Source organism: Microbacterium sp. ER1, assembly GCF_023383675.1.
In the GTDB taxonomy this organism is placed as follows: domain Bacteria; phylum Actinomycetota; class Actinomycetes; order Actinomycetales; family Microbacteriaceae; genus Microbacterium.
This window is the reverse complement of sequence record NZ_QCXO01000138.1, coordinates 110,859-224,181: the sequence shown is the minus strand read 5'-3', so window position 1 is coordinate 224,181 and position 113,323 is coordinate 110,859. Positions and strand designations below refer to the sequence as shown.

Genomic DNA, 113,323 nt, shown 5'->3' with positions numbered 1-113,323 from the left:
ATGCTCGACCGCGTCCTCATCGATGCCGACATGGCGGCCGGCGACTTCGTGCGGTGGGCGAAGCAGACCATCGACCTCCTGGATCAGCTGTCCATCGTCGCGGAAGACGCCGCGCTCGCACGCACCGCCCGGGCTGCCCTCGACGGTGTGCGCCGTGGCATCGTCGCCTACTCCTCGATGTGAGATCCGCCCGCATGACCGAAGCCTCCGTCCGTCGACGCGCCCTCCTGCCCCTCTGGGCCGCCGTTCCCCTGGCCGGCCTGGCTGCGCTGCTCATGGACCTCGCGTTCCCCGAGGCGGCGATCTGGATCCTGGCCTTCCCTGCCACCGCCCTGCTTCTGCTCGCGCTGATCGGCCGTCGGGCCGGGGGAGCGCTGCTCGTGGGTCTCGTGTACGGCGTCGTGTTCTTCGCGCTGCTCGTGTCGTGGACGTCTCGATACCTCGGGCCGCTGCCCTGGGCGGCTCTGAGCGTCGTCGAGGGTGTCCTCACGGCCGTCGGACTCATCCCCGTGACCCTCGCGTACCGGTGGCTGCCCCGAGCCTGGCCGGGCGTGGCGGGACGTCTGCTGACCCTCCCGGCCGTCGTCGCGGCGCTGTGGGTGGGGCGGGAGCTGTTCCTCGGCTGGTGGCCGTACGGCGGCTTCCCCTGGGCTCGTCTCGGGATGAGCCAGGCCGAGAGCCCCCTCGCCGCGCTCTCCTCCTGGATCGGCGTGAGCGGGCTGAGCTTCCTCATGGTCTTCCTCGTCGCGATGGTGATCGAGATCATCCGGATGGGGCTCTGGCGGCGACCGATCACCCTGCTCGCGCCGGCCGCCCTCGTCCTGGTCCTCTTCTTCACGCCGCTGTTCCCGACCACGCCGTCCGGCTCGATGCGCATCGCTGCGGTGCAGGGGAACGGGCCGACCGGCTACTTCGACGAGCGCGAGCCCTTCGCCGTGATCCAGGCGCAGACGGAGGCGACCGATCCGCTGTACGGCGAGGACGTCGACCTGCTCGTGTGGCCGGAGGGCGGGCTCGATACGGATCCCTTCGCGAACTCCGCCATCGCGCGACGGATGACCCTGGTGTCGAACCGCATCGATGCGCCGCTGCTCGCCAACGCCGCCACCGGCCGCGGGAACCTCTACTACAACACCTCGATGCTCTGGCTGCCGGACGGCACAGCGCCGCAGAAGCACGACAAGCGTCATCCCGTGCCGTTCGGCGAGTACGTGCCGGATCGGGCCTTCTTCAACGCCCTGGTCCCGGATCTCATCGGGCTGATCCAGCGCGAATACACCCCGGGCACCAACCCGCCGATCGTCGAGGTGGGCGATGTCCGCGTCGGTCTGGCGATCTGCTTCGACGTGATCTACGACGACGTGATCACGGAGGGGTTGAACGGCGGCGCCGAGGTCCTGGTCTTCCAGACGAACAACGCCGATTTCCGCGGCACGGACGAGAATCTCCAGCAGCTCGCGTTCGCACGGATGCGCGCGATCGAGACGGGCCGGAGCGTCGTCAACATCTCCACGGTCGGCACGAGCCAGGTCATCCTCCCGGACGGGCGGACGGTCACGAGCCTGGACGCGGATGAGGCCGGAGCGATGCTCGAGGATGTCGAGCTCCGCTCCGGCCTCACGGCGGGAATCGTCCTGGGCCCCTGGCTGCAGCAGGTGCTGCTCTGGGGCGGTCTGGGCGCGCTCGGTCTCGGGTGGTGGCGCGCCCGTCGGCGCTAGGCGCCGATCTTCTCGCGGGTGGGGTCCTCGCCGGCACCGCGCCGGGCTCGGATGTACGCGAGGCGCTCTTCGAGAAGCTCCTCCAGCTCCGCACGGGTACGGCGCTCCATGAGCATGTCCCAGTGGGTGCGGGCGGCCTTCTCGTCGGTGACCTCGAGGGTGACGGCCTCGCCGTCGACCTTCAGGCGGGCTTCCGCTCCGCAGGAACGGCACTCCCAGGTCTGAGGCGGTTCGGCATCGGCGGCGAACATGAGCGTGGTGTCGTGTCCGCAGGTGTCACAGGTGTAGGTGGTTTCACGGCGCTCCATGAAAACGACGCCCTCTTCGCTCTGTAGGCTCTGGGCGCCGAGTCGGATGCCGCGCAGGCTGCGATCTGCCATTGTGTGGTCCTCTCGTCGCTGTCAGGTATAACGTTCGAGCCTGTGCGCTTCATCCACGTCGGGGCGTTCTGCGCGGTATTCACAGGGGAATCCCAGCGCCGGAGGATATGGGGCGCTCAGGGCTTCCGGAACGTGGCGACGGCGAGGTCGGCGCGGTCGGTCACGACGCCGTCCACACCCGCGTCGATGAGGCGCCGCATCTCGTCCGCGTCGTTCACGGTCCAGACGTGGACCTCGGTGTCGGCCCGGTGGGCGGCGCGGAGGAGTGCGGGCGTCAGCACCCTGATCGCGCCGTGACGCTCGGGGATCTGCAGGGCGTCGATCTCCCGGAGCAGTCTGCCGGGGGAGAGGCGCACCGCGGAGAGCGAACGCAGGGCCGCGATCGTCCGACTCCCGCCGGAGGTGGCGGGACGGAGCGCCGTGCCGGTCTGCCGTACGGCCTCCAGAGTCGCCCGCCGGTTGGCATCCGAGAAGCTGGTCACGAGGACACGATGCGTGTGCGCGGCGAGGATGGGGCCCAGCGGCGCCGCGGCGGCCGGTGTCTTCACGTCGATGTTGAACCGGGTCTCCGGGAATGCGGAGAGCGCCTCGGCCACCGTGAGCAGACCGCCGTGCTCGGCGAACAGCGCGCTCAGCTCCCGCGTCCTGACCTCGTGGACGGCGCGCGGATCGTCCACGAGACGGCGCAGATCGTGATCGTGGAAGAGCACGACGTCACCGTCGGCGGTGACCTGGCAGTCCGTCTCGATGTACTCGGCCCCGGCGGCATGCGCCGCGGCGAAGGCGGCCGCGGTGTTCTCCCAGACGCCGGATTCCCGCCCCTCGGCGGTCACCAGGCCCCGATGGGCCAGGATGCGGGGCTGCTCGGCCTTGACGAAGTATGGGTGCGTCACGCGCCGGCGGGGGGAGTGGTCGAACCCTGGCCCGTCTTGGGAGTGAAGGCCGTGCCGATGCCCTTGAGTGCCTCGGTCAGCTCGCTCGGGATGATCCAGAGCTTGCTGGACGGGCTTTCGCTGATCTTCGGGAGCATCTGCAGATACTGGTAGGCGAGGAGCTTGTCGTCCGGCGCGCCCTGGTGGATCGCGGTGAAGACGCTCTGGATCGCCTCCGCCTCACCCTGGGCGCGCAGGACGGCCGCCTGCTTGTCACCCTCGGCTCGGAGGATCTCTGCCTGACGAAGGCCCTCCGCTTCGAGAATCGCGGACTGCTTCGTCCCCTCGGCGGTGAGGATCGCGGCGCGGCGGTCCCGCTCGGCGCGCATCTGCTTCTCCATGGAGTCCTGGATGGACACGGGCGGGTCGATGGCCTTGAGCTCGACACGACCGACGCGGATGCCCCACTTGCCGGTCGCCTCGTCGAGGACCACGCGGAGCTGCCCGTTGATGTTGTCGCGGCTCGTCAGGGCCTCTTCGAGGTTCAGACCACCGACGACGTTGCGGAGAGTCGTGGTGGTGAGCTGTTCCACGGCGCCGAGGTAGTTCGCGATCTCGTACGTCGCGGCGCGGGCATCGGTCACCTGGAAGTAGACGACGGTGTCGATGGAGACGACGAGGTTGTCCTCGGTGATCACGGGCTGCGGCGGGAAGGACACCACCTGCTCGCGCATGTCGATCAGCGGCCGCAGGCGGTCGATGAACGGCACGAGGATGTTGAGGCCGGGGGAGAGGGTCTTGTGGTACCGGCCGAGCCGTTCCACCACGCCGGCGGTCGCCTGCGGGATGATGCGGATCGCCCGCGCGATCGTGACGATCACGAAGATGATGACCGCGATCACCAGGATCCAGATGATCACGGTCGGGATGATCGATGCGTCGTCCACGCGTGCTCCTAGTCGTTGAGGGGTCGGACGATGGCGGTCGCGCCGTTGATCGCACTGACGGCGACAGGCGCCCCCGCGGGGATGGCCATCGGGGTGGTCGTCCTGGCGGTCCAGGTGTCGCCGTTCGCGAGCTTCGCCTGGCCGGAGATCTGCGTGATCTCACTGAGCGCGATGCCGCGGAGGTCGACCAGCGCCTCGACGTTCGAGCGCGTGGGATCGGCTCCGCGGTGCAGGCGGCGCAGGAGGGGTGGCCGCAGGAAGAGGATGAAGAGGGCGGATGCCAAGGCGGCGATGAGGATCTGGATCCAGACCGGGAGGCCGACGAAGTCGGTGACGAGACCGATCACACTCCCGAAGCTCAGCATCAGGAAGGTGAAGTCGAGGGAGAGCATCTCGATGACGAGGAAGACGGCGATGAGGACCAGCCACCCGATCCATGCCCAGTGGTCGATGAACGTGACGAACGTCGAGAAGTTGTCCATGCGGCCTCCTTTGCCGTCAACGTACCACGCGCGGCGACAGCCGACCGGCCGCCACCGCGCCCCCTTGGTAATCTGTGAGAGCCGTGCGCTCACGGCGTTCCACGCACCATGAGGAGTCACCCGTGACCGACGTTCTTCCCGCAGGATCCCTCGACGGCAAGGTGGCCCTCGTCACCGGCTCATCGCGGGGGATCGGCGCCGACACCGTGCGGTACCTCGCCGAGGCCGGCGCCGACGTCGTGATCAACTACCGGAACAAGGCGCCGCGCGCGGAGAAGCTCGCGGCGCAGCTGCGCGAGCTCGGCCGTCGGGCGCTGGTCGTCGGTGCGGACCTCACCGACCCCGCATCGGTCGCCGAGATGTTCGACGCCGTCCGCGCCGAGTACGGGCGCCTCGATGTGCTCGTCCTGAACGCGTCGGGAGGCATGGAGTCGGGCATGGCCGAGGACTACGCCCTGAAGCTCAACCGTGACGCGCAGCTCAATGTGCTCGACGCCGCGACGCCGCTGCTGTCGGACGGCGCACGCGTCGTGTTCGTCACCAGCCACCAGGCGCACTTCATCCGCACGACGCCGACGATGCCCGAGTACGAGCCCGTCGCGCTCTCCAAGCGCGCCGGTGAGGACGCGCTGCGGGAGCTCATCCCCGGTCTCGCGGAGAAGGGGATCGGCTTCACGGTCGTCTCCGGCGACATGATCGAGGGCACGATCACCGCGACGCTGCTCGAGCGCGCGAACCCGGGTGCCATCGCCGAGCGCCGCGAGTCCGCCGGCCGCCTCTACAACGTGTCCGAGTTCGCCGCGGAGGTCGCCAGGGCCGTGATCGATCCCGTCCCCGCGGACAACACCCGCCTCGTCGGCGACGTGAGCGCCTTCGCCGCGGAGTAGTCGTCAGACGCCAAACGCCCCGGACCCGCTGCTGCAGGTCCGGGGCGTCTCGCGTCTGCGGATCAGACGGCGGCAGCGCCCGTGGTGAAGGCCTTCTCGTCCTTGCCGAGGGTGATCGCGCGGATGATCTGCACGATGCCGAGCACGACGAGCGAGATGCCCAGGAGCAGCCAGAGCGCGAAGCCGGCGATGACCGGCGAGAAGAGGACGATGATTCCGGCGATGATGCTGAGGATCGCGTAGATCAGCGTCCAGACCCGCGATCCGTCGCTGCCGAGCAGCGAGAGCGCCACGACGCCGTCGACGATCCAGCTCACGCCGATGAAGATCACGACGACCAGCGCGAGGGTGGCGGCGGCGACGTTCAGGTTGAAGAACGCGATGACGCCGGCGACGATGTAGAGCAGGCCGAGCACGATGTGTCCGACGCGCGACCAGCCGCCCTTCGCGCGGGAGAAGATGCCGAGGCCGATGTACACGACTCCCGCGACGATCAGGTAGGACGCGAAGATCGCCGTCACGATGACGGCCGACTTCACCGGCCAGACCAGCAGCGCGATGCCCGCGAGCAGCGCGAGAACGCCGGAGACCGCGAGAGCGACGCGGATGGATTTGAAGAACGACTTCGTTTCAGCGAGTGCTTCAGACATGGCGGGGAACCCCTTCTGAGAGAATCCTGTGAGGATGCCCCCAGGGTAGCGCCGGATCTCCGGCAGCGGGGGAGGAGGGCCTCCGCGCGTCGCGGATGGTCATTCCGCGTCTTCCGGCGTCATGGCAGGATCATGACGTGACACCGGTGGATGATGCTCGCCTGCGGGAGCTTGTCGTGATGAGGAAGGTCCGCGACCGCATCGATCGCGAGTACGCGAAGCCCTTGGACGTCGAGGCTCTGGCGCGGGGCGTGCACCTGTCGGCCGGCCATCTCAGCCGGCGGTTTCGCGAGACGTACGGCGAATCTCCGTACTCCTATCTGATGACCCGCCGCATCGAGCGTGCCATGGCGCTGCTGCGTCGCGGCGACCTCAGCGTCACCGAGGTGTGCTTCGCGGTGGGCTGCTCCTCGCTGGGCACGTTCAGCACCCGGTTCTCGGAGCTGGTCGGTGTCCCACCCAGCGTGTACCGTGAACGCGCCGCGAACGTCGAGGGCATCCCGTCGTTCCACGCCAAGCAGGTCACCCGACCGATCAGGAATCGAGAAGCGCCGCGCCCCGAGGCGCACCTAACGTGAGCATCATGAAGATCAGCATCCACTACGCCTTCCTCCCGCACACCGACGCCGACGCCGCCCTCGGCTTCTATCGCGACGCCCTCGGCTTCGAGGTGCGCAACGACGTCGGATACGACGGCCTGCGCTGGCTCACGGTCGGCCCGGTCGGCCAGCCCGAGACCTCGATCGTCCTCCACCCGCCGGCCACCGACCCCGGCATCACCGAGGCGGAGCGGCAGACCATCCTGGAACTCATCGCGAAGGGCAGCTATGGCGCTCTCACCCTCGCGAGCGATGACCTGGACGCCCTGTTCGAGCGGCTGGTCGCTGTCGGCGCCGATGTCGTCCAGGAGCCGATGGACCAGCCCTACGGCGTCCGCGACTGCGCTTTCCGCGATCCCGCCGGCAACCTGCTCCGTATCAACCAGGCCGCCTGACGGCGCCACCACCACGAAGGACGCCGCATGACCGCTGCCGAGCACCCCGCGGACACCCACGACCTCATCCGCGTGCAGGGCGCGCGCGAGAACAACCTCAAGGACGTGAGCGTCGACATCCCGAAGCGACGTCTGACGGTGTTCACCGGGGTCTCGGGGTCGGGAAAGAGCTCGCTCGTCTTCGACACGATCGCCGCCGAATCGCGTCGGATGATCGACGAGACGTACAGCGCGTTCGTGCAGGGCTTCATGCCGTCGGTGCCGCGGCCCGACGTCGACGTGCTGGAAGGGCTCACCACGGCGATCATCGTGGACCAGGAGCGTCTCGGCGCGAACCCGCGGTCGACCGTCGGCACCGTGACGGATGCCAATGCCATGCTCCGCATCCTGTTCAGCAAGCTGGGCCAGCCCTACATCGGCGGCCCGACGGCGTTCTCCTTCAACATCCCGACGCAGAAGGCCAGCGGAGTCATGACCGGGCCGGGTGGCGAGAAGAAGATCGTGAAGGACGCGATCTACCTCGGCGGCATGTGCCCGCGATGTGAAGGCAGGGGAGTGGTGTCGGACCTCGACCTGTCCCAGATCGTCGATGAGTCGAAGTCCCTCGACGAGGGCGCGATCATGGTGCCCGGCTACACCGCCGACGGCTGGATGGTGAAGGGGTTCTCGCAGTCCGGGTTCTACCCGGGGGACAAGCCCATCTCGTCCTTCACCGAGAAGCAACGCCACCTCTTCCTCTACGGAGAGGTCACGAAGGTCAAGGTCTCGGGCATCAACATGACCTACGAGGGTCTGATCCCGAAGATCACGAAGTCCATGCTCTCGAAAGACCTCGACGCGCTCCAGCCGCACATCCGTGCCTTCGTCGAGCGCGTGGCCACCTTCGCGGTGTGCCCGGAGTGCGACGGTACTCGTCTCACCGAGGGCGCGCGATCCTCGAAGATCGACGGCGTGAGCATCGCCGACGCCTGCCACATGCAGGTGACGGATCTCGCCGCGTGGGTCCGCGGCCTGGATCTCCCGGGAGCCGGGCCGCTGCTCCAGGCGCTGAGTGCCAACCTCGACGCCTTCGTGACCCTCGGCCTGGGGTACCTGAGCCTGGACCGGCCCTCGGGGACGCTGTCCGGGGGAGAGGCGCAGCGGATCAAGATGCTGCGGCACCTGGGGTCCTCGTTGACCGACGTCACCTATGTGTTCGACGAGCCCACCATCGGGCTGCATCCGCACGACATCCAGAGGATGAACGGCCTGCTGCTCCGACTCCGCGACAAGGGGAACACGGTACTCGTCGTCGAGCACAAGCCGGAGACCATCGCGATCGGCGATCACGTCGTGGACCTGGGGCCGGGTGCGGGAAGCGCCGGGGGAGAGATCTGCTATCAGGGGAGCGTCGAGGGTCTCACCGCCAGTGGGACACTGACGGGGCAGCACCTCGATGACCGCGCGCAGCTGAAGGACGCCGTGCGTGACCGCACCGGCGCGATCGAGGTGCGCGGCGCATCCACGAACAACCTCCAGAACGTCGACGTCGACATCCCGACCGGCGTCCTGACCGTCGTCACCGGTGTCGCCGGCTCCGGTAAGAGCTCGCTCATCCACGGTTCGGTGACGGGACGCGAGGGCGTGGTGGCGATCGATCAATCCGCCATCAAGGGCTCGCGTCGCAGCAACCCCGCGACGTACACGGGGCTGCTCGAACCCATCCGGAAAGCCTTCGCGAAGGCGAACGGCGTGAAGCCCGCCCTGTTCAGCGCGAACTCCGAGGGCGCCTGTCCTACGTGTAAGGGCGCCGGTGTCATCATCACCGAGCTCGGGTTCATGGACACGATCGAGACCCCCTGTGAGGACTGCGGCGGTAAGCGCTTCCAGGCGGCGGTGCTGGAGTACAAGCTCGGCGGCAAGGACATCACAGAGGTGCTCGACCTTCCGGTCTCCGAGGCTCGTGTGTTCTTCAGCGAGGGCGAGGCCAAGCTCCCGGCCGCGGCTGCCATCCTCGGACGCCTGGAGGACGTGGGGCTCGGGTACCTGTCGCTCGGCCAGCCGTTGTCGACTCTGTCGGGCGGTGAACGACAGCGCATCAAGCTCGCGATCCAGATGGGCGAGAAGGGCGACGTGTACGTGCTGGACGAGCCGACGACGGGTCTGCATCTCGCTGACGTCGACACGATCCTCGGCCTGTTGGATCGACTCGTCGACGCCGGCAAGACGGTGGTCGTCATCGAGCATCACCAGGCCGTCATGGCACACGCCGACTGGATCATCGACGTCGGACCGGGAGCCGGCCACGACGGCGGCCGCATCGTGTTCGAGGGAACGCCTGCCGAGCTCGTCGCTGACGGGTCGACGCTGACGGGCGAACATCTCGCGGCGTACGTCGGTCGGTGAGGGGAAAGTCGAGCGTTCCGGGCCCTCTCTTGCCCTCGCCCACTCCGCATGCGGATTATCCGATAATGCACATTATGTCAGCTTCTAGTCTGCGTATTGCATCAGATGAATCACCACGGTCCCCCGGGCGACATGGTGCTGCGAGACGTCTGGCGAGGGCTCTGACCTGCGCAGATGCCTCTCCGTACACGATGTCGAGCAGCGGTAAGGCGCCCGGGGCTGTGCGTGGACGCGTTTGAGCCGGTTACGCAGACAGGCTCTGTTGCAAAAATCGTGAAGCTTGAGCATGCTTGGCGGAGATTGGACGGACGGAACGATGACGGATTTCAAGTGGCGCCATTTCCAGGGTGATGTGATCCTGTGGGCGGTGCGCTGGTATTGTCGCTATCCGATCAGCTATCGCGACCTTGAGGAAATGCTGGCGGAACGCGGCATTTCGGTCGACCATACGACGATCTATCGCTGGGTCCAGTGCTACGCCCCGGAGATGGAGAAGCGGCTGCGCTGGTTCTGGCGGCGTGGCTTTGATCCGAGCTGGCGCCTGGATGAAACCTACGTCAAGGTGCGGGGCAAGTGGACCTACCTGTACCGGGCAGTCGACAAGCGGGGCGACACGATCGATTTCTACCTGTCGCCGACCCGCAGCGCCAAGGCAGCGAAGCGGTTCCTGGGCAAGGCCCTGCGAGGCCTGAAGCACTGGGAAAAGCCTGCCACGCTCAATACCGACAAAGCGCCGAGCTATGGTGCAGCGATCACCGAATTGAAGCGCGAAGGAAAGCTGGACCGGGAGACGGCCCACCGGCAGGTGAAGTATCTCAATAACGTGATCGAGGCCGATCACGGAAAGCTCAAGATACTGATCAAGCCGGTGCGCGGTTTCAAATCGATCCCCACGGCCTATGCCACGATCAAGGGATTCGAAGTCATGCGAGCCCTGCGCAAAGGACAGGCTCGCCCCTGGTGCCTGCAGCCCGGCATCAGGGGCGAGGTGCGCCTTGTGGAGAGAGCTTTTGGCATTGGGCCCTCGGCGCTGACGGAGGCCATGGGCATGCTCAACCACCATTTCGCAGCAGCCGCCTGATCGGCGCAGAGCGACAGCCTACCTCTGACTGCCGCCAATCTTTGCAACAGAGCCAATCCGGGTGAGGGGTCGAAGGGTTCGCCGTTGTTCGCGGAGATGACGATTAACGCACCCAAGAGCCTGTCGGTCGCCGCCGCCCTCCACCCCGAAGTATCTAGCGCCCTCGACCAAGCGCAGCAGGATGCACTTGGAGAGATTCGCCGCTGGCTCGGCCAACACTCCGTCATCAGGGTCGGGCCGCGTGACGCGCGGGAAGTGCTGCCTATCGAGCAGATGCAGGTCGTCGGCATCCGCCACAAGACCTCGCGGGCTGGTGATCCGCACCGGCATATTCACATGCAGATCGGCACTCGGGTGTTTGCGGCTGGGAAGTGGCGGGCACTGGATACGGCGGCGTTGTTCAAGCAGCAAGGCGCGATCCGCGCCCTCGGAACCGCGGTCATCGCCGCGCACCCACACCTCGCGCAAACCCTCGCAGAGCATGGCCTGACCCTCGATCCCGTCTCCGGCGAGGTAGTTGAGTTGCAGCCATTCAATGGGGTGATGTCGAAGCGGTCTGCGCAGATCAGACGCAACCTCGTCCGGCTCGAAGCCGAATGGGAAACAGAGCACCCCGGCGAAGCTCTCGGCCCGATCATGACCGCGAAGTTGCAGGGCATCGCCTGGACACACAAGCGGCCAGGGAAGAAGCCGACTGATTTGAAGAACGAGCAGTGGTGGGTGCAGGAACTCCGCGACGCCGGATACGACCCGCTGCACCTCGACGCAGCACCGTGCAGCGCCCGGTGCAGTTGGATGAACTTGCGGTGCAGGAGGTTGCATCACGGGCACTGGATCGCTGCGCCGCCGCATCATCAGCATGGACGAAACACAGCATGCAGGAGCACGTCACCCGCATCACCACCGAACACGGAGTGCAAGCAACACCTGCCGAGCTGCGCGAGTTCATCAAGATAGCGACCGACCTTGCGGTCTCGGATTGCTTCTCCGTCCTGCCACCGGGTGCGGCGACGCCGGAACATGTCGCGCACCTGACCAGCCTCACCGTGATCGCCGCCGAAACCGCGCTCCGCGACCGCTTCGCCGCCACCACCCCAGAGCAAGAATCGAAGCACCCGGACATGACCGACGCCGCACAAGTAGCGGGGCTGAACAAAGGGCAGGCGGTCGCTGCTGCTGCGGTTGCATCATCTGACCCGTTGGTGATCGTGGAGGGTGCTGCGGGCAGCGGGAAGACGACGATGCTGCGCACCGCCATCGACGTCGCCGCCCAGCACAGCAGGGCGTCACGGGTGGTTGCACCGACGCTGCGCGCGGCGCAGGTCGCGCACGAAGAACTCGGCATCCCCGCAACGAGCGTTGCGGCGCTCGTACATGCGCACGGATGGCGATGGAACTCCGATGGCGTATGGACACGCCTACACCCTGGCGACGCTGACCCCGACACCGGGCGCACCTTCACCGGCCCGCCCGACGATGCTGTGCTGTCGCGGGGTGAACGGGTAATCGTGGACGAGGCCGGGATGCTCGACCAAGACACCGCCCACGCCCTCCTCACCATCACCACCGAAGCCGGAGCGACCGTCGCGCTTGTCGGCGACCGTGCCCAACTCCCCGCTGTCGGTCGGGGCGGGGTACTCGACATGGCCGCACAGATCAGGGGCCGTACATACGACATGACCGAGCTGCACCGGTTCGCCGACGCCGAGTACGCGACACTCACGCTGACGATGCGCGACCGGGAGAACCCCGGCGAGGTGTTCGACCGGCTCACTGCCATGGGCCTCGTGATACTGCACGCGGACGAGGAACAAGCCCAGCAGCACATCACAGAGCAAGCTACTGAGGGTGAGGCGATCACGGTCGCCTCGAACGACAAGGCAGCGGCGTTGAACGAGCGCATCCGCATGGGGCGGGTCGAGCGAGGCGAGGTTGATGACACGATCACGGCGACCGGCAGCGACGAGCTGCCTATCGGTCGGGGTGATCTGATCCAGACGAGGAGGAACGACCCCGCGCTTGGCGTGGCGAACCGGCAGCAATGGATCGTGCAGCACGTCGCTGGTAATGGCACCGTGTACGCCCGCGAGACCGGCAGCGGGCGCAGGAACCCCCGCACCGTCGCCCTCCCGCCTGAGTACGTGAGTGAACACGCGCACCTGTCCTACGCAGCAACCGCGTACGGCGTCCAGGGCGCAACCGTCAACGCCTCCCACACGATGCTGACTGAGGCGACGAGCGCGGCAGGCGTCTACGTTGGCATGACCCGAGGCCGCGAGCACAACTGGCTGCACGTTGTTGCCGAGGATATGGCGGAGGCTCGGGCGCAGTTCGTTGCAGCGACGGAGCGCGATCCCGCAGACCGGGGCCTCGACCACGCCACCGCACAAGCCGCCGAAGCCGTGCGTGGCATCGTCAAGGACGGCCCGATCCAGCGCGTCACCGAAGAACTCGCCAGACTCGACAGGGAAGCCGAACGTGCTGAGCGGCATGCGGATCGATGGGAGCAGGCCGCCAACCGGCTCGATGCCCAACGCGCTGCGCACCGGGCCGAGAGCGACGAGAGCACCGCCGCGCTTCGCCAGGCCGAGGAAGAGGCCGCGCGGGTGCGTGCCAAGGTCGCCGCGCCCCTCACCAAGCAAGCCGAACAAGACGGAGCGACGTACCTTGCCAGAGTAGAAGCAGAGAGGACAGCGAGCACACGCCTCGCCACTGTCGGGCGATTCGGGCGGCGTAAGGCCCGCGACGAGCACCGCGCCGCCAGCGAACAAGCAGCAACCATCCGAGTACACCTTCGCGATGAGTGGGACGCCGAACCGCCACGAACCCGCAGCGCACTACCCGAATGGGCTACACAGGTCGCGGAGCGGCGAGCAGAAGCCGATCCCCGCGTGAGCGAAGCCAACCAAGCTGTCGAAACCGCGCGCACCGAACGAACCACAACGGTTGACCGTCACCGCAACGAACGGCTGGCGCTCTTGGCAAGCGAGTACGGGGCTGAGAATGCCCGCGCTCACCAGTACGGGATGCGCGCCCTCAACCCTCGACGCAATGCCCGCGATGCTCGCACCCGCGCAGACTTCCTTCGCGTCGAGAGTGCAGAACTCCGCAGCCTCCCGACGAACGTCGCCGCCAAGCTCATCGAGACGAAGCGCGCCGAGCAGGAGCGTGGTCGGCAGCAGGCAACGGAACGGGCCAGGCAACTGCATAGTCCGTTTGCGAACGATCCCCAACGCTATGACCCGCGCCGCGAGGGACCAGCGCGCGGCCTGTGATCAGTCACGCAGTTCCTGTGGTCCACATGACCTATCCTGGCGTCGGGTATGATGCTTGGCATGGGTAACTTGATTTGCGTGTTCGCTGCGACGCACACGCTTGCTGTCCGCGACCGCCGCGCCTAACGGCGCGCCTCGCTGAACGCTTCGCGCGTCGTCCATCCGAGAGACCATTCGCGTCTCGGAACGGCGATCTTGCGCACCCATTTTTTCTCTGTGCTCTGCCCTGTTTCCGAGGCGCTCCATCCTTCTTTCTTGGAGCGCGAACATGCCTCGTTCATCCCACGGCGGCCGACACGAACTCGGCCAGAACTTCCTCACCCACACACCCACTATCAGCAAGATCACAGCCCTCGTTACGGCGACGAAGGGGCCGATCCTTGAACTCGGCGCTGGAGCCGGTGCACTCACGAGGCCTCTCGCGCAACTCGGCAGGCCAGTGACTGCGATCGACATCGACGAGCATCGGATCGCAAGCCTCCAAAGCGCACTGCCAGGCGTGACGATCAATCACGCCGACGCGCTCACCGTTCCTCTCGACCATCCCGTGATCGTAGGGAACATCCCTTTCCACCTCACCACTCCGATTCTGCGACGGCTTCTCCGGGGCGGCACCTGGACCGAGGCCGTGCTCCTCACTCAATGGGAGGTCGCACGCAAGCGCTGCGGGATCGGTGGCTCCACCATGCTGACTGCGCAGACTGCGCCCTGGTTTACCTTCGACCTCCACGGCCGGGTTCCCTCCTGGGGTTTTCGCCCACGCCCCAGCGTTGATGGGGGCATCATCCAGATCAGTAGACGCAACCATCCTCTCGTTCCCGGTTCACAGCGCAGCCGGTACGAACAGTTCGTACGCGCGGTGTTCACCGGTCGAGGCGGAACCCTCGAGCGCATCATCGCGAACGCGGGCCGCCTCGATCCTGGACAAGCCAAGCAACTCTTGAGGCAGAGTGGCATCGACACACGCGCGTTGCCGCGAGACCTGACACCAGAGCAGTGGGCCGGAGTCTGGAACGCGATGCCTGAGCAGCCACCACTCAAAACCCACCAAACACGACCACGGTCTAACGATTCATGATCTCGCTGCCCGCGATGATCAGTCGGTCGCGCGAGTGAACTCTCACCGACCGGTAAACTACAACCGCGCACACGCGCACGATCACAGGTGAGTGCGTTTAGGGCACCTCGGCTAGCCGAGGTCGACGTGCTCGGCGACGTAGCTCACGGGCAGCGTGATCGTGGTGCGCCGCTTCGATCCTGCCCGCCGCACGGTGAGGGATCCGTCGTCGTTCGCATGGGCGACGTGCCAGCGGTCGCCGTTTTTCACCCAGCTTCGCCCGAGCGAGAGGCGCCGATTGTTCTCGCGGGTGATGATGAGATCTCCGCGGGAAACTTCGTTGCCGTCATGGAGTTTGACGCCGTCCACAGCGACGTCGCCCTGGAGGATTCGGTCGGTGCGGGCGCGGGTGTTGAGCGCAGAGACCGTGTCGAGGGTTTCCGCGATCAGCACCGTGCTCTTTCCCGCTGCGAGGTCTGTGCGCCAGGCTTGGTAGGCGGCTTCGAGAATCTCGTCATATCCGCCCGGCGTGACGCGCTGGTGCGCAATGTAGGTATCGATGACGTCGGTGTCGCCGATCCGCAACTGCAGGGACGCCTGCTTCTCCCAGTCGTTTCGGAAGCGACGCACATCGACCAGTTCCGGGGCGTCGCCGCGGTCACGCACGAGCATCCCGAACGCGCCGCCCGCGTCCACCGCTGCGAGTTGCGCCCAATCGCCCACGAGCAGCACTTTCGCGCCGACCTGCTGGGCGTGACTGGTGATGGCATCGAGCGCGAACGTGCCACCCAAGGAGGCTTCGTCGATGATGACGAGCTGTCCGCGCGTGAGGTTCCATTTCCCGAGGCGATGCTCATGCAGCCACTTCGCCGTGTTCTCCGTCCCGATCTCCAGATCCCCGGCGAGGACGTCGGCGGCAGCGGCCGAGGGCGCGAGCCCGGTCACCGAGCCTGGCCCGTAGCGTCGCTCCCAGGCTCGGCGCAGGGCACGCATCGTTGTGGTCTTCCCAGTCCCTGCGGGGCCGACGAGTACGTCGAGGACGCGGCCGGAGACGCCGATCTTCGCGATCGCCTGCTCCTGGTCCACCGACAGGGTGTGCCCGTCGCGGTTCTTCGTTCTGGCAGCGTCCTCGATCCATGCCAGCGGTACGGTCGGCGCCGACCGATCATTCGACGCGCCAAGGAGTCGGTCTTCTGCCGCGAGCACCTGCTCGGAGGAGAACACCGTTCCGGCTTTGGGTCGGAACACGCTCGACCCGTCCGCGCGACGAAACAGCGAGGGGCTCTTCGCGAGCTCGGGCGGAGTGAGGCGCAGCGAGACCCGTTCTGCGGCATCGACGATCTGCTGGGTGATGACGTCCCGGTCGTTCGCGGACGCGAAGCGGAGAGCCATCGTCTGTCGCACGGCCTCCGCGTGGAGGTTCCACCGTTTCCACGTCGCTCGCCGGTCACCGACCTGCTGCACCACGACCTCGGCGACCTCCTCGAGATCCTCCAACGGGATATCGTCTGCCCGCAGCAACGGTTCGTGCTCACTACCGGCGAGCAGTGCCGACGCCCAGGTTGGCGCGTCCTCACCCAGCAACGCGGTCGCGCGTTCTCGCCACTGGGAGGTGAGATCGCTGAGAGAGTGCTGCTGCTTCGGGGGCCGAGTCTCGAGCGTGGCCTGCTGCCGGAACTGCCACACCAGCTTCGGGGACGGCTGCCTCCCGTGCTTCGAGACGTAGTCGTCGACCAGCCGGTCTTTGACCTGCTCGATATCGCGAGTACGGGAAGAGAACTCGTCCATCAGCTCCTGCGGCACGCCAACGATCTCCCACGCCGTGGAGCGCCCCGCACCGCGCTCACGGGCTTCCCACCCGACGCCGAGGATCTGAGTGAGATGGTCCGAGAGGACCGCGTTGTAATGCTCCGATAGGCCGGTGACGGCGGCGTGGATAGCGCGAGAATCGAGCGTGCGCCACTTCCCGTCATGAGCTGCTTGCACGCGGTTGGCGACGACAATGTGCGTGTGGAGTTGTGGATCCGCGGCCCGAGAATCGTAATGATCGTAGGCAGTCGCAATCACACCCCGCACGTCGACTTGCGCGACGGCGCCACGCGCCCCTTTCGCGCCGACCCTGGTCATCGCGACGTCGCGCTCGAGTAGGGCGATCATGTCTCGGATCGCTGCGTGGTGAGCTTGGGCAATGAGTGCTTGCGTGCCGCCGTCGGCAACTGCCCAGAGGGTCGAGACGGACTTCGGGACCGAGAACGTGAGATCGAACCCTGCGACCGGCGCATTCGTTGGCTTCTGTGCTTCCTCCGCCTCGATCAGCGCTTGCTGCGCGGTACGCTCACCTGCGGTAAGGGACTTCGGGAGCTGATCGAGGCGGCGCTGCGTCCGCTCGCCCGCGGTGGCAAACTTTCGGTACGGACGCCCCAGTTGCTCGCCGCTGTTCGGATCCTGCCCGTGCCCCATGAGGCGCCGTAACTGCTCCTCGCTCACCGAGGCACCGACGGCGATCTCTCCGGCGAGTCCTGGGAGGCCGGCCCCGAGCCAGATGCCGGGAGGCGTTCCTGATTCAAGGTAGTACCTTGTCAGCGCTGACGACGCATCGCGATCCCCGTCGCCAGCGACAACTGCGTTCAGCAGGTACCGGTACCCGTCCCCAGCGGTCATGACCCTGATCGAGATCGTCACACTGGGCAGGTGCGCCGCAGATCTTGGGATCTACCCTCGGAAGGCGGAGAGCGCGATGTTTGCGTCAATGCAGGGAGATAGCGAAGAGCGCGCTTCAACGGAGATGCTCGAATGGGTCCACGACGGATTGGACTCCGTGGTCGCGGCAGACGTAGACGATTCACACGCCGTACCCGTCGGCGCCGCTCGGCTCGGGGTCGCATTCTGCGCGGCAGACGTTACAGAGCCGGTGCTCGTTGCTCCCCCAGACCGTGACCTCGATATCGTCGGGGATCTCCATTCCGTCGAACTCCATATGCGGAGGTTAGCTGTCGCGGATTGAGTCGTGTCAAGATGCGGCACCGATGCTAAACCGCCGTTACCTATGGTCATCGCGCCGGTCACGCACTCGACGCTTAGTTCTTGAGGTACTCGAGGACGGCGATGACGCGCTTGTTTCCTGTGCGCTCGTTAAGGTCGAGCATGGTGAAGATGCTGCTGATGTGCCGTTCCGCGATCGCGACGCGACATGCATACGGTCCCTGATTTGCTCGTTAGTGAGCTCCGTAGCCATGAGCAAAACGTCAGTATCGCGGAGGAGCTGCTGCGGGAGCGGGAAAGGATTGACCTTACTGACGCAGAGACCCAAAGCGCGAGCATCCCTCATCGCTTTGATGCCAGCCCTTCAACCATTGCAACTAACCCGAACTCGAAATCTAGGTCTTGATCGACAGGCTCACATCCGTTGTCGAGCGCTGTTTGTTCTTCTAGTACGAAACCGACCGTATAGCGGCTGATAGCCATGAGAGCTCGGACCGCAGAGACCTCAGCGAATCCTTCGGACACGAGAAACTCGATCTGACTTTCGGGGGCATCCGAGCCCGCTGGCATCTGGTCACTCTTTTGACGGTGAAACTCTGCGTGCAGCCGTGCTCCATCCCGGACTGCCAGAAGCGCTGTCCGGAAGCTCCGCGCGTTGCGCAGGAGAAAGTCGTCCCAGCGCTCCCCTGACTCTGGGAGTGAGGCGTGGTGTTCGCGATCAAGCACATCAGCTGCGAGCGATCCGAGCAGGTGGCCCTTTGTCCGAAAGTGCCAGTAGAGCGCTGGCTGCTGCACCCGCAGATGCGCAGCCAGCGCCCGCGTGGTGAAACCGTCGATCCCCGTGTTATTGAGCACATGCCTCGCACCGCGCAAGACTGCTGCACGATCGAGTCGCGCTTGTTTCTGAGCCATGCTTGCACTTTATCATCGATAACTTTATCGTTGATAAGGTGTCATCTCTCACTTCCGCTCGTGGCTCGTTGGCCACGGTCCTCATCACGGCTAGCCTCGACGCCGCCGGCATGGGCCTGGTGATGCCGATTCTCCCCGCACTGCTACACGAGGCAGGGGTCACCGCTGATGCGGTTCCGCTGAACGTCGGAGTGCTGATCGCGCTCTACGCGGTAATGCAGTTCATCTTTGCCCCCGTACTGGGAACACTGTCGGACCGATTCGGCCGCCGCCGGGTGCTGCTTGTTTCCCTGGCCGGTGCGACCGTCGACTATCTCGTGCTCGCCACGACATCCGCTCTGTCGGTGTTCTATATCGCCCGTGCAGTGGCTGGGATAACCGGAGCGACCAATGCGGTCACCGCCACCGTGATCGCCGACATCACGCCACCCCACCAGCGCGCCAAGCGTTTCGGTTTACTCAGTGCCTGCTATGGCGGCGGAATGATCGCGGGGCCAGCCATGGGTGGACTGTTCGGTGCCATCTCGCCACATCTGCCGTTTTTGCTCGCTGCTCTTCTCTCAGCGAGCAATCTGGCACTCACCTTTATCTTGTTACGCGAGACCCGTCCTGATTCCCCTGCGCGCTCTGCGTCGCTCGCTCAGCATCGTGGTCGCCCCGGCCTCAGCGCGGTGCCTGGGATTACCTTCCTATTAGTCGCATTCGGCCTTGTTCAATTCATTGGGCAGGCTCCAGGTGCGACCTGGGTGCTGTTTACTGAACACCGCCTCGACTGGAGTCCCGTCGAAGTTGGAATCTCCCTGTCCGTCTTCGGGATCGTACAGGTTCTCGTGCAGGCCCTCCTTACTGGCCGCATCGTGGAGTGGATCGGTGAGGCAAAAACAGTCATCATCGGGTGTGTTACCGACGCCTTGGGTCTCGTAGGCCTGGCGATTGTCACTGACGCATTTTCCATGGCGCCTATCTTGGCGGCACTGGGGATCGGTGGCATCGGCCTCCCCGCTCTGCAAACCCTTCTCTCCCAGCGCGTCGATGAACAGCACCAAGGGCGCCTCCAGGGTGTGCTCGCCAGCATCAACAGCGTCACATCGATCTTCGGACCGGTCGCTTTCACAACGATCTTCGCGCTCACTTACATCAACGCCGACGGCTTCCTCTGGCTCTGCGCCGCAGCACTCTACGTGCCCTGCGTGATTCTCATCATGCGTGGTACAGCAGCGTCCCCGAAGTTCGGCTCATGGGCGAGCGGCGACTCGATGTGAGTTGTGAGACGTGAGCAGGAGCAACACGGCGGCGACACTGCTTCGCCATGGCCGACTAGCGAGACGGCGCCACCGGGAAACTCGGCATCATCTACCAAGGACAGGTCAGCTGGGAGCCTGATAGACCCATCGAAATGTGCGTGCCGATCGCGGAGAAAGGCCGGGCGCATCGGATCGAGCCATAGCACCATGAGTCTTCACGGAAGTGCGTTGACGGAGACTTCGTTGTGAACCGGGCCAAGGGAGAGCTGGAGGCCCTCTCCGAGTGGCTTGCCGATGACATGAGCTGGACGCTCATCGAGAAATCCACACACAGCGGCCCCAGTGCAGCCCGAGAGGTGCGCCCGCCGTTCTCCCGAGCGGGTGGAGGTCATTTCTGTCGTCACCCACGGACGACGCGCTTCCTGCGACGGCTACCTCGAGGCTGGAGGAATGCGCGTCCGTTTCAGCCATGCGTTCCGCTTCGTCAGCACCCCCAAGACCGCGATGATCGCAGAACTGCGACGCTACTGCATCGAGACGCAGGTTGACTGAGGCCTGTGCGGACAGCACGAACGACCCTTAAGCCCGTAATCTGGGAACCGCAGAAACTACCCGATCGAAACGCAACTACTTTGCCGGCCCTACGGGGTTGGCTCGCGGTCGTCGTCCTTGGCCGCGACCGTGCGCAGGAGGTGCTTGTAGCCATCCCTCGCGATCATCACGCGCATCGAAACCGTCACGACGCTACTGCCTTCGACGATCAGGGGAGCGGGGACTGATCGCGGACGCGCTGTCCACTTTGGTTAAAAGATTGCGCCGCTGTAGACGACCGCCATCTAGATGCCGACGATGACCATGCTCTCGAGTGCGCCACTACCCACCATTAGTGTGGTCAGGGTCGGCTTCAGGTGATGAGTCCATGTCGGTAGGCGGTGATGGCGGCGTGGACACGGTTGTCGATGCCGAGGGTGTTGAAGAGCTGGGAGACGTATTGCTTGACGGTGCCTTCGGACAGATGCATGGCCCTGCCGATCTGGGCGTTGGAGAGTCCGCGAGCGATGTGGGTGAGGAGCTCGATCTGGCGCTCGGTGAGCAGGGCAGTGAGTTCGTCTCGCGCGGTTCGGGTGCGGTGGCCCGCTCGTTGCTCGGCGGCGAGCCAGCGGGCGACTCGAGGGGAGAACGCGCCTCCGCCGTGCGCGAGGGCCCTGACGCCGGCAATGAGTTGCTGAGGTTCGTCGGACTTGAGGAGGAAACCGAGGGCGCCGGCGTTGATCGCATCGGCGATGAGATGGTCGTCGGAAAAGGTGGTGAGCATGGCGATCGGAAGCTCGGGCAGTCGGTGCCGGATCTCACGGAGAGCTCCGATGCCGTCGAGTCGTGGCATCTGGATATCCAGCAGTGCGACGTCAACGCGGTGTGTTGCCGCGGCGTCGACGGCCTCGTGGCCGTTGCTGGCGAGGGCGGTGATGTCAAGGTCAGTGGCGGAGGCGAGAATAGCGGCGACGCCGGTGCGGACGAGCTGGTCGTCATCCGCGATCAGGACACGGATCGGCGGGGTGTCGGTGCGATCCTCCGGGGCCATGGCGCGGGAACCGTTCCGATCCTGCTGACCTGGTCGGAGGCGAAGCAGACGACGTGGACGTCGACTCGTTCGAAGAAGCTGATTTCCGCCTCGTAATAGTGACAGGTCTCGTCGGGGCGAGGCGGGAACTCATCGCGTGGAGGATCGAGCATCTCCAGGGCGGCCACCGCGTCCTGTCCGGCGACTCGAGGGGCAATGGCAGTCTGTGTGGTCTCGGTGACGACCGTAGTGGTGCCGACTAACCCAGCGACCAGGTACAAGTGGACCATGGTCAGCGAGTCCAGTGCCAGGGCAGTGATCACCGTCGCCAGCAGCATTGCTCGGACCAGGCCAGAGCCAGCGAGCAGCCGCACCGTGGGCGAGCGGTCGACCAGGACCCCAATCGGGATCCCCAGCACGAGGAATGCCAGTGTTCCGATGGCGTTGAGCAAACCCATCTGCGCAGCACTGGCTCCAAGAACCAGTACCGCCAAGACATCAGTTACGAAGTCGACACCCCGACGCCCAGCGGCATCCAAGGCATTGGACAATAGCAATGGCCACCTGGGCCGTGGTAGCGAGGATCGCAGAGAAGAAGAGGAATCGGTAGAAGACATGAACTTCCCTCAGGAATGAGCGGGCGAGTGGGCAGAACAAAGGACCGCGCGACGTTCCAGCGCGGTCCTGTTACTCGCCACTTACAGGCTGGCCCGAGCCCTGAAGAACATGTCCCAACCTTCCTGGATGGATCGACCAGGAGCGTGGACAACCGTCCCCGCTCAGTGCTGAGTCTAGGCCAGCGCCAGCGCAGACCCTCAGTCGCATCCCCACATGCCGCCGAGCACGCGTCCTCGATTCCCTCCCCCGCGTCGCTCTGAAGGCCGGAACTGACTGCCCCAGCCCTTCGCGGGGGAACATGCCCGAGCCGGATGCGCAGTGGTGCCGGTGCCGCGCTGCGTTCTCCGACAGATGAAGCAGCACGGTCCCGCTGCGCGCCCCTGGCCGAGCAGATCGGCGCACGCGCCATGGTGCCCGCGATCGGCGTTGCTGCCAAGGCCGTGACCACGCTCGCGATGTCAGGCCCCTCGGCTGAACCACAGCCTGACTCAGCTCGTATACGCCCAACCTTGATACGCAGGGTTACCAGTAGAGGAAAGAGCGCCACCCCGACCATCTCCCCTTCATCCCTCGATCGCCCACCCCATGATCGCCTGCTGCACGCTCTTCAGGTGACGTTTGAACTCGTAGCCCACGAACGCGGGATGGTTGGCGGCAGCGACCGAGACCTCACGCCCGCGGACGAACGGCGGACACGGCGCGAAACGGACACCGTCAGGGGCGCTGTCGAGGAGATCCGCAGTGATCCGATAGGGCGCCATGGCCGCGGTGTGCTCCCCCGGCCCATCCGTGATGATCACGTCGGCCTCCTGCACGGCATCGCTGAGATCCTCCTTCCACGGCAGCGCGGGTGTGCGGACCTCCTCCGGGCAGGCCTGCACGACATCGATTCCGAAAGCCCGATGGGCTTCCTCCCAGGCTCGAGCGATGTTGCCGTCTGGTCCCACCACGAGGACTCGGAGTGAGCGGACATCCGTCTCGCGCGAGAGCGCGAAGAGATCGGATAGCACCTCGCACGGGTGGTTCGCGTTGGTCATCGCGTTGACCACCGGGAGAATCCCAGGGGCAGCCAGCTCACGAAGCTCGTGGAGATCGGTATGCCGGACGACGAGGAGTTCGACCCACGCCGACAGGTATCCGACGATGTCGACCGCGTCCTCGACGGTGTCGAGCGCCTCCGGAGGGAAGACGATCGGCTGCAAACCCATCTCCGCAGCGCCGCGTTCGAACGAGACACGCGTCCGCAGGCTCGAGGAAGGGAAGAACAGCGCGGCCGCGCCGTCCCTCCTCGCCAGGGTTCCCGCTTCGATCCGCGCGGCGCGCGCGAAGATCTCCCTCAGATCGTCCCCAGTGAGTTCGGTCAATGAGAGAAGGTGGCGCACTCCCCTATTGTCGCGGACGGCTCCAGCCTCATGATGTCGTGAAGATAACCTGTGCTCGCGCCACGATGTCATCCACTCGCGATTGGAGGAACGGGCCGGGACACTCCGTTCCCGACCACGTCTCCTGGTGGGTGATGACGTGCTCTCGGTCGATCCGGAAGCGCACCGGAACGCCGTCCAGGGTCCGGCCGTCGAAGCCTGCGAGCCACGCGATCATCTGCGCGATCTCCTCGACCTGCGCGGTGGTCACCGTGTACTCCGGCGCTCCGGTGAAATCCAGCGTCTCCACCGCCACGGAGCGCCAGTTCCAGTCCGCGCCGGTGGACGACGGCTTCGCTCCCGGGCGGATGGTCTCGATGACCGAGCCGTCGTGCCGAAGATAGAAGGTGGGAGCCGATGATCTCCTGTTGCAGCGGGAGAAGAAGTCCAACTGGTCCGTCGTCGTGCCGGTGTGGTGGATGATGAAGCGGTCGATGACCGGACTCACGGTTCGACGTTCGCTTCCCGCGATGCTCCGGTCAGCGCGCATCGTCGGATGGGCACAGTCCTCGAAACCGAGCGGTACCTCGAGACCCGTGACCGCGCGGTCGTAGACCGGCTCGTACTCTGGCAGCCCGCGGGGGTTGTCCGGGCGGCGTCCGGTGTCGTCTGCCTCTCCCCCGGAGCTCGTGGAGAGCCAGATGCCGACACCGGTCACCGCGATGCCGGTTCCGGCGGCGATGAGGAATCCCCGCCGCGTGTGCGCCGGCACGTGCTCATCGGCGTCCCGTGCTCCCGGGTCCTCCGGCTGCTGACCCTCCCCGCGCGTACTCACGCGGGCTGGTCGCCGTCTCAGGGTGCTCGGAACTCACGCGGCCGGCGTCGTCCTGGCCAGACGAAATGCGCGACCGAGAAGGCGAGGACGGTCCACGAGACGAAGAACGCCCACCACGGGAGCGCCGCTCCCCCGCTTCCGCCCGCCAGCATGACCGACACGATGCAGGCGCTGAGTCCGACGACGACCCCGACGACGGTGATCTCGCCGTGCGCGAGCCACCGCGCGCGAAGCGCCGAGACGAGGCGAAGGGGCAGGCCGATCACCAGGGCGGTGATCATCGACACGACGGACAGGACGACGGCGATGATGCTCGCCCCGATGAAGGACGTCACCCCGTCGTACTCTTCCGCAGCTCCGAGCGCGAGGAAGAAAGCCACGATGAACAGGAAGAAGCCACCGACGAAGAACTGGCCGAGGATGAGCGAGGCGGTCGAGTCGTCGGCTCCCCGGAAGCCCCCGCGCTTCCGCAGATCTGCAGGGACACGGCGAGGCGAGGTCATATCGTGATCCTACGAGTCGTACACCTTCGCTGGGGGCATACTCGCGCTACCCTCATCCGTCTCAGGTCCGGCTCGCCAGGAACCAAGCCCATGCGGGGTACTGCCTCGTGATCCTGCGGGAGCACGTGACGGACATGGGTCACCTGACGACAGACCAGTTGCGCGGTTTCTGGGACGATGCGGAACGTGCGGGGCGAGCGATCGACTCCGTGTACAGTCCGCGGAAGATCGACTACCTGGTCATGGGCCATCGGATGCCGCATCTGCACGCTCACGTTTTCCCCCAGCACTCCCATGATGATCCGAAACGGGACGTGGACATCGCCGACGGGCCTGTGCTCCCCTCAGCTGACGATCTCCGAGGCGGGGTACACGCTCTCCGGAGGGCATGGAGTGCGATCGCAACAGGTCCTGCGGAACGGTAGGTTCATCCTCAGGAACAGGCACATTTCGGCCTCGGCAGGATAGAGGGGCCTGAACTTCCGCCTGCTGACTGGGGAGATGTGGGGCGGGCGGATGGACGCGCACGATGACAGGGGCGAAGGGCCGCTGAGGCCCGCCGTGGTGGGCCTGGCGCTGGCGATTTTCAGCGCAGCGGTGGCGGTGGCCTCGACATTCCTGATCGCCGATCCTGGAATCGGTGTTCTGGCGGCAGTGACGCTGTCTTTCGGATGCGTCGGAGTGGCGGCCGGCCTCCTGCTCACGAGGCGAAGGACATGGGGCGACCCCTCGTGGCCTCCAGGCCCGGAGCCGAAGCCCTGGACGGCCCGCCGCACCCGTCGGGTCTTCTTGCTCTACGGGGTCTTCCTTCTCCTCATCTCCGTGGGTGGAGTGGTCACACTGGCGGGGACCGATCAGAACGAGGCCGACGACCCGCTGCGCGGATGGGTGCTGTCCGCCGTGCTCGGTGTGCTGGGCGTGACGTCGATCATCAGAGGGGTGCGACGGCAGCCTCAACCGGTGCACTCGTCCGATCGCCCGGAGAGCGAGCCGAACGTCGACGTACAGGAGTGGATGCCGTTAGGGCCCTCTCGTTCGCGGACTCTCTTTCCCTGGTGGGCTCTTCACGTCTTCTCCGGACAGCCGCTTCTCCTTGCGATGATGATCGGCGCGCTCCTCATCCCGGTGGCGGCGGGACCGCTCGGCGCATGGACGTGGCCGCTCGCGGCTGCGCTGCTGGCGGCCGTGGCGATCACCGTCAGCGCCGTCGTGCGGCGACGTTCGCGACCGCCGCGCATCTCACGCGACGCCACCCGTCTGCTCGTCGGCACGAAGGAGATCCCGACCGCGACCATCACCACGGCCATGGTCATCGCACACCCCTGGGAGCCGGACGCCACAGCCCGGAGTATCGCGGTCGTCCTCACGGCATCGGATCACTCGCGAGCAGTGGTGGGCTTGCGAGAACGAGGTCTCCTCGTATTGACCGATGAACAGACGGAACTCCTCATCGCGGCGATCGAGCGAGCACCCATCGATCTCCCCCGCGACAAAGACGATCCGCGCGGAAGGTTCTCCCGGACGCTGTACCCCAACCATCTGACGAAATCGGAGGCCCTTCACCTCGTGCAGGTGCCCCCGGGTGACGGCGAGCCGCTGCCGGTGGGGTCCTCAGTCACGTGAGCCAGAGCGCCGGCTCGGAGCCCGCTCTCACGTCGCGAAGAGAGTCCTGACAGTCAAGATGTTTCGACCGTGGACGGAGGACGGGCGTTCCCGTCCGGATTCGACGAAGCCGAGCTTCTCGAGCACGCGGCGGGATGGGAGGTTCCATTCCCAGACGCCGGCCCAGACGCGGTCGACACCCACCCCGGCTGCCCACGCCAGGACGCTCTGGGCAGCTTCGGTGGCGTATCCCCGGTTGTGCTCGGCACGGAGCAGCTCGAACGCGAGCTCCGGTTCCTCGCCCACCCCCTCGCCGCCGTAGACGAGACCGCAGTACCCGATCGGTTCCCCGGTGTCGATCCGTTCCACGGTGAGAAGTGGCGAGGCCTCAGCGCCCTGGATATGCGCACGGATGTCGTCCGTGTCGGGGCGGCCGTCCGTGTCGAGCCTTCGGTGCGCGGGGACTCGTTCGTCGCGTTCGGTCCACAGGTGCCGGAAGACGGGTGCGTCCTCGATCGTCTGCCGGCGCAGGCGGAGGCGCAACGTCTCCATCTCCGGGATGCGGGGCAGGTGACTCATCCTCGCAGTCTGGCACTCATCCGCCCCCGCGCTGTGATCTGCAGCGCCTAATGGGAGGACCAGACGCCGAGCTCGTTGCCGCTCGGGTCGGCGAAGTGAAGGCGCCGGCCACCGGGGAACGCATACGGCTCCTGCAGGATCCGGCCGCCTGCGTCCTGGATCGCCGCCTTCGTCGCATCGAGGTCATCGGAGTAGAGCAGCACGAGCGGACCGCCGACGGGTCGCGGTGCGTCCGCGAGCAGGAGGCCGCCGACCTCGCTCCCGGCTCCGCGGGGCGAGAGGATCCCTGCATAGCCAGGGCCGTAGTCCTGGAAGCTCCACCCGAAGGCGGTGGTGAAGAAGCGTTTCGCCACGTCGAGATCCGTGACGACGAGCTCGACATAGTCGAGGGCGTGGTGCTGCGAGGAGGCTGTCATGCGGGCACTGTAGCCACGGCGTCGGACATCGTCGGTCAGGAGTAGCGTGGAAGGGTGCCTCAGGTCTCCCACTCCCCCGTCTCCACGCCGGGGTGGCGGGCCTGGGCGATCTGGTCCGTCGGCGTCGCGGCCTACGTTCTCGCCATCACCAACCGCACCTCTCTCGGCGCCGTCGGTGTCGAGGCCGCCGACCGCTTCCAGGCGGACGCCTCGACGCTCGCGCTGTTCGCGGTCGTGCAGCTCGCCGTCTACGGCGGGATGCAGATCCCGGTGGGCGTCCTCCTCGACCGCTACGGATCCCGTCCGATCATCACGGCGGGGATGCTGCTCATGGCGGCCGGACAGCTCACCATGGCCCTCTCCCCCAGCATCGGCATCGCGATCGTCGCGCGTGTCCTCCTCGGAGCCGGCGATGCCGCCGTCTTCCCGGCCGTGCTGCGACTGGTGGCCACGTGGTTCCCCGCGCAACGAGGGCCCGTCATGGTCCAGTTCACCGGGATCATCGGGCAGGCCGGGCAGCTGATCGCGCTGGTGCCGGTCGCCGCCCTGCTGCACGCCACCACCTGGTCGATCACGTTCGGCAGCATCGCCGGTCTCGGCCTGCTCTTCACGATCCTCGTGTGGCTCATCGTGCGCAACAACCCCGCGGAGAGCGGCCCCGACGTGTCGGTGAACACGGACACCGGAGTCGTGCGTGTCGTGACGTCGGCGATCGACACGGGCGTCGGCATCCGGGCGGCGTGGGCACATCCCGGCACGCGGCTCGCGTTCTGGTCGCACTTCACCACTCCGTTCGCCGGCACGGTGTTCGTGCTTCTGTGGGGCATGCCGTTCCTCACGGCAGGCGAGGGCCTGACCACCGCCCACGCGGCGGGGATCATCTCGATCTACGTGGTCGCGGGCATGATCCTTGGCCCGATCATCGGCGATCTCTCCCGCCGCCTGCCGAACCATCGCTCGCTCGCCCTCGTCCTTCCCGCTGTGGGTGTGCAGATGGCCGCCTGGATCGCGGTCATCGCCCTCCCCGGCCCTGCCCCGGACTGGCTCCTCTGGGTCCTGGCGATCGCTCTCGCGACCGGGGGCCCCGCGTCGATGATCGCCTTCGACCACGCTCGCACGCACAACCCCGCGCACCGCCTCAGCACGGCGACCGGAGTCACGAACGCGGGGGGCTTCATCGCAGCCCTGATCGCGGTCTTCGTGATCGGCCTCCTCCTCGACGCCCAGGGCGCCGGCACCCCGGACACCTACACGCTCGACGCCTTCCGTGTCGCGTTCCTCACCCCGATCCCCCTCTGGATCCTCGGGGTCGTCTTCATCCTCATCGAACGCAAACGGACGCGCATCCGCATGGGGCTGGATCCCGAGCGGCGTCGCTGAGCGCCCATAGGATGAGGCATGGCCTCCGCTCCCCCGTCGACCGCCCCCGTCTCGAGCGCCCGAGACGGCCGCACGAGGCCACCGGTGACGGCGGGGCTGCTCGCCGGCCTGCTCCTCGGCGCACTCTGGATCATCTCCGGCGCCATCGCACGACTGACTGGTTCCGACATCGTTCTGACACGGTTGCTGAGCTTCGCCGGTATCGGGCCGCTGCAGAGTCATGCCTGGCTGCTCCCCGGTGCGTGGGGCGTCCTGGTGCTGACGGTGACGGCCGCCGTGCTCTGCGGCGTCGTCTGGATTGTGGCACGCGGAGCACGGGGCGTCGGCCGGGCTCCCGCGTTCCTCGTGCTCTGGTTCGGTGCCGTCCTCGCCGGAACGGTCGTCGGGCTGTGCGACGACGTCACCCGGGTCCTGTCCTTCCTCCCTCTCTCGGGCCTGCACGGTCTCACGGCTGCGGTCGTCGAGTCCGCGCCGGACACTGCCTACTGGGGACTCGCCTGGGGCTGGATCCCCGCCTGGGCGTTCTCGCGCAGGGCCGGTGAGGAATCTGCGCGGCAGTGGTCCCCGGGCCTTCTCGGTGTCACCCTCGCGAGCGTGGTCGCTCTCGTCGTGGTCGGGAGCCTGGCCGATGCCGCGTGGCAGCGCCAGATTGTCGAGGAGAACGCCGCGCTGCAGGGCGCCACCGACGAGACGGGAGCCTTCGTCGATCCGGCGGCTGTGGGCGACCCTGTGCCGGAGCGCGCCCCGGGGGTCTCGACACCCCAGCTTCCCGCGGGCGCCTGCACACTCGACCGAGCCACACTGCTGCTCGGAACCGCCAACGGGGCCACGGGGCACCGCGCCCAGAGCATCCGGCTGATGAACGTCGGTGAGGAGCCCTGCGTGGTCGAGGGGTATCCCGACATCGCGTTCGCGGACCAGAACGGCCATGCGCTCGACGTCGAGGTGCGCCCCGGTTCCTCATTCCTGGCGACCGACCCCGGTATCGCGCCCGTCACGGTACCGCCCGGCGGCGAGGCGAACGCGGTGATCGGCTGGGATGCCAATGCCACGGACGGCGCTCTCGTCGCCCGCGCCCTGCATGCCGCCGTGCTCCCCGGACTCGACCGCGGCTCGTGGCCGGTCGAGCTCGACATCGTCTCGGGCTCCGAGGTCGAGATCACCGCCTGGCACCTCGGCGCCGCACCCGCCGCGCCGTGACGGCACTCGGCGCCGTCAGCGCAGCAGGTGCTGGACCGTCTCCACGATCAACTCGACGCTGACGCGCTCCGGCACCTCCGCGTCGCCCGCCTCGAACTCGGCGAGCTCCACGCCGCGGACGTCGGCGACCGGGATGGCGGCGAACAGCGCGGCCACCTGGTGCGGCAGCAGACCGTCGCCGACCCGATAGGCCGCGGGGATGTAGCCGGGCTCCAGGACGTCCCAGTCGACATGGATCCACACCGGTCGCCCGGCGATGAGAGCGCTCAGCCGCTCCGGCGTGCTCTCCGCGGGGCTGAGGACGGTCACTCCCGCGCCGGCGAGGAGCTCTCCCTCGGCGGGGTCGATGTCGCGGCCGCCGACGACGATGACCTGCCGCGGGTCGATGCCCGCCCCGTGGCCGCTGTCCCACAGCCCGCAGGCGGCGGCGAGGACCATGCCGCCGAGGTAGCCGGAGTCGGTGGTGTCCGGCGTGTTGAAGTCGCCATGCGCATCGATCCAGAGCACCACCGCGTCGGGGTGGTGCTCGGCGACGCTCGGCAGCGTTCCGAGGCTCGCCGCACACGTGTTCGTCACGAGGAGCGGCGTCGTCTCCCCCGTGATCGCCTCCTGCACCGCGGCACGGAGGCCCGCGAGCGTGTCCGAGGCCTCGGGCAGCGCGACCGACCAGTCGTCGAGCCGACCGGGCTCCGGAGTGCCGACCACGACGGGCTCCCGCCGGAGAAGCGAGGACAGGGCGTCGGCGACGCGGCGCGCCCCGACGAGGGCTCCGTCCGTGCGGTCGGCGACGCGACCCTGGTTGAGGATGAGCGCGAAGGGCCTGGTCATCCGCTCAGTCTCCCACCCGGCGCAGACCGCGGCCAAAACCGCCGCATCCGGCCTGCGCTATCGCCGGCGCGGCGTCCATCCCGACGGCAACCCTCCGTCGACGAAGGCACGGTCCCGGTCCGCCGCTGCCGACCAGCCCTGCGCCTCCTCTTCCGTGTCGAAGGCGCCGCGGGCCACGCGGAAGCCGACGTCCTCGTGGTGCATGCGCGGCCCTCCCCCACGGCGGACCGAGGCGCGGACGCTCCAGGCGTCGTCGGCGAACCCGCCGCCCCGGAAGACCCGGTAGTCGTCGTACCGCGCGGGGTCGAGGAGGTCCCAGCACCATTCCCACACGTTCCCGAGCGTGTCGAACAGCCCATGCAGGTTCGGGAGCTTCCCGCCCACGTCCTGCGGCGTGCCGACTCCGTCGGCAGCGGTCCACGCGGCCTCGGCCAGCGGGGCGTAGTGCGGCCCGGTGGAACCGGCGCGGCAGGCGTACTCCCACTCGGCCTCGGTCGGCAGGCGGTAGCCGTCCGCCGTGGTGTCCCAGGCCACATCCTCACCCTCGAAGTGGTAGACGGGATCGAGCCCCTCCCACTCCGAGGCGGCGTTGCAGAAGTGGACGGCCCGCAGCCAGCTCACGTCGGCGACCGGGCGACGAGGATGCCGTGACGGGGTGCCCAGGACCTCGGTGACCTGTTCTTCGGTCACCGGGAAGACACCGAGGGCGAAGGGTTCGAGTTCCACGGTGCGGCGCGTGCGTCGCCGGGCGTCGTGCAGCGTCACCGTGCCGGCGGCGAGACGGACGAGCTCGATATCGCTCATGCGCGGGGTGCGGCGACGCTCACGCCGGAGTCCGTTCGACCCACGTGGGGTACTTCGCTGCGCGGCCGTCTCCGGACGAGGTCCTCGTCACGCGTCGACGCACCCAGGGCCCGACGAACTCGCGGTAGTAGGCCAGACCCGCGGGGCCGGCGGTCCAGCGATCGAGCGGCGCCCACCAGGCTGCCGGCGGCTCGAACCCGAGTCCATGCAGCACGCGGGCGGCGACACGATGGTGTCCGGCCGCATTCATATGAAGCCGGTCCTCCGACCAGTACGCGGGCTTCGAGAGCTCCGTATCCGGCCAGTTGAGGGCGCGGACCACGTCGGGGCGGTCCTCGATCCGCCGCAGGACCGCCTCGGAGAGCAGGTCGCCACGCCGCTGCACGAGGGAGCCCATCGGAAGCTGCCCGCTGGGATTGGCGCCGGAGAGCAGGATCATCGTCACGCCCTCCTCGTCACACCGTCGCAGCACCCGGCTGAACGCATCGGCGATGTGCTCCACGTCGGTCCGCGGCCGCAGCATGTCGTTGCCGCCACCGTTGAACGACAGGTGCGTGGGACGCAGGGCCAGCGCGGGTTCGAGCTGCTCCTCGACGATCGGCCAGGCCAGCTTCCCCCGAATCGCCAGGTTCGCGTACTGGATGGGGTGCCCCGCGGCATCCGCCCATCCCTGCGCGGCGATGTCGGCCCAGCCGCGCTCGCGCCCATCGGGGAGCACATCGCCCACGCCTTCGGTGAAGGAGTCGCCTATCGCGACGAAACGTACATCAGCCACGCGCCCAGCCTATTCCCGGTCCCGGACGTCACCGGTCGTCCAGCGCCGCTCCGCTCCGGTCGACGAGTCCCCAGGCGGCGGCCGCCGCGACGAGGAAGCAGGCCGCGAACACGACGAACAGCAGAGGAGCGCCGCCGGCGACGAGGAGGACGGGAACGGCGAGGGGCGCCACGATGGAGGCGATGCGTCCGACCCCGGCGGCCCAGCCCGCCCCGGTGCCGCGCAGCGAGGTCGGGTAGATCTCGGGCGTCACCGCGTACAACGCGCCCCACGCGCCGAGGGTGAAGAACGACAGGGCCATGCCGGCGCCGATGATCATCGGCACGGTCGTAGCGGTTCCGAAGACGACGGCCGACGCGGTCGCCCCCAGCAGGAAGACCGACAGTGTGATGCGGCGTCCCCACACCTCGATGAGCCAGGCCGCCACGGCGTAGCCCGGGAGCTGCGCGAGCGTGATGATGAGGGTGAAGCCGAACGAACGGACGAGGTCGAATCCGGCGTCCACGAGAATGCTGGGGATCCAGATGAAGGCCCCGTAGTAGGCGAAGTTCACGGCCAGCCACACGAGCCAGAGGCACGCCGTCCGCACGCGGAACTCCGCGTTCCAGAGGGTCGCGAGCCGTGCCCGTGCCGTCTTCGCGATGGCCCGCGACGCCGGTTCCTTCCGGAGGGGCGGGGTGTACTCGACTCCCGCATCGGCCTCGAAGGCCGCCACGATGCGATCCGCTTCCGCGATGCGTCCGCGGGACGCCAGCCAGCGCGGCGACTCGGGCAGACCCCACCGCACGACGAGCGCGTAGACCGCGGGGATCGCGCCGAGCGCGAAGGCCCATCGCCAGCCCGCCTCGGAGGCGGGGATGACGAAGAACCCGATGAGCGCGGAGGCCGTCCAGCCGACGGCCCAGAAGGCTTCCAGGATGACGATCAGCCGTCCGCGGATGCGCGCGGGAGCGAACTCGCTCACGTAGGTCGAGGCGACCGGCAGCTCCGCGCCGAGACCGAGGCCGACGAAGAAACGCAGCACGAGCAGGGCCGCCACTCCCCCGACCAGAGCACTCGCTCCGGTGGCCACGCCGTAGATGAGCAGCGTGAGGGCGAACACCTGCCGACGGCCGAAGCGGTCAGCGAGAAGACCGCCGAGGGTCGCGCCGACCGCCATGCCGACGGAGCCGAGCGAGGCGATCCAGCCGGCCTCCCCCTTTGTCAGATCCCACTGCTGTGAGAGCGCCGCGATGATGAAGGAGATGAGTCCGACGTCCATCGCGTCGAGCGCCCAGCCGACGCCGGAGCCCGTGAGCAGGCGCAGGTGCCGGCGGGTGAACGGGAGGACGTCGAGGCGCTCGGCGAGCGAGGTGCGGCTCGGCAGGGCGGTATCGGCCATGATTCTCATCGTAGGGCCGCCCGTCCCGCCGAGCCGCGAGATGACGCCCGCTCAGTCGCGGTCGGCGAGGAGCTTCCGCACCCGAGGGATCACCTCGGTGCCGTACAGCTCGATGCTGCGCATCATCGACTCGTGCGAGAGGGTTCCCGTCGCGTACTTGAGGTCGAAGCGGCCGAGCCCGAGGGTCGTGATCGTGTCGGCGATCTTCGCCGCCACGCGCTCCGGCGAGCCGGCATAGAGGGAGCCCTCGGGACCGATGTCGTTCTGGAAACGCGCGCGGCTGTAGGGCGGCCAGCCGCGCTCGCGACCGATGGTGTTGTTCATCGCCTCGAAGCCCGGGTAGGCCTCGTCCCATGCCTCCGCGTCGGTGGGCGCGATGTGTCCCGGCGAGTGCACGGCCACCGGGTGCGCCGTCGTCCCGAAGGAGGCGACCGAGCGGTGGTACAGGTCGACGAACGGCTTGAACCGCCCGGCCGGGCCGCCGATGATCGCCAGCATGAGGCCGAGACCGTGACGCGCGACACGCACGACGGACTCGGGGCTGCCGCCGACGCCGACCCACGTGCGCAGACCCTTCTCGGTCTTCGGGAAGACGTCCGCGTTGTCGAGCGACGGCCGCAGCGACCCGGACCACGTCACGGGCTCCTCCTTGAGGAGCTCGACGAACAGCTCCAGCTTCTCCTCGAAGAGCCGGTCGTAATCGCGCAGGTCGTAGCCGAACAGCGGGAAGGACTCGATGAACGAACCGCGCCCGAGCACGACCTCCGCCCGCCCTCCGGACAGGGCGTCGAGGGTCGAGAAGCGCTCGAACACGCGCACCGGGTCGTCCGAGGACAGCACGGTCACGGCGGTGCCCAGCCGGATCCGTTCGGTGCGGGCGGCGATCGCCGCGAGCACCATCTCCGGAGACGAGACCGCGAACTCGCGCCGATGGTGCTCCCCCACGCCGAAGAAGTCCACGCCGACCGTATCGGCCAGCTCCGCCTGGGCGACGACGTTCCGGATGGTCTGCGCGCCGCTGAGCAGCTCGCCGTCCTGATCCCGGGTGATGTCGCCGAACGTGTCCAGCCCGAACTCGATGTCCATGTCACACCTTCCTATTCAGGTGAATGGAACGCGCGGCGGGAGGCGGGCATTCCCATCACCGAGGCAGCAGCGCGCTCCGCAGCGTGTCGAGCCCGACGCCGCCCAGATCCAGGGCGCGCTTGTGGAAGCCCTTGAAGCTGAACGCGTCGCCCTCCGCCTGCTGGACGGCGTCGCGGACCTGCTCCCAGATGCGCTGACCGACCTTGTACGACGGCGCCTGACCCGGCCAGCCGAGGTACCGGTTGACCTCGAACTGCACGAACTGGTCCGACATGTTGACGTTGCGACGGAGGAAGTCGAGCGCGTAGTCGGCATCCCAGACGCCGTCACCGTCGAGACGGGGCTTGCCGAGGTGCACGCCGATGTCGAGGACCACGCGCGCCGCCCGCATCCGCTGCCCGTCCAGCATGCCGAGGCGATCCGCCGGGTCGTCCAGGTAACCGAGCTGCTCCATCAGTCGCTCCGCATACAGCGCCCAGCCCTCCGCGTGACCGGAGGTGCCGGCGAGCAGCCGTCGCCACGAGTTGAGCTCAGCGCGGTTGTACACGGCCTGGGCGATCTGCAGGTGATGCCCCGGCACACCCTCGTGGTACACGGTGGTGAGCTCGCGCCACGTGTCGAACTCGGTGACGCCCTCGGGGACTGACCACCACATGCGGCCGGGGCGCGAGAAGTCGTCGGTGGGGCCGGTGTAGTAGATCCCGCCCTCCTGCGTCGGCGCGATCATGCACTCCAGGGTGCGGATGGCTTCCGGGATGTCGAAGTGCGAGGCGCCGAGCTCGGCGACCGCGCGGTCGCTGGTCTCCTGCATCCACCGCTGGAGCGCCTCGGTGCCGACGAGCTTGCGGGCGGGGTCCGATTCCAGATGCGCGACGGCCTCCTCCACGGAGGCGCCGGGGAGGATTTCGTTCGCGATCGCCGTCTGCTCGGCCACCATGCGGGCGAGCTCTTCGCGACCCCACTCGTAGGTCTCGTCGAGGTCGATGGTGGCGCCGAGGAATCGACGGGAGTTGAGGGCGTAGAGGTCGCGCCCCACGGCGTCCGTCTCACCGGCCTCGGGCGCGAGCTCCTCGGCAAGGAAGCGCCGCAGCTCCCCGTACGCGACCCGCGCAGCCGCGGAGTTGTCCGCCAGGGTGCGGGCGAGCGAGGCGGGAAGCTGGCCTTCCTCGGGATCGGCGTGCGCGACGAACGCCGCGAAGAAGCCGTCGTCGGCGATGTAGCGGTCGATCTGCGTCGCGACCTCCGCGACCTGGCGTCGTGCAGGCGTCACGCCCTCGGCGATGCCCAGGCGCAGCGTCTCGACGTATCCGCGCAGCGCCGCGGGAACCGCGGAGAGCCGGGTGGAGATGACCTCCCAGTCCTCGACCGTCGCCGTGGGCATCAGGTCGAAGGCGGAGCGGACGTCCTGCGCGGCGGAGGCGATGACGTTCAGATCGCGCAGGTGCCACTTCGCTTCGTGCAGCTCGAGGTCGAGGCGCAGCTCCGCACTGAGGTCGGTCTTGGTCACCTCGTCGATCGCATCGACGGGCTCCAGCGCGGACAGCGTGTCGAGCGTGGCCCGCGTCGCCGCGGCGATCTCCTCATGACCTTCCGGGCTCAGATCGCCGAACCGGTCGTTGACCTCGGACCGACCGATGTAGGTGCCGAGAGTCGGCGCCAGGACGGCGATCGTGTCGACCCATTCATCGGCGACCCTGTCGATGGCGGAGGGGGTGCGGGGTGCTGAAGTCATGCCTTCCAGCCTAATCCCCGCCCCCGTCGGCCACCGGGATCAGTGCGCGGCTTCGTTCCAGTCCCGACCGCGGCCCACCTGCACGTCGAGCGGCACGGAGAGCTGAGCGGCATCCCCCATCCGCGTGCGGACGATCTGCTCCACCGCATCCCACTCCCCTGCTGCGACCTCGACGACGAGTTCGTCGTGGATCTGCAGCAGCACCCGCGACTCCAGCTTCGCGGCGTGGAGGTCGTCGTGGATGTGGAACAGCGCGATCTTCATGATGTCGGCCGCGCTGCCCTGGATCGGGGCGTTGAGCGCCGCCCGCTCGGCGTTCTCCCGCAGCACGCGGTTGGGGCTCGCGAGATCGGGGAACGGCCGCCGACGCCCGAAGATCGTCTCGGTGTAGCCGACCTCCTTGGCCTTCATCACCGAGGCCCGCAGGTAGTCGCGGACCGCGCCGAACCGTGCGAAGTACTCGACCATGAGCTGCTTGGCCTCGGACTGCTCGATGCGCAGCTGCTTCGAGAGCCCGAATGCGGAGAGGCCGTAGACGAGGCCGTACGACATCGCCTTCACCTTGGTGCGCATCGCCGGCGTGACCTCGGACGGATCGACGCCGAACACGCGGGCGCCGACGAAGCGGTGGAGGTCTTCACCACTGTTGAACGCCTCGATCAGCCCCTCGTCGCCCGAGAGGTGCGCCATGATCCGCATCTCGATTTGCGAGTAGTCGGCGGTGAGCAGGGTCTCGTACCCCTCGCCGACCTCGAAGGCGCTGCGGATGCGCCGCGACTCCTCGGTGCGGACGGGGATGTTCTGCAGGTTCGGATCGGTGCTGGACAGGCGCCCCGTCTGGCTGCCCGTCTGCACATAGGTCGTGTGCACCCGGTGGTCCTCCCGGATCGCGGTGTCGAGGGACTCGATGATCTGCCGCAGCTTCGTCGCCTCACGGTGCTGCAGCAGCAGGCTGAGGAACGGGTGCGGGTGCGACTCCTGCAGGTCGGCGAGCACCGCGGCATCAGTCGAGTACCCGGTCTTCGTCTTGCGCGTCTTCGGGAGCTGCAGGTCTTCGAACAGCACCTCCTGGAGCTGCTTCGGCGACCCGAGATTGAACTCGCGACCGACGACCAAGAAGGCCTCCTGGGCCAGGGCGTCCGCTCGCGTCGCGAGCTCGGCCGAGAACGTCGACAGCACCTCGTGCGACACGGCGACACCGGCGAGCTCCATGTCGGCGAGCGTGCGGAGCGTCGGCAGCTCGATGTCGCGGAGCACGGCGTCGACCGGCTCCGGCAGATCGTTCCGCAGCGCCTCGGCCACCCGGAGGATGAACCATGCCTCCTGCGAGGGGGTGGCGCCCTCGGTCTCCGGCACGAGCTGCGACGGATCGGCCTCGGGGAGCTTCTCCCCCAGGTAGCGCTGAACGAGGTCGGACAGCGTCTTGTCGGGGAAGCTGGGGCGCAGCAGCCAGCCCGCGAGGCTCGTGTCGTAGGCGAGCCCGCCCAGACGGATGCCCTGACGGAGCAACGCCTTCACCTGCGGCTTGGCGTCGTGCAGCACCTTCGGCGCGTCGGACTCCAGCCATGGGCGCAGCGCCGCGGACGCCTCCTCCGACCAGTCGAGCTCGCGCAGCTCGCTCCCGGTGGCGACACCGACGCGCACAGGTGCGCCCGACTGCACCACGACCCGCAGAGCGACGTCTCCGTCCTGCGCCGCGGCCCAGGTGGCCAGATCCGGGGCGGACACCTGTGCCGGCGTGGGCATCTCGACGACGGAGGCCGGGTCGTCGGCGACCTCGCCCGCTCCGACGGCCTCGAAGACCCGGGGCAGCAGCGTGCGGAACTCCAGCCGGGCGAAGATGTCGCGGACGGCCTCGGCGTCGATCGGGGCGACGGCGAGGTCGGCCGGGGCGACCGGCAGCTCCACGTCGGTCAGCAGGCGGTTGAGCTTGCGGTTGCGGCGGACGTCTTCGATGTGGTCGCGGAGGTTGCCGCCGACCACGCCCTTGATCTCACCGGCACGCTCGAGCAGCTCGTCGAGGGAGCCGAACTGCGTGAGCCACTTGACGGCCGTCTTCTCCCCCACCTTTGGCACGCCGGGGAGGTTGTCGCTGGTCTCACCCACGAGGGCGGCGATGTCGGGGTACTGCTCGGGACGGACGCCGTAGCGCTCCTGCACGGTCGCCGGGTCGTAGCGCTTGAGCTGCGAGACCCCCTGGACGGACGGGTACAGCAGCGTGACGTCGTCGGTGACGAGCTGGATGGTGTCGCGGTCTCCCGAGACCACGAGCACGTCGTAGCCCTGGGCCGCCCCCTGCGTGGAGAGGGTGGCGAGGATGTCGTCGGCCTCGATGCCCTCCTGCGTCAGCACCGGGATCGACATCGCCGCGAGGCAGTCCTGCAGCAGCGGGATCTGGCCCTTGAACTCCTGCGGCGTCTCGGACCGGGTGGCCTTGTACTCCGGGTACTCGTCGGTGCGGAACGAGTGGCGGGAGGTGTCGAACGCGATCGCGAGATGCGTGGGCTGCTCGGCCTTGATCAGGTTGACCAGCATGGACAGGAAGCCGTAGATGGCGTTCGTGTGCTGGTTGTCCTTGGTGGTGAAGTTGTCGACCGGGAGGGCGAAGAAGGCCCGGTAGGCGAGCGAGTGGCCGTCGACGACCATGAGGGTAGGCTTTGCGGAGTCCGTCACCCTGTCAGCCTAACGAGGAGCACGGACACCCGCAGAGGAGGATGCATGAGCGAGGTCGCCACCAGCGAGGGACTCGAGTGGGCGGCCGCCCGCGGCATGGGTGCGCTGGCCGAGAAGATGGGCATGGAGTTCGTCGAGTTCGGCATCGACCGCTGTGTGGCCACGATGCCGGTGGAGGGCAACACCCAGCCGGTCGGTCTCATGCACGGCGGCGCCTACGTCGTGCTCGGCGAATCGCTCGGCTCCATGGCGGCCAACCTGCACGCGGGCGCGGGCCGCCTCGCTGTCGGCGTCGACATCAACGCCACGCACACCCGGTCGGCCACCTCGGGCGTGGTCACCGGAGTCTGCACGCCCGTGCACCTGGGGCGCAGCATCACGGTGCACGAGATCGTCGTGACCGACGATCAGGGCCGGCGCTGCTCGACGATCCGCATCACCAACATGATCAAGGACGCTCCCGCCGCGGGCTGAGCGGCTCCTCCAGCAGCAGCTGGAACAGGATGTGGTCCTGCCACTCCCCCGCGATCCGCAGGTACTTCGGGGCGATGCCGATGCGCTCGAAGCCGGTGGCGGCGAGGACCCGCTGCGAGGCGACGTTGTGCAGCAGCGTCGACGCCTGGAGGCGGTGCAGCCGCAGCTCGTCCCGCGCGTGCTCCGCCACGAGGGCGACCGCGCGCCCGGCGAGCCCGCGGCGCAGCCGGGTGGAATCGATCCAGTACCCGAGATCGGCGCTCCAGAACGCACCGCGCACGATGGTGTTGAGGTTGACCCGGCCGCGGATCTCGCCGTCGTCCGAGAGGATCACGAACCGGGAGCTCCGGCCGAGGGCGGCCTCCGCGACGCACTGCTGCGCGTTCTGCTCCTGCCAGTCCTCGGTGAAGAACGCCTCGGAGCGCTCCGGCTCCCACGGGGCGAGGTGCTCTCTGTTCGCGAGATACGCGCGCGCGAGCGCCGCACCGTCGCCGGCGCGGACCGGCCGCAGAACGTGCTCTGCGTCCAGCCGGAGCACCGGAGTGCCTTACTTCTTGGGAGCGAGCTGCTCGATGATCGCCTTGGCGACGTCCTGCATCGTCAGGCGGCGGTCCATCGACGCCTTCTGGATCCAGCGGAACGCCTCGGGCTCGCTCAGGCCCATCTTCTCGTTGAGGAGGCCCTTCGCACGGTCGACGAGCTTGCGGGTCTCGAAGCGCTCGACCATGTCGGCGACCTCGGCCTCGAGGGTGATGATCTGCTCGTGGCGGGCCAGGGCGATCTCGATCGCGGGGAGGAGATCGTTCGGGGTGAAGGGCTTCACGACGTAGGCCAGGGCTCCGGCCTCGCTCGCGCGCTCCACGAGCTCCTTCTGACTGAACGCGGTCAGCAGCACGACCGGGGCGATGTTGCCCTTGTGGAGCTTCTCGGCAGCGCTGATGCCGTCGAGCTGGGGCATCTTCACGTCCATGATGACGAGGTCGGGACGCAGCTCGGTGGCGAGGGCCACCGCCGTCTCGCCGTCGCCGGCCTCGCCGACGACATCGAAGCCGTTGTCGCGGAGGATCTCGACGATGTCGAGACGGATCAGCGACTCGTCTTCGGCGACGACGACGCGTCGGGGTGCGGATGCCGTGGGCTGCTCAGCCTGTTCTTGCTCGGTCACCCCTCCATCCTAACGGAGAGGTCCCCACCGCCGGCTGAAGACGGCGGGCGCGCGGGGAACCGTCCGTCGTCTGCGCTACAGTCGAAGTCGCGAGACACGGGCCGGCGTGGCGGAATGGCAGACGCGGAGCACTCAAAATGCTTTGTCCGAGAGGGCGTGTGGGTTCGAGTCCCACCGCCGGCACCAGCATCGCGGACCGCTCGCCCCGTCACTCGGCGAGGGCGGCGAGTTCGGCCATCACGCGGGGGTGGGCGAGGATGCGGAAGTGTCCGCCCGTCTCCAGGACGACGTTCTTGGCCCCGGCGAGCTCGCTCCCCTCGGGGATGTGCGGATCGAACGCGGCGTAGACCGAGACGATGCGCGCGTTCACGTCGAGCTCCCGCCCCAGCGCGACGATCGAGGGGTCGTCGGGCGCGAAGGCCCGCAGCACCCGTCCGGGCAGGAGCCGCGCGTAGCGGGAGCCTCCGAACGGCGTCGCGATGGCGAGCATGCCGCGGATCCGCGCACCCTCCGGGCCGGTCATCACCAGCTTCCCGGCGAGACCGCCCTTGCTGTGGGCGACGAGGAACACGCCGGAGAGGTCGTGGGTTCGCAGGTAATCGGCCACCTGATCGGCCTCATCCTGCACCGGGAACTGGTTGCGGCGCAGCGCATCCACGACATGGACCGGGTGCCCCCGCTCGTGCAGCGCGACGATGAGCGGCTCCAGGAAGCGCCAGGTCTCGTAGACACCGGCGAGCACCACGAGCGGGGCGCGGTCTCCGGTGGTGAAGTCGTCCGCCTGGTCACGGCCGAAGAACGAGCGGACCTGCCAGAACCCCGCGTAGGCGTAGTCCGCGGCCCACCAGCCCAGGATCCTCAGGACGCTGATCGTGCCCTCCCCCGTCGGATGGGTGCGGCCGGCACCGCCGTCGGCCATGCTCCCGTCGTGTGGGCCAGGATCGCGGAAGCCACCGCCCGGGGCGCGGACTGCTGCGCGACATGATGGTGACCGGGGATCTCCACCAATCGCGAGACGGCCGCCGCGTCGCGCAGCCGCCGGCACCACGCGCGTCCTGCGATCGGATCGTCGCTCCCCCGGACGACGAGCACCGGCATGGTCAGAGCCGCGACCCTCTCCTCCAGGGGATACGCGAGCATGTGCCGGACCTGGCGGAGATACCACCGCACGCCGCAGCGCAGATAGTCGGTGAAGACGACCGTGTTGATCGCCGGGGTCTCGCCGACGGTGTCGACGGCCAGGGCCCGGGCCTGCGCGCCGAGAGTCCGGTGGGCGTCGTCGGTGACGGGTCCGATCGTCACGACGGTCCGGACGTACTCGGGATGCCGCAGCGCCGTCTCCACGGCCCACTGCACGCCCATCGAGTGCCCGACGAGCACGACGCGATCGTCGTCGAGGCTCGCCACCACCTGAGCCAGGCCTGCCGCCATCTGCGGGATGGAGACGTCGAACCGCGGCTTGGGCAGGCCGCCGAAGCCCGGGAGGTCGACGGAGACCACCCTCGTGGTGTCGGCGAGCACGGCGTGCAGCCGCGACAGGTACCGATGCGACATCCCGATCCCGTGCACGAGAACCACGGTCGGGGCGGTGCTGCCAGCGGGCCGCGGACTCTCCAGGATGCGGAACGTCAGCCCGGAGGTGACGAGGAGACGACGGAGGACCATGGCAGCACGCTAACCGAGGCCGCCGTCACGGCCGAGAGGCTTGACGCACCGGCCCGGAGATGACAGGGAGGGGCGAGGCCGAAGCCCCGCCCCTCCCGGAACGCCCTGCGTCAGACGCCGGCCTTGTAGATCGGTGCGGCGCCGCGGAGCGCATCGCCGACCTTGTGCACGCGCAGGTCGTTCGTGGAACCGATGATCCCGGGAGGGGATCCGGAGATGACGACGACCTTGTCCCCCTCGACGGCGAGGCCGTTCCCGAGGAGGTACTCGTCGACCTGGTGGTACATGAGGTCGGTGTGCTGCACCATGTCGACGAGGGTGGAGCGGAGACCCCAGGTCAGCGCCATACGACGACGGATGCCGGGCTCCGGCGTGAAGGCCAGCATCGGGATGCGGGACCGCAGGCGGGACAGGCGGCGCGCCGAGTCGCCCGACTGCGTGAACACGCACAGGAACTTGGCGTCCACGAACTCCGCGACCTCGAGGGCCGCGAGCGTGATGGCACCGCCCTGCGTGCGGGGCTTCGTGGTGAGCGGCAGGATGCGCTCCAGACCGTGCTCCTCCGTCGACTCGATGATCCGGGCCATCGTCTCGACGACGACGACCGGGTAGTCGCCCACGCTGGTCTCGCCGGAGAGCATGACCGCGTCGGCACCGTCGAGGACGGCGTTGGCGACATCGGAGGTCTCGGCGCGGGTCGGCACCGGGCTGTTGATCATCGACTCGAGCATCTGCGTCGCCACGATCACGGGCTTCGCGTTGCGACGGGCCAGCTCGACGGCGCGCTTCTGCACGATCGGGACGGCTTCGAGGGGCAGCTCCACGCCGAGGTCGCCACGGGCGACCATGATGCCGTCGAACGCGTCGACGATCTCTTCGAGCGCGTCGACGGCCTGCGGCTTCTCGATCTTGGCGATGACCGGGACGCGGACGCCCTCCTCCGCCATGATCTCGTGCACGCGGGTCACGTCCGAGGCGTTGCGCACGAACGACAGCGCGATGAGGTCGGCACCGGTCCGGAGGCCCCAGCGGAGGTCCTCCTCGTCCTTCTCGCTGAGCGCGGGGACGTTGACGGCGACGCCGGGCAGGTTGATGCCCTTGTTGTTCGAGACGGCGCCGGCGACGACGACACGCGTGGTGACGGTCACGCCGTCGGTCTCGACGACCTCGACGCGCACCTTGCCGTCGTCGATCAGCAGGAAGTCGCCGGGCTTGACGTCCTGAGGAAGGCCCTTGAACGTCGTGCCGCAGATCTCCTTGTTGCCGATGATGTCCTCGGTGGTGATCTTGAAGATGTCGCCCTTGGCGAGCTCGTAGGGTCCGTCCTCGAAGCGGCCCAGACGGATCTTCGGACCCTGGAGGTCCACGAGGATGGCGACGGCACGACCGGAGTCCTCCGCCGCACGGCGCACGTTCGCGTAGTTGTTCTCGTGCACGGAGTAGTCACCGTGGCTGAGGTTCAGTCGGGCGACGTCCACACCCGCATCGATCAGTGCGCGCACCGTCTCATACGTGGAAGTGGCGGGGCCCAGGGTGGCGACGATTTTCGCGCGTCTCAACATGTCTCCAGGGTAGAAGTGGGGGATTACAAACAGGCGACACTGCCGGCCTCAGCCTACGCGGGCTGGAGGCCGATCGCGACATCGCTCGGGCGCACCGGCTCCGGCAGCACGGTGGTGCCCATGAGGAAGCGGTCGACGTTCGCCGCCGCCGCCCGGCCCTCCGCGATCGCCCAGACGATGAGCGACTGCCCGCGTCCCGCGTCCCCGGCGACGAACACGCCGGGGATCGACGACTCGTAGCTCGCGGCGCGACGGAAGGCGCCGCGCTCGGTCACCTCCGGCCGGGTGTCCTCGGTGTAGCCGTCCTGCTCCGGCCCGGTGAAGCCCATCGCGATGAGCACGAGGTCGGCCGGGATCTCCCGCTCCGTGCCGCTCTTGGGCACGCGGCGGCCGTCGATGTACTCGGTCTCGGCCACGCGGAGTGCGCGAACCTCGCCCACGTCGTTCGACAGGAACTCCACGGTCGAGGCGAGGAAGACCCGCTCCCCGCCCTCCTCGTGAGCCGAGGCCACCTCGAAGATCGTCGGCATCATCGGCCACGGCTGGTGATCCGGCCGCGTCTCGCTCGGCTGCTTGCCGATGGCGAGGTTGGTGACGCTGAGCGCGCCCTGGCGGTGCGCGGTGCCGATGCAGTCGGCGCCCGTGTCGCCGCCGCCGATGACGATGACGTGCTTGCCCTCGGCGGTGATCTGGTCCGGGACGGTGTCGCCGGCGACCGCGTGGTTCGACTCGACGAGGTACTCCATCGCGAAGTGGACGCCGTCGAGGTCGCGACCGGGGATCGGCAGGTCGCGCGGGACCGTGGCGCCGGTGGCGATCACGACCGCGTCGTACCGGGCGCGCAGGTCGGCCCAGGAGATGTCCTTGCCGATCTCGACGCCGGCGCGGAACCGTGTGCCCTCCTCCTGCATCTGGCGCAGGCGGGCCTCGAGCTGGCTCTTCTCCATCTTGAAGTCCGGGATGCCGTAGCGCAGCAGGCCGCCGATGCGGTCGTCCCGCTCGAAGACGGCGACGGTGTGGCCGGCACGGGTGAGCTGCTGGGCGGCGGCGAGACCGGCGGGGCCCGAGCCCACGACGGCCACGGTCTTGCCCGTCAGACGCTCCGGCGGCTCCGGCTCGACCCAGCCCTTGGCGAAGGCCTCGTCGATGATGGAGACCTCGATCTGCTTGATCGTCACGGCCGGCTGGTTGATGCCGAGGACGCACGAGCTCTCGCACGGGGCCGGGCAGAGCCGTCCGGTGAACTCCGGGAAGTTGTTCGTCGCGTGCAGCCGCTCGATCGCCGCGCGCCCCTCCCCGCGCCAGGTGAGGTCGTTCCACTCCGGGATGAGGTTGCCCAGGGGGCAGCCGGAGTGGCAGAAGGGCACGCCGCAGTCCATGCAGCGACTGGCCTGGCGACGGAGCACCGCCTTGTCGCCGGGCTCGTACACCTCTTTCCAGTCCATGATGCGCACGGGCACCGGACGGCGAGCGGGAAGTTCCCGCTCGGTCACCTTCAGAAAGCCTTTGGGGTCAGCCACCGGTCACCTCCAGGATGCGGTTCCAGACGATGTCGCCGTCGGGGTCGATCCCCTCGGCCAGTGCCTCCTCGCGCATGCTGCGCACGGCGGCGAAGTCGCGCGGGAGCACCTTCACGAACTCCGCCGCGCTGGCGTCGAAGTCCTCCAGCAGGGCGGCGGCGCGCGGGGACGCCGTGCGCTCCACATGCTCCACGAGCAGCCCGCGCAGCACTTCGAGGTCGGCGCGGTCCAGCGGCTCGAGCCGCAGCTCACCGCTGCCGAGCGACTGCGCGTTGACCTTCGCGGTGTCCAGAGCGTGCACGTAGGCCACTCCCCCGGACATGCCGGCGCCGAAGTTGCGGCCGGTCGATCCGAGGATCACCGCGAGGCCGCCGGTCATGTACTCGAGCGCGTGGTCGCCCACGCCCTCGACCACCGCGGTCGCACCGGAGTTGCGGACGAGGAAGCGCTCGCCCACCACGCCGGAGATGAACATGGTGCCGGACGTGGCGCCGTACCCGATCACGTTGCCCGCGATGACGTTCTCGTGCGGGGCGATCGCGGAGCCGCGGGGCGGCCGGATCGTGATGTCCCCACCGGAGAGCCCCTTGCCGACGTAGTCGTTCGCGTCGCCCTCCAGCCGGAGGATGATGCCCGGCGGAAGGAACGCCCCGAGCGACTGTCCCGCCGTGCCGGTGAGGGTGACGTCGATGGTCTCCTTCGGCAGACCGGTGGCGCCGTGACGCGAGGTCACCTGATGTCCGAGCATCGTGCCCACCGCGCGCTCGGTATTGGCGATCGGGAGCTCCACCACGACGGGGTCGCCGTTCAGCAGCGCTCCCTTCGCGATGTCGATGAGCTGCACGTCGAAGTGCTTGTCGAGTTCGTGGTCCTGGGCGCGGCCGCTGCGACGCGGCTCGCCCGCGGGGAACGCCGGTCCCTCCAGCACCGGGCTGAGGTCGAGTCCCTCGGCCTTCCAGTGCGCGATCGCCGCGTTGGTCTCCAGGAGCTCGGTGCGACCGACGATCTCGTCGATCGAGCGGTAGCCGAGCTCGGCGAGCAGCTCGCGCACCTCCTCGGCGATGAACTCCATGAAGTTCACGACGAACTCGGGCTTGCCGGTGAACCGGTCGCGCAGGACGGGGTTCTGCGTCGCGACGCCCACCGGACAGGTGTCGAGGTGGCAGACGCGCATCATGATGCAGCCGCTGACCACGAGGGGCGCGGTGGCGAAGCCGAACTCCTCGGCACCGAGCAGGGCACCGATGATGACGTCCCGTCCGGTCTTGAGCTGCCCGTCGACCTGCACCACGACGCGATCGCGCATGCCGTTGAGCATGAGCGTCTGCTGCGTCTCCGCGAGGCCGAGCTCCCACGGCGTTCCCGCGTGCTTCAGCGAGTTCAGCGGGCTCGCGCCCGTACCGCCGTCGTGACCGGACACGAGGATGACATCGCTGAGCGCCTTGGCGACACCGGCCGAGACCGCGCCGATGCCGGACTGGCTGACGAGCTTCGTGTGGATGCGCGCCTCGGGGTTGGCCCGCTTCAGGTCGAAGATGAGCTGCTTGAGGTCTTCGATCGAGTAGATGTCGTGATGCGGCGGCGGCGAGATGAGGCCGACCCCCGCGGTGGCGTGGCGGGTGCGCGCGACCCAGGGGTACACCTTGGTCGGCGGGAGCTGACCGCCCTCACCGGGCTTGGCGCCCTGGGCGAGCTTGATCTGGATGTCGTCGGCCTCGGTGAGGTAGAGGCTCGTGACACCGAATCGACCCGAGGCCACCTGCTTGATCGCACTGCGCCGCTCGGGGTCGACGAGACGGTCGGGGTCTTCCCCGCCCTCCCCCGTGTTCGACTTGCCGCCGATCCGGTTCATCGCGATCGCGAGCGTCTCGTGCGCCTCCTTGGAGATGGAGCCGTAGCTCATCGCCCCCGTGGAGAAGCGCTTGACGATCGCCGAGACGGGCTCCACCTCGTCCAGCGGCACGGGCTTGCGCGTGCCGGTCCGCAGCGAGAACAGGCCACGCAGCGTCTTCAGCTCGGCCGCCTGGTCGTCGACGAGCTTCGTGTACTCGCGGAAGATGTCGTAACGGCGGGTCCGCGTGGAGTGCTGGAGCTTGAACACCGTCTCCGGGTTGAAGAGGTGCGGAGAGCCGTCGCGGCGCCACTGGTACTCGCCACCGGTCCACAGCCGCTCGTGAGCACGGGCCGCGGCATCCTCCGGGTAGGCGTAGTCGTGGCGGGCCTGGTTCTCGGCGAAGATCTCCTCGATCCCGATGCCGCCCAGCTTCGACTCGGTACGCGTGAAGTAGGCGTCGATGAACTCCTGGCTGAGGCCGACCGCCTCGAACACCTGCGCGCCCGCATAGGACGACACCGTGGAGATGCCCATCTTCGACATGATCTTCAGCACGCCCTTGCCGAGCGCGTAGATGAGGTTCTTCACGGCCTTCTCCGGGGAGATGCCCGTGATGTAGCCGGTCCGCACGAGGTGCTCGACCGTCTCCATGGCCAGGTAGGGGTTGATCGCCGAGGCACCGTAGCCGATGAGCGTCGCGACGTGGTGCACCTCGCGAACGTCGCCGGCTTCGACGATCAGACCGACCTTCATCCGGTTCTCGCGCCGGATGAGGTGGTGGTGGATCGCCGACACCATGAGCAGCGACGGGATCGGGACGAGATCCTTGTTCGAGTCGCGGTCGGACAGGATGATGAACTCCGCGCCGTCCTCGATCGCCTGATCGACCTCGGCGCACATCTCGGTGAGGCGCTCGGCGAGGGTGTGGGGTCCCGCGTCGAAGTGGTAGAGGCCGCGGATCGTGGCGCTCGAACGCCCGGGCAGGGCCTTGTCGATGTGCCGGATCTTCGCGAGCTCGTCGTTGTCGATGACCGGGAAGTCGAGCGACACCGTGCGGGTGTGCTCCGGACCCCAGGTCAGCAGATTGACCTCAGGGCCCAGACCGAGCTTGAGGCTCGTGACGACCTCTTCGCGGATCGAGTCGAGCGGCGGGTTGGTCACCTGCGCGAACTGCTGCGTGAAGTAGTCGAAGAGCAGCCGCGGGCGCTTGCTGAGCACGGCGATCGGGGTGTCCGATCCCATGGCGCCCAGAGGCTCCACACCCGTCTGGCCCATCGGGGTGAGGAGGATGCGGACCTCCTCCTCCGTGTACCCGAAGGTGCGCTGCCGCCGAGTGATCGATGCCGGCGGGTGCACGATGTGCTCGCGCTCGGGGAGGTCGGCCAGGCGGACGGAACCGGCGTCGAGCCACTCCTGCCACGGGTGCATCGTCGCGAGATCGTGCTTGATCTCCTCATCCTCAACGATCCGGCGCTGAGCCGTGTCGACGAGGAACATCTTGCCGGGCTGCAGCCGGCCGCGGCGCTTGATGCGCTCCGGCTCGAAGTGCAGGACACCGGTCTCGGAGCCGATGACGACGAGCCCGTCGGTGGTCTCCGTCCAGCGTCCGGGGCGCAGGCCGTTGCGGTCCAGGGTCGCGCCGACGAGCGTGCCGTCGGTGAAGATGAGGGCGGCCGGGCCGTCCCACGGCTCCATCTGGTTGGAGTGGTACTCGTAGAACGCGCGCAGCTCCGGCGAGATGTCGGCCTGCTTCTCGTAGGCCTCCGGCACCATCATCATGATCGCGTGCGGCAGGCTGCGGCCGGTGAGGGTGAGCAGCTCCAGCACCTCGTCGAACGAGGCGGAGTCGCTGGCGCCGTCGGTGCAGATGGGCAGCAGGGGCGAGATGTCGCCGAGGAGCTCGGACTCGAGCTGCGACTGGCGGGCGCGCATCCAGTTGCGGTTGCCGCCGACGGTGTTGATCTCGCCGTTGTGGGCCAGCATCCGCAGCGGCTGCGCGAGCGGCCACGAGGGGAACGTGTTCGTCGAGTACCGCGAGTGCACGACGGCGAGCTCGGAGGCGAAGCGCTCGTCCTGCAGATCCGGGTAGAACGGCTCCAGCTGGAGCGTGGTGACCATGCCCTTGTAGCCGAGCGTGCGGCTGGACAGGGAGACGAAGTAGGCGCCGAGCTCGTGGCCCGCGCGCTTGCGGAGGCGATAGGCGACGCGGTCGAGCGCGATGCCGGTCAGCGGCGCATCGGCGAGAGTGGCGCCGCCGGCGCTCACGAAGAGCTGCTCGAAGGCGGGACGGGCCTCGTCGGCGAGCTTGCCGAGGTTCTCGTTGGCCGTGGGGACCTCGCGCCAGCCGAGGACGCGGAGCCCCTCCGCGCGGGCGATCTTCTCGATCCCTGCCTTCTGCTGGCGGCGCTCGCTCGAATCGCGAGGCAGGAAGGCCAGCCCGGCCGCGTACTCCCCCACGGGCGGCAGTTCGAAGCCGGTGACCGCGCGGAGGAATTCGTCCGGCATCTGGGTGAGGATGCCGGCTCCGTCCCCGGTGCCCGCGTCGGACCCGATGGCCCCGCGGTGCTCCAGGTTGCGCAGGGCCTCGAGGGCCAGCGCGATGATGTCGTGCCCGGCTTCGCCGCGCAGCGTTGCGACCATGGCCAGGCCGCAGGCGTCCTTCTCGAACGCCGGGTTGTACATGCCCTGCTTCGGGGGGTATGCGCCGGAGGCGCCGTAAGGGGGCTGGAAGTACACCAGTTACCGTCCTCAGATCTTCAGTGAAACCCGGGGACGTCGTCGGCCCGCTCGTTCAGTGCAATGGTTCTCCCGCCGCGAGTCGGCGTTATCGGGAGCCGTCCCCGCTCGAGGGAGCAGCGCTTGTGGCAGTGGCTCCGGCGGCGACTTCTTCGGCCGGAGGCTCGCTCACGTCCACGAAATCAGAGGGATTGTCCTGCGATTGTACATCAGCGTCCACGTCCTTCCGTCCGCGGCCCGGCTGGTACGGCGAGGGCTCGAGACCGGGGTGACGGCGCGTCTGCACCACGAGGATGACGAGGCCGAGGACGACGCCGATGATGGCGGCCCAGACGTTGCTGCGCAGGCCGAGGATGATCTCGCTCGGGTCGATGCGGATCGACTCCCACAGGATGCGTCCGGCGCTGTACCAGATGAGGTAGATCGCGAAGAGGCGCCCCCACTGGAAGAACAGCTTGCGTCCGAGCCACAGCAGCACGAGGACGCCGAGGCCGTTCCAGATGACCTCGTACAGGAAGGTCGGGTGGAAGAGGGTGCCCTCGGGGAGACCGGGAGGGAAGGCCGAGTTCGTGGACTCGATCTCCAGGCCCCACGGGAGCGAAGTCGGCAGGCCGAAGAGCTCGTGGTTGAACCAGTTGCCGAAACGTCCCATCGCCTGCGCGAGAAGCAGCCCTGGCGCGAGCGCGTCCGCGAACGTCCAGAAGCGGATGCCGGTCCACCGGCAGCCGAGGTAGGCGCCGACGGCGCCGCCGATGAGGGCGCCGAAGATCGCGATGCCGCCCTCCCAGATCGCCCAGACCGAGCCCGGCTCGAAGGGGTTCCAGGTGTTCTTGCCCTCGCCGAAGTAGAAGTTCGGGTGGGTGAGGACGTGGAAGATGCGCGCGCCGATGATCGCGAGCGGCACCGCGAGGATCGCGATGTCGATGACCACCCACGGCTCCGCGCCCCGCTTGGTGAGGCGGTGATTGGTCATCAGGACGGCGACGATGATGCCGGCGATGATGCAGAGCGCGTAGAAGTGGATCCGGAGCGGACCGAGGTCGACGTACGACACGGGCGGGCTCGGGATGCTGGCGAGCACGCCGGCGGCGGTGCTGTGGAGCGCGGAGGACATGAGTGCGATCCTACTTCTCTGAGGCGAAGCGCGCCGACGCGGTGCCGGCGGCCAGGGTTCGGGTGACTTCGGCGAGAGCGGGCACACCGCCGTCGCGGAGGGCGCGGACGAGGGCGGTGCCCACGATGGCGCCGTCGGCGTACTCGGAGACGCCGGCGATCTGCTCCGGGGTCGAGATGCCGATGCCCACGCAGGCGCGACGGGCACCGTGGTCGCGGAGCCGCGACACGAGGGTGCGTGCCGCACGGTCGAGCTCGGCCCGCTCCCCCGTGATGCCCATGGTCGAGACGGTGTAGACGAAGCCCGTCGAGGACCGCACGACGAGGTCGAGGCGCTCGTCCGACGAGGTCGGAGCTGCGAGGAAGACCCGGTCGAGACCGAGCCGCTCGCTGGCCGCGATCCACTCGCTGGCGGCCTCCGGGGTGATGTCCGGGGTGATGAGACCCGCGCCGCCCGCGGCGAGCAGGTCCTCGGCATACCGGTCCACCCCGTACTGCAGCACGGGATTCCAGTAGGTCATCACGAGGACGGGGACGTCGGTCGCGGCGGTGATCGCACGGATGGCGGTGAAGAGGTCCTTCATCCGGAAGCCCGCGGCGAGGGCCTTGGTCGTCGCCTCCTGGATGATGGCGCCGTCCATGACGGGATCGCTGTAGGGCGGCCCGAGCTCGATGATGTCCACGCCGTTCTCGGCGAGGGCGATCGCGGCCTGGATGCTCGTCTCCAGGTCGGGGAAGCCGACGGGCAGGTAGCCGACGAAGGCGCTGCGGCCGGCGTCGTGCGCGCGCTGAATGGCCTGTTCGACGCGGCTCACAGCTGCGGCTCTCCCTTCGAGGCCGCGTCCTCGGCGGCGCTCTCCTCGGACACGTCGTGCGCGAGGGCGTCCTCGTCGTAGAGCTCGAAGTAGCGGGCGGCGGTGTCCATGTCCTTGTCGCCGCGGCCGGAGAGGCAGATGGCGATCAGGCCGTCGGGGCCGAGCTCGCGGCCGATCCGCAGCGCGCCGGCGAGGGCATGAGCCGACTCGATCGCGGGGATGATGCCCTCGGTCCGGCTCAGCAGCCGCAGCGCCTGCATCGCCTCGTCGTCCGTCGCCGGGATGTACTCAGCGCGTCCGATGTCGGCCAGCCACGAGTGCTCCGGACCGACGCCCGGGTAGTCGAGACCGGCGGAGATCGAGTGCGATTCGACGGTCTGGCCGTCTTCGTCCTGCAGCACGTACGTCTTCGCGCCGTGCAGCACGCCGGGGCGGCCGCGCTCGATCGAGGCGGCGTGCTTGTCGGTGTCGACGCCGTCGCCCGCCGCCTCCACGCCGTACAGCCGCACGCCGTCGTCGTCCAGGAACGCGTCGAACATGCCGATCGCGTTGGATCCGCCGCCGACGCAGGCGACGACCGCGTCGGGAAGCCGGCCGACCTCGTCGAGGATCTGGGCGCGAGCCTCTTCGCCGATGATCTTCTGGAAGTCGCGGACCATCGCCGGGAACGGGTGCGGGCCGGCGGCGGTGCCGAAGATGTAGTTGGTGGTCTCGACCGAGGCCACCCAGTCGCGGTAGGCGTCGTTGATCGCGTCCTTCAGCGTGCGCGAACCCGAGGTGACCGCGACGACCTCGGCGCCCAGCAGACGCATGCGGGCGACGTTCAGCGCCTGGCGCTCGGTGTCGACCTCGCCCATGTAGATGGTGCAGTCGAGGCCGAACAGCGCGGCGGCGGTCGCCGTGGCGACGCCGTGCTGACCCGCTCCGGTCTCGGCGATGACCCGGGTCTTGCCGAGGCGCTTGGTGAGCAGAGCCTGGCCCAGCACGTTGTTGATCTTGTGCGAACCGGTGTGGTTGAGGTCCTCGCGCTTGAGGAAGACCCGCGCGCCGCCCGCGTGCTCCGCGAACCGGGGCACCTCGGTGAGCGCGGACGGACGCCCGGCGTAGGAGGACAGCAGGTGGGCGAGCTCGGCACGGAACTCCGGATCGGCGATGGCCTCCTCGTAGGCGACCGTCAGCTCGTCGATCGCGGCGACCAGGGATTCCGGCATGTACCGTCCGCCGAACTCGCCGAAGAACGGACCGTGCTGGTCGCGCAGACTCACTTCGCCTCCAGGAAGCTCTCGAGAGTGGCGACCGGGTCTCCGGTCACCAGGGCCTCGCCGATCAGCACGACGTCGGCACCGGCCGAACGGTAGTGCGCGACATCGGCGGGGGTGAGCACCGCGGACTCCGCGATCTTGATCGCCGAGTCGGGGATGCGGTCCACGAGCCGGCCGAACAGATCGCGGTCGAGCTCGAGGGTGTTGAGGTTGCGGGCGTTCACGCCGATCAGGGCGGCGCCGAGGTCGATCGCGGCCTCCAGCTCCTCCGCCGAGTGGGTCTCGACGAGCGGCGTCATGCCGAGCTCGAGGATGAACCCGTACAGGTCGCGGAGGACATCCGGCTCCAGGCCCGCCACGATCAGGAGGACGAGGTCGGCACCGGCGGCACGCGCCTCGAGCACCTGGTACCGGGTGGCGATGAAGTCCTTCCGGAGCACGGGCAGCGAGACCCGGGCGGTGACCGCCTCCAGATCGGCGAGACTGCCGCCGAAGCGGCGCTCCTCGGTGAGGACGCTGATCGCGGAGGCGCCGCCGGTCTCGTAGAGCGCGGCCTGGTGCGCGGGATCCGGGATCTCCGCGAGGGCACCGCGGGACGGACTCGCCCGCTTCACCTCGGCGATGATCTTCACCCGGTCGGCGGGAGCGAGGTACGACAGCGCGTCCTTCGCCGCGGGGCGCACGAGGGCGTCACGCTCGACGACCGCGAGCGGACGGGACTGGGAGCGACGCTCGGCGTCTGCGAGAGCGCCGGCCGTCAGGTCGGCGAGGACCACTAGTGCGCCTTCGGAGCGTACTTGGGACCCTTCACGCCGTATCCCGCCTTCGCGAGCACCCAGCCGACGATCGCCCCGATCGGGATCAGTGCGGCGGCGATCCACACCAGGGTCGGCTGCTCGAAGCAGAACGCGACGGTCGCGGCGGCGAAGCCGACGAGCATGATCACGACGGCGGTCCAGGCCGCAGGCGAGTGTCCGTGGCCGGGGTCAGCGATCGGGTTGGTCATGTTCTCCTCCGGGGACGACGTGGGGATCTGGGTTCAGTCTATCGGGGTCAGCGCGTCGGGTCGGACCCGCGGGACAGCTCGTCCCAGGAATCGACCGCGTCGACGGGACCGTCGTGCGGCGCGTCGCTCGGCGCGTCGGTGCGATAGCGACGGCCGCCGGCCTTCCAGCGCCGCCAGGTGGTCAGCACGACGACGGCGGCGACGAGCAGGATCACCCAGCCGCCGAGCGCGAGGAACGGCCAGGCCGACGGCACGATGCTCGCCGCGACCTCGTGGACGGCTCCGCTCCCGGCGAGTCCCGTCGTCTCGGTGACGGTCGCAGCGACAGCGCCGTACGCGTCGCCGAGGAGGAGCTGCAGCGTGGACCAGCCCAGGAACAGCGCGGCCGCGGCGGCCAGCACCCCGAAGACCACGCGCACGACCCGGCCGGCGATCGCGAGGGCGGCACCGAGCGCCAGGACCGCGAGGCTCAGCGGGGCGAGGAGCACGAGGGCGGAGGCTCCGGGGACGAGGATGTCCTCCCCCGCGTCCGCGCGCTGCACCGTGAACCAGGTCTGCGTGGAGGAGATGATCCCGATGGCGCCGGCCAGCAGGAACCCCGTCACGGAGAGGGAGCGGCCGCGCTGCGCGATGCTCACGAGGCGCTCACCCCGTCGACGGCGTCCAGGTCGGTGGTGTCGAAGCACGTCCGCGTGCCGGTGTGGCACGCGGGGCCGGTCTGGTCGACGAGGAGCAGGAGCGCATCCCCGTCGCAGTCGAGCCGGGCCTCCCGCACGACCTGGATGTGGCCGGACGTGTCGCCCTTGCGCCAGTACTCCTGCCGGGAGCGGGACCAGTACGTCGCACGTCCTGACGTGAGCGTGCGGCGCAGCGCCTCGGCGTCCACCCACGCGAGCATGAGCACCTCGCGCGAATCCCACTGCTGCACGATGACCGGGGCGAGCCCGTCGGCGTTGAAGGCGACCTGCGCGATGCGGTCGTCGACGGAGACCTCGTCCTGCTTCGGCGTGTCGGTCATCGGACGAGCACTCCTTCCGCGCGCAGCGCATCCTTCACGTCGCCGACGGTCAGGGCTCCGGTGTGGAACACGCTGGCCGCGAGCACGGCGTCGGCGCCGGCCTTGATGGCCGGAGCGAAGTCGGTCGCCCGTCCCGCACCGCCGGAGGCGATCACGGGGATCGGCGCGACTTCGCGCATGAGGCGGACGAGCTCGAGATCGAAGCCGTCGCGGGTGCCGTCGGCGTCGATCGAGTTCACGAGCAGCTCCCCCGCCCCGCGCTCCGCGGCCTCGCGCGTCCAGTCGAGCGCATCCAGCGTGGTCTGCGTGCGACCGCCGTGGGTGGTGACGACGAAGCCGGAGCGCGTCGTGTCGGCGCGCTTGACGTCGAGCGAGAGCACGAGCACCTGGGCACCGAAGCGATCCGCGATCTCGCCGATGAGCTCGGGACGGGCGATCGCCGCGGAGTTCACGCCGACCTTGTCCGCACCCACCGAGAGGAGCCGCGCGACGTCGTCGACGCTGCGCACCCCGCCGCCCACCGTCAGCGGCACGAAGACCTGCTCCGCGGTGCGCTGCACGACGTCGTAGGTCGTGGCCCGCGCATCCACCGTCGCGGTGACGTCCAGGAACGTGATCTCGTCCGCACCTTGGGCGGCGTAGTGGCGGGCGAGCTCCACCGGATCGCCCATGTCGCGGAGGTTCTCGAAGTTGACGCCCTTGACGACGCGACCGTCGGCGACGTCGAGGCACGGGATGACGCGACTCGCGAGGGCCATCAGAGCCTCGCCGCGTGGATCGCCGTGACGAGGATGGCCCGGGCGCCCAGGGCGTACAGGTCGTCCATCACCTGGTTGACCCGGCGACGCGGGATCATGACGCGCACGGCCACCCAGGCCGGGTCGCGGAGCGGCGAGATGGTCGCGGACTCGCGCCCCGGGGCGATGGCCACGGCCTGATCGACGAGATCGGTGGGGAGGTCGTAGTCGAGGAGCACGTAGCGGCGCGCGACCATGACGCCGCGGAGTCGGCGCAGCAGCGTCTCCACGCCGTCGGCCTCACCGGGACGGCTGATCAGCACGGCCTCGGACTCCAGGATCACGGGGCCGAAGATCTCCAGCCCCGCCTGGCGCAGGGTGGTGCCGGTGGACACCACGTCGGCGACCGCGTCGGCGACGCCGAGGCGTACGGCGGACTCCACGGCACCGTCGAGCTGCACGAGCTCGGCGCTCACCCCCTGGTCGCGGAGGAAGGATCCCACCAGACCTGGATAGGCGGAGGCCACGCGGACGCCGTCGAGATCCTGGACGGAGGTGAAGCGTCCGGGAGGACCGGCGAAGCGGAACGTGGACGCCCCGAAGCCGAGTTGCTCGATCTCGCGCGCCGGCTGCTGCACGTCGAGGAGGAGATCACGACCGGTGATGCCGACATCGAGGGCGCCGGAGGCCACGTAGGTGGCGATGTCACGCGGGCGGAGGAAGAAGAACTCGACGTCGTTCTCGGCGTCGATGACATGCAGGGTCTTGGGGTCGCGGCGGCCGGCGTAGCCCGCCTCCGCGAGCATCTCGGCGGCGGTCTCGGAGAGCGAGCCCTTGTTGGGAACGGCGATGCGCAGCATGAACGGCTTTCAGTTCGAAGGAGTGGGACCGGAGCGCATCACAGATGTCGGTAGACGTCCTGCAGGGTGAGGCCCTTCGCGAGCATCATCACCTGCAGGTGGTAGAGGAGCTGGGAGATCTCCTCGGCGGCAGCGGCGTCCGACTCGTACTCCGCCGCCATCCAGACCTCGGCGGCCTCTTCGACGATCTTCTTGCCGATCGCATGCACGCCGCCGTCGAGCTCCGCCACGGTGCCCGATCCCTCGGGTCGGGTCTCGGCCTTGACGCTGAGCTCGGCGAACAGCTCGTCGAAAGTCTTCACCCCTCCAGGCTACCGGCTCGCGCGAGGTCCCTGAGCCGGGTGACGGCCGCCTCCACGTCGTCCGCCCCGTAGACCGCGGATCCGGCGACGAAGGTGTCGGCTCCCGCTTCGGCCGCCTGGGCGATCGTCGCGTCGGAGATGCCGCCGTCGACCTGGAGCCAGACGGACGAGCCGCGGCGCCGCGCCTCCGCGGACAGCGCCTGCAGCTTCGGCATGGTCTCGGGCAGGAAGCCCTGTCCGCCGAACCCCGGCTCGACGGTCATCACGAGGATCTGGTCGAACTCGTCCAGCAGGTCGAAGAGTCCCTCGACAGGAGTCGCGGGCTTGACCGCGACCCCGGCACGGGCGCCGATGTCGCGCAGCCGCCGCGCGAGAGCCACCGGCTCCCCCGCCGCCTCCAGGTGGAAGGTCACGCTCGCGGCGCCGAGCTCGGCGTAGCCCGGGGCCCAGCGATCCGGATCCGTGATCATGAGATGCACGTCCAGCGGGACCGGACTGGTCTCCTGGATGCGCTGGACCATCTGCGGGCCGAACGTGAGGTTCGGGACGAAATGGTTGTCCATGACGTCGACGTGCGCGAAGTCGGCGGTCGCGATGCGGGCGAGCTCCGCCTGCATGTTGACGAAGTCGGCGGCGAGGATGCTGGGGTTGATGCGCGGGGCGCGGGGCAGATCCATGGTCTCAACCTTCCTTCGGGGCGTCTGTCGCCTCCAGCGGGCGCTGCAGGAGTGCGAGGAACATCGCGTCGGTGCCGTGCCGATGCGGCCAGAGCTGAGCGCTGCCCGTCTGCGCCCGCCCGTCGTCGGCGAGATCGATCAGCGACTGCGCCACGCCGTGCAGCACCGCGCGGGCATCGAGCTCGACGAGCTCCGGCCGGATGCGCCGCACCTCCTCGACCACCGCCGTGGTCTCCGCGAGATGGGGCGAACAGGTGACATACGCGACGACGCCTCCCGGTGCGAGAGCGTCCACAGCCGCCGTGAGCAGACCGACCTGCAGCGGCACGAGCTCGGCGACGTCCGCCGGGGACTTCCGCCACCGGGCCTCCGGGCGCCGTCGGAGGGCGCCGAGGCCGGTGCAGGGGGCGTCCACGAGGATCCGGTCGAACGCCTCCGGCCGCTCGGCCGCCAGCTCCCGGCCGTCGCGCTCGTGCACGGTGACGTCGCCCGGGACAGCGCGCAGCGCGTTGCGCACGAGCCGGGCGCGGGTCGGCACCACCTCGTTGGCTTCCAGGACCGCGTCGTTCTGCCGGGCGACGGCGGCGAGCAAGGCCGTCTTCCCGCCGGGGCCTGCGCACAGGTCGAGCCACCGCTCCCCCGTGCGCAGCGGCGTCGCCGCGGTCAGCGCGAGCGCGACGAGCTGAGATCCCTCGTCCTGCACCCGGGCCGCACCGTCGGAGGCGGCCAGCGCGAGACGCGGATCGCCTCCCGGAGACGCGAACGCCGTGGCGGCGTAGGGCCGGCGGGGCTCCTGCGGTTCCGTGAGCCCAGGGAGGGCGACCAGCGTGACCTCGGGCGAGACGTTGTCGGCCTCCAGCAGGGCGTCCAGCTCCTCGACTCGCCCCTCGGCGGCGAGGGCGCGCCGCAGCGCCCGGATGATCCACACCGGGTGCGCGGCTCGGAGGGCCAGGCGTTCGTCGTCCGATCGCGCCGCCGCCTCGATGCGCGCGAGCCACTCGCCCGGCGACTCGCGGGCGATCCGCCGGAGCACCGCGTTGGCGAAGCTCGACGCGCCACGCCCCGCCGTGAGGGCCACGAGGTTCACGGACTCGTTCACGGCGGCGTGCGAGGCCACCCGCGTCGCGAGGAGCTGATGCACCGCGAGCCGGAGGGCGTCGAGCACGGCGGGGTCGATCGCGTCGGCAGGGCGGTCGGCGGCGGCGGCGATGATCGCGTCGTAGGTGCCCCGGCGACGGAGCGTGCCGTAGGTCAGCTCCGTCGCCAGAGCCGCGTCCTGCGGGTCCAGCCCCGCCTCGGCGATCGCCGTCGGGAGGAGCAGGTTGGCGTAGGCGTCGGAGTCCGACACCGCCCTGATCACGTCGTAGGCCACGCGGCGCGCCGGCTGGACCGACCGGTTGGGGCCGCGGCCGTTCCGCGCCCGGCCTTCGTGCTGCCGACCCGAGCCGGGGCGCCGTCCGTCGTTCGCGTTCACGAGCCGGCCACCGGAGTCGTGCCCTGCAGACCCCGCCACCAGTCGGCGGCGTTCATGGGGCCCTTGCCCGCGGGCTGCAGCCGGGTGACGGCCAGCGGCGAGGTGGCCGTCCCGATCAGGACCTCCGCTCGCGTGCCCGCCATGGCACCTGGTCGGAGGTCTTCCGCCTCGGCACCCGCGGGTCGCGCCTCGAGGATCTTCAGCCGCTGACCGTCGATCGTCGTGTGCGCTCCCGGCTCCGGCGTGACTCCGCGGAACCGGGCGTACACGGCGTCGAACGGCTCGCGGAAGTCGAGGAGACCGTCCTCGAGCGTCAGCTTGCCGGCGAACGTCGGCTCGCCCTCCTGCGGGACGGCGCGGGCACTGCCGTCCGCGATCGCGGCGACCACGTCGGCGGTGAGACCGGCGCCGTCGAGGGCCAGAGCCTCCAGCGCCTCCCCCGCCGTGGCGGTCGCCGGGAGCTCGACAGTACGCATCGCGAACACGTCGCCGGCGTCGAGCTCGGGGACGAGCTGGAAGACGCTCGCGCCGAGGACGGCATCTCCCGCGATCAGAGCGCGCTGCACCGGCGCGGCTCCGCGCCAGGCCGGCAGGAGCGAGAAGTGCAGGTTGATCCACCCGGCATCCGGCATCGACAGGAGCGGCTCGCGCACGAGCCCGCCGTACGCGACGATCACGCCGAGCTCCGGGCGCAGGGCCGAGATCTCCGTCGTCACCGCCTCGTCCAGCCGGGCAGCGTGGATGACCGGCAGGCCGAGCTCCACCGCAGCCTGAGCGACCGGCGACGGGGTCAGCACACGCTTGCGCCCGAGGGGGGCGTCGGGGCGCGTCACCACGGCGACGATGTCGTGCTCGGCGGCGAGGCGTCGCAGAGTGGGGACCGCGGCGGCGGGAGTGCCGGCGAAGACGAGGCGCATGAAGGTTCTCCGGAAGGGTCAGAGTTCTGGATCGAGGATATCGAGGCGGACCGAGAGCGTGCTGCGGGCGGCCTTGGTCCGGCCTCGGCGGCCGCTCACCGCCTCCGCCACGACGGCAGCACGGAGGGTGGTCGCGACGCGACTCCCCGCGCCGTAGTCGAAGCGCACGAGCGCCCGCACGCGGGGCGGGACGTCATCCGATTCGACGGGGACGGGACCGAGCACCGCGTCGGAGGGCAGCGAGAGTTCGGACAGGGCCTCCAGAGCGCGCGCCACGGCGGCGGACGAGCCTTCCACGAGCGCGACGCGCGCGGTCGGCGGCATGTGCAGCGGCGCGCGCTGCTCCAGCTCGGTGCGTGCGTAGGCGGGGTGGTTCCACGTGGCGAGGGCTCTGGCGACGGCGCCGTCGACGCCGACGAGGTGGACGGGGGCGCCCGGCGCGGCGAGGGCGGCGGCGTTCGACCACCACCGCAGACACGCTTCGCCGATGCGCAGATCCGGCGCCTGCAGCATCCGCGGGCCGTCGAGCAGGACGACCGCCCGGTAGCCGCCCTCCGCGAGGGGCTCGGCGCCGCGCGTGGCGACCACGAGGGCCGGGCGCGCGTCGACGCGCTCCACCGGATGGCTGCCGTCGGCGACGATGACGCGGACGCCGGGGAAGGCGCGTCCGAGCTCGTCGGCGGTCCGCTCGCTGCCGGATGAAGCGAGCCGGAGACGGGTCGAGGAGCACGCCGGGCAGGTCCACGCCCTGGCACCACGCCCGCACCACCCGCACACCGGGACCGCGCCACGATGGCGGGCGCCGAGAGGACCGCCGCAATGAGGGCATCGGGCGGGGGCCCGGCAGTCGGCGCAGACGAGGGACGGCGCGAAGCCGGGCCGCGAGACTTGGATGAGTACCGGACCCTCCGCGGCCGCGTTCCGGGCGGCGAGGAAGGCCGACGACGGCATGCGCTGGGGCGTCGGCTGCTCCATCTCCTGCGGCGTGCTCAGCACCACACGCGGGAGGACCCGCCGGGTCGCGCGGACATCCCGCAGCCAGCCGTGCACGACGAGCCGCTCGACCTCGGTCGTCCGCGTGTGACCGGCGAAGAGCAGGGCCGAGCCCTCCGCCTCCTGCCGCACCAGCGCCGCATCCCGGGCGTGGACGTAGGGTGCGAGCGGCTCGCCCAGCAGGCTGTCGCCGTCGTCCCACAGCGCCACGATACCGGCGACGACAGGGGCGTACACGGCGGACCTGTTCCCGACGACGATGCAGGGCGCGTCCTCGAGCGTGCGCAGGAAGGAGCGATAGCGATCCGGGTTCGATTGTCGGGAGTCGTACCGCGCGATCGCCTCCGCCGGGACGAACCTGTCGAGGGCGGCCAGCAGCCGATCGAGGTCACGGTGGTCGGGCACGACGAGGATGGTCGACTTCCCCGCCGCGAGCGTCGTCGCGGCGGCAGCAGCGAGCATCCGCGCCCAGCCCGGTGTGTCGTCGCTGAGCAGCGGGATGGCCTCGACGGCCGCTCGTCCGTTCTCGTCGAGCACCGCCTGCAGTCCGTCGTACAGTCCGACGACGGACGCGGCCGCGTCGCGGGCCTCGGGTTCGAGGAGCGGCGTCGGAGCGTCGGCGGTCCAGGCCTTCTCGACCCGCACCTGCCGCTTCGGGATCACCAGCCGCAGCACGTCGGCTGCCGACCCTGCCGCGCGATCGGCGACGCGCCGCGCCAGTCGGTACAGGCGATCCGGCAGTACGGGAACGGCGGACACGATGCTCTCGACCTCGGAGAGCGGCCGATCGGCGTCGTCCTCCACGTCCAGCTCCACCACGAATCCGTCGACCACGCGCCCCGCGGTCCGCAGGGGCACGCGCACGCGGACCCCGGGCTCGACGTCACCGAGCTCCGGCGGGAGCGCGTAGTCGAACAGGCGGTCGAGCTGCGGCAGCGGCGACTCGAGGAGCACCCGCGCGATGCGCCGGCTCTCCGGGGAGATCAGCACCGCGGACCCGTCAGAGCCCGGCAGCGCGCCGCAGCTCCTCGGCCCGGTCCGTCCGCTCCCACGTGAAGTCCGGCAGCTCCCGACCGAAGTGCCCGTACGCGGCCGTCTGCGCATAGATCGGCCGCAGCAGGTCGAGCTGCTCGATGATGGCCTGCGGCCGGAGGTCGAACACCTCGTCGATGGCGCGCGTGATGACCTCGTCGGACACCCGTCCGGTGCCGAAGGTCTCCACGTACAGGCCGACGGGGCGGGCGACGCCGATCGCGTAGGCGACCTGCACCTCGAGGCGGTCGGCGAGGCCCGCGGCGACCGCGTTCTTGGCGACCCAGCGCGTCGCATAGGCGCCGGAGCGGTCGACCTTCGACGGGTCCTTGCCGCTGAAGGCACCACCGCCGTGCCGTGCGGCGCCGCCGTAGGTGTCGATGATGATCTTGCGGCCGGTGAGCCCGGCGTCTCCCTTGGGGCCGCCCGTGACGAAGGGGCCCGCGGGGTTGATGTAGTAGGTGACGTCGTCGAGGTCGAGGCCGGTCGTGGCGAGGACCGGATCGATGACGTGCTCGCGGATCTGCGCCTTGAGGTCGTCCTGGGCGATGTCCGGGTTGTGCTGCGTGGACAGCACGACGGCGTCGACGGTCTTCGGGGTGAAGCCGTCGTAACCGAGGGTGACCTGCGTCTTCCCGTCCGGGCGCAGGAAGGGCAGCAGCCCGCTGCGGCGCACCTCGGTCAGCCGCTCGGCGATGCGGTGCGCGGTCCATGCGGCCATCGGCATGAGCTGCGGGGTCTCGTTGGTGGCGAACCCGAACATGATGCCCTGGTCCCCGGCGCCGAGGCCGTCGAGCGGATCGACCGACGAGCCGTCGCGGTGCTCCTGGGCGTTGTCGACCCCGTGGGCGATGTCGGTGGACTGCTCCCCCACCGAGACGCTGACGCCGCACGAGTCGCCGTCGAAGCCGGTGTCGGACGACGTGTAGCCGATGCCGTTCACGACCTGGCGGACGATCGTCGGGATGTCGACGTAGGCGTCGGTGCGGATCTCGCCGGCCACATGCACGAGCCCGGTCGTGACGAGCGTCTCGACCGCGACCCGGGAGGCCGGGTCCTTCGCGAGCAGTCCGTCGAGGATGCTGTCCGAGATCTGGTCGCAGATCTTGTCCGGATGCCCTTCGGTGACGGACTCGGACGTGAACAGACGCAGCGCGCTCATCGATGCTCCAGAACGGGGACGGACGGTGGGAGGGTGTGGCACCCATTCTGGACCGCGCCACCGACGTCGGGGCGGCACGGTCGTCGAGTTACTCCGCGTGACGCAGGCGGAGCTTGTCCTCGTTGATCTCGTGCAGGGCGATGGTGAGCGGCTTGTCCTCGACCGAGGAGTCGACGAGCGGGCCCACGTTGTCGAAGAGGTTCCCCTCGTGCAGGTCGGAGTAGTAGTCGTTGATCTGACGGGCGCGCTTGGCCGCGTAGATCACGAGCTCGTACTTGGAGTCGACGCGCTCCAGCAGGTTGTCGATGGGGGGATCGATGATGCCGTTGTTGCGTCCGGCCATGGGTGGACCTCCTGATCAGGCGACGGGATTCGCCGCGAAGACGGTGCTGCGGGCGCGCGACCCTTCGACGAGCTCAGGGACCGGCGTGGTGCTCGACCCTGGAATCAGGTCAGCGCGCAGAGCTTGTAGACAAGTCTACGACCTCGCGAGCGGCGGTGGCGACGTCCTCGTTCACGATGAGGTGGTCGAACTCGTTCTGCGCCGCCAGCTCGACCTTCGCGGTCCGCAGCCGGCGGGCTCGCTCCTCGGCGTCCTCGGTGCCCCGGCCGACCAGTCGGTGCACCAGCTCGTCCCAGCTCGGCGGCAGAAGGAAGATGAGGGTCGCCGACGGCTCGGCCGCGCGCACCTGGCGCGCGCCCTGCAGGTCGATCTCCAGCAGCACCGTCTTCCCCTCGGCCAGGGCGGCGTCGATGGGAGCGCGCGGAGTGCCGTAGCGCGAGCGATTGTGCACGACCGCGTATTCCAGCAGCTCGCCGTCGGCGATCAGGCGGTCGAACTCGGCGTCGTCCACGAAGTAGTAGTGCACGCCGTCGATCTCGCCCGGGCGTGGAGGTCGGGTGGTCGCCGAGACGGACAGATGGATCTCGGGGTTGTTCTCGCGGATGTGCGCGGCGACGGTCCCCTTGCCTACGGCCGTGGGGCCGGCGAGGACGAGCAGTCGGCTGCGCGCCCCCCGGGGCGCAGGTACGGGGAACCGGTCGTCCAGCCACTCCTCCAGCACCCGGCGCTGCCGGGCGCCCAGCCCGCCGAGCCGCTTGACCGGAGAGATGTGGAGCTGCTCCAGCACGCGGTCGCGCTTTCCCGCGCCGATCGCCGGGAGGGCCAGGAGGAAGTCGGTGATGCGCAGGGACCCCTCGACCGAGTCAGGGTCCTCCGTCGCGCGATGCAGCACGGCCTGCGGGGTGACGACGCGCATCGTCAGATCCCGCTTGAGCGAGGCCCTGGCGCGTCGTCTCTCGACCGCACGGCGGGCGGCGGCGGCCCTGTCGACCTCGGGGACGGTGCGGCGTTCCTCAGCCACGGCTGACCTCTCGATACTGGGCGGCGCGGTCGGCGATCGTCTCGGCGAGGGCCGCCGGGCCCGCGGAGAGGAGGCTACGGCTCTCGCTCGCGATCACCGAGGCGGCCTGGGGGCCGAAGCGGCGGGCGAGATCCGCGGGAGTGGCGCCCTGCGCGCCGAAGCCGGGGGCGAGGATCGGGGCGACGGGCGCGAACGGCGCGAGGCCGGCCTCCGCCGCGTCCACGGTGGCACCGATGACGAAGCCGAAACTCCCCCACTCCCCCGCGGGCGTCGCGGCGGCGTTCCGGCGCGACGCCTCGGCGACCACGGCCGCGGACACGGTCTCGCCGTCCGCGGTCGTCGCGCGCTGCAGCACGGTCGCCTCGGAGTTGCTGGTCGCCGCGAGGACGAAGAGCCCCTTGCCGTGCTCCTCAGCCACGGCGAATGCGCCCTCCAGCGCACCGACGCCGAGGTACGGGTTCACCGTCAGGGCGTCCGCCTCCAGAGGCGCACCGGCGGGCAGCCAGGCCTGCGCGTAATCCGCCATCGTCGATCCGATGTCCCCGCGCTTGGCATCGGCGATCACGAGCAGTCCGGCCGCCCGCGCGGCGGCGAGCACGTCCTCCAGCGCGGCGAACCCGGCGGCGCCGTACCGCTCGAAGAACGACACCTGCGGCTTCACGACACCGACGCGACCGGCGGCCGCCTCGACGGTACGGAGCCCGAACTCCCGGACTCCGGCGGCGTCGGCGGTCAGCCCCCACGCCGCCAGCAGAGCGGCGTGGGGGTCGATGCCGACACAGAGCGGACCGTGCGCCTCCAGAGCGGCGCGGGCTCGCCTGCCGAAGCGTTCCGTCATACCGCGGCCATCCGGTCCTGGGCGTACTCCTGCAGGCTCTTGACCTGGAAGCCCTCGTGCGCGGCGTCCATCCCGCTCACCGCCGCGCCGAGCACGGCGATGGTCGTGAAGAGCGCCTTGTCGGCGGCCACCGCGGCGGCGCGGATCTCGTAGCCGTCCGCACGGGCTGCCCCACCGGACGGGGTGTTCACGACGATGTCGATCTCCCCGTCGTTGATGAGGTCGACGATGTTCCGGGCGCCGGACTCCTGAGTCTCGCTGTACTTCTCGACCACCGTGACCGCGATGCCGTTGCGGGACAGGATCTCCGCCGTGCCCTCGGTCGCCACGATCGTGAAGCCGAGCTGCTGGAGGCGGTGCGCCGGGAGGATCACCGCGCGCTTGTCGGAGTCGGCGACCGAGATGAACACGGTTCCCGAGGTCGGCATGCCGCCGTAGGCCGCGGCCTGGGACTTCGCGAACGCGGTCGGGAAGTCGCGATCGATGCCCATGACCTCGCCGGTCGAGCGCATCTCCGGGCCGAGGACCGAGTCGACCGTCTTGCCGTCGGCGGTGCGGAACCGCTTGAAGGGCAGCACGGCCTCCTTGACCGAGACCGGAGCGTCCAGCGGGACGCGCGAGCCGTCCTGCGCGGGCAGCATCCCCTCGGCGCGGAGCTCGGCGATGGTGGAGCCGGCCATGATGCGGCTGGCGGCCTTCGCCATCGGGATGCCCAGCGCCTTGGAGACGAAGGGCACCGTGCGGCTGGCCCGGGGGTTCGCCTCGATGACGTAGAGCACGCCGGCGCTGATCGCGAACTGCACGTTCAGCAGACCGCGCACGCCGACGCCCTGCGCGATGGCGAGGGTGGCCTCGCGGACGCGGTCGACGTCGCTGCGGCCGAGCGAGACCGGCGGCAGTGTGCAGCTCGAGTCGCCGGAGTGGATGCCGGCTTCCTCCAGATGCTCCATCACGCCGCCGATGAAGAGGTCGGTGCCGTCGTACAGGGCGTCCACATCGAGCTCGATCGCGTCGTCGAGGAAGCGGTCGACCAGGAGCGGCTTGCCCTCCTCGATCACGACCTCACCGGCGGTCCGCACGAAGTAGTCGCGCAGCGCGTCGGTGCCGTAGACGATCTCCATGCCGCGACCGCCGAGCACGAAGCTCGGGCGCACGAGCACCGGGTAGCCGATCTCCTCGGCGATGCGCACCGCGCCCTCCACGTCGATCGCCGTGCCGTTGCGCGGCGCGAGGAGTCCGGCCTCGTCGAGCAGGCGCGAGAACAGCTCGCGCTCCTCGGCCAGGTCGATGGCCTCCGGGCTCGTCCCCAGGACCGTGTAGCCGGCCGCCTCGATGCCCTTCGCGAGCCCGAGCGGGGTCTGCCCGCCGAGCTGGCAGACGACGCCGAGGATGGTGCCGCTCGCGGCCTCCGCGTCCAGGACCTCCAGCACATCCTCGAGCGTCAGCGGCTCGAAGTACAGCCGGTCGGACGTGTCGTAGTCGGTCGACACGGTCTCCGGATTGCAGTTGATCATCACGGTCTCGAAGCCCGCGTCGGACAGCGCGAACGAGGCGTGCACGCAGGAGTAGTCGAACTCGACGCCCTGACCGATGCGGTTCGGGCCGGAGCCGATGATGACGACCTTGGTACGGTCGGACGGCGCGACCTCGGTCTCGGCGTCGTAGCTCGAGTAGTGGTACGGCGTCAGCGCGGGGAACTCCCCTGCGCAGGTGTCGACCGTCTTGTAGACCGGGCGGATGCCGAGGCCGTGGCGCACGCCGCGGATCTCGGCCTCGCTCTCGCCGCGGAGCTGGGCGATCTGCACGTCGGAGAAGCCGTGCTCCTTGGCGTAGCGCAGCGTCGCGTCGTCCAGCTCGCCGGCGGTGCGGACGACCTCGGCGACCTCGTTGATGAGGACGATCTGGTCGAGGAACCAGGGGTCGATGGCCGTGGCCTCGAACGCCTGCTCGATGGTCGCGCCCTTGCGCAGCGCCTGCTGCAGGGTGACGATCCGGCCGTCGGTCGGGGTCTTCGCGATCTCGAGCAGTTCCTCGACGGTGCGCGGCTCCTCGCCCCAGTGGAAGCTGGAGCCCCGCTTCTCGAGCGACCGCAGCGCCTTCTGCAGCGCGGTGGCGTAGTTGCGCCCGATGGCCATCGCCTCGCCGACCGACTTCATGGTCGTGGTGAGGGTGGCGTCGGCGGCCGGGAACTTCTCGAACGCGAAGCGCGGGACCTTCACGACCACGTAGTCGAGCGTCGGCTCGAAGCTGGCCGGGGTCACGCCGGTGATGTCGTTCGGGATCTCGTCGAGGCGGTAGCCGAGGGCGAGCTTGGCCGCGAGCTTGGCGATCGGGAAGCCGGTGGCCTTCGACGCCAGGGCGCTCGACCGGGAGACGCGCGGGTTCATCTCGATGACGATGATGCGGCCGTTCTCCGGGTTGACCGCGAACTGGATGTTGCAGCCACCGGTGTCCACGCCCACGGCGCGGATGATGTCGATGCCGATGTCGCGGAGCTTCTGGTACTCGCGGTCGGTCAGGGTCAGCGCCGGAGCCACCGTGATCGAGTCGCCGGTGTGCACGCCGACCGGGTCGACGTTCTCGATGGAGCAGACGACCACCGTGTTGTCGGCGGTGTCGCGCATGAGCTCGAGCTCGTACTCCTTCCAGCCGAGGATCGACTCCTCCAGGAGCACCTCGGTCGTCGGCGAGTCGCGCAGGCCGGCGCCGCCGATGCGGCGCAGGTCCTCCTCGTCGTAGGCGAACCCGGAGCCCAGCCCGCCCATCGTGAAGGACGGGCGCACCACGAGCGGGTAGCCGAGCTGCTCGGCACCGGCGAGGAGGTCGTCCATGGTGTGGGCGATGACGCTCTTGGCGACGTCCGCGCCCGCCTCGAGGACGAGCTCCTTGAAGACCTGACGGTCCTCGCCCTTCTTGATGGCGTCCACCTTCGCGCCGATGAGCTCGACGTCGTACTTCTCGAGGATCCCCTGCTCGTGCAGGGCCATCGCGGCGTTCAGCGCCGTCTGACCGCCGAGCGTCGGCAGGATCGCGTCGGGCTTCTCCTTGGCGATGATCGTCTCGATCACCGCGGGGGTGATCGGCTCGATGTAGGTCGCGTCGGCGAAGTCGGGGTCGGTCATGATCGTCGCGGGGTTGGAGTTGACGAGGATGACCCGGACGCCCTCCTCACGGAGGACGCGGCACGCCTGGGTGCCGGAGTAGTCGAACTCGCAGGCCTGGCCGATGACGATCGGGCCGGAGCCGATGACGAGGACGGAGCGGATGTCGTCGCGCTTGGGCATTACTTTGCGTCCTTCTTGTTCGCGATGACCATGTCGCGGAAGCGGTCGAAGAGGTAGTTGGCGTCGTGCGGTCCGGCCGCGGCCTCGGGGTGGTACTGCACCGAGAAGGCGGGGATGTCGAGGGCGCGCAGGCCCTCCACGACGTTGTCGTTGAGGCCGACGTGGCTGACCTCGACCTTGCCGTAGCCGTGCGGGCTGTCGAAGGAGCCCTCCAGGGGCGCCTCCACGGCGAAGCCGTGGTTGTGCGCGGTGATCTCGACCTTGCCCGTCTGCTTGTCCAGCACGGGCTGGTTGATGCCGCGGTGGCCGAACGGCAGCTTGTACGTGCCGAGACCCAGGGCCCGGCCGAGGAGCTGGTTGCCGAAGCAGATCCCGAAGAAGGGCAGCCCGTCGTCGAGGACCGCGCGCAGCAGTTCGACGTGGTCGCCCGAGGCCGCGGGGTCGCCGGGACCGTTCGAGTAGAAGACGGCGACCGGCTCGATCGCCCGGATCTCGTCGATGCCCACGTCCTGCGGGAGGACGTGCACGTCGAAGCCGCGGGCCGCGAGGTTGTCGATCGTCGCCTGCTTCACGCCGAGGTCGAGCACGGCGAGGTTGCCGATGCGCTCCCCCACCGCCGGGGTGACGGTCGCGCTCTGGACGGACACCTGCGCGGAGAGGTTGAGGCCGGTCATCTCCGGGGCCTCGCGGACGATGCGCAGCTGCTCCTCCGGGTCGAGCTCCGCCTCCGCACCCGAGAAGATGCCGCCCCGCATGGAGCCGGCCGAGCGGATGTGGCGGGTGACCGCGCGCGTGTCGATGCCGCTGATGCCGACGATGCCGTCCTCGACGAGGACCTCGTCGAGAGAGGCGTTCGCCCGCCAGTTCGAGACGACGCGCGAGGGGTCGCGCACGATGTAGCCGGCGACCCAGATGCGGCGGGACTCGGTGTCCTCGTCGTTCATGCCGGTGTTGCCGATGTGCGGGGCGGTCTGCAGGACGATCTGTCCGGCGTAGGACGGGTCGGTGATGGTCTCCTGGTATCCCGACATGCCGGTGGCGAACACGACCTCGCCGAGGGTGCGCCCGCGCGCGCCGTACGCGCGTCCGCGGTGTCGGGTGCCGTCCTCCAGGACGAGGACGGCGGGGTCGGGAAGGCGGGCCGCGGAGGCCTGCGGGGAGGAAGTCGAGAGGGTCATGACGAGGCTCCTGTGTCAGGGGCGGCGGGGATGAGCCGCTGCAGGTCGGAGATGAGGGTCGGGAGATCGCCGCCGGTGAGGCGCACATAGCTGTCGACGACGGTCGTGTCGTCGACGTGCCACGAGATGCGCACGAGCCCGCCGGGCTCCACGACGCGATCGATGGTGACGGTCGCGCGGTCGACGGAGACGAGGCGGTCGGCGGCGAGGAAGACGGTGGGGGCACCGTCGAGGGCCAGCGCGATGCCGCGGTCGGTCACAGCCAGCTCGCCGCGTGCGCGGAACGCCAGCGGGGTGATCGCGAGCCGTTCGAGGGGCTGCTCGTGCCGAGTCGTGGACACGTAGAGCACCTCATCGCGGCGCGTCACCTCCGCGTGCTCCGGCACCCCGAGCGGGGCCGTGTACGCGGCATCGCGCCGCACTCGTCGTCGCCAGGCGAACAGCATCGAGAGCAGGATCAGCAGCGCGACGGCGATGATGATCGCGACCGCGAGGTCCCGTGCGCTCATGCGCCGAGCTCCTCGACGACGGCGCCGCCGTCGACCGTGAGGACGCCGCCGTGCACGGTGTACTCCACCCTGCCGGGCAGGGCGCGGCCCAGGTAGGGCGAGTTCACGCTGCGCCCGTGCAGGTCCGCGGCGGTGAACACACCGTCGACCGCGGGGTCGTACAGCGTGATGTGCGCGGGCTGCCCGGCGGCGAGCGGCGTGCCGTGGCCGGAGAGCCGGCCGATGCGGGCGGGCGTCGCGCTCATGACGCGGGCGACGTCGGCCCAGTCGAGCAGACCGGTCTGCACCATCGACTGGTGCACGACCCGCAGGGCGCTCTCCAGACCGACCATGCCGTTCGCGGCGGCCTGCCACTCGCACGCCTTGTGCTCGCTGGGGTGCGGTGCGTGGTCGGTCGCGACGATGTCGATCGTGCCGTCGGCCAGGCCCTCCCGGACCGCGAGGACGTCCTCCTCGCGGCGCAGCGGCGGGTTGACCTTGAACCGCGCGTCGTAGCCGCGGACGAGTTCGTCCGTGAGCAGCAGGTGGTGCGGCGTGACCTCCGCCGTCACGTTGACACCGCGCTTCTTGGCCCAGCGGATGATGTCCACCGAGCCTGCCGTTGACAGGTGGCACACGTGCAGCCGCGAGCCGACGTGCTCGGCGAGGAGCACGTCGCGGGCGATGATCGACTCCTCGGCGACCGCCGGCCACCCGGCCAGCCCGAGCTCGGCCGAGACGGTGCCCTCGTTCATCTGGGCGCCCTCGGTGAGCCGCGGGTCCTGCGCATGCTGGGCGATGACGCCGTCGAAGGACTTCACGTACTCCAGAGCCCGGCGCATGATCAGCGGGTCCCACACGCAGAAGCCGTCGTCGCTGAAGACCCGAACCTGGGCACGGGAGGTGGCCATGGCGCCCAGCTCGGCGAGGCGCTCACCCTTCTGCCCCACGGTGACGGCGCCGATCGGCTGCACGGTCGCGTACCCGGCCGCCTCGCCGAGGGCGAGCTCCTGCTCGACCACGCCCGCCGTGTCGGCGACCGGGGAGGTGTTCGGCATCGCGAACACGGCGGTGAACCCGCCCGCGGCGGCCGCTCTGGTGCCGGTGAGGATCGTCTCGGAGGCCTCGAACCCCGGCTCGCGCAGGTGGGTGTGCAGGTCGACGAGGCCCGGCAGCGCGACCAGGCCCGCGGCGTCGATCACCCGCGCGCCGGTGCGGGTGAGCCCCGTCCCGACCTCGGCGATGACGCCGTCCTCGATGATGATGTCGGCGCCGTCCGCGCCGAGCAGCTGTGCACCGGTGATGACGAGGGTCTCGCTCACAGGTCTCCCCCTCGTTCGTCGTCTCGTTCTCCTGCCAGCAGCAGGTACAGCACCGCCATGCGCACGGAGACCCCGTTCGACACCTGTTCCAGCACCGTCGAACGGGGGGAATCGGCAGCCTCGGAGGAGATCTCCAGTCCCCGGTTCATGGGTCCGGGGTGCAGGACAATGCTACCGCCCGGCAGAGCCGCCACGCGCCGTGCGTCCAGGCCCCACCGGCGCGAATACTCCCGCTCAGTCGGGAAATACGCCGCGTTCATCCGCTCGAGCTGGATGCGCAGCATCATCACGGCGTCCGGCCCCTCCGCGAGGGCTTCGTCCAGGTCGTAGACCACGCGGACGGGCCACAGGGACACGTTCTGCGGAACCAGGGTCGGCGGCGACACGAGCGTGACCTCGGCGCCGAGCGTGGTGAGCAGCCAGACGTTGGAGCGCGCCACGCGGGAGTGCAGCACGTCGCCGACGATCGTCACCCGGAGACCGGAGAGGTCGCGTCCGCGGCTCTCCGCACCGAAGCGACGCTTGCGGATGGTGAAGGCGTCGAGGAGCGCCTGGGTGGGGTGCTCGTGCGTGCCGTCGCCGGCGTTGACGACTCCGGCGGAGATCCAGCCGCTCGTGGCGAGCGTCTGCGGGGCGCCGGAGCCGGGGTGCCGCACGACGACCGCGTCGGCGCCGATCGCCTCGAGCGTCTGCGCGGTGTCCTTCAGGCTCTCGCCCTTGGAGACGCTGGAGCCCTTGGCGGCGAAGTTGATGACGTCGGCGGACAGGCGCTTCGCGGCGGCCTCGAAGGAGATGCGGGTGCGCGTGGAGTCCTCGAAGAAGAGGTTGACGACGGTCTTCCCGCGGAGCGTGGGGAGCTTCTTGACCTCGCGGGACTGGGTGTCGGCCATGTCCTCCGCGACATCGAGGATGCGTAGGGCGGTCGCTCTGTCGAGCGTGCGGGTGTCGAGGAGATGCCTCATTCGCCGATCGTCACCTCCTCGGCGCCGTCGTTCTCGAACAGACGCACGTTGACGCGCTCGGTGCGCGCGGACGGGATGTTCTTGCCCACGAAGTCGGGGCGGATGGGAAGCTCCCGGTGTCCGCGGTCGACGAGGATCGCGAGCCGCACGACGGCGGGACGGCCGATCGACTGCAGGGCGTCGAGCGCGGCGCGGATGCTCCGGCCGGAGAACAGGACGTCGTCGACGAGGACGACCGTCTTCCCGTCGATGCCGCCCGCGGGGATCTCCGTCGGCTGCGGCGATCGCGTCGGGTGCTTGGCGAGGTCGTCGCGGAAGAGCGTCACGTCGAGGGACCCGACGGGGACGGAGACCTGCGCGATCTCGCTGATCAGCGCGGCGAGCCGATGGCCCAGCGTCACACCGCGGGTCGGGATGCCCAGCAGGACGAGGTCGTCGGCCCCGCGATTGGACTCGAGGATCTCGTGCGCGATCCGGGTCAGCGCTCGTGAGATGTCGGCTTGGTGCAGCACAGTGCGCACACCCATCAGCCGCTCCCTTCTCCGCCTCACAGGACGGTGTTAAAGGTTGCTTGTGATCCCAGTCTATCGGAGGGATCAGACGCCGACGACCTCGACACCGCGCTCTCTGGCGACCGTCGCGAGACGACGGTCGAAGGTCGCCAGCGTCGCGCCGAACGCCTCCGCCGTGACGAGTACCGCGCAGTCCGGGAGCTTCAGGGAGGTCGCGGCGCGGAGCCGCGCGATATGGACCGGTTCGTCGACCGTCTCCTCCCGACGCAGCAGCCCGAGGGAGTCGATCTTGGCGAGATCGGCGAGCTCTGTGCCCATCCGCGCCGGATGCACGAGCGTCTCCGCGAGGGTGATCGGGTGGATCAGAAGGTCTTCCTCGGTATCGAGGATGTCGAACGCCGCCTCCTGGTGGACATCGTCGGTGGAAAGGTGCGCGATGAGGACACCGGCGTCCACGACGATCACTCCGGCCAGTCCTTCCGGAGAGCGTCGAGATACCCCGGTGGATAGGCGATCGATCCCCGTGTCGCCTCGAGCGCCGCCCGCCGGGTCGCGCGCCGGTGGGATCCTCGCTCTGCGAGCCGCTCCGCCCCCAGCACCGCGAGCCTCGCCACCTGCTCCGACTTCGGTAGTCCCGGCCACTCGCTTTCCGCGAGTTCCAGCGCCTCGCGCAGCGCGGCGGTCTGCGTCACCTGGATACGGGTCAGAGCGGTCGGCATCGCCACACTGTACCACCGGCTGCGCTCGGTGGTACAGGCGCGCTCAGCTCGCCTCGCGGAGCACCGGATCCGTCACGTCGTCGATCTTCGAGGAACGGATCGGGTGGCCGCTCGTGGAGAGGCAGCGTCCGGTCTTCAGGTCCCACTTCCAGTCGTGCATGCTGCATGTGAGGATGCCGTCCTCGTCGACCTTCCCCGTCTTGGTGAGGTCGGCGCGCAGGTGCGGGCAGCGGCGCTGGACGACCCAGTCGCCGATCTCCGCATCCTCGGTCTGGTCGGTCTGCTCCTGGTACCAGTTCTCGACGTACTCGATCCGGTCGACCGAGAGGCACTTGAGGAACGTGGTGAGGAACTCGTTGAACTTGCCGCTGCGGCCGACCGAGAACTGCATCGACAGGAAGATCGAGTTCGACCAGTCGATCTCGTGGTCGCGGATGTTCGTCGAGACGAGGTCGGCCGGGATCGTGTACCAGTACACGCACTCCTCCCCCGCGTACTCGCGGACCTTGGCGCGCGGGAAGTCGACCACCATGTCCAGCTCCCCGATGCGGAAGCGGACGTGCCCGCCGACGCCGAGGCGGATGGTGCGCGACTTCTTCAGCAGCGGCTCCCACCATTCCTTGATCGCGGCCAGCATCTCCTCCGGCGGGATGATCTCGGCGCGCGAGGCCTCCTCGTCGCGGATCTCCTGCTGGCGGGTCGCGCGCTGCTCCTCCAGGTACTCCCACTTCTCGTCGAAGATGTGGGCGAGCTCGGCCTCGGTGTAGAGCGTCTGCTCGGTGGTCACCGCACCGCCGTCGATCGTGACGAGAGTGCCAGGGACGAAGAGCTGCCCGTCGTACTTCGGGGCCAGCTCCTTCATGTGCGCGATGAACTGCTTCTGGTCCGTGAAGATGGACTCGCCGTTGCGGCCCATCCCGTTGAAGTCGAAGAGGTCGTCGCGGAGGAACATGGGCGGACCCGCCATCGGGAAGACGTGCGGAGCGTCGACCTTCTCGATGTAGTACATCGCGCGCTTGTTCTGCGCCTCGCGCTTGAGGCGGGCGAAGTTCTGCTTCGCGTCCAGCGGCAGGTCGTAGACCATGGGCCACCAGATCGCCCCGGAGACCTGCGTGAAGTAGGCGTCGGGCTTCCCGAAGTGCAGCAGCTTGTCGAGATCGAGCGGGTGCGAGTCGTTCTGGTTCAGCATCGAGCCGGTGCCGTCGTCCACGCTGAGCGACGAGTCGCCGATCGGGCCGTCGCTCGGCGCGCGCAGCGGGGTGATCATCATCTTGAGCGCACCGCGCTCGATGATCTCGCCGGCGGGCGCATAGGTGATGTTCGTGTAGCCGAGCGCCCGGATGTCCTGCTCCAGGTCGTCGATCGGATACTCCGGCAGGAGCACCTCGATGTCCTTGCGGATGTACCGCTCCAGGAGCGCCGGGTCGAAGTGGTCGCGGTGCCGGTGCGAGATGTAGAGGAAGTCGGCTTCACGGCCGTAGCGCTCCCAGTCGAGGGCACGGTTGTCCGGGAACGGGAACCAGGACCCGAAGAAGGACGGGCCGAGCACCGGGTCGCAGATGATGGTGCCGCCCACCGTCTCGATGAACATGCCGGCGTGGCCGAGTCCCGTGATCCGCATTGCATTCCTCTCGAAGATGAACCGTTCGATTGTACCGACGGCTCCCTGAGCGCCCGGCGGGACGGGCCGGGGAAAACGGTCTAGTCGTCGAAGAGACCGCGGATGTCGTCGGCCGTGAGCGCCTGGGCGAAGAGCGCGTCGTCGTCGAGCACGGCGGTGAACAGGCGGGCCTTTCGGCGTTGCAGCGCGAGGACCTTCTCCTCGATCGTGCCGCTGGCGATCATGCGGTAGACGAACACCTGGCTGCGCTGGCCGATGCGGTGCGTGCGGTCGACGGCCTGGGCCTCGGCGGCGGGGTTCCACCACGGGTCGAGGAGGAACACGTAGTCGGCCTCGGTCAGCGTGAGCCCGAACCCGCCGGCCTTCAGGCTGATGAGGAAGACGGGCTGCTCCCCCTCCGCGAAGTCCGCGACCACCTGCTCGCGATGACGCGTCGAGCCGTCGAGGTGCGCGTACGGGATGCCGGCGGCGTCCAGACGCGCGGCCGCCATGTCGAGGAAGGACGTGAACTGGCTGAACACGAGCGCGCGGTGCCCCTCCGCCTGCAGCTCGACGATCCGCTCCAGGAGCTCGTCGAGCTTGCGGGAGCCGAGGCGTGCGTCGGCCGGGTCGATCAGTGCCGGAGCGAGGCTCAGCATCCGCAGCAGCGTCAGGGAGCGGAACACGATGAAGCGGTTGCGGTCGAGATCCTCCAGCAGGCCGAGCACCTTCTGCCGCTCCCGCTGCAGCACCGTCTCGTAGAGCTCGCGATGCCCGGCGCTCAGCTCGATCTCCAGCACCTGCTCCTGCTTCAGCGGGAGGTCCGGGGCGACGAGCTCCTTGGTGCGGCGGAGCACGAGCGGGCGGATCCGTCGTCGGAGCTGCGCGAGGCGGCGCTGCCGGTACGGTCCGCCCTCCGCGTTCTCCGGGACCTTCCCCTGCTCGATCGGCTGGATGTAGTGCTCGCGGAACTTCCGCGCCGAGGCGAACAGGCCGGGTGCCGTGAGCTTCAGCAGCGCCCAGAGCTCCTCGAGGCTGTTCTCCAGCGGCGTGCCCGTGACCGCGATGGTGACGTCGGACGGGAAACGCGCGACGGCACGATGCAGCTTCGTCGCCGGGTTCTTCACGAACTGGGCCTCGTCGAGGATCAGCCCGGCCCAGGTGACGCCCGCGAACCCCTCCTCGTCGAGCCGCGCGACGGCGTAGGTGGTGAGCACCACGTCGGCCTCGCGAGCCACAGCGGCCACGGCAGGCCCGGCGGTCGAGTCCCGGGTGATCACGCGGAGACCCGGAGCGAACCGCGCCGCCTCGGTGCGCCAGGTCGCCAGCACGGATGTCGGCACCACCACGAGGAAAGGGCGTCCCTCCCCCGCCGCACGGGCGTGCAGGATGAGCGCGAGCAGCTGGACCGTCTTCCCGAGACCCATGTCGTCGGCGAGGATGCCGCCGAGCCGATGCGACCAGAGGAACGCGAGCCAGTCCAGCCCCTCCTTCTGGTACGGCCGCAACTGTGCGGTGAGCCCCGGAGGGAGGGGCACCGCCGGCACCGCAGTGGCGCTGCGCAATCCGTCGGCGGTGGCCCGCCAGCTCACCGCGGGAAGGGCCTCGTCCGCCAGATCCTCGAACTCCTCCCACAGATCCGTCTGATGCCGACTGATCCGCGGGCCCGTCTCCCACTCGTCCAGATCCCCGGCCTCGTCGAGGAGGTCGCGCAGACGGTCGAGCGCCGGGTGGTTCAGGGAGAAGTAGCTGCCGTCGACGAGCAGGAGCTTCCGCCGGCCCGCGCTCAGGGCCGTGAACAGCGGCTCGAAGGGGATGTTCCGCCCGTCGATGCGGACGATCACGCCGAGGTCGAACCAGTCGGGGTCGGTGCTCTCCACGGTCGAGACCGTGATCTCCGGCTCCCCGGCGAGCTCGCGATACGTCTTGCGGCGGCCCGACACCTCCACCTCGACGCCCTCCGCCTCCACGGCGGGGACGACGCGCGTCATGAACTCCGCGGCCGCCACGTCGTGGAACGCCCCCGCGGGGGCGAACGCGACGCCGTGCTCCTGCCAGACGTTCCGGATCCGATGCGTCACAGAGGCTTCGGCGTCCGGATCGCGCACGGCCTCCGGACCCGGCGTGAACGGCACCCGCCCGAAGCCGCGATAGTCCCACTCGACGGTGTACTCCACGGTGTCTCCGCGACGGAACGCCACCCGGAGCACGGCACGGGGCGGTGGGAGGTCGGGGAGCGCGACGCGGCCGACCGCGCGGACGGGGAGACGGCGCGCGAGGAGTGGATAGGCGTCCTGGAGGAAGGTCGCCTCCTCCGCTGCGGGGACGACGAGCATCCCGGCCCGGAGCAGCGACGGCGCGGGCCCCGCGAGCGGAAGCTCCGCGAGCGTCACCTGCAGGCGCGACCCGCTCTGCGCGACCTCGTACACGCCGGAGCGCCCGAGGGCGCGGATGCTGCCCGGCAGCGTCTCGCGCCCGTCCAGGGTCACGACCGGACGGACGACGAGGCCGCCGTCGTCGTCACGGGACACGGTCGCCGTCAGTTCTGCGGTGTCGGCGAGGACGAGCGTCGTCGACCGCTGGGCCGCCACGAGCGGGATGCCGAGGTCGGTCGCCGACCGCAGATGCCCCCAGAGGAGCCGCGACTCGATGAGGTCGGCGACGAGCCAGTCCCCCGCCGTGCCGGAGAGCAGCGCGTCGCGCGCGATGCTCAGCAGATCGGCGAACCACCGCGACTGCTCCCGACCGTACTGGTCCGGCGCGCGGCGGACCGCGTCCCAGGTGGCGGACCCGAGCACCCAGGACCCCGTCGCCGCGCTCCGCTCCAGCGGACGGATGCCGAGGAGGATCTCCCCCACACCCTTGGCGACGTCACGGGGAGTCGCGGTGCGCTGCGGGCGTGAGGCCCACGGGTTGGCTCCTCGGGCGTCGCGGACGCGCACCTCGAACCCGAGCGCGAGGGGGGTCGCCGCCGCCGGGGCAGCGCCGGCGTCCAACAGGGCACGCCAATCCCGCGCCCCGTCTCCCGGGGTGGCGGAGGCGGGCGGGCGGATCATGAGACGATCCTGCCCGCCACCGCCGACACCGCTGCTGCGGCGCTCAGGCCGAGCGGGCGACGCGGGCGAGCACGCCGTGCACGAACGCGCCCGACTCGTCGGTGGAGAACTCCTTCGCGAGCTCCACCGCCTCGTCGATCGCGACCGCGGTCGGCACCTCGTCGTTGTAGAGGATCTCCCACGCGCCGATGCGCAGCAGGGCGCGGTCGACGGCGGGCATCCGCTCGAGCTTCCAGTCGCGGCTGTGCGTCGTGATCTGCTCGTCGATCTCGTCGCGCTGGTCGATGATGCCGTCGACGATCTCGCGGGCGTACAGCCACGACGCCTCACGTGCGGGCTCGTTCGCCGCGCGCTTCGCCTCGGCGGCGAGGGCCACCGCGACCTCGTCGCCGCGGACGTCGGCCGAGAACAGGATGTCGAGCGCGCGCTTGCGCGCCTTCGTGCGGGCGCTCACGCCTTACTTCTCGCGGCCGAGGTACTCGCCCGTGCGGGTGTCGACCTTGACCTTCGTGCCGGTCTCCAGGAACAGCGGGACCTGGATCTCGTAGCCGGTCTCGAGCGTCGCGGGCTTGGTGCCGGCGGACGAGCGGTCGCCCTGCAGACCGGGCTCGGTGTAGGTCACCTCGAGGATGACCGAGGCCGGGAGGTCGATGTAGAGAGGGTTGCCGTTGTTGAGGGCGATGGTGACCTGCTGGTTCTCGAGCAGGAAGTTCTTCGCGTCGCCGACCGTGGCCGCCGGCAGCGTGATCTGGTCGAAGTCGGTCTGGTCCATGAACACGAACCCGTCACCGTCGGTGTAGAGGTAGGTGTAGTCCCGGCGGTCGACGTTCTCGATGTCGATCTTCGCCCCGGCGTTGTACGTGCGGTCCACGGTCTTGCCCGAGACGACGTTCTTCAGCTTCGTGCGGACGAAGGCGCCGCCCTTGCCGGGCTTGACGTGCTGGAACTCGATGACGCTCCAGAGCTGCCCGTCGATGCTGAGGACGACGCCGTTCTTGATGTCTGCGGTGGATGCCATGTGCGAGGAGTTCCGTTCCTGAGTCCGTGGGGGCCGGGGTCGGCCGACAGTCGATTCTACGGGATGCCCGGCGCAGGCCGTCGCGGGGCACGATAGACGCTCCTCCGCGAGACCGGAAGCCCCGTGACGATGCCCGTGGCCCCGGGCAGCGTGGACGAGGACAGGAGGAATCGACATGAGCGAAGACGATCGCGACCGGGACCCGACCAGGATGGCGAATCAGCCGGCGCTGCGGACGTCGTCCGGGGCGGTCTGGCTCATCGTCGCCACGATCTTCACGGCGGTCAGCCTCGTGCCCCTGATCGGGATCGTCCGCAGCGGCGGCGCGGCGGGAACCGTCGGCCTGGTGACCGCGATCATCCTGGTCCTGGGCCTGGCCGCGATGGTCGTCATCCGCCTCGCGGTGTCGAGCATGCGGCCGCGGCTCCGTGCGCTGGCCGCCTGTTTCCTCGCCATGGCCCTGTTGACGCTCGTGGGCATCACGGTGTGCGTGCTGCTCGTCGGCCTGCCCTGATCCCCGCGCGCTCAGAGCTGCGCGACGAGTTCCCGCACCGCGTCGGCGTAGCCCTCCACGCCGCGTCCGATGACACGCACCGCGGCGACGTCGTGCAGGTACGAGTGGTGACGGAACTCCTCGCGGGCGTACACGTCGGAGATGTGGACCTCGGCGAAGGGCAACGCGACGCCGGTGAGCGCGTCACGCAGGGCGACGGAGGTGTGGGTGAGGCCGCCCGGGTTGATGACGATGCCCGCGCAGTCCGCCCGCGCGTCGTGGATCGCGTCGATGAGCACGCCCTCGTGGTTGCTCTGCAGCGCCCGCACCTCGAACCCGAGCGCGGCGGCGGCCTCGGCGGTGATCCGCTCGACGTCGGCGAGGGTCGCCGTGCCGTACACCTCGGGTTCGCGGGTACCGAGGAGGTTGAGGTTGGGGCCGTTGACGAGCAGCAGCCGACGCGGGGCGCTCATGCGGGCACGCTCCCGGTGTCGACCAGCTCGCGACGCATGACCCATTCCCGCCCGAAGCCCGAAGTCTCGATCTCGCCGGTCCGGACGAAGCCGCCTCGGCGGTACACGGCCTGCGCCCGGGAGTTGTCCACGTGCACCTCGAGCACGAGCGCGCGGAGGCCGCGATCGCGGGCCCAGGCCGCCGCGGCGTCGAGGAGCGCATCGATGACGCCCGCCCCGCGATGCGTGTCCGCCACATAGACCCCGACGACCAGCCCCGCGTCGTGCTGCTCGCGATGCGGGAGCACGGTCACGGTCCCGGTCCAGGTGCCGTCGTCGGCGATCGCGACGAACTGCGCGGAGGCGGCGTCACCCGCGGCGTTTGCGGCGCGCTCCTGCCAGAAGCGGTCGGGCTGTGCGGCGGCGTGCTCGACGGAGTCGAGGAAGGCCATCGGTGCGGCCGGGTCGGCGAGGGCCTGCAGCCGCAGCGCCTTGACCTCCCGCCAGTCCTCCGGTGTGATGCGCCGGACGGCGATGCTCATGCGCCGATCTCCTGGTAGGCGGCGAAGAGCAGCGACTCATCCGGCGCCTGGAGCACGGTGGGCTTGGCGATGTCGTCCAACAGGATGAAGCGGAGCATGCCGCCGCGGCTCTTCTTGTCGCGCTGCATCGTCGCGAGCAGCTGCGGCCAGGCACCGGCCCGGTACGACGTCGGCAGGCCGAGCGACTCGAGGATCGTGCGGTGGCGCTCCGCGGCGGCGTCCGACAGCCGCCCCGCGAGCCGGGACAGCTCCGCGGCGTACAGCATGCCGATCGAGATGGCCGCCCCGTGCCGCCAGCGGTACCGCTCGGCGTGCTCGATCGCGTGGCCGAGCGTGTGGCCGTAGTTCAGGATCTCCCGCTGCCCGGCCTCGCGGAAGTCATCCGAGACGACCTGCGCCTTCATGTCGATCGCGAGCTCCACGGCCCGGCGGAACTCGTCCGTCGTGGTGTCGACCGCGCGCGCGGGATCGGCCTCGACGATGTCGAGGATCTCCGGGGCCCAGATGAAACCGGCCTTGACGACCTCCGCGAAGCCGGCGGTGGCCTCGTTGGGGCTCAGGCTGCCCAGTTCGTCGAGGTCGCCGACGACGGCGCGCGGGGCCCAGAAGGCGCCGACGAGGTTCTTGCCCTCCGCGGTGTTGACGCCCGTCTTGCCGCCCACGGCGGCGTCCACGAGGCCGAGGACGGTGGTGGGCACCTGGACGATCTGGATGCCGCGCAGCCACGTCGCCGCGACGAAGCCGGCGAGGTCGGTCACCGCTCCCCCGCCGTAGCCGACGACGGCGTCCGTCCGGGTGAAGTCGGCCTGGCCCATGACCTGCCAGCAGAAAGCGGCGACCTCGATGCGCTTGCCCTGCTCGGCATCCGGGATCTCGGCGAGCAGCACCTCGCGCGGGCCATCCGCGGTGTCGGCGAGGAGCCGGTCGCGGAGCTCGGCGGCGCGGGCTGCGAGGGTCGGCGGGTGCACGACGAGGATCTTGCGGACGCCCGGCGCGAGAGCCGCGGACACCTGGTCGAGGATCCCCCGTCCGATCGTGATGTCGTAGGCGTCGTTCCCGGTGACGCTGATGGTCGTCGTGCTCATCGCTGTTCTCTCCTCCATGCCACGATCTCGTCCGCGATGCGCTGCATCGGACGCCGCGAGGTGTCGAACGTGGCCGACGCCACCTCGTCGTACCATCCTCGCCGTTCGGCGAAGATGCGCTTCCACTTCTCGACCGGGTCCTCGCCCGCCAGCAGCGGGCGCGTCCCGCCGCGCAGGCGGTCGGCGACGGCCGCCTCGGTCACGGTGAGGAAGACCACCGGATGAGCGCGCAGCAGCGCGCGCGTCTCCGGATCCGTGACGGCGCCACCGCCGAGGGAGATCACGCCGCCCTCGGCGAGGGCCTCGCGGACCGCCGCGCGCTCCAGGTCCCGGAAGTGCGCCTCGCCGTGCGTGGCGAAGATCTCGGGGATCGGGCCGTACGCGGCGACGATGCGCTTGTCGGTGTCGATGAAGGCGACGCCCAGCCGCCGTGCGACCCTTCGTCCGACGCTGGTCTTGCCGGCCGCCATCGGTCCGACGAGGACCAGCGTCAGCGGATCAGCCGCGTTCGTCATGCGCGATGAGCGCCGCCTCGGACGCGGGGGCCGTGCGCAGCTCCGCGGGGATGCCGTCGAGGTATCCCTCCAGGTTGCGGCGCGTCTCGCGGATGCTGTCGCCGCCGAACTTCTCCAGCACGGCGCGCGCCAGCTCGATCGCGACCATGGCCTCCGCGACGACCCCCGCCGCGGGCACGGCACAGACGTCGGAACGCTGGTGGTGCGCGGTCGCCTCGTCGCCGGTCGCGACGTCGATCGTGCGCAGCGCGTGGGGCACGGTCGCGATCGGCTTCATGCCGGCCCGCACGCGCAGCACGGTCCCGGTGGACATGCCGCCCTCGGTGCCGCCGGCGCGGTCCGTGCCGCGGGCGATGCCGTCGGCGGTGGCGAAGAGCTCGTCGTGGGCGGCGGAGCCGCGGCGGCGGGTGGTCTCGAAGCCGTCGCCGACCTCCACGCCCTTGATCGCCTGGATGCTCATGAGCGCCTGGGCCAGCCGGGCGTCCAGGCGGCGATCCCAGTGCACGTGGGAGCCGAGCCCCGGCGGCAGGCCGTACGCCAGGACCTCGACGATGCCGCCGAGCGTGTCGCCGTCCTTCTTGGCGTCGTCCACCTCCGCGACCATGAGCGCCGAGGTCGCGGGGTCGAAGCACCGCAGCGGGTCGGCGTCCAGCGCGTCCACGTCATCCGGGGTCGGCAGCGCCGCGCCATCCGGCACGCGCACCGGACCGATGGAGAGCGTGTGGCTGACGAGTCGGATGCCGAGCTCGCCGAGGAAGGAGCGGGCGACAGCACCGAGCGCCACGCGGGCGGCGGTCTCCCGGGCGCTCGCCCGCTCGAGGATCGGACGGGCCTCATCGAAGTCGTACTTCTGCATGCCCACGAGGTCGGCGTGTCCCGGACGTGGCCGGGTCAGCGGGGCGCCACGACCGCGCGAGCGATCGGTGAGCTCCACCGGCTCCGGGTTCATGACCTCGATCCACTTCGGCCACTCGGTGTTGCCGATGCGCAGGGCGATGGGGCTGCCCAGCGTCTTCCCGTGCCGGACGCCACCGGAGATCGTGAGCTCGTCCTGTTCGAACTTCATCCGGGAGCCGCGTCCATAGCCGAGCTTGCGGCGGGCGAGGTCGGCCTGGATGGCCTCGGACGACACCGGGACGCCGGAGGGCAGACCCTCCATGACGGCGATGAGTTCTGGGCCGTGCGATTCGCCGGCCGTGAGCACGCGGAGCATGTGCTCTAGTCTCCCATGCGTTTCCCCCCGCGCCGTGCCGCGTTTCGTCCGGCGGCGCTCAGAGGGCGGCGCGCATCGCGGCGAGGACGGCCTCCTCGTCCGGCAGCGGCGAGACCGGGTCGCCGTGCAGGAAGATCCGGATCTGCCGGACCGCCTGATGCAGCAGCATCCCGAGCCCGGAGACCACCGGCGCCGCACCCCATGCCGCCGCCAGGGCGGACGGCCAGGGCGCGTAGGCGGCGTCGAACAGCGTGCCGCCGCTCTGGGCCAGTCGGGCGGCACTCTCCGGCGGAAGCACGGCGCCGGAGGGCAGGGTCGCCACCGTGAGGTCGACGGCGCCCTCCACCACGTCGAGCGGTCGCGGGGTGACCACGACGCCGCGTCGCTCCCCGATCCCGACGAGCCCCGCGGCGCGCTCAGGCCGACGGGCGGCGACCTCGACCCGTGTCGCCCCCAGGTCGGCGAGAGCGACGAGGGCCGAGGCCGCCGTGGCTCCGGCGCCCAGGATCCGCGCCGTCCCGATCTCGCGGATGCCGGCGTCCCCGAGCGCATCGACGATCCCGCCGACGTCGGTGTTGAATCCTGCCGGGGTCTCCGAGAGCAGGAGCGTGTTGACCGCGCCGGTCAGCTCCGCGTGGGCGTCTCGGGTGGCGGCGTATCGGTACGCCTCCTCCTTGAGCGGCATCGTCAGGGACAGGCCGCGCCAGGTGTCGTCGAGGGCCTCGACCGCGTCGTTGAAGCCCTCCGCGCCGACCTGACGGCGCCCGTACTCCCAGTCCAGTCCGAGCACCGCGTAGGCCGCAGCGTGCAGCTCCGGCGACCGTGAGTGCCCGATCGGGTCGCCCCAGACCGCCAGCCGTCTCCGGTTCACCGCGTCAGCAACCGGCGTCGGGGTTCGCGCGGCACCAGTCCCGCCACTTCTCCACGCCCTGCTCGTGCTCCGCGAGGGTCTCCGAGAACTGCGTCTCGCCGGTCTCGAGGTTGACGGTGACGAAGTAGATCCACGGCCCGTCCGCGGGGTGCATCGCGGCATCGATCGCGGCATCGTTCGGGCTCGCGATCGGCGTGGCCGGAAGCCCCTTGTTCACGTAGGTGTTCCACTCGTTGGGGTCTTCCAGAGCCTCGGCCGAGCTCGAGACCACGCCCTCATGCAGGGAGCCGTACCCGTACTGCGCCGTCGAGTCCATCTGGAGCAGCATGTCGTCGTCGAGGCGGTTCTGGATCACGCGGGACACCTTGGCGAAGTCGTCCGTGCGGCCTTCGCGCTGGATGATCGAGGCGATCGTGAGGATCCGCTGCGCGTCCTCGTCCGGGACGCCGGCGGCGGCGAGCGATTCGCGCGTCCGGTCGACCATGCGCTGGATGACCTGCGTCGCGGTGACCTCGGGGTCGAACGTGTACACCGCGGGGAACAGCCACCCCTCCAGGCTCTCCGCCTCCACCCCGTACGCGGACGGATCGGCGACGGCTGCCTCGAGGTCGGCCAGCGGCATCCCGAGAGTCTCCGCCATGGACGGCAGGGCCGATTCGATCGTCCCGCCCTCCGGCATGGAGACGGTGTTCTCGAGCTTGTTCTCCTCGTTGCGGAGCGCGGCGAGGGCATCCTCCGCCGTCATCTTCTTCTGCAGGCGGTAGACGCCGGGATAGAAGGTCACCGCGATGTTCTCGTCGATGAGGTAGTCGTAGAAGACGTCCTCGGTCTTCGTGACGCCGGCTTCGTACAGCGCCGTCGACACGGGGCCGCCCGTGTCGCCCTGCTTGATCGTGACGTACACCTCACCGGTCGCCTGACCGGGCTCCCAGTCCTTCGGCTCCCCCCACCCCATGGCGTCGGCGATGCGGTCGCCGAAGGTGTTGGCGACCCAGACTCCGCCGGCGGCGATGCCGCCGAGGATCACCAGGACGATGATCAGGGCGACGAGGCAGCCCTTGCGGCGCTTCTTCTTGGTCGGCGCACCGTGATCGCGGCCGTCGTCCTGGGCGGCGAAGATCTCGTCGAGCCCGCCGCCCAGCGCGGGTGCGGGGTCTTCGGTGCCGGTCGACCGGCGCGGCCCCGGAGCGGGGGTCTCATCCGCGCTCGTCGCGGCGAGGGGCATCGCGCGTGTCGCGACCGGTTCGGCATCCGCGCCGGGCACCGCCGACCGGTGGTCGTTCCCCGGTGTCTCCGCAGTGGTCGCCGCCGACGCCGAGACCGGGCGGGCGGGCACATCGGCAGCGGGTGCGACACCGGCGTCCGGAGCGGGCGGGGCCTCCTGCTCGCGCGCCGCGGCCTCCCTGGCCGCACGGCGGGATCCGGGCGCCGGCGTGTCGTCTCCGGCGGTCGGGACCTGCGGGGACGGAGCGGGGAGGTTCTCGAACAGATCCCCCAACCGGGTGCTCTGCTCGTGCTCGGGCGCACGGCTCTCGCGTTCGGACATGTTCAGGCGGGCTCCTCGTCAACGGGGACCGGGGCACCGGCCGGGTTTCCGGTGCTCTTCTCCGTGTCGATCGCCTGCTGCAGCAGCACCACGGCGGCGACCTGATCCACAATGCTACGAGAGTTCTTCTGTGATCGCCCAGAACTCCGCAACGCCGCATGCGCGGAGACGGTGCTCAGACGCTCGTCGACGAGGCGTACCGGCACACCGCTCCGCGCCTGGAGAGCCGCCGCGAACTCGCGCGCATCCACCGTCGACGGCGTGTCCGCACCCTGCATGTTCACGGGCAGGCCGACGACGATCTCCAGCGGCTCGTACTCCGCAGCCAGCTCCGCGATGCGCGCGAGCGAGCGCTCGTCGCGGGGCACGGTCTCGACGGGGACGGCCAGCATGCCGTCCGGATCGGACCGGGCCACGCCCACGCGGGCCCGGCCGACGTCGATGCCGAGCCGGACCCCGCGGCGATAACCGCTCACGCGCGGCGCAGCTCCTGGGAGACGGCCTCGAGCGCGGCGGGCAGCGCCGCCGCGTCGGTGCCGCCGCCCTGGGCGACGTCGTCACGCCCACCGCCGCCTCCGCCGAGCACACCGGCGGCGCGCTTCGCGAGCGCACCCGCCTTCGCACCGGCACTGCGCGCAGCCTCGTTCGTGGCGACGACGACGACGGGGCGACCGTTGACGACCGCACCGAGCGCGACGACCGCGGGATCGGAACCCAGCCGGTCGCGCACGCCGTTGACGAGCTCGCGGACATCGTCCGCGGAGGCCACATCGCCCAGCGTCTGCGCCGCCACGCGGAAGTCTCCGACGCGCGTCGCGGCCTCGGCGATGGCGGGAATGCGCCCCGCCCGCTCCTTCGCCTCGAACTGCGCGATGCGCTTCTCCGCGGCCTTGAGGCTCGCGGCGAGATCGGCGATCCGCTCGGGGAGCTGCTCGCGCGGGGTCTTCAGGGAGGCGGTGAGCTGCGACACGAGAGCCCGCTCCGCCGCGAGCTCACGGAACGCATCCGCGCCGACGAGAGCCTCGATCCGGCGGTTGGAGGCGCCGACCGACGACTCCCCCACCACGCTGACCAGGCCGATCTCCGCACTGGTCGACACGTGCGTGCCGGCGCAGAGCTCGCGCGACCACGGGCCGCCGATGTCGACCATCCGCACGACGTCGCCGTACTTCTCGCCGAAGAGCGCCATGGCGCCGGCTTCCTTGGCCTCGTCGAGCGTCACGATGCGGGTGGTCACCTCGAGGGCGTCCTGCACGGCGCGGTTCGTGATCTCTTCGATCTCCGCGCGGGTGTCCGTCGACAGCGCCTGCGACCAGGCGAAGTCGAATCGCATGTACCCGGCGCGGTTGAGCGACCCGGACTGCGTGGCCGTCGGACCGAGCGTGTCGCGGAGGGCGGCGTGCACGAGGTGGGTGGCGGAATGCGCCTGGCGGGCGGCGCGGCGGTTGGCGGCGTCGACGATCGTCGTCGCGATGTCGTCGACCGCGACCGTGCCGCGGGAGACCTCGACCGTGTGGCTGATCAGCCCGGGGACCGGACGCTGCACGTCGAGCACCTCGAGCTCGTAGCCCGGGCCCACGATGGTGCCCTTGTCGGCGACCTGGCCGCCGGACTCGGCGTACAGCGTCGTCTCGGCGAGCACCACCTCGGCGATCTGGCCCTCGGCGGCGCTGCGCACCGGCGCGCCGTCGACGAGCAGGCCGAGCACACGCGACTCCACCTCGAGGGCCGTGTAGCCGTCGAAGCCCGTCTCGCCCAGCGCGCGCAGGTCGCGGTACACCGAGACATCCGCGAGCTGGCGCTTGCGGTTGCGGGCGTCGTCCTTCGCGCGCTGACGCTGCTCCTGCATGAGGGAGTCGAACGCGGCGCGGTCCACATCCAGCCCGGCCTCTTCGGCGACCTCCAGGGTGAGGTCGATCGGGAAGCCGTAGGTGTCGTGCAGCAGGAACGCCTCGGAACCGCTGAGGGTCTTCCCGCCGCCCTTCTTCGTCTCGTCGAGCGCGAGGTCGAGGATGGTCGATCCCTGCGCCAGGGTGCGCCGGAAGGTCTCCTCCTCGGCGAAGGCCGCCGAGGAGAGCACGGACCAGTCCCGCTCCAGCTCCGGGTACGCCGACTTCATCGCGTCGCGGGAGGCGGCGAACAGCTCGGGGAACGCGGGGTCGTCGACACCGAGGAGCCGCATGGCGCGCACGGTCCGGCGCATGAGGCGCCGCAGGATGTAGCCGCGGCCCTCGTTGGACGGACGCACGCCATCGGAGAGGAGCATGAGCGAGGAGCGCACGTGATCCGCGATCACCCGGAAGCGGACGTCATCCTCGTGGACCGCACCATAGCGGCGGCCGGAGAGCTCGACGGCGCGGTCGAGCACCGGACGCACCTGGTCGGTCTCGTACATGTTCTCGACGCCCTGCTTGAGGAACGCGACGCGCTCCAGTCCCATGCCGGTGTCGATGTTCTTCATCGGCAGTTCGCCGACGATGTCGAACTCGGTCTTGCCGCGGATGTTCTCGATGAAGTCCTGCATGAACACGAGGTTCCAGATCTCGAGGAACCGCGAGTCGTCGACAGCGGGGCCGCCGTCCTTGCCGTAGGCCGGGCCGCGGTCGAAGAAGATCTCGGAGTCAGGGCCACCGGGACCGGGCTGCCCGGTGTTCCAGTAGTTGTCCGCGCGGCCGAGGCGCTGGATGCGCTCCGGCTTGAGTCCGATGATGTCGCGCCAGATCGCCTCGGCCTCGTCGTCGGTCTCGTAGACGGTGACCCAGAGATCCTTCTCGTCGAAGCCGAGGCCGCCGTCGGCCTCCGAGCTCGTGAGCAGCTCCCAGGCGTAGCGGATCGCGCCTTCCTTGAAGTAGTCGCCGAACGACCAGTTGCCGAGCATCTGGAAGAACGTGCCGTGACGCGCGGTGCGCCCGACCTCCTCGATGTCGTTGGTCCGGATGCACTTCTGCAGGTCGGCGATGCGCGGATGCGGCGCCGGGACCACGCCCGTGAGGTACGGGATCATCGGGACCATGCCAGCGACCGTGAACAGCAGCGAGGGGTCGTCGCTGACCAGGGATGCCGAGGGGACGATGAGGTGGTCGTTCTTCTCGAAGTAGGAGAGGTAGCGCTGCGCGATTTCCGCAGTTTTCATAGGAGTGCCGGATGTCCTTGCGTGAGGGGGCGCGCCGAGGCGCAGATGCGGGGGGTCAGTTCTCGCCCGGCTCGGTCAGCCGAGCCTCCTGCGCGCGATACGCGTCGCTGAGGATCGCGGCGAGTCCGTTGAGGCGGGCGTCGACGTCGGCCAGGATGTCGTGGCCCCGCGGGTCCTTGTTCATGAAGTGAGCCGCGACGAAGCCGCCGATCACGCCGATCAGGAACCACAGCACATTCTTCATGTCGTCATCCTTGCCCTAGAGCCGCGAAGGCGCGGTCTCTCCATCGTAGGCGGAAACGACAGGAGGCGTCGGGAACCCCGACGCCTCCTGCCTGATGCTCTTCCGCTGGATCAGCGGGCCGCGTAGTACTCGACGACGAGCTGCACTTCACAGGTCACGGGGACCTCGGCGCGCTTCGGACGACGGACCAGACGGGCCTGGAGCTTGTCGAGCTCGACCTCGAGGTAACCCGGAACGGCCGGCAGGACCTCGGCGTGACCGCCGGCGGCCGCCACCTGGAAGGGCTCGAGGCCCTCGCTCTTGGGCTTGACGTGGATGAGCTGACCCGGCTTCACGCGGAACGACGGGCGGTCGACGAGCTGGCCGTCGACGAGGATGTGACGGTGCACGACGAGCTGGCGCGCCTGTGCCGTGGTGCGGGCGAAGCCCGAACGCAGGACGAGGGCGTCGAGACGCATCTCGAGGAGCTCGACGAGGTTCTCACCGGTCAGGCCGTCCTGACGACGGGCCTCGTTGAACGCGATGCGCAGCTGCTTCTCGCGGATGCCGTACTGCTCGCGCAGACGCTGCTTCTCGCGCAGACGGACGGCGTAGTCGCTGTCGGCCTTGCGCTTGGTGCGGCCGTGCTCACCCGGAGCGTAGGGACGCTTCTCGAGGTAGCGGGCGGCCTTGGGGGTGAGGGCCACGCCGAGGGCGCGGCTGAGACGCACCTTGCGGCGGTCCTGGGACTTCGTGACCACGAAGTTATCCTTCCGATGACGTGGACGTGGATTTCACGTCCGACGGACGTATCACCGCGTTCTGCCTCGGGGCGCACGCCGGGGTGCCGTCGAGGTGGGGTGTGAACGAGGAGATGCCCGAAAACTCGGTTTCGAGCCGCTCAAGTCTAACAGACGGCGGCAGACGCCCGAGGTCGTCGGCTCACCGGTCGCCGAGGATGCGCCGGATGCGCTCCAGCCGTGCGCTGATGTCGCGCTCCGCGCCGAGGTTCTTCGGCTCGTAGTAGTGCCGCCCGTCGAGCTCGTCCGGCAGGTACTGCTGCGGCACGATCCCGAACTCGCTGTCGTGCGCGTAGCGGTAGCCGCGGCCGTGCCCGAGGCGCTTCGCCCCGGGGTAGTGCGCGTCGCGGAGGTGAAGGGGCACGCGCCCGAATCCCCCCGCGCGGATGTCGGCGATGGCGGCGTCGATGCCGACGTAGGCCGCGTTCGACTTCGCGGTCGTCGCCAGATACACGGTGGCCTCGGCGAGCGGGATGCGCCCCTCCGGCATCCCGATGAAGGCCACCGCGTCGGCCGCGGCCACGGCGATGCCGAGGGCCTGGGGGTCGGCGAGCCCCACGTCTTCGGAGGCGGAGATGACGAGCCGACGGGCGATGAACCGCGGGTCCTCCCCTGCCTCGATCATGCGGGCGAGGTAGTGCAGCGCGGCGTCCGGGTCGGAACCGCGGATCGACTTGATGAAGGCGCTGATGACGTCGTAGTGCTCGTCGCCCTGGCGGTCGTAACGGAGCAGGGCCTTGTCGACGGCCTGTGCCACGTCGTCGGCGGTGACCTCCGGGACGGCCGTCTCCCGGTCTTCGCCGTCGTCGTCGGCCTCGGAGGCGGCGGCGTGCGAGAGCGCCACGGCAGCGGCGGCCTCCAGTCCGGTGAGGGCACGACGGGCGTCCCCCGACGCGAGGCGGATGAGCGCCGACCGCGCCTCATCGCTGAGCGCGACCGTACCGGAGAGTCCGCGGGCATCCGACACCGCGCGGTCCACGAGCACCCCGATGTCGTCATCGGTGAGCGGCTGCAGCGTGAGCAGCAGCGACCGGGACAGCAGCGGCGAGATCACCGAGAACGAGGGGTTCTCCGTAGTCGCGGCGATGAGGATGACCCACCCGTTCTCCACGCCGGGCAGCAGCGCGTCCTGCTGGGCCTTGGTGAAGCGGTGGATCTCATCGAGGAAGAGGATCGTCGTCTGCCCGTAGAGATCGCGCTGGGTGATCGCCTCCTGCATGACCTCCCGCACATCCTTGACGCCGGCGGTGATGGCCGAGAGCTCGACGAACCGGCGGCCGGACGAGCGGGCGATGGCCTGCGCGAGCGTGGTCTTCCCGGTGCCCGGCGGACCCCAGAGGATGATCGACACCGCGCCGGGCGAGCTGGCCTCCGGGTCGGCGAGAGCCACGATGGGCGACCCGGCCCGCAGCAGGTGGCGCTGCCCCGCGACCTCGTCCAGCGACACCGGACGCATGCGCACGGCGAGCGGTGTCTGCCCGGAGAGCAGGGCGGAGGGAGAGGACATTCCTCCAGGCTAACGGCGGCCGGGGACACGAGGCGAGGCCGGGCCCCCGGTAGGCTCTCAGGCGACGTCGTGGACCGGCGTCGGACGGGAGAGACAGGGCATGGCCGCACGCGGTTCCAAGAAGGCGCAGACACGCACCGAGGCGGAGCGCGCTCGGCTGCACACCGCCCGCACCCGCTGGCACCAGGATCAGATCCGCCGACGCACCCGCGACAACGCCATCGCGATCACGGTCGGCGCCCTCATCGTCGTGGGCGCGATCGTCAGCCAGGTCGTGCATGCGCAGGTGACCGCTCCGGAACCGACGCCCACGCCGTCGCCGACCTCGTCGATCGCTCCCTCCCCGACCCCGAGCGATGCGCCCAGCCCGGTGCCGACGGCTTCCGAGACACCGACGGAGTGAGGCCCTCCGGCGTGGTCAGTCCTCGTCGAGGACGGCGAGCCGGTACCCGCGCTTGACCACGGTCTGCACGAGGTCCCCGTCGCCGAGGGCGTCCCGCAGCCGCGCCACCGCCACCTCGACCGCACGGGCGCTGCGTCGACCGCCGGGCAGCACCTGGCCGATCTCCGCCCTGGTGAGCACGCGCCCGTCGGCGATGAACAGGGCCTCGAGGATGCTGACCGCGCCGCGGGAGAGCGGGACGAAACCTCCGTCGATCAGCGCGCCTCCGCTGCGCACCGCCAGGCGCCCCACCGCCGTCCGTCGCTCGAGGACCCCATACGTGAGCGGGGCGAGAGCGCTCCGGGCGAGGTCGTCCGCGGTGGGCCCGCACGACGTCGATGCGGGCAGGCCGCTCTCCGCCAATCGCGCGGTCGCGGCGGCGTCGGTCGTGGCGAGCAGCAGGCGGGACGTGCGCGACCGTTCGCGGATGGCGTCGAGCATGCCCAGTCGTTCCACGGTGGCGAGCCACCCGGGCAGGGCCTCCGCCACGGGGAACAGCACCGCGTCCACCTGACCGGACGCGATCCGGTACAGCGTCCGCTTGGTGCCGGCCGGGATCGCGTGGTCCGCCCGGGGCGGGGTGATCCGGACGACATCCGAGCCGGTCGCAGCGAGGATCCGCAGAAGAGTGTCGACGTCGACCGGCTCCGGGCGCACCGGCCGCGGCACCTCGACCACCACGACGCGGCAGCCGACGAGCGCCGGAGCAGGACGCGGGGGCGCACTCATGCGGAGCCCTCCGCCGACCTCGCAGTACCGACGCGTCGCCGTGTCCGTGGCGGGTGCCGGACGACGCCGATCGGGCCTCCGGGCCGCGCGAGGTCCGCCCCGCCGATCAGGGTCTCCGGAACGACGGCGCCGGCGCTCCGCAGGTCCGCGAGTGCGTCCGGTATGTCCTCCGCCCGGAGCCCGCTGACGGCGAGGAGCCCTCGATCGATCCGTACCGTCGCCTTGCGTCGTGCCGCGAGACGACCCACGACGAGGAGCAGCGTCCCGTCGGACTCGGCGCCGACGCGCACCTCCAGGACGGGAGCCGCCGTCGTCCCGCGGAGACGCACCTCGGAGCGAAGGCTTCCGCGGTCGCCGGGCCGTACGCCGACGTTCACCTCGGCGCGCCCCTGCAGCGCGAGCGCGAGACGGCGGAGGCAGGGGCCGCAGCCGCGGCTCTCGACCGCACCGTCCAGAGCCTCCGCGACGGTTCGGATTCCGCGGTCCGCGAGCTCCGCTGCCAACACCTCCAGCGGCGAGCACCGCAGCCCATGTGCGCAGGCCTCCGCACCGTCCGCGGCCACGGCGGCGGCCAGGAGCGCCCGCGCCGCCCCCTGACCGTCGAGCGACCCGGGCGCGAGACCAGCGAGCGAGGCATCCGCCGACGCGCCGATGACCGTCACGCGATGCACCACGCGGGCATCCTCGGAGAGCACGACCTCCCCGAACACGCGGTCTCCCCCGCTCGGAAGAGGGATGTCGACGGTCGGCCCGTCACCGTCCGGGAGACGCAGGGTCACGACCTCGATACCGCCGGGACTCCCGCGCCATCCGTTTCCCGCGGGGCTCGCGATCCGAGCGCCGAGCAGGGCGGCCGCCGCTCGATCCGCGGACGCCAGGGCCGCCTCCGTGCCGCCGGATGCCGGGTCCGCGGCGACGTCGCCGATCGCGAGGACGCGCGGGTCGGACGTCCGCCCGTCCGCGTCCACGAGGACACCGCCGCCCGGCCGCGTGGGGAGCCCGGCGTTCCGTGCCAGCTCATCCCGTGCCCGCGCACCCGTCGTCAGGATGAGGTCGGTCCGTGCGAACGTGCCGTCCTGGAACTCCACCGCCGTCACCGCGCCCGTCGCGTCGGGGTCGACGCGGGTCACCCGCGTCCGCGTCCGGACCGCGATACCGCGCGCCTCGACGATCCCGCGGAGTGCGCTCGCCCCGGGAACCGTGAGGTGTGCGGGCAGCAGGCGGTCCGCGGTGTCCACGATCGTCGTCTGCACCCCGGCGTCGTGCAGCGCGCATGCGGCGTCCACTCCGCCCTCGTCGCCGCCGACGACGACCGCGCGCAGCGCCCGCGGCATCTCCGTCGCACGGACGGCGAGGAACGCACGCAGCATGTGCGCGTCCTCCATCGTGCGCAGGACGAACGACCCCCGGGCACGGATCCCCGGCACGTCGAGCCGCTGGGCGTGGGTGCCGGTCGCGAGGACGAGCGCGTCGTAGTCGTACCACCGGTGCGACCGCGTCCGCACGCGGTGCCCTCCCCTGTCGATCCGCAGGACCCGGTCGTCGTCGATGAGGCGGACGCGGTCGTCACGGAACGGCGCGCGATCGAGCTCGCCCGCCGGCGCCGGAGTGCCGCCGCCGATGCGCGCCACGACGGAGCGGTCGTAGGGCAGGCGCCCCTCGTCTCCGAACACGGTGATCCGCACGGCACGGTCCGGGTCCTCCAGCATCCGTGCGACGAAGCGGTGCGTCGCCGCCCCCGCCCCCACGACGACGATCTCCGCTGTGCGCGCTGCGTTGTCGTCCATGGAACTCCTGTCGACCTGGGGACTGTCGTGGTCGCGACGATAGGAGCGCCGTGTTACCCGCAGATGACGCGCAGTGTGTCCTGCATCGAACGTTCTGCTCACGAAACGGTAACGTCCCTCCCCGCGAGACCCCGCCTCGTCGCCGAGACCCCGCCTCGTTCGCGCACGAATCGCGGGGTCTCGGCGGGAAGACGGGGTCTCGCGGATCAGAGAGGGCGTACTAGGCTGAGCCTCGTCCTTTCCGCCTCCCGCGGCGTGACCGCGCAAGGAGAATCACCGTGTCTGCCAACGAGCCCGCGAAGCCGACCCCGCCCGTTCCCACCCCGCCCGCCGTGCCGATGCCGCGGAAGACGCCGACTCCGGCCGCCGTCGCCCCGGCCGCCGCGAAGCCGACTCCGGTCTCGTCCGCCGGCGAATGGGGCCGTGTCTCCGAAGACGGCACCGTCGAGGTGCGCGAGGGTGAGTCCTGGCGCGTCGTCGGTCAGTACCCGGACGGCACCCCCGACGAGGCCCTGGCCTACTTCGTCCGCAAGTACGACGACATCGCCTTCAAGGTCGTCGCCCTGGAGCAGCGCCACCAGGCCGGCGGCGCCTCCGCGAGCGACCTGTCGAAGCAGGCCGCGCACCTCATCGACGAGGCCACGGACGCCGCGGCCGTCGGCGACCTCGCCGGTCTCCGTGATCGTCTCACCGCGCTGACCGCGTCGCTGTCCGAGGCCACGGCCCAGGAGGCACAGCAGGCGAAGGAGCTCGTCGAGCAGGCCGTCGCCGAGCGCACCGCCCTCGTCGAGCGTGCCGAGGCCATCGCCGCCCGCGACCTGAGCAAGGTGCAGTGGAAGCAGGTCACCGCCGAGCTCAACGAGCTGTTCGAGGCCTGGCAGGCGCAGCAGCAGAACGGTCCGCGCCTGTCCAAGGGCGTCTCGCAGCAGCTCTGGAAGCGGTTCCGCGACGCCAGGGCCGTCGTCGACAAGCACCGCCGGGCGTTCTACTCCGAGCTCGACGATGCGCACAAGGCCGCGCGCGACGCGAAGTCCCGACTGGTCGAACGGGCCGAGGCCCTGGCGCCGCGCGGCGTCGACGGCATCCCCGCCTACCGCTCCCTCCTCGACGAGTGGAAGACGGCCGGACGCGCCGGACGCAAGGCCGACGACGCCCTCTGGGCACGGTTCAAGGCCGCCGGCGACGCGCTCTACGCCGCCCGCGCCGAGCAGGCCGCCGCCGAGGAGGCCGACTCCGCTCCCAAGATCGAGGCCCGGCAGGCGCTGCTCGAGCAGGCGAAGGCGGTCGCCGACGAGCCGAACATCAAGCGCGCCCGCGCCCTGCTCACGCGCATCCAGCGGGAGTGGGACGAGGTCGGCCGCATCTTCCCGCGCGACAAGGAGCGTGCGCTCGACGACAAGCTCCGCGTCATCGAGCAGGCGCTCAAGGCCCGCGAGGACGTCGACTGGAAGAAGAACAACCCGGAGACCAAGGCGCGAGCGAACGACATGAGCTCGCAGCTGCACGAAGCCATTGAGAAGCTGGAGGCCGAACTGGCCGCCGCCGAGAAGGCCGGTGACAGCAAGGCCGCCAAGGAGGCCGCGGACGCCCTCGAGGCCCGTCGCGCCTGGCTCAACGCCCTCGGCGGCTGAGCTCTCCACAGGTCCGGCCATCTCCGTCTGAGCGGGGTGCGCGACGCCACACTGGCGTCATGCACCCCGCTCTGCTCTATCTCCCCGGTTCGCGCCTCAGCCGGCCGGAACTCTGCGCCGCCCGTCTGGACGGTCATGTCGTCGAGATCGGCGACGCCTACATCCCCGCGGACCTGCCGGAGTCCGCCGACGTGCGGGCGAGCAGCATCGCCACGCTCATCCAGGACGGCGCTGCCGCCTGCGGGCCCAGTGCCGCCTGGATCCACGGCGCCCGCGACGAGCCGCCGGCCGTCCATCACGCGCGGCGCTGCGTCGAGCGGCGGGTGCGTCCGCGCGTGCACGCCAGAGTCGTCTTCCACGACACCAGACTTCCTCGGACGGACGTGCAGCTGCTCGGGGGGATCGCCGTCTCCACGCCCGTCCGGACGATGTGTGACCTGGCCACGAGTCTGCACCGGGACCCGCGGGTCCTCCCGTGGATGCAGGCGCTCGCTCAGGCCCACCCGGAAGCGCTCGACGACGCCATCGGCAGCCTGCGGACCCGGTCGCGCGTTCCGGGCAGCGTCAGCGGCCTCGCCGCACTGGAGCGGCTGGTCAGGAGGAGGTGACGCGGTACACGTCGTAGACCGCGTCGATCCGGCGCACCGCGTTCAGGACGCGGTCCAGGTGCACGGCGTCGCCCATCTCGAACACGAAGCGGCTCAGCGCCAGGCGCTCGTCGGTCGTCGACACGGTCGCCGAGAGGATGTTCACGTGATGCTCGCTGAGAACCCGCGTGACGTCCGAGAGGAGGCCGGAACGATCGAGGGCCTCGACCTGGATCTGCACCCGGAAGACGCTCTTCTTCGTCGGCGCCCAAGAGACCTCGACGAAGCGGTCCTGCTCGCCGCTGAGGGCCTTCACGTTCACGCAGTCCGCCCGGTGCACGGAGACGCCGCTCCCCCGGGTGACGAACCCGACGATGGGGTCGCCGGGGACGGGCGTGCAGCACTTCGCCAGCTTCACCAGGATGTCGTTCGCGCCGCGCACGAGCACGCCCGAGTCGCCACCCCGGGTCTCTCGGGTCTGGACGCTTCCCGGCAGGTCGATCGCCCCGGTGGTGGGCTCGTCGGTGGCGACGAGCGCGGTGACCTTCTCGAGCACCGACTGCGTCGAGACGTGCCCCTCGCCGACGGCGGCGTAGAGACCCGAGACGTCCTCGTAGTGCATCTGGTGGGCGACCTCGGTGAACGAGTCCTGGCTCATCAGACGCTGCAGCGGCAGGTTCTGCCGGCGCATCGCGCGCGCGATCGCCTCCTTGCCCTGCTCGATGGCCTCCTCGCGGCGCTCCTTCGTGAACCAGCCGCGGATCTTGTTCCTGGCTCGCGTGCTCTTGACGAAGCCGAGCCAATCCTGGCTGGGCCCCGCGTCCGGGTTCTTCGAGGTGAAGACCTCGACGACGTCGCCGCTCTTCAGCTCCGACTCCAGCGGCACCAGGCGTCCGTTGACCTTGGCGCCCATGGTGCGGTGCCCGATCTCGGTGTGCACGGCATAGGCGAAGTCGACCGGGGTGGCGCCGGCCGGGAGGCCGATCACCCGCCCCTTCGGCGTGAAGACGTAGACCTCCTTGGCGCCGATCTCGAACCGCAGGGAGTCGAGGAACTCCCCGGGGTCCGCGGTCTCGGCCTGCCAATCGGAGATGTGCGCCAGCCACGCCATGTCGGTGTCGGAGGCGCGGACCTCGGCCTTGCCGCCGCCGTTCATCCGCTCCTTGTACATCCAGTGCGCGGCGACGCCGTACTCCGCCTGGTGATGCATCTCGTGCGTGCGGATCTGGATCTCGACCGTCCGTCCGGCCGGGCCGATCACGGTCGTGTGCAGCGACTGGTAGAGGTTGAACTTCGGGGTGGCGATGTAGTCCTTGAACCGGCCGGGCAGCGGCGTCCAGCGGGCGTGGATGGCGCCGAGCACGGCGTAGCAGTCGCGCACGGAGGACACGAGGACCCGGATGCCGATCAGGTCGTAGATGTCGTCGAACTCGCGGCCGCGGATGACCATCTTCTGGTACACCGAGTACAGCTGCTTGGGCCGGCCGACGACCTTGCCGCGGATGCGCAGGTCGCGGAGGTCCTCGTCGATCTCCTCGATGACCTGGCTCAGGTACTTCTCCCGCTGCGGGGTGCGCTGGGCGATGAGGCTGTGGATCTCGTTGTAGATCTTCGGGTGGAGGACGGCGAAGGAGAGGTCTTCGAGCTCCGACTTGATCGCCTGGATACCGAGGCGATTGGCCAGCGGCGCGTAGATCTCGAGCGTCTCCTTGGCCTTCTTCGCCGCCTTCTCCGGCGGGACGAAGCCCCAGGTGCGGGCGTTGTGCAGCCGGTCGGCGAGCTTGATGAGCAGCACGCGGATGTCCTTCGACATCGCGACGATCATCTTGCGCACGGTCTCGGCCTGTGCGCTCTCGCCGTACTTGACCTTGTCGAGCTTGGTCACGCCGTCCACGAGCATCGCGACCTCGTCGCCGAACTCGGCGGTGAGATCGGTGAGCGCGTAGCCCGTGTCCTCGACGGTGTCGTGCAGCAGGGCGGCCGCGATCGCCCGCGGGCCGAGCCCGAGCTCCGCGAGGATCTGGGCGACGGCGAGCGGATGCGTGATGTACGGCTCGCCGCTCTGCCGCTTCTGTCCCTCGTGCTTCTCCTTCGCCACGGCATAGGCGCGGGAGATGACCGCGAAGTCGCCCTTGGGGTGGTTCGCCCTGACGGTGCGGATCAGGTTGTCGAGATCGTTGATCCGGGACGCACGCGAGAAGATGCGGGGCACCAGCCGTCGCAGACTCGAACCCTGCGATGCCGTCTGCGGCTCCGCCATCCACTCACCTCCGAATCAGACAATCCTACGCGCGCTAAGCGGGGGTCGGCCCCGCGGCGGGGGCGTCAGGCGTCGACAGCCGCTTTGCTCCGTGCCGCGCGGATACGGGCGTCGCGCTCCTTGATCTGCGGCTCGTTCTCGCGGAAGAGCGAGTACAGCGGCGCGGCCACGAAGAGCGTCGAGTACGTCGCCACGAGGATGCCCACGAAGATCGACAGCGAGATGTCGGTCAGCGTCTCCGCCCCGAGCCAGAAGGCGCCGATGAAGAGGATCGCACCGACCGGCAGCGCGGCCACCACGGACGTGTTGATCGAGCGGATGAGGGTCTGGTTCACCGCGAGGTTGACCGATTCCCCGAACAGCCGCGACGTCTTCTCCCCGTCCTCCGTCGTGTTCTCCCTGATCTTGTCGAACACCACGGTGGTGTCGTACAGGGAGTACGCGAGGATCGTCAGGAAGCCGATGACGGCCGCCGGCGAGATCTCGAATCCGGCGAGGGCGTACACGCCGACGGTGATCACGAGCACGTCGAGCAGACCGATGATCGCGGCCGCCGACATCTTCCACGTGCGGAAGTAGATCGCGAGGATCAGGAAGGTCAGCGCGAGGAAGATCGCCAGGCCCCACAGCGACTGCCGGGTCACGCTCTCGCCCCAGGCCGGGCCGATGAACGAGGAGGCGACGGCGTCCGGCTCGACACCATAGGCATCGGCGAGGGCGCGCGCCACCTGCTGCGTCTCGCCCTCGGTCATCTGGTCGGTCTGCACGCGGACGTCCTGGTCGTTGACGATGACGACCTTGGTCGCCGCGCCGGGGACGACCGACTGCACCGCTTCGGTCGCGGTGTCCTGATCCGTGGTGTCCGGTGCGGTCACCGTGAACTGCGAGCCGCCGGTGAACTCGATCGAGAACTGGATCGGGCGGAACAGCGGCACGAGCGCGGAGCCGACGACCAGGGCGATCGCGATGATGAACCAGAGGCGGCGGCGCCCCACGAACGGGAAGGAGGTCTTGCCCGTGTAGAGGTTGTTGCCGAACTCATTCATGGAAGGCATCAGTTGTCTCCCTCCCTTCCGGCCGTGGTCTGTCTCTCGGCGGCGAGGGCCTCCGCCCGCTTGCGCTCGGCGATGGTCTGCCGGCGGTCCGCCTCTCCGCGTGAACGCGCGTTCTTCGCCCCGCGCCCGGCGGACGCCGTGGCGACCTCGCGGTACTGCGACCGGCTCCGGTACACGGCGCCCAGGGCCTCCGGATCCAGACCGGAGAGCTTGTGTCCGCCGCCGAAGAACCGCGTACGCGCGAGCAGCTGCATGACCGGGTGGGTGAAGATCACGAAGATCAGCACGTCGATCACGGTGGTAAGGCCGAGCGTGAACGCGAAGCCCTTCACCGTCGAGTCGGCGAGGATGTACAGCACCACCGCGGCCAGGACGTTGATCGACTTGGAGATGTAGATCGTCCGCTTCGCCCGACCCCAGCCGTCCTCGACGGCACCCGTGATCGACTTGCCGTCGCGCAGCTCATCGCGGATGCGCTCGAAGTAGACGATGAAGGAGTCGGCGGTGAAGCCGATGGACACGATCAGGCCCGCGACGCCGGCGAGCGACAGGCGGAAGCCGATCCGCCACGCCAGGATGCAGATGACGATGTAGGTCAGCACCGCCATCACCGCGATGGACGCGATGATCACCGTCCCCAGCGCCCGGTACGACAGCAGCGAGTACACCGCCACGAGCGCGAGGCCGATGAGGCCCGCGATGAGACCGATCTGGAGCTGCTGGGTGCCGAGGGTCGCGGAGATCGTGTCCGAGCTCTGCACCTCGAAGCTGAGCGGGAGGGCTCCGAACTTGAGCTGATCGGCCAGGGTCGTCGCGCTCTCCTGCGTGAAGCTGCCGGAGATGCTGGGGCGGCCGTCGAGGATGACGCCGTTCATGCGTGGCGCGCTGATGACCTCGCCGTCGAGCACGAAGGCGAACTGGTCGCGCGGCGACAGCCCGTCGATGCGGTTCTGGTTGAGCCGGGTGCTCACCTGGCCGAAGGCGTCCGCGCCGTCGCCGTTCATGGTGAGCTGCACGATCCAGGCGCCCGAGCGCGGGTCGCGTCCCGCCGTCGCGTCGGTGATCGCGCGGCCGTCGAGCTCCGCCGGGCCGAGGATGAACTTCGCGGTGTCGTCGGGCGAGCAGGCGATCACCGGCTCGTCCTTCGGCGCCTTGGACGGGTCGTTGGACGGGTTGGCGCAGTCGTACGCCTGGAACTCCGCCGCGAGCTTGTCCGTGACCCACGACAGGTCGCTGGCGTCGGTGGGCTCGGCCGTGGGCTCGGCGTTCAGCGAGGGGTCAGGGCTCGGGTACGGGGTGGAGTTGCCGTCCTCTCCGACGAACTCCGTGCTCGCGGCCGTGGTGTAGAGCACCGGACGGAACTCGAGCTGGGCGCTGGACTGGATCCGCTGCCGCGTCTGCTCGTCCGCCTCACCGGGGATCTGGACGACGATGTTGCGTCCGCCCTCGGTGGTGATGTCGGCCTCGGCCACACCGGAGGCGTCGACGCGCTGGCGGATGATCGCAGCGGCCTGGTCGAGCTGCTCCTGCGTCGGCGCTGCTCCGTCCTCCGTCTCGGCACTCAGGATGATCTGGGTGCCGCCCTGCAGGTCGAGCGCGAGCTCGGGTGTCCACGAGCTCTGCTTGAAGACGTACACACCCAGCGCGTTGATGCCGAAGAGCACGCCCGTCACGAGGAGCAGGCCGAGGAGGACCCGCCAGGCGTGACGGACAGGAGAGGATGAAGCCACGTGTGTTCAGCTTTCTGGAAGGACGGTGATCCGGGAGGCCGCGACGGCCTTCGTCTTACTTGTCGTCGGCGTCCCGCTCGAGGCGGGCGCGGGTCTCCTCGGGCGTCTCGACCGCGGGGGCGGCGGTCTCGTCGACGCTGTGGTCGTCCACGCCGTCGACGGGCGCGTCGACGATGGCGTCCTTGGGCTCCACGATGCGGAGGATCGCCTGGCTGTGCACCTCGATCACGGTGCCGGGCGCGATCTCCACCAGGGCCGGGGAGTCGAGGTCTTCGGCGTCGTAGGCGACGATGGTGCCGTAGATGCCGCCCTGCAGCAGGACCTTGGCGCCGGGAACCGTCTTGGTCGCCTTCTCCTCCTGCTCGGCCTTCATCTGCCGGGTGCGCTTGCGCGTGTTGAAGATCATGAAGATCAGCAGGACGGCGAGGAGTCCGAAGAGGACAAATTCCATGGGCATGGGGATGGCGCCTTTCTCAGGTGCACGCACCAGCCTTTGGGCGCACAGCGGTATCGGGGAAGTCTTCAGCGATTATAGGTCATCCAACTTCAGCATCCCGTCCGGGTGCGCCACGCCGAGGTGGGCATACGCCTCCGGCGTCGCGACCCGCCCGCGGGGGGTGCGACCGAGAAAGCCGATCCGCACGAGATAGGGCTCGACCACGCTCTCCACCGTCTCCGGCTCCTCTCCCACCGCCACCGCGAGCGTGCTGAGGCCGACCGGTCCGCCACGGAAGCGTCGCACCAGGGCGTCCAGCACCGCGCGGTCCAGTCGGTCCAGGCCGATCGCGTCGACGTCGTAGAGGTCCAGCGCGGCCTGGACGCCGCGCAAGGTCGCCGCACCCCCGCCATGGACGAGCGCGTAGTCGCGGACGCGACGCAGCAGGCGGTTGGCGATGCGCGGGGTCCCGCGGGAGCGTCGCGCGATCTCGGAGAGCGAGTCCGTCGGGAGGTCGACGCCGAGCACGGAGGCGGAGCGTCCGATGACCTGCTCCAGCTCGCCCTCGTCGTAGAACTCGAGGTGACCGGTGAAGCCGAAGCGGTCCCGGAGCGGATTGGGCAGCAGTCCGGAACGCGTGGTGGCGCCGACGAGCGTGAACGGGGAGAGCTCCAGCGGGATGCTGGTCGCCCCCGCGCCCTTGCCGACCATGATGTCGATCCGGTAGTCCTCCATCGCGAGGTACAGCATCTCCTCCGCCGAACGGGCCATGCGATGGATCTCGTCGATGAAGAGCACCTCGCCGGGCACGAGGCTCGACAGCAGCGCCGCGAGGTCGCCGGCGTGCTGGATGGCGGGACCGCTGGACATGCGCAGCGGGCGGTCGCTCTCGTGCGCGACGATCATCGCCAGCGTGGTCTTGCCGAGTCCCGGGGGCCCCGCGAGCAGGATGTGGTCCGCAGGACGGGACTGGATGCGGGCCGCCTCCAGGAGCAGCTGCAGCTGTCCGCGCACCTTCTGCTGCCCCACGAACTCGCCGAGGCTCGACGGCCGGAGAGCGCCCTCGATGGCGAGCTCGGACTCGTCGGTCGGCTCAGTCGGATCGAGGGCGTCAGCCACGGCTCTGGCCTGCCTGCGCCGGACCGAGCAGCGCGAGCGTGCGCCGCAGCAGCAGGGCCACGGAGGCTCGCTCGGCATCCGTGGCGTCCGTCGCCGTCTGGGTCGCCGCCTCCGCCGCGACCTTCTCCGACCAGCCGAGGCCGACCAGAGCCACCGTCACCTGGGCGACGACATCGTCCCCTCCCGAGGCGGCGGGCGCCGACGGGGCGGCCACGGCCTGGACCTTGCCGGCGAGCTGCACGACGATGAGCTTCGCGGTCTTCGGTCCGATGCCGGAGACCCGGCGGAACGGCGCATCGTCCTCTGCGGTCACGGCCTCCGCGATCTGGTCAGCGGTGAGGTGCGACAGCACCCCGAGCGCCGACTTCGGGCCGACGCCGGTGACGCTGAGCAGCAGGGTGAAGATCTCCAGCTCGCCGCGGTCGGCGAAGCCGAACAGCGAGAGCGAGTCCTCCCGCACGATGAGGCTCGTGTGCAGGAGGAGCTTCTCCCCCACCGTCGCGGTGTGGGCGACATCGGCGGGGACGGCGACCGCGAAGCCCACGCCCCCGACGTCGATGATGACCTGGTCCGGCGTCGTGTGCAGCACGGTGCCGTGCAGAGAGGAGATCATTCCGACAGTCTAGGAGCCGGCTCGTAGATATGTTCGAGCGACACGCTCCGCGTCGGCCCAGGCACGCTGCGCGGGAGTGAGGCCACCCTCCGTCCGCCTCGTCGAGGGAGCGCCGCGGCGCCAGGCGTGACACAGGGCGATCGCCAGGGCGTCTGCCGCGTCCGCGGGCTGCGGAGGCGCGTCCAGCCGCAGGATCCGGGCGATCATCGCCTGGACCTGGCGCTTGTCGGCGGACCCGTACCCGGTCACCGCGGCCTTCACCTCGCTGGGCGTATGGGTCGCCGCCGGCAGGCCGGCCTCGGCCGCGATCAGGAGGGCGACCCCGCTCGCCTGCGCCGTGCCCATCACCGTGTGCGTGTTCTGCTGGGCGAACACCCGCTCGACCGCGACGGCATCGGGCCGGTGCTCGGCGATCGCGGCGCGGATCCCCGCAGCGACGATCGCGAGCCGGTCGCCGATCTCCGCATCCGGGGCGGAGCGGATGACCCCGACGTGGACGAGCGTGCCCCGACGAGCGCGATCGACGTCGACGATGCCGACACCGCACCGGGTGAGTCCCGGGTCGATTCCGAGCACGCGCAACGAAGTGGTCACCTGACCAGGCTAGGCCGCGCGCCGCGTCGCCGGCTCGCGCCGCGCCTACGCGTCGTCGTTCTCGAGCTCTGCCTGGACCTCGGGCGACAGATCGAAGTTGCTGAAGACGTTCTGCACGTCCTCGCTGTCCTCGAGCGCATCGATGAGGCGGAACACCTTGCGAGCGGTCTCGGCGTCGATCTCGACCTTGAGGTTCGGCACGAACTCGACGTCGGCCGACTCGTACTCGATCCCCGCGTCCTGCAGCGCGGAGCGGACGGCCACGAGGTCGCTCGCCTCGGTGATGACCTCGAAGCCCTCGGCGTGCGGCTCGATCTCCTCGGCCCCGGCCTCCAGCGCCGCCATCATGACGTCGTCCTCGGTCGTTCCCTCGGAACCGACGACGATGACGCCCTTGCGGCTGAAGTTGTACGCCACGCTGCCCGGGTCGGCGAGGGTGCCGCCGTTGCGGCTGAGCGCGGTGCGCACCTCGGCCGCGGCGCGGTTCTTGTTGTCGGTCAGACACTCGATCATGAGGGCGACGCCGTTGGGCCCGTAGCCCTCGTACATGATCGAGGTGTACTCGACGGCCTCACCGCCGATGCCGGCGCCGCGCTTGATGGCGCGGTCGATGTTGTCCTTGGGGACCGAGGTCTTCTTCGCCTTGAGCACCGCGTCGAAGAGCGTCGGGTTGCCCTGCAGGTCGGCGCCGCCCAGCTTGGCCGCGACCTCGATGTTCTTGATGAGCTTGGCCCAGGACTTCGCACGGCGCGCGTCGATGACGGCCTTCTTGTGCTTGGTCGTGGCCCACTTGGAATGCCCGGACATAAGTCTCCGCTCGTCGTCTGCGCCCCGGAACGCCGCCCAGGGCGTCGTCCAGTCTATCGAACCGTGCCGCGGCACCGCTGTTGTCCCGCTCGCGCAGGCGTTCGACACCGTCAGCGGCGGGAGACCCGGTCGAGGAAGCGTCGGTGGAACCGCGTCTCGTTGGTGATCTCCGGGTGGAAGCTGAGTCCGAGCAATCCGTCCTGCTCCACTCCGACCACGCGACCGTCGGGCAGGGTCGCGAGCACCGAGGCCTGCGGCCCGACCGCCTCCACGACAGGTCCGCGGATGAAGGCGGCCGTCACCGGCTCGTCGAACGCGGGCACGGTCAGCTCGGCCTCGAACGATTCGGCCTGACGCCCGAACGCGTTGCGCCGCACGACCGCATCGAGTCCACCGAAACTCTGCTGTCCGTCGATCGCGTCGACGACCTCATCGGCCAGCAGGATCAGCCCCGCGCAGGTGCCGAGCACCGGCATCCCGTCCGCGATCGCGTCGCGGATCGGCTGCTGCAACCCGAACAGCCGGGCGAGCTTGTCGATCACGGTCGATTCGCCCCCCGGGATCACGAGTCCGTCGACCCGGGCGAGCTCCTCAGGCCGACGGACCAGCGCCACGTCGGCGCCGAGCACTTCCAGGAGCGCGGCGTGCTCCCGCACGTCCCCCTGAAGCGCGAGGACGCCGACGCGCGGGCTACCAGCCACGCTCGGCGAGGCGGTGCGGCGCAGGCAGGTCGCTGACGTTGATGCCGACCATCGCCTCGCCCAGGCCGCGCGAGACCTCGGCGATCACCTTCGGGTCGTCGAAGAACGTGGTGGCCTTGACGATGGCCTTCGCCCGCTCCGCGGGGTTGCCGGACTTGAAGATGCCGGAGCCGACGAAGACGCCGTCGGCGCCGAGCTGCATCATCATCGCCGCGTCGGCCGGGGTCGCGACGCCACCGGCGACGAAGAGCACCACGGGGAGCTTCCCGGTCTCGGCGATCTCCGCGACGAGCTCGTACGGTGCCTGCAGCTCCTTCGCGGCGACGAACAGCTCATCCTTCGGCAGCGCGGTCAGCGCCGCGATCTCTCCCCGGATCTTCCGGATGTGCTTCATCGCCTCGGAGACGTCACCCGTGCCGGCCTCACCCTTGGAGCGGATCATCGCGGCGCCCTCGTTGATACGACGCAGCGCCTCCCCCAGGTTCGTGGCTCCGCAGACGAACGGCACGGTGAAGCCGAACTTGTCGATGTGGTTCACGTAGTCGGCGGGCGAGAGCACCTCGGACTCGTCGATGTAGTCGACGCCGAGCTCCTGCAGCACCTGCGCCTCGACGAAGTGCCCGATCCGCGCCTTCGCCATGACGGGGATGGACACCGCGTCGATGATGCTGTCGATCATGTCCGGGTCGCTCATCCGCGAGACCCCGCCCTGCGCACGGATGTCCGCGGGGACACGCTCCAGCGCCATCACGGCGACGGCACCGGCGTCTTCGGCGATCTTCGCCTGCTCGGCGGTGACGACGTCCATGATGACGCCCCCCTTGAGCATCTCGGCGAGACCGCGCTTCACGCGTGCGGATCCGGTGGTGGGCTGCTCGGTCATGGGGGTCTCCTGTCGGATGATCCGAAATCGGTTTTGATCTAGATCAAAGGTAGCACTGTCCGATCCACCTAGAATCTCGGAGGAGGATCATGAGCGAGCAGATCAGGGGAACCACCGCGGCGGAGATCGCGGACAGCGTGCGCGCCCTCCGGGATCGTGGCACGCTCCGTCCCGGCGAGGTCCTCCCTCCCGTGCGCGAGCTCGCGGCGACGCTCGGCGTCAACCGCAACACCGCCGTCGCCGCGTATCGCCAGCTCGCCCAAGCGGGACTCGTGCACTCGCGCGGGCGCGCGGGCACGGTCGTCGCGGGCGTCGACGTCGTGCCGCAGGAGGGCTACGCGCCGGACACCGTGCTCCGCGACATCGGCACCGGCAACCCTGACCCGGCGCGCATCCCCGACCCGTCGCAGGCGCTCGGCACGATCGGTCGTCGTCCCGTGCTCTACGGAGAGCCGGTGATCGACCGCGGTCTCGAAGCGTGGGCGCGGGAGTGGATGGGCGCCGACCTCCCCGGTCACGACTTCCGGGTCACCGTGACCAGCGGTGCGGTGGATGCCGTGGAACGTCTGCTCGCGCAGGCGCTCATGCGTGACGACGCCGTGGCGCTCGAGGACCCCTGCTTCCTCGCGAGCATCCACACCGTGCGGCTGGGCGGATACCGGGCCATCACGGTGCCGGTGGACGAGGAGGGGATGACCGTCGACGGTCTCCGCGCCGCTCTGGACGCGGGCGTCCGCGCCGTCATCTGCACCCCGCGCGCGCAGAATCCGACGGGGGTGAGCCTCTCCCCCGCCCGCGCCGAGGCGCTGCGGGGCGTGCTCGCCGACCACCCCTATGTGCTCGTCATCGAGGACGACCACTTCTCTCTGCTCTCCCAGCGTCCCTACGAATCGCTGATCGGACCCGAGCACCGGCGATTCGCCCTGGTCCGCTCGGTGTCGAAGTTCCTCGGCCCTGACATGTGCCTCGCGCTCGCGGCGACCGACCCGGAGACGGCGGAGCGCCTCGCGATGCGGCTCAGCCCCGGTACCACGTGGGTCAGTCACCTGCTGCAGCGCCTCACGCTCGCCCAGCTCACCGACCCCGACGTCCGCGAGGAGATCGCGGAGGCGGGCCGGCACTACGCCGCGCGGAACGCCGCGTTCGCGGGACGCCTGCGCGCGGAGGGGATCGACGCGCCCGACCCCGACGGCCTGAGCCTGTGGGTCGGATTCGAGAAGCCCGCGCGCACCGTCGCCGACCACCTCATGCGGCGCGGCTGGCTCGCGCGCACCGGTGACGACTTCGCGCTCGACGAGCGCGCCGAGCCCTCGCATCACCTCCGACTCACCGTGCACGACCTCTCCGAGGACGACACGGAGACCCTCATCGCCGACCTCGTCGCCGCCGGACGATGACCACCCGACGCGGGCACCGCCCCGCCAAGAATGAAAGGGACCGGGTATGAAGATCCTGTCCATCCAGTCCGCCGTCGCGTACGGTCACGTCGGCAACTCCGCCGCCGTCTTCCCGCTGCAGCGCATCGGCGTCGAGGTGCTGCCGGTCTACACCGTGACGTTCTCGAACCACACCGGCTACGGCGCCTGGCGCGGCCCGCTGATCGACCCGACCGACGTCGGCGAGGTCATCACCGGCATCGAGGAACGCGGCGTGTTCGGTTCCATCGACGCCGTGCTCAGCGGCTACCAGGGCAGCGAGGGCATCGGCGACGTCATCATCGACGCGGTCTCCCGGGTGAAGGCGGCCAACCCGAATGCGCTGTACGCGTGCGACCCGGTCATGGGCAACGCCAAGTCCGGCTGCTTCGTGGCTCCGGCCATCCCGATCCTGCTCCGCGAACGCGTGGTTCCCGTGGCCGACATCATCACGCCGAACCAGTTCGAGCTCGGCTTCCTCACCGAGACCGAGCCGGACACGCTCGAGTCGACCCTCGCCTCGGTCGACCTCGCGCGGGCGATGGGGCCGCGTACGGTGCTCGTCACGAGCGTCGAGCGGCCCGACCGCGAAGAGGGCACCATCGAGATGCTCGCCGTCGACGACGCGGGCGCCTGGCTCGTGCAGACGCCGCACCTGCCGATGAAGGCCAACGGCTCCGGAGACGTGACGGCCGCGCTGTTCACCGCGCACTACGTCGCCACCGGAAGCGCGCAGACCGCTCTGGAGCGCACCGCCTCGAGCGTCTACGACCTGCTTCAGGCCACGCTCGACTCGGGCGAGCGCGAGCTGCAGCTCGTCGAGGCGCAGGAGTTCTACGCGAACCCGCGGATGCAGTTCACCGCCCGCCACGTGCGCTGACTCCTCCCCGACCTGGGTCCCTGAGCGGGCCCGCCCTGGGTCCCTGAGCCTGTCGAAGGGCCTGAGCCTGTCGAAGGTGGGTCAGCGACCCAGAGGCGGCTCAGCGACCCAGAGGCGGCTCAGCGATCGGCGGCGGGCCAGGCCTCCGCGACGGCCTCCCGCACCTCACCGAGGAGCTGCGGGAGCGCCTTCGTCTTGGCGATGATCGGGAAGAAGTTCGCGTCCGAGCGCCACCGCGGCACCACGTGCTGATGCAGATGCGCGTCCACGCCCGCTCCGGCCACCGCTCCCTGGTTCATCCCGAGGTTGAAGCCGTCGCAGCCCGAGACCTCGCGGAGCACGCGCATCGCGGTCTGCGTGAGCGCACCGATCTCCGCGACCTCCTCGGGCGTCGCCTGGTCGTAGGTGGCGATGTGCCGGTACGGGCACACGAGCAGGTGCCCCGAGTTGTACGGGAACAGGTTCAGCAGCACGTAGGCGGTCTCCCCACGCGCCACGATGAGCCGCTCGGCATCCGGGTACTTCGGCGCCTCGCAGAACGGGCATTCCTCGCGCAGTGGTTCCGGCCCGGCCTGGATGTACGCCATCCGATGCGGGGTCCACAGCCGCTGGAACTCGTCGGGCACCCCGACGAGACGGGAGGCGTCCTCGAGGTCCGCCTCACCGCCCGTCATGCGAGGTCACCCGCCTTCAACACCAGCGCGTGCGAGGCGATGGCGGCGCTGATACGGCGCACCGCGTCGGCCACCGGCACGCCGTTCTCCTGCGTGCCGTCGCGGAAGCGGAACGACACCGTGCCGGCGGCGCGGTCCTGCTCCCCCACGATGAGGATGACCGGGACCTTCGCCGTGGTGTGATTCCGGATCTTCTTCTGCATGCGGTCGTCGGAGTGGTCGACGTCGGCCCGCACGCCCGCCGCGCGCAGCTGCGCGATGACGTCGTCCAGGTAGTCGCCGTACTGCTCGGCCACCGGCACACCCACCACCTGGCTCGGCGCGAGCCAGAGCGGGAAGTCGCCGGCGTAGTGCTCGAGGAGGATCGCGAAGAAGCGCTCGACGGAGCCGAGGAGCGCCCGGTGGATCATCACAGGCCGGTGCTTCTGCCCGTCGGGACCGGTGTACTCCAGCTCGAAGCGGTCGGGCTGGTTGAAGTCGAGCTGGATCGTCGACATCTGCCACGTGCGGCCGATGGCGTCGCGGGCCTGCACCGAGATCTTCGGGCCGTAGAAGGCGGCGCCGCCCGGGTCGGCCACGAGCTCGAGACCGGACTCGATCGCGACCTCGCGCAGCGTGTCGATCGCCGTCGACCACTGCTCGGGCTCGCCGAGGAACTTCGGGTTGCCCTCCTCGTTCGTCGAGAGCTCGAGGTAGAAGTCGTTGAGGCCGTAGTCGCGGAGCAGGTCGAGGACGAGGTTCAGGTTGGTGGTGAGCTCCTCCTTGACCTGGCCCTGGGCGACGTAGATGTGCGCGTCGTCCTGGGTCAGACCGCGCACGCGGGTCAGCCCTGACAGCGTTCCGCTCTTCTCATAGCGGTAGACCGTGCCGAACTCGGCCAGACGCAGCGGCAGCTCCCGGTAGGAGCGCCCGCGCGAACGGAAGATGAGGTTGTGGAACGGGCAGTTCATCGGCTTGAGGTAGTAGTCCTGGCCCTGGCGGGTGACGTTGCCCTCGTCGTCGACGACCTCGTCGAGGTGCATCGGGGGGAACATGCCGTCCGCGTAGGTCTGCAGGTGCCCCGACGTCATGAAGAGATCCTTCTTCGTGATGTGCGGGCTGTTGACGAGGTCGTAGCCGTTGCGCAGCAGGTGCTTGCGCAGGTTCTCCTCGATCTCGTAGCGGATGATGCCGCCCTTGGGATGGAAGACCGCCAGCCCCGAGCCGATCTCGTCCGGGAAGGAGAACAGGTCCATCTCGGCGCCGAGCTTGCGGTGGTCGCGACGCTCGGCCTCGGCGATGCGCTCCTGGTAGGCGCGCAGCTCGTCCTTCGTCGGCCATGCGGTGCCGTAGATCCGCTGGAGCTGCGGGTTCTTCTCGCTCCCCCGCCAGTACGCGGCGGCGATGCGGGTGAGGTCCCAGCCGTTGCCGATCATGCGCGTGTTGGGCAGGTGCGGACCGCGGCAGAGGTCCTTCCAGACGACCTCGCCGTCACGGGTGGTGTTGTCGTAGATCGTGAGCTCGCCCTCGCCCACCTCGACGGAGGCCCCCTCGGCGATCTCGGCAGCACCCTGGGTCCCTGAGCCTGTCGAAGGACCCTTGAGTCCGATGAGCTCGAGCTTGAACGGCTCGTCCGCGAGCTCCGCACGAGCCTCTTCGTCCGTCACGACGCGACGGACGAAGCGCTGGCCCTCGCGGACGATGCGCTGCATCTCCTTGGAGATCGCCTTGATGTCCTCCGGCGTGAACGGGGTGTCGACGCCGAAGTCGTAGTAGAAGCCGTCCGTGATGGGCGGACCGATGCCGAGGTTCGCCTGCGGGTTGATCCGCTGCACCGCCTGGGCCAGCACGTGCGCGGTCGAGTGACGCAGGATGTTCAGGCCGTCGGGGCTGTCGATCGTGACGGGCTCGACGTCGTCGGTCTCGGTGACCGTCGCGGCGAGGTCCTTGAGGACGCCGCCGACGCGCATGGCGACGACGTTTCGGTCAGAGAACAGGGCGAAGCCGTCGGTCGGCTGGGCGTTTTCAGGCACTGATCACTCCATCTGGGTCTGGATCTAGGCTACTCGTCCGCTCGCGGGTCGCCGACCGTCACGCGGCGGTCTCGGACAGCGGATCCGCGACCGTCGGCGCGAAGATGATGATCGCCGCCCCGGCCAGCGCCACCACGGAGCCGATCACGTCCCACGACGTGGGGCGGAATCCGTCGACGATGACGCCCCAGGCGAGGGAGCCGGCGATGAAGATCCCGCCGTACGCGGCCAGGACGCGGCCGAAGTTCGCATCGGGCTGGAGAGCCGCGATGAATCCGTAGGCGCCGAGCGCCATGACCCCGAGGACCGCGAACAACCAGCCCCTCTCCTCCTTCACCGCCTGCCAGATGAGCCAGGCGCCGCCGATCTCGGCGATGGCGGCGAGGAGGAAGAGGACGATGATGCGCAGCACGGTCATCGCCTCAGTGTGGCAGGCACGGCGTCCGACGGGGACGGTAGCGTGGGCGCATGACACGGACGATCGCCCGCTGGCTCCTCGCTCTCGCCCTCGGCGCGATGGGCGTGCTGCACTTCACGCAGACACGCGGGTTCCGGGTCGTCGTGCCCGACTGGGCGACCCGCCTCACCCGGATGGACAAGGACGCGATCGTCCTGGCGTCGGGTGCGGCCGAGGTCGCGCTCGCGGCGGGGCTGGTGGCTCTGCCCCGCGAGCGCCGACGGATGGGAGTGGCGACGGCCGGTTTCTTCGCCGCGGTCTTCCCC

Annotated in this window: 109 protein-coding genes and 1 tRNA gene (2 of these 110 only partly in view); 25 read left to right on the top strand and 85 right to left on the bottom strand. The window is 69.6% G+C overall.

Going from position 1 to position 113,323, the window contains the following annotated elements; all coding sequences use genetic code 11:
• Both BV453_RS14385 and lnt read left to right on the top strand, forming a co-directional pair.
• Positions 1–183, top strand: the end of a protein-coding gene (locus tag BV453_RS14385) for an RNA helicase (protein ID WP_025103440.1). The gene continues 2,292 nt to the left of window position 1, outside the view; the window shows 183 of its 2,475 coding nt (coding positions 2,293–2,475); the start codon falls outside the window, past its left edge; it ends in the stop codon at positions 181–183.
• A gap of 11 nt (positions 184–194) precedes the next feature.
• Positions 195–1,718 carry an apolipoprotein N-acyltransferase gene (lnt, locus tag BV453_RS14380; RefSeq protein WP_249521894.1) on the top strand — a complete coding sequence of 508 codons (1,524 nt, stop codon included), beginning with the start codon at positions 195–197 and terminating at the stop codon, positions 1,716–1,718.
• Here the strand turns inward: lnt and BV453_RS14375 are convergent.
• From BV453_RS14375 to BV453_RS14360, 4 genes are all read right to left on the bottom strand, one after another.
• Complete coding sequence (locus tag BV453_RS14375; protein ID WP_025103442.1) at positions 1,715–2,098, bottom strand: RNA polymerase-binding protein RbpA; 384 nt, start codon at positions 2,096–2,098, stop codon at positions 1,715–1,717. The genes lnt and BV453_RS14375 overlap by 4 nt on opposite strands.
• Positions 2,099–2,214: 116 nt before the next feature.
• Entirely contained in the window at positions 2,215–2,991 is a 777-nt protein-coding gene (locus BV453_RS14370) for a glycerophosphodiester phosphodiesterase family protein (RefSeq protein WP_025103443.1), read from the bottom strand.
• Positions 2,988–3,917 (bottom strand): SPFH domain-containing protein, encoded by a 930-nt coding sequence (locus BV453_RS14365; protein ID WP_249521893.1) that lies wholly within the window; start codon positions 3,915–3,917, stop codon positions 2,988–2,990. The genes BV453_RS14370 and BV453_RS14365 overlap by 4 nt, the downstream gene beginning before the upstream one ends.
• A gap of 8 nt (positions 3,918–3,925) precedes the next feature.
• Positions 3,926–4,399, bottom strand: coding sequence for an NfeD family protein (locus BV453_RS14360; protein WP_025103445.1), 474 nt, complete (start codon positions 4,397–4,399; stop codon positions 3,926–3,928).
• A 122-nt stretch (positions 4,400–4,521) separates the two neighbouring features.
• Here BV453_RS14360 and BV453_RS14355 point away from each other — a divergent pair, with 122 nt between their 5' ends.
• Complete coding sequence (locus BV453_RS14355) at positions 4,522–5,286, top strand: SDR family oxidoreductase (RefSeq protein ID WP_025103446.1); 765 nt, start codon at positions 4,522–4,524, stop codon at positions 5,284–5,286.
• Positions 5,287–5,348: 62 nt separating this feature from the next.
• On the opposite strand, the gene BV453_RS14350 is transcribed toward BV453_RS14355, so the two are convergent.
• Positions 5,349–5,936, bottom strand: coding sequence for an HdeD family acid-resistance protein (locus tag BV453_RS14350; protein ID WP_025103447.1), 588 nt, complete (start codon positions 5,934–5,936; stop codon positions 5,349–5,351).
• Between the two features lie 179 nt (positions 5,937–6,115).
• Here BV453_RS14350 and BV453_RS14345 point away from each other — a divergent pair, with 179 nt between their 5' ends.
• From BV453_RS14345 to erm, 7 genes are all read left to right on the top strand, one after another.
• A complete protein-coding gene (locus BV453_RS14345) occupies positions 6,116–6,514 on the top strand; it encodes a helix-turn-helix transcriptional regulator (RefSeq protein WP_051582213.1) in 399 nt (132 codons plus the stop codon).
• Between the two features lie 5 nt (positions 6,515–6,519).
• The gene (locus tag BV453_RS14340) at positions 6,520–6,930 is read left to right on the top strand and encodes a VOC family protein (RefSeq protein WP_025103449.1); all 411 of its coding nucleotides are present in this window, start codon (positions 6,520–6,522) and stop codon (positions 6,928–6,930) included.
• Positions 6,931–6,957: 27 nt separating this feature from the next.
• On the top strand, positions 6,958–9,315 hold the full coding sequence (locus tag BV453_RS14335; protein ID WP_249521892.1) for an excinuclease ABC subunit UvrA: 2,358 nt from the start codon (positions 6,958–6,960) through the stop codon (positions 9,313–9,315).
• A gap of 316 nt (positions 9,316–9,631) precedes the next feature.
• Positions 9,632–10,396: an IS6-like element IS6100 family transposase gene (locus BV453_RS14330; RefSeq protein ID WP_001389365.1), complete on the top strand. Its 765-nt coding sequence runs from the start codon at positions 9,632–9,634 to the stop codon at positions 10,394–10,396.
• Between the two features lie 84 nt (positions 10,397–10,480).
• Complete coding sequence (gene mobF, locus BV453_RS14325) at positions 10,481–11,353, top strand: MobF family relaxase (protein ID WP_249521891.1); 873 nt, start codon at positions 10,481–10,483, stop codon at positions 11,351–11,353.
• Positions 11,272–13,671 carry an AAA family ATPase gene (locus BV453_RS14320; RefSeq protein ID WP_249521890.1) on the top strand — a complete coding sequence of 800 codons (2,400 nt, stop codon included), beginning with the start codon at positions 11,272–11,274 and terminating at the stop codon, positions 13,669–13,671. The genes mobF (BV453_RS14325) and BV453_RS14320 overlap by 82 nt, the downstream gene beginning before the upstream one ends.
• A gap of 268 nt (positions 13,672–13,939) precedes the next feature.
• The gene (gene erm / locus BV453_RS14315; protein WP_182048909.1) at positions 13,940–14,749 is read left to right on the top strand and encodes a 23S ribosomal RNA methyltransferase Erm; all 810 of its coding nucleotides are present in this window, start codon (positions 13,940–13,942) and stop codon (positions 14,747–14,749) included.
• 111 nt (positions 14,750–14,860) lie between these two features.
• Here the strand turns inward: erm and mobF (BV453_RS14310) are convergent, their stop codons facing one another.
• Positions 14,861–17,389, bottom strand: a complete 2,529-nt coding sequence (mobF, locus tag BV453_RS14310) for a MobF family relaxase (RefSeq protein WP_249521889.1) — start codon at positions 17,387–17,389, stop codon at positions 14,861–14,863.
• Between mobF (BV453_RS14310) and BV453_RS14305 the strand changes: the two genes are divergently transcribed.
• The gene (locus tag BV453_RS14305; RefSeq protein WP_064846259.1) at positions 17,388–17,732 is read left to right on the top strand and encodes a hypothetical protein; all 345 of its coding nucleotides are present in this window, start codon (positions 17,388–17,390) and stop codon (positions 17,730–17,732) included. The two genes, mobF (BV453_RS14310) and BV453_RS14305, sit on opposite strands and share 2 nt — an antisense overlap.
• A 320-nt stretch (positions 17,733–18,052) precedes the next feature.
• On the opposite strand, the gene BV453_RS14300 is transcribed toward BV453_RS14305, so the two are convergent.
• Entirely contained in the window at positions 18,053–18,622 is a 570-nt protein-coding gene (locus BV453_RS14300; protein ID WP_010154754.1) for a TetR/AcrR family transcriptional regulator C-terminal domain-containing protein, read from the bottom strand.
• Between the two features lie 38 nt (positions 18,623–18,660).
• On the opposite strand from BV453_RS14300, the gene tet(33) reads away from it, so the two are divergent.
• Positions 18,661–19,884: a tetracycline efflux MFS transporter Tet(33) gene (tet(33), locus tag BV453_RS14295; RefSeq protein ID WP_074690335.1), complete on the top strand. Its 1,224-nt coding sequence runs from the start codon at positions 18,661–18,663 to the stop codon at positions 19,882–19,884.
• Positions 19,885–20,770: 886 nt separating this feature from the next.
• Here tet(33) and BV453_RS14290 read toward each other — a convergent pair.
• The 5 genes from BV453_RS14290 to BV453_RS14270 all read right to left on the bottom strand — a co-directional run bounded on the left by BV453_RS14290 (position 20,771) and on the right by BV453_RS14270 (position 24,744).
• On the bottom strand, positions 20,771–21,448 hold the full coding sequence (locus BV453_RS14290) for a response regulator transcription factor (RefSeq protein WP_249521888.1): 678 nt from the start codon (positions 21,446–21,448) through the stop codon (positions 20,771–20,773).
• Complete coding sequence (locus BV453_RS14285) at positions 21,403–21,921, bottom strand: hypothetical protein (RefSeq protein WP_249521887.1); 519 nt, start codon at positions 21,919–21,921, stop codon at positions 21,403–21,405. The genes BV453_RS14290 and BV453_RS14285 overlap by 46 nt, the downstream gene beginning before the upstream one ends.
• A gap of 687 nt (positions 21,922–22,608) precedes the next feature.
• Positions 22,609–23,499 carry an ornithine carbamoyltransferase gene (locus tag BV453_RS14280; protein ID WP_249521886.1) on the bottom strand — a complete coding sequence of 297 codons (891 nt, stop codon included), beginning with the start codon at positions 23,497–23,499 and terminating at the stop codon, positions 22,609–22,611.
• A complete protein-coding gene (locus BV453_RS16780; protein WP_157544457.1) occupies positions 23,456–24,241 on the bottom strand; it encodes a peptidoglycan recognition family protein in 786 nt (261 codons plus the stop codon). Before BV453_RS16780 ends, BV453_RS14280 begins: the two co-directional genes overlap by 44 nt.
• Positions 24,242–24,258: 17 nt before the next feature.
• Positions 24,259–24,744 carry a hypothetical protein gene (locus BV453_RS14270; protein ID WP_025103453.1) on the bottom strand — a complete coding sequence of 162 codons (486 nt, stop codon included), beginning with the start codon at positions 24,742–24,744 and terminating at the stop codon, positions 24,259–24,261.
• Here BV453_RS14270 and BV453_RS16965 point away from each other — a divergent pair.
• Entirely contained in the window at positions 24,717–25,169 is a 453-nt protein-coding gene (locus tag BV453_RS16965; RefSeq protein ID WP_081811556.1) for an HIT domain-containing protein, read from the top strand. The two genes, BV453_RS14270 and BV453_RS16965, sit on opposite strands and share 28 nt — an antisense overlap.
• Before the next feature lie 91 nt (positions 25,170–25,260).
• Entirely contained in the window at positions 25,261–26,367 is a 1,107-nt protein-coding gene (locus BV453_RS14265; RefSeq protein ID WP_249521885.1) for a hypothetical protein, read from the top strand.
• Positions 26,368–26,394: 27 nt separating this feature from the next.
• On the opposite strand, the gene BV453_RS14260 is transcribed toward BV453_RS14265, so the two are convergent.
• Positions 26,395–26,925 carry a GNAT family N-acetyltransferase gene (locus BV453_RS14260; RefSeq protein WP_036292416.1) on the bottom strand — a complete coding sequence of 177 codons (531 nt, stop codon included), beginning with the start codon at positions 26,923–26,925 and terminating at the stop codon, positions 26,395–26,397.
• Positions 26,926–26,972: 47 nt separating this feature from the next.
• Positions 26,973–27,341, bottom strand: a complete 369-nt coding sequence (locus BV453_RS14255) for a VOC family protein (protein WP_025103457.1) — start codon at positions 27,339–27,341, stop codon at positions 26,973–26,975.
• A 54-nt stretch (positions 27,342–27,395) separates the two neighbouring features.
• Here BV453_RS14255 and BV453_RS14250 point away from each other — a divergent pair, with 54 nt between their 5' ends.
• Positions 27,396–28,721 carry a nitrate/nitrite transporter gene (locus tag BV453_RS14250; RefSeq protein ID WP_025103458.1) on the top strand — a complete coding sequence of 442 codons (1,326 nt, stop codon included), beginning with the start codon at positions 27,396–27,398 and terminating at the stop codon, positions 28,719–28,721.
• An 18-nt stretch (positions 28,722–28,739) separates the two neighbouring features.
• On the top strand, positions 28,740–29,921 hold the full coding sequence (locus BV453_RS14245) for a DUF4232 domain-containing protein (protein ID WP_085607509.1): 1,182 nt from the start codon (positions 28,740–28,742) through the stop codon (positions 29,919–29,921).
• 15 nt (positions 29,922–29,936) lie between these two features.
• On the opposite strand, the gene BV453_RS14240 is transcribed toward BV453_RS14245, so the two are convergent.
• The 7 genes from BV453_RS14240 to polA are packed head-to-tail and all read right to left on the bottom strand — an operon-like array spanning position 29,937 to position 39,200.
• Positions 29,937–30,749, bottom strand: a complete 813-nt coding sequence (locus tag BV453_RS14240) for an arginase family protein (RefSeq protein ID WP_085607511.1) — start codon at positions 30,747–30,749, stop codon at positions 29,937–29,939.
• 57 nt (positions 30,750–30,806) lie between these two features.
• Entirely contained in the window at positions 30,807–31,553 is a 747-nt protein-coding gene (locus tag BV453_RS14235) for an SUMF1/EgtB/PvdO family nonheme iron enzyme (RefSeq protein WP_085607513.1), read from the bottom strand.
• Positions 31,554–31,572: 19 nt separating this feature from the next.
• Positions 31,573–32,328, bottom strand: coding sequence for an SGNH/GDSL hydrolase family protein (locus BV453_RS14230; RefSeq protein ID WP_085607514.1), 756 nt, complete (start codon positions 32,326–32,328; stop codon positions 31,573–31,575).
• A 28-nt stretch (positions 32,329–32,356) separates the two neighbouring features.
• Positions 32,357–33,709, bottom strand: coding sequence for an MFS transporter (locus tag BV453_RS14225; RefSeq protein WP_249521884.1), 1,353 nt, complete (start codon positions 33,707–33,709; stop codon positions 32,357–32,359).
• Positions 33,710–33,760: 51 nt separating this feature from the next.
• Positions 33,761–34,795, bottom strand: a complete 1,035-nt coding sequence (locus BV453_RS14220; RefSeq protein WP_062634549.1) for an LLM class flavin-dependent oxidoreductase — start codon at positions 34,793–34,795, stop codon at positions 33,761–33,763.
• A gap of 55 nt (positions 34,796–34,850) precedes the next feature.
• Positions 34,851–36,527 (bottom strand): DUF885 domain-containing protein, encoded by a 1,677-nt coding sequence (locus BV453_RS14215; protein ID WP_025103465.1) that lies wholly within the window; start codon positions 36,525–36,527, stop codon positions 34,851–34,853.
• Positions 36,528–36,566: 39 nt separating this feature from the next.
• Entirely contained in the window at positions 36,567–39,200 is a 2,634-nt protein-coding gene (gene polA / locus BV453_RS14210) for a DNA polymerase I (protein ID WP_249521883.1), read from the bottom strand.
• Positions 39,201–39,245: 45 nt separating this feature from the next.
• Between polA and BV453_RS14205 the strand changes: the two genes are divergently transcribed.
• Positions 39,246–39,674 (top strand): hotdog fold thioesterase, encoded by a 429-nt coding sequence (locus tag BV453_RS14205; protein ID WP_062634544.1) that lies wholly within the window; start codon positions 39,246–39,248, stop codon positions 39,672–39,674.
• On the opposite strand, the gene BV453_RS14200 is transcribed toward BV453_RS14205, so the two are convergent.
• Positions 39,649–40,212: a GNAT family N-acetyltransferase gene (locus tag BV453_RS14200; RefSeq protein WP_085607522.1), complete on the bottom strand. Its 564-nt coding sequence runs from the start codon at positions 40,210–40,212 to the stop codon at positions 39,649–39,651. The two genes, BV453_RS14205 and BV453_RS14200, sit on opposite strands and share 26 nt — an antisense overlap.
• A gap of 9 nt (positions 40,213–40,221) precedes the next feature.
• Positions 40,222–40,839 (bottom strand): ANTAR domain-containing response regulator, encoded by a 618-nt coding sequence (locus BV453_RS14195; RefSeq protein WP_025103469.1) that lies wholly within the window; start codon positions 40,837–40,839, stop codon positions 40,222–40,224.
• 100 nt (positions 40,840–40,939) lie between these two features.
• On the opposite strand from BV453_RS14195, the gene BV453_RS14190 reads away from it, so the two are divergent.
• A tRNA-Leu gene (locus BV453_RS14190) sits at positions 40,940–41,025 on the top strand.
• Positions 41,026–41,047: 22 nt separating this feature from the next.
• Here the strand turns inward: BV453_RS14190 and BV453_RS14185 are convergent.
• The 35 genes from BV453_RS14185 to efp form a co-directional block, all read right to left on the bottom strand.
• Complete coding sequence (locus tag BV453_RS14185; RefSeq protein ID WP_249521882.1) at positions 41,048–41,758, bottom strand: triacylglycerol lipase; 711 nt, start codon at positions 41,756–41,758, stop codon at positions 41,048–41,050.
• Complete coding sequence (locus BV453_RS14180) at positions 41,698–42,504, bottom strand: alpha/beta fold hydrolase (protein ID WP_060921659.1); 807 nt, start codon at positions 42,502–42,504, stop codon at positions 41,698–41,700. Before BV453_RS14180 ends, BV453_RS14185 begins: the two co-directional genes overlap by 61 nt.
• 110 nt (positions 42,505–42,614) lie before the next feature.
• Positions 42,615–44,063, bottom strand: coding sequence for a pyruvate kinase (pyk, locus tag BV453_RS14175; protein WP_025103472.1), 1,449 nt, complete (start codon positions 44,061–44,063; stop codon positions 42,615–42,617).
• Positions 44,064–44,119: 56 nt separating this feature from the next.
• Entirely contained in the window at positions 44,120–45,586 is a 1,467-nt protein-coding gene (locus tag BV453_RS14170) for a glutamate synthase subunit beta (RefSeq protein ID WP_025103473.1), read from the bottom strand.
• The gene (gene gltB, locus BV453_RS14165; protein WP_249522083.1) at positions 45,579–50,102 is read right to left on the bottom strand and encodes a glutamate synthase large subunit; all 4,524 of its coding nucleotides are present in this window, start codon (positions 50,100–50,102) and stop codon (positions 45,579–45,581) included. Before gltB ends, BV453_RS14170 begins: the two co-directional genes overlap by 8 nt.
• A gap of 142 nt (positions 50,103–50,244) precedes the next feature.
• On the bottom strand, positions 50,245–51,270 hold the full coding sequence (gene lgt, locus BV453_RS14160) for a prolipoprotein diacylglyceryl transferase (RefSeq protein WP_025103475.1): 1,026 nt from the start codon (positions 51,268–51,270) through the stop codon (positions 50,245–50,247).
• Between the two features lie 10 nt (positions 51,271–51,280).
• The gene (gene trpA / locus BV453_RS14155) at positions 51,281–52,084 is read right to left on the bottom strand and encodes a tryptophan synthase subunit alpha (protein ID WP_249521881.1); all 804 of its coding nucleotides are present in this window, start codon (positions 52,082–52,084) and stop codon (positions 51,281–51,283) included.
• Positions 52,081–53,349, bottom strand: coding sequence for a tryptophan synthase subunit beta (gene trpB, locus BV453_RS14150; RefSeq protein WP_249521880.1), 1,269 nt, complete (start codon positions 53,347–53,349; stop codon positions 52,081–52,083). Before trpB ends, trpA begins: the two co-directional genes overlap by 4 nt.
• Positions 53,346–54,122 (bottom strand): indole-3-glycerol phosphate synthase TrpC, encoded by a 777-nt coding sequence (gene trpC / locus BV453_RS14145; protein ID WP_249521879.1) that lies wholly within the window; start codon positions 54,120–54,122, stop codon positions 53,346–53,348. Before trpC ends, trpB begins: the two co-directional genes overlap by 4 nt.
• Positions 54,122–54,352 carry an HGxxPAAW family protein gene (locus BV453_RS14140; protein ID WP_025103479.1) on the bottom strand — a complete coding sequence of 77 codons (231 nt, stop codon included), beginning with the start codon at positions 54,350–54,352 and terminating at the stop codon, positions 54,122–54,124. Before BV453_RS14140 ends, trpC begins: the two co-directional genes overlap by 1 nt.
• 47 nt (positions 54,353–54,399) lie before the next feature.
• Positions 54,400–54,990 carry a Trp biosynthesis-associated membrane protein gene (locus tag BV453_RS14135; protein WP_249521878.1) on the bottom strand — a complete coding sequence of 197 codons (591 nt, stop codon included), beginning with the start codon at positions 54,988–54,990 and terminating at the stop codon, positions 54,400–54,402.
• Positions 54,987–55,370, bottom strand: coding sequence for a phosphoribosyl-AMP cyclohydrolase (hisI, locus tag BV453_RS14130; RefSeq protein WP_249521877.1), 384 nt, complete (start codon positions 55,368–55,370; stop codon positions 54,987–54,989). Before hisI ends, BV453_RS14135 begins: the two co-directional genes overlap by 4 nt.
• Positions 55,367–56,128, bottom strand: coding sequence for an imidazole glycerol phosphate synthase subunit HisF (hisF, locus tag BV453_RS14125; protein WP_249521876.1), 762 nt, complete (start codon positions 56,126–56,128; stop codon positions 55,367–55,369). The genes hisI and hisF overlap by 4 nt, the downstream gene beginning before the upstream one ends.
• Complete coding sequence (gene hisG / locus BV453_RS14120) at positions 56,128–56,967, bottom strand: ATP phosphoribosyltransferase (protein ID WP_249521875.1); 840 nt, start codon at positions 56,965–56,967, stop codon at positions 56,128–56,130. The genes hisF and hisG overlap by 1 nt, the downstream gene beginning before the upstream one ends.
• 38 nt (positions 56,968–57,005) lie before the next feature.
• Positions 57,006–57,269 (bottom strand): phosphoribosyl-ATP diphosphatase, encoded by a 264-nt coding sequence (locus BV453_RS14115; RefSeq protein ID WP_025103484.1) that lies wholly within the window; start codon positions 57,267–57,269, stop codon positions 57,006–57,008.
• Positions 57,266–57,946 (bottom strand): ribulose-phosphate 3-epimerase, encoded by a 681-nt coding sequence (rpe, locus tag BV453_RS14110; RefSeq protein ID WP_025103485.1) that lies wholly within the window; start codon positions 57,944–57,946, stop codon positions 57,266–57,268. Before rpe ends, BV453_RS14115 begins: the two co-directional genes overlap by 4 nt.
• A 4-nt stretch (positions 57,947–57,950) precedes the next feature.
• Positions 57,951–59,420 carry an RsmB/NOP family class I SAM-dependent RNA methyltransferase gene (locus BV453_RS14105; protein WP_374209034.1) on the bottom strand — a complete coding sequence of 490 codons (1,470 nt, stop codon included), beginning with the start codon at positions 59,418–59,420 and terminating at the stop codon, positions 57,951–57,953.
• A complete protein-coding gene (gene fmt / locus BV453_RS14100; RefSeq protein ID WP_249521874.1) occupies positions 59,417–60,337 on the bottom strand; it encodes a methionyl-tRNA formyltransferase in 921 nt (306 codons plus the stop codon). The genes BV453_RS14105 and fmt overlap by 4 nt, the downstream gene beginning before the upstream one ends.
• 18 nt (positions 60,338–60,355) lie before the next feature.
• The gene (locus tag BV453_RS14095; RefSeq protein WP_249522081.1) at positions 60,356–62,314 is read right to left on the bottom strand and encodes a primosomal protein N'; all 1,959 of its coding nucleotides are present in this window, start codon (positions 62,312–62,314) and stop codon (positions 60,356–60,358) included.
• Positions 62,315–62,330: 16 nt separating this feature from the next.
• Positions 62,331–63,524, bottom strand: a complete 1,194-nt coding sequence (metK, locus tag BV453_RS14090) for a methionine adenosyltransferase (RefSeq protein WP_105949851.1) — start codon at positions 63,522–63,524, stop codon at positions 62,331–62,333.
• Positions 63,525–63,612: 88 nt separating this feature from the next.
• On the bottom strand, positions 63,613–63,867 hold the full coding sequence (gene rpoZ / locus BV453_RS14085; RefSeq protein WP_025103490.1) for a DNA-directed RNA polymerase subunit omega: 255 nt from the start codon (positions 63,865–63,867) through the stop codon (positions 63,613–63,615).
• Between the two features lie 109 nt (positions 63,868–63,976).
• Entirely contained in the window at positions 63,977–64,888 is a 912-nt protein-coding gene (gene gmk, locus BV453_RS14080) for a guanylate kinase (RefSeq protein ID WP_249521873.1), read from the bottom strand.
• On the bottom strand, positions 64,881–65,726 hold the full coding sequence (pyrF, locus tag BV453_RS14075) for an orotidine-5'-phosphate decarboxylase (RefSeq protein ID WP_249521872.1): 846 nt from the start codon (positions 65,724–65,726) through the stop codon (positions 64,881–64,883). The genes gmk and pyrF overlap by 8 nt, the downstream gene beginning before the upstream one ends.
• A complete protein-coding gene (gene carB, locus BV453_RS14070; protein ID WP_085607540.1) occupies positions 65,723–69,010 on the bottom strand; it encodes a carbamoyl-phosphate synthase large subunit in 3,288 nt (1,095 codons plus the stop codon). Before carB ends, pyrF begins: the two co-directional genes overlap by 4 nt.
• Positions 69,010–70,188: a glutamine-hydrolyzing carbamoyl-phosphate synthase small subunit gene (carA, locus tag BV453_RS14065; RefSeq protein ID WP_085607542.1), complete on the bottom strand. Its 1,179-nt coding sequence runs from the start codon at positions 70,186–70,188 to the stop codon at positions 69,010–69,012. The genes carB and carA overlap by 1 nt, the downstream gene beginning before the upstream one ends.
• The gene (locus tag BV453_RS14060) at positions 70,185–70,697 is read right to left on the bottom strand and encodes a hypothetical protein (protein ID WP_062634504.1); all 513 of its coding nucleotides are present in this window, start codon (positions 70,695–70,697) and stop codon (positions 70,185–70,187) included. Before BV453_RS14060 ends, carA begins: the two co-directional genes overlap by 4 nt.
• Positions 70,694–71,998: a dihydroorotase gene (locus BV453_RS14055; RefSeq protein ID WP_249521871.1), complete on the bottom strand. Its 1,305-nt coding sequence runs from the start codon at positions 71,996–71,998 to the stop codon at positions 70,694–70,696. The genes BV453_RS14060 and BV453_RS14055 overlap by 4 nt, the downstream gene beginning before the upstream one ends.
• Positions 71,995–72,960: an aspartate carbamoyltransferase catalytic subunit gene (locus tag BV453_RS14050; protein ID WP_025103497.1), complete on the bottom strand. Its 966-nt coding sequence runs from the start codon at positions 72,958–72,960 to the stop codon at positions 71,995–71,997. Before BV453_RS14050 ends, BV453_RS14055 begins: the two co-directional genes overlap by 4 nt.
• The gene (gene pyrR, locus BV453_RS14045) at positions 72,957–73,487 is read right to left on the bottom strand and encodes a bifunctional pyr operon transcriptional regulator/uracil phosphoribosyltransferase PyrR (RefSeq protein WP_249521870.1); all 531 of its coding nucleotides are present in this window, start codon (positions 73,485–73,487) and stop codon (positions 72,957–72,959) included. Before pyrR ends, BV453_RS14050 begins: the two co-directional genes overlap by 4 nt.
• Before the next feature lie 69 nt (positions 73,488–73,556).
• Positions 73,557–73,937, bottom strand: coding sequence for a PIN domain-containing protein (locus tag BV453_RS14040; RefSeq protein WP_060922160.1), 381 nt, complete (start codon positions 73,935–73,937; stop codon positions 73,557–73,559).
• Positions 73,934–74,191, bottom strand: a complete 258-nt coding sequence (locus BV453_RS14035; RefSeq protein ID WP_060922159.1) for a hypothetical protein — start codon at positions 74,189–74,191, stop codon at positions 73,934–73,936. Before BV453_RS14035 ends, BV453_RS14040 begins: the two co-directional genes overlap by 4 nt.
• A gap of 43 nt (positions 74,192–74,234) precedes the next feature.
• A complete protein-coding gene (locus BV453_RS14030) occupies positions 74,235–75,812 on the bottom strand; it encodes a Rieske 2Fe-2S domain-containing protein (RefSeq protein WP_249521869.1) in 1,578 nt (525 codons plus the stop codon).
• An 80-nt stretch (positions 75,813–75,892) separates the two neighbouring features.
• Entirely contained in the window at positions 75,893–78,847 is a 2,955-nt protein-coding gene (locus tag BV453_RS14025) for a DEAD/DEAH box helicase (protein ID WP_249521868.1), read from the bottom strand.
• A 43-nt stretch (positions 78,848–78,890) separates the two neighbouring features.
• A complete protein-coding gene (gene nusB / locus BV453_RS14020; protein WP_060922157.1) occupies positions 78,891–79,301 on the bottom strand; it encodes a transcription antitermination factor NusB in 411 nt (136 codons plus the stop codon).
• A gap of 3 nt (positions 79,302–79,304) precedes the next feature.
• Positions 79,305–79,865, bottom strand: a complete 561-nt coding sequence (efp, locus tag BV453_RS14015; RefSeq protein WP_025103502.1) for an elongation factor P — start codon at positions 79,863–79,865, stop codon at positions 79,305–79,307.
• 175 nt (positions 79,866–80,040) lie between these two features.
• On the opposite strand from efp, the gene BV453_RS14010 reads away from it, so the two are divergent.
• Entirely contained in the window at positions 80,041–80,379 is a 339-nt protein-coding gene (locus BV453_RS14010; protein WP_249521867.1) for a hypothetical protein, read from the top strand.
• Positions 80,380–80,390: 11 nt separating this feature from the next.
• Here the strand turns inward: BV453_RS14010 and aroQ are convergent, their stop codons facing one another.
• The 12 genes from aroQ to BV453_RS13950 form a co-directional block, all read right to left on the bottom strand.
• Positions 80,391–80,831, bottom strand: a complete 441-nt coding sequence (aroQ, locus tag BV453_RS14005; protein ID WP_085607554.1) for a type II 3-dehydroquinate dehydratase — start codon at positions 80,829–80,831, stop codon at positions 80,391–80,393.
• On the bottom strand, positions 80,828–81,352 hold the full coding sequence (locus BV453_RS14000) for a GNAT family N-acetyltransferase (RefSeq protein WP_085607556.1): 525 nt from the start codon (positions 81,350–81,352) through the stop codon (positions 80,828–80,830). The genes aroQ and BV453_RS14000 overlap by 4 nt, the downstream gene beginning before the upstream one ends.
• Positions 81,349–82,437 (bottom strand): 3-dehydroquinate synthase, encoded by a 1,089-nt coding sequence (gene aroB / locus BV453_RS13995; protein ID WP_025103506.1) that lies wholly within the window; start codon positions 82,435–82,437, stop codon positions 81,349–81,351. The genes BV453_RS14000 and aroB overlap by 4 nt, the downstream gene beginning before the upstream one ends.
• Complete coding sequence (locus BV453_RS13990; RefSeq protein ID WP_085607560.1) at positions 82,434–82,952, bottom strand: shikimate kinase; 519 nt, start codon at positions 82,950–82,952, stop codon at positions 82,434–82,436. Before BV453_RS13990 ends, aroB begins: the two co-directional genes overlap by 4 nt.
• Positions 82,936–84,165 (bottom strand): chorismate synthase, encoded by a 1,230-nt coding sequence (aroC, locus tag BV453_RS13985; RefSeq protein ID WP_025103508.1) that lies wholly within the window; start codon positions 84,163–84,165, stop codon positions 82,936–82,938. Before aroC ends, BV453_RS13990 begins: the two co-directional genes overlap by 17 nt.
• A 58-nt stretch (positions 84,166–84,223) precedes the next feature.
• Entirely contained in the window at positions 84,224–85,036 is an 813-nt protein-coding gene (locus tag BV453_RS13980; RefSeq protein ID WP_249521866.1) for a shikimate dehydrogenase, read from the bottom strand.
• Positions 85,037–85,040: 4 nt separating this feature from the next.
• Positions 85,041–86,582, bottom strand: a complete 1,542-nt coding sequence (gene mltG, locus BV453_RS13975) for an endolytic transglycosylase MltG (RefSeq protein WP_249521865.1) — start codon at positions 86,580–86,582, stop codon at positions 85,041–85,043.
• A gap of 2 nt (positions 86,583–86,584) precedes the next feature.
• Entirely contained in the window at positions 86,585–87,058 is a 474-nt protein-coding gene (gene ruvX, locus BV453_RS13970; RefSeq protein ID WP_085607566.1) for a Holliday junction resolvase RuvX, read from the bottom strand.
• Positions 87,055–89,715 carry an alanine--tRNA ligase gene (alaS, locus tag BV453_RS13965; RefSeq protein ID WP_249521864.1) on the bottom strand — a complete coding sequence of 887 codons (2,661 nt, stop codon included), beginning with the start codon at positions 89,713–89,715 and terminating at the stop codon, positions 87,055–87,057. The genes ruvX and alaS overlap by 4 nt, the downstream gene beginning before the upstream one ends.
• A 55-nt stretch (positions 89,716–89,770) precedes the next feature.
• Complete coding sequence (locus BV453_RS13960) at positions 89,771–89,959, bottom strand: hypothetical protein (RefSeq protein ID WP_025103513.1); 189 nt, start codon at positions 89,957–89,959, stop codon at positions 89,771–89,773.
• 110 nt (positions 89,960–90,069) lie between these two features.
• Positions 90,070–90,699 carry a 30S ribosomal protein S4 gene (gene rpsD / locus BV453_RS13955; RefSeq protein ID WP_025103514.1) on the bottom strand — a complete coding sequence of 210 codons (630 nt, stop codon included), beginning with the start codon at positions 90,697–90,699 and terminating at the stop codon, positions 90,070–90,072.
• A gap of 181 nt (positions 90,700–90,880) precedes the next feature.
• Positions 90,881–92,245, bottom strand: coding sequence for a replication-associated recombination protein A (locus BV453_RS13950; protein WP_085607570.1), 1,365 nt, complete (start codon positions 92,243–92,245; stop codon positions 90,881–90,883).
• A 100-nt stretch (positions 92,246–92,345) separates the two neighbouring features.
• On the opposite strand from BV453_RS13950, the gene BV453_RS13945 reads away from it, so the two are divergent.
• Positions 92,346–92,648: a hypothetical protein gene (locus BV453_RS13945; protein ID WP_025103516.1), complete on the top strand. Its 303-nt coding sequence runs from the start codon at positions 92,346–92,348 to the stop codon at positions 92,646–92,648.
• A gap of 15 nt (positions 92,649–92,663) precedes the next feature.
• Here the strand turns inward: BV453_RS13945 and BV453_RS13940 are convergent, their stop codons facing one another.
• Positions 92,664–93,416 carry a winged helix-turn-helix domain-containing protein gene (locus BV453_RS13940; protein ID WP_085607574.1) on the bottom strand — a complete coding sequence of 251 codons (753 nt, stop codon included), beginning with the start codon at positions 93,414–93,416 and terminating at the stop codon, positions 92,664–92,666.
• The gene (locus BV453_RS13935; protein ID WP_249521863.1) at positions 93,413–95,203 is read right to left on the bottom strand and encodes an FAD-dependent oxidoreductase; all 1,791 of its coding nucleotides are present in this window, start codon (positions 95,201–95,203) and stop codon (positions 93,413–93,415) included. Before BV453_RS13935 ends, BV453_RS13940 begins: the two co-directional genes overlap by 4 nt.
• A gap of 278 nt (positions 95,204–95,481) precedes the next feature.
• Between BV453_RS13935 and BV453_RS13930 the strand changes: the two genes are divergently transcribed.
• Both BV453_RS13930 and BV453_RS13925 read left to right on the top strand, forming a co-directional pair.
• The gene (locus BV453_RS13930) at positions 95,482–96,834 is read left to right on the top strand and encodes a DUF349 domain-containing protein (RefSeq protein ID WP_025103519.1); all 1,353 of its coding nucleotides are present in this window, start codon (positions 95,482–95,484) and stop codon (positions 96,832–96,834) included.
• A gap of 59 nt (positions 96,835–96,893) precedes the next feature.
• Positions 96,894–97,442 (top strand): hypothetical protein, encoded by a 549-nt coding sequence (locus BV453_RS13925; RefSeq protein WP_126893151.1) that lies wholly within the window; start codon positions 96,894–96,896, stop codon positions 97,440–97,442.
• Here BV453_RS13925 and BV453_RS13920 read toward each other — a convergent pair.
• The 10 genes from BV453_RS13920 to pdxS all read right to left on the bottom strand — a co-directional run bounded on the left by BV453_RS13920 (position 97,429) and on the right by pdxS (position 107,619).
• The gene (locus tag BV453_RS13920; protein ID WP_025103521.1) at positions 97,429–99,681 is read right to left on the bottom strand and encodes a bifunctional (p)ppGpp synthetase/guanosine-3',5'-bis(diphosphate) 3'-pyrophosphohydrolase; all 2,253 of its coding nucleotides are present in this window, start codon (positions 99,679–99,681) and stop codon (positions 97,429–97,431) included. The two genes, BV453_RS13925 and BV453_RS13920, sit on opposite strands and share 14 nt — an antisense overlap.
• Positions 99,682–99,746: 65 nt before the next feature.
• On the bottom strand, positions 99,747–100,736 hold the full coding sequence (secF, locus tag BV453_RS13915) for a protein translocase subunit SecF (protein WP_025103522.1): 990 nt from the start codon (positions 100,734–100,736) through the stop codon (positions 99,747–99,749).
• Entirely contained in the window at positions 100,736–102,466 is a 1,731-nt protein-coding gene (gene secD / locus BV453_RS13910; RefSeq protein ID WP_062634464.1) for a protein translocase subunit SecD, read from the bottom strand. The genes secF and secD overlap by 1 nt, the downstream gene beginning before the upstream one ends.
• 55 nt (positions 102,467–102,521) lie before the next feature.
• Entirely contained in the window at positions 102,522–102,923 is a 402-nt protein-coding gene (gene yajC / locus BV453_RS13905; RefSeq protein ID WP_308195758.1) for a preprotein translocase subunit YajC, read from the bottom strand.
• Between the two features lie 72 nt (positions 102,924–102,995).
• On the bottom strand, positions 102,996–104,021 hold the full coding sequence (gene ruvB, locus BV453_RS13900; protein WP_025103525.1) for a Holliday junction branch migration DNA helicase RuvB: 1,026 nt from the start codon (positions 104,019–104,021) through the stop codon (positions 102,996–102,998).
• The gene (gene ruvA / locus BV453_RS13895; RefSeq protein WP_025103526.1) at positions 104,014–104,634 is read right to left on the bottom strand and encodes a Holliday junction branch migration protein RuvA; all 621 of its coding nucleotides are present in this window, start codon (positions 104,632–104,634) and stop codon (positions 104,014–104,016) included. The genes ruvB and ruvA overlap by 8 nt, the downstream gene beginning before the upstream one ends.
• A gap of 9 nt (positions 104,635–104,643) precedes the next feature.
• Positions 104,644–105,228, bottom strand: a complete 585-nt coding sequence (gene ruvC, locus BV453_RS13890) for a crossover junction endodeoxyribonuclease RuvC (protein WP_025103527.1) — start codon at positions 105,226–105,228, stop codon at positions 104,644–104,646.
• A 45-nt stretch (positions 105,229–105,273) separates the two neighbouring features.
• Positions 105,274–106,035, bottom strand: coding sequence for a YebC/PmpR family DNA-binding transcriptional regulator (locus BV453_RS13885; protein WP_025103528.1), 762 nt, complete (start codon positions 106,033–106,035; stop codon positions 105,274–105,276).
• Between the two features lie 110 nt (positions 106,036–106,145).
• Positions 106,146–106,736: a pyridoxal 5'-phosphate synthase glutaminase subunit PdxT gene (gene pdxT, locus BV453_RS13880; RefSeq protein ID WP_025103529.1), complete on the bottom strand. Its 591-nt coding sequence runs from the start codon at positions 106,734–106,736 to the stop codon at positions 106,146–106,148.
• Positions 106,726–107,619 carry a pyridoxal 5'-phosphate synthase lyase subunit PdxS gene (gene pdxS / locus BV453_RS13875; protein WP_025103530.1) on the bottom strand — a complete coding sequence of 298 codons (894 nt, stop codon included), beginning with the start codon at positions 107,617–107,619 and terminating at the stop codon, positions 106,726–106,728. The genes pdxT and pdxS overlap by 11 nt, the downstream gene beginning before the upstream one ends.
• A gap of 89 nt (positions 107,620–107,708) precedes the next feature.
• On the opposite strand from pdxS, the gene BV453_RS13870 reads away from it, so the two are divergent.
• The gene (locus BV453_RS13870; protein WP_025103531.1) at positions 107,709–109,016 is read left to right on the top strand and encodes an aminotransferase class I/II-fold pyridoxal phosphate-dependent enzyme; all 1,308 of its coding nucleotides are present in this window, start codon (positions 107,709–107,711) and stop codon (positions 109,014–109,016) included.
• 46 nt (positions 109,017–109,062) lie between these two features.
• Positions 109,063–109,914 (top strand): pyridoxal kinase PdxY, encoded by an 852-nt coding sequence (gene pdxY, locus BV453_RS13865; protein ID WP_249521862.1) that lies wholly within the window; start codon positions 109,063–109,065, stop codon positions 109,912–109,914.
• A 119-nt stretch (positions 109,915–110,033) separates the two neighbouring features.
• Here the strand turns inward: pdxY and BV453_RS13860 are convergent, their stop codons facing one another.
• The 3 genes from BV453_RS13860 to BV453_RS13850 form a co-directional block, all read right to left on the bottom strand.
• The gene (locus tag BV453_RS13860) at positions 110,034–110,588 is read right to left on the bottom strand and encodes an HIT domain-containing protein (RefSeq protein WP_025103533.1); all 555 of its coding nucleotides are present in this window, start codon (positions 110,586–110,588) and stop codon (positions 110,034–110,036) included.
• Positions 110,585–112,537 (bottom strand): threonine--tRNA ligase, encoded by a 1,953-nt coding sequence (thrS, locus tag BV453_RS13855; RefSeq protein WP_231729614.1) that lies wholly within the window; start codon positions 112,535–112,537, stop codon positions 110,585–110,587. Before thrS ends, BV453_RS13860 begins: the two co-directional genes overlap by 4 nt.
• A 121-nt stretch (positions 112,538–112,658) precedes the next feature.
• Positions 112,659–113,018, bottom strand: a complete 360-nt coding sequence (locus BV453_RS13850; protein WP_249521861.1) for a YnfA family protein — start codon at positions 113,016–113,018, stop codon at positions 112,659–112,661.
• A gap of 50 nt (positions 113,019–113,068) precedes the next feature.
• Between BV453_RS13850 and BV453_RS13845 the strand changes: the two genes are divergently transcribed.
• Positions 113,069–113,323, top strand: partial view of a hypothetical protein gene (locus tag BV453_RS13845; protein ID WP_249521860.1) — the 5' portion only. Its footprint extends 123 nt past the window's final position; only the first 255 of its 378 coding nucleotides appear in the window; its start codon is at positions 113,069–113,071; the stop codon falls past the right edge of the window.

What these genes read in the sequence shown, in the direction of transcription:
- BV453_RS13925 (WP_126893151.1), top strand. Translation starts at nt 96,894, where the DNA reads ATGCACCCCGCTCTGCTCTATCTCCCCGGTTCGCGCCTCAGCCGGCCG.
- BV453_RS14220 (WP_062634549.1), bottom strand. Translation starts at nt 34,795, where the DNA reads ATGGACATCGAGTTCGGGCTGGACACGTTCGGCGACATCACCCGGGAT.
- BV453_RS14290 (WP_249521888.1), bottom strand. Translation starts at nt 21,448, where the DNA reads ATGGCCCCGGAGGATCGCACCGACACCCCGCCGATCCGTGTCCTGATC.
- BV453_RS14025 (WP_249521868.1), bottom strand. Translation starts at nt 78,847, where the DNA reads ATGATCCGCCCGCCCGCCTCCGCCACCCCGGGAGACGGGGCGCGGGAT.
- BV453_RS14360 (WP_025103445.1), bottom strand. Translation starts at nt 4,399, where the DNA reads ATGGACAACTTCTCGACGTTCGTCACGTTCATCGACCACTGGGCATGG.
- BV453_RS14270 (WP_025103453.1), bottom strand. Translation starts at nt 24,744, where the DNA reads ATGACCTCGCCTCGCCGTGTCCCTGCAGATCTGCGGAAGCGCGGGGGC.
- pyrR (WP_249521870.1), bottom strand. Translation starts at nt 73,487, where the DNA reads ATGGGTGTGCGCACTGTGCTGCACCAAGCCGACATCTCACGAGCGCTG.
- BV453_RS14060 (WP_062634504.1), bottom strand. Translation starts at nt 70,697, where the DNA reads ATGAGCGCACGGGACCTCGCGGTCGCGATCATCATCGCCGTCGCGCTG.
- BV453_RS14300 (WP_010154754.1), bottom strand. Translation starts at nt 18,622, where the DNA reads ATGGCTCAGAAACAAGCGCGACTCGATCGTGCAGCAGTCTTGCGCGGT.
- BV453_RS14330 (WP_001389365.1), top strand. Translation starts at nt 9,632, where the DNA reads ATGACGGATTTCAAGTGGCGCCATTTCCAGGGTGATGTGATCCTGTGG.
- BV453_RS13860 (WP_025103533.1), bottom strand. Translation starts at nt 110,588, where the DNA reads ATGACGGGCGGTGAGGCGGACCTCGAGGACGCCTCCCGTCTCGTCGGG.
- BV453_RS13960 (WP_025103513.1), bottom strand. Translation starts at nt 89,959, where the DNA reads ATGAAGAATGTGCTGTGGTTCCTGATCGGCGTGATCGGCGGCTTCGTC.
- BV453_RS14000 (WP_085607556.1), bottom strand. Translation starts at nt 81,352, where the DNA reads ATGAGCATCGCCGTCCGGCGCATCACACCGGAGGACTGGCGGGAGGTC.
- efp (WP_025103502.1), bottom strand. Translation starts at nt 79,865, where the DNA reads ATGGCATCCACCGCAGACATCAAGAACGGCGTCGTCCTCAGCATCGAC.
- secF (WP_025103522.1), bottom strand. Translation starts at nt 100,736, where the DNA reads ATGCCTTCCATGAATGAGTTCGGCAACAACCTCTACACGGGCAAGACC.
- BV453_RS14320 (WP_249521890.1), top strand. Translation starts at nt 11,272, where the DNA reads ATGCAGGAGCACGTCACCCGCATCACCACCGAACACGGAGTGCAAGCA.
- fmt (WP_249521874.1), bottom strand. Translation starts at nt 60,337, where the DNA reads ATGCGCCTCGTCTTCGCCGGCACTCCCGCCGCCGCGGTCCCCACTCTG.
- BV453_RS13885 (WP_025103528.1), bottom strand. Translation starts at nt 106,035, where the DNA reads ATGTCCGGGCATTCCAAGTGGGCCACGACCAAGCACAAGAAGGCCGTC.
- BV453_RS14350 (WP_025103447.1), bottom strand. Translation starts at nt 5,936, where the DNA reads ATGTCTGAAGCACTCGCTGAAACGAAGTCGTTCTTCAAATCCATCCGC.
- hisI (WP_249521877.1), bottom strand. Translation starts at nt 55,370, where the DNA reads ATGACCGACACGCCGAAGCAGGACGAGGTCTCCGTCGACGACCGCATC.
- BV453_RS13920 (WP_025103521.1), bottom strand. Translation starts at nt 99,681, where the DNA reads ATGGCGGAGCCGCAGACGGCATCGCAGGGTTCGAGTCTGCGACGGCTG.
- BV453_RS13950 (WP_085607570.1), bottom strand. Translation starts at nt 92,245, where the DNA reads ATGTCCTCTCCCTCCGCCCTGCTCTCCGGGCAGACACCGCTCGCCGTG.
- BV453_RS14245 (WP_085607509.1), top strand. Translation starts at nt 28,740, where the DNA reads ATGGCCTCCGCTCCCCCGTCGACCGCCCCCGTCTCGAGCGCCCGAGAC.
- erm (WP_182048909.1), top strand. Translation starts at nt 13,940, where the DNA reads ATGCCTCGTTCATCCCACGGCGGCCGACACGAACTCGGCCAGAACTTC.
- BV453_RS14255 (WP_025103457.1), bottom strand. Translation starts at nt 27,341, where the DNA reads ATGACAGCCTCCTCGCAGCACCACGCCCTCGACTATGTCGAGCTCGTC.
- ruvA (WP_025103526.1), bottom strand. Translation starts at nt 104,634, where the DNA reads ATGATCTCCTCTCTGCACGGCACCGTGCTGCACACGACGCCGGACCAG.
- BV453_RS14180 (WP_060921659.1), bottom strand. Translation starts at nt 42,504, where the DNA reads ATGGTCCTCCGTCGTCTCCTCGTCACCTCCGGGCTGACGTTCCGCATC.
- BV453_RS14265 (WP_249521885.1), top strand. Translation starts at nt 25,261, where the DNA reads ATGGACGCGCACGATGACAGGGGCGAAGGGCCGCTGAGGCCCGCCGTG.
- alaS (WP_249521864.1), bottom strand. Translation starts at nt 89,715, where the DNA reads ATGAAAACTGCGGAAATCGCGCAGCGCTACCTCTCCTACTTCGAGAAG.
- rpoZ (WP_025103490.1), bottom strand. Translation starts at nt 63,867, where the DNA reads ATGGCCGGACGCAACAACGGCATCATCGATCCCCCCATCGACAACCTG.
- hisF (WP_249521876.1), bottom strand. Translation starts at nt 56,128, where the DNA reads ATGGCCCTCGCGAGTCGCGTCATCCCGTGCCTCGACGTCGCCGACGGT.
- carA (WP_085607542.1), bottom strand. Translation starts at nt 70,188, where the DNA reads ATGACCCTCTCGACTTCCTCCCCGCAGGCCTCCGCGGCCCGCCTTCCC.
- lgt (WP_025103475.1), bottom strand. Translation starts at nt 51,270, where the DNA reads ATGTCCTCCGCGCTCCACAGCACCGCCGCCGGCGTGCTCGCCAGCATC.
- aroB (WP_025103506.1), bottom strand. Translation starts at nt 82,437, where the DNA reads ATGAGCACGACGACCATCAGCGTCACCGGGAACGACGCCTACGACATC.
- pdxS (WP_025103530.1), bottom strand. Translation starts at nt 107,619, where the DNA reads ATGACCGAGCAGCCCACCACCGGATCCGCACGCGTGAAGCGCGGTCTC.
- BV453_RS14280 (WP_249521886.1), bottom strand. Translation starts at nt 23,499, where the DNA reads ATGACATCGTGGCGCGAGCACAGGTTATCTTCACGACATCATGAGGCT.
- mltG (WP_249521865.1), bottom strand. Translation starts at nt 86,582, where the DNA reads ATGTCCGAACGCGAGAGCCGTGCGCCCGAGCACGAGCAGAGCACCCGG.
- BV453_RS14030 (WP_249521869.1), bottom strand. Translation starts at nt 75,812, where the DNA reads ATGCGGATCACGGGACTCGGCCACGCCGGCATGTTCATCGAGACGGTG.
- BV453_RS14140 (WP_025103479.1), bottom strand. Translation starts at nt 54,352, where the DNA reads ATGACCAACCCGATCGCTGACCCCGGCCACGGACACTCGCCTGCGGCC.
- hisG (WP_249521875.1), bottom strand. Translation starts at nt 56,967, where the DNA reads ATGCTGCGCATCGCCGTTCCCAACAAGGGCTCGCTCTCCGAGACCGCC.
- mobF (WP_249521889.1), bottom strand. Translation starts at nt 17,389, where the DNA reads ATGACCGCTGGGGACGGGTACCGGTACCTGCTGAACGCAGTTGTCGCT.
- BV453_RS14335 (WP_249521892.1), top strand. Translation starts at nt 6,958, where the DNA reads ATGACCGCTGCCGAGCACCCCGCGGACACCCACGACCTCATCCGCGTG.
- thrS (WP_231729614.1), bottom strand. Translation starts at nt 112,537, where the DNA reads ATGCGCGTCGGCGGCGTCCTCAAGGACCTCGCCGCGACGGTCACCGAG.
- BV453_RS14185 (WP_249521882.1), bottom strand. Translation starts at nt 41,758, where the DNA reads ATGGCCGACGGCGGTGCCGGCCGCACCCATCCGACGGGGGAGGGCACG.
- yajC (WP_308195758.1), bottom strand. Translation starts at nt 102,923, where the DNA reads ATGCCCATGGAATTTGTCCTCTTCGGACTCCTCGCCGTCCTGCTGATC.
- BV453_RS14205 (WP_062634544.1), top strand. Translation starts at nt 39,246, where the DNA reads ATGAGCGAGGTCGCCACCAGCGAGGGACTCGAGTGGGCGGCCGCCCGC.
- BV453_RS14260 (WP_036292416.1), bottom strand. Translation starts at nt 26,925, where the DNA reads ATGAGTCACCTGCCCCGCATCCCGGAGATGGAGACGTTGCGCCTCCGC.
- BV453_RS14235 (WP_085607513.1), bottom strand. Translation starts at nt 31,553, where the DNA reads ATGAGCGATATCGAGCTCGTCCGTCTCGCCGCCGGCACGGTGACGCTG.
- BV453_RS14050 (WP_025103497.1), bottom strand. Translation starts at nt 72,960, where the DNA reads ATGAGGCATCTCCTCGACACCCGCACGCTCGACAGAGCGACCGCCCTA.
- BV453_RS13945 (WP_025103516.1), top strand. Translation starts at nt 92,346, where the DNA reads ATGGCCGCACGCGGTTCCAAGAAGGCGCAGACACGCACCGAGGCGGAG.
- aroC (WP_025103508.1), bottom strand. Translation starts at nt 84,165, where the DNA reads ATGCTCCGCGTGCTCACGGCCGGCGAATCGCACGGCCCAGAACTCATC.
- gltB (WP_249522083.1), bottom strand. Translation starts at nt 50,102, where the DNA reads ATGTACAACCCGGCGTTCGAGAAGGACGCCTGCGGCCTGGCCATGGTC.
- BV453_RS14340 (WP_025103449.1), top strand. Translation starts at nt 6,520, where the DNA reads ATGAAGATCAGCATCCACTACGCCTTCCTCCCGCACACCGACGCCGAC.
- BV453_RS13940 (WP_085607574.1), bottom strand. Translation starts at nt 93,416, where the DNA reads ATGAGTGCGCCCCCGCGTCCTGCTCCGGCGCTCGTCGGCTGCCGCGTC.
- aroQ (WP_085607554.1), bottom strand. Translation starts at nt 80,831, where the DNA reads ATGAGCGCCCCGCGTCGGCTGCTGCTCGTCAACGGCCCCAACCTCAAC.
- pyrF (WP_249521872.1), bottom strand. Translation starts at nt 65,726, where the DNA reads ATGACGGAACGCTTCGGCAGGCGAGCCCGCGCCGCTCTGGAGGCGCAC.
- BV453_RS14035 (WP_060922159.1), bottom strand. Translation starts at nt 74,191, where the DNA reads ATGCCGACCGCTCTGACCCGTATCCAGGTGACGCAGACCGCCGCGCTG.
- metK (WP_105949851.1), bottom strand. Translation starts at nt 63,524, where the DNA reads ATGAGCGCGCTGCGTCTGTTCACGTCCGAGTCCGTCACCGAAGGGCAT.
- BV453_RS14305 (WP_064846259.1), top strand. Translation starts at nt 17,388, where the DNA reads ATGACCCTGATCGAGATCGTCACACTGGGCAGGTGCGCCGCAGATCTT.
- BV453_RS14215 (WP_025103465.1), bottom strand. Translation starts at nt 36,527, where the DNA reads ATGACTTCAGCACCCCGCACCCCCTCCGCCATCGACAGGGTCGCCGAT.
- BV453_RS14375 (WP_025103442.1), bottom strand. Translation starts at nt 2,098, where the DNA reads ATGGCAGATCGCAGCCTGCGCGGCATCCGACTCGGCGCCCAGAGCCTA.
- BV453_RS13990 (WP_085607560.1), bottom strand. Translation starts at nt 82,952, where the DNA reads ATGACGAACGCGGCTGATCCGCTGACGCTGGTCCTCGTCGGACCGATG.
- BV453_RS14240 (WP_085607511.1), bottom strand. Translation starts at nt 30,749, where the DNA reads ATGACCAGGCCCTTCGCGCTCATCCTCAACCAGGGTCGCGTCGCCGAC.
- BV453_RS14345 (WP_051582213.1), top strand. Translation starts at nt 6,116, where the DNA reads ATGAGGAAGGTCCGCGACCGCATCGATCGCGAGTACGCGAAGCCCTTG.
- BV453_RS13850 (WP_249521861.1), bottom strand. Translation starts at nt 113,018, where the DNA reads ATGACCGTGCTGCGCATCATCGTCCTCTTCCTCCTCGCCGCCATCGCC.
- BV453_RS13935 (WP_249521863.1), bottom strand. Translation starts at nt 95,203, where the DNA reads ATGGACGACAACGCAGCGCGCACAGCGGAGATCGTCGTCGTGGGGGCG.
- rpe (WP_025103485.1), bottom strand. Translation starts at nt 57,946, where the DNA reads ATGGATCTGCCCCGCGCCCCGCGCATCAACCCCAGCATCCTCGCCGCC.
- pdxY (WP_249521862.1), top strand. Translation starts at nt 109,063, where the DNA reads ATGAAGATCCTGTCCATCCAGTCCGCCGTCGCGTACGGTCACGTCGGC.
- BV453_RS14225 (WP_249521884.1), bottom strand. Translation starts at nt 33,709, where the DNA reads ATGGCCGATACCGCCCTGCCGAGCCGCACCTCGCTCGCCGAGCGCCTC.
- BV453_RS14010 (WP_249521867.1), top strand. Translation starts at nt 80,041, where the DNA reads ATGAGCGAAGACGATCGCGACCGGGACCCGACCAGGATGGCGAATCAG.
- carB (WP_085607540.1), bottom strand. Translation starts at nt 69,010, where the DNA reads ATGCCCAAGCGCGACGACATCCGCTCCGTCCTCGTCATCGGCTCCGGC.
- lnt (WP_249521894.1), top strand. Translation starts at nt 195, where the DNA reads ATGACCGAAGCCTCCGTCCGTCGACGCGCCCTCCTGCCCCTCTGGGCC.
- BV453_RS13870 (WP_025103531.1), top strand. Translation starts at nt 107,709, where the DNA reads ATGAGCGAGCAGATCAGGGGAACCACCGCGGCGGAGATCGCGGACAGC.